The organism is Aureimonas sp. AU40 (assembly GCF_001463785.1).
In the GTDB taxonomy this organism is placed as follows: Bacteria; Pseudomonadota; Alphaproteobacteria; order Rhizobiales; family Rhizobiaceae; genus Aureimonas.
Window position 1 is genome coordinate 1 of record NZ_BBWL01000009.1, and the last position, 88218, is coordinate 88218.

General features: G+C 66.8%; 75 protein-coding genes, 4 tRNA genes and 3 pseudogenes. 35 read left to right on the plus strand and 47 right to left on the minus strand.

From position 1 onward, the window contains the following. Positions 1–8: 8 nt before the first annotated feature. The 4 genes from AUL32_RS03260 to AUL32_RS03275 form a co-directional block, all read right to left on the minus strand. Entirely contained in the window at positions 9–509 is a 501-nt protein-coding gene (locus AUL32_RS03260; RefSeq protein WP_061974877.1) for a DUF992 domain-containing protein, read from the minus strand. A 202-nt stretch (positions 510–711) separates the two neighbouring features. Then, positions 712–1587 carry a tetratricopeptide repeat protein gene (locus AUL32_RS03265; RefSeq protein WP_062111729.1) on the minus strand — a complete coding sequence of 292 codons (876 nt, stop codon included), beginning with the start codon at positions 1585–1587 and terminating at the stop codon, positions 712–714. Between the two features lie 322 nt (positions 1588–1909). Beyond that, entirely contained in the window at positions 1910–2149 is a 240-nt protein-coding gene (gene rpsU / locus AUL32_RS03270; protein ID WP_061974881.1) for a 30S ribosomal protein S21, read from the minus strand. A 130-nt stretch (positions 2150–2279) separates the two neighbouring features. Then, positions 2280–4301, minus strand: a complete 2022-nt coding sequence (locus AUL32_RS03275; RefSeq protein ID WP_156421305.1) for an FUSC family protein — start codon at positions 4299–4301, stop codon at positions 2280–2282. A 233-nt stretch (positions 4302–4534) separates the two neighbouring features. Between AUL32_RS03275 and AUL32_RS03280 the strand changes: the two genes are divergently transcribed. Continuing rightward, complete coding sequence (locus tag AUL32_RS03280) at positions 4535–5443, plus strand: hypothetical protein (RefSeq protein WP_062111732.1); 909 nt, start codon at positions 4535–4537, stop codon at positions 5441–5443. Between the two features lie 117 nt (positions 5444–5560). Here the strand turns inward: AUL32_RS03280 and AUL32_RS03285 are convergent, their stop codons facing one another. Then, positions 5561–5857: a hypothetical protein gene (locus AUL32_RS03285; protein ID WP_062111734.1), complete on the minus strand. Its 297-nt coding sequence runs from the start codon at positions 5855–5857 to the stop codon at positions 5561–5563. A 202-nt stretch (positions 5858–6059) separates the two neighbouring features. Between AUL32_RS03285 and AUL32_RS03290 the strand changes: the two genes are divergently transcribed. The 3 genes from AUL32_RS03290 (at position 6060) to AUL32_RS03300 (ending at position 8887) form a co-directional block, all read left to right on the plus strand. Next, positions 6060–6971 carry a class I fructose-bisphosphate aldolase gene (locus tag AUL32_RS03290; protein WP_061974889.1) on the plus strand — a complete coding sequence of 304 codons (912 nt, stop codon included), beginning with the start codon at positions 6060–6062 and terminating at the stop codon, positions 6969–6971. A 217-nt stretch (positions 6972–7188) separates the two neighbouring features. After that, positions 7189–7611 (plus strand): transcriptional repressor, encoded by a 423-nt coding sequence (locus AUL32_RS03295; protein ID WP_061974891.1) that lies wholly within the window; start codon positions 7189–7191, stop codon positions 7609–7611. A 487-nt stretch (positions 7612–8098) separates the two neighbouring features. Then, the gene (locus AUL32_RS03300; protein WP_061974893.1) at positions 8099–8887 is read left to right on the plus strand and encodes an outer membrane protein; all 789 of its coding nucleotides are present in this window, start codon (positions 8099–8101) and stop codon (positions 8885–8887) included. 157 nt (positions 8888–9044) lie between these two features. On the opposite strand, the gene AUL32_RS03305 is transcribed toward AUL32_RS03300, so the two are convergent. Both AUL32_RS03305 and AUL32_RS03310 read right to left on the minus strand, forming a co-directional pair. After that, on the minus strand, positions 9045–9998 hold the full coding sequence (locus AUL32_RS03305; protein WP_062111736.1) for a carbohydrate kinase family protein: 954 nt from the start codon (positions 9996–9998) through the stop codon (positions 9045–9047). A gap of 87 nt (positions 9999–10085) precedes the next feature. After that, entirely contained in the window at positions 10086–10838 is a 753-nt protein-coding gene (locus tag AUL32_RS03310; protein ID WP_062111738.1) for a DUF3750 domain-containing protein, read from the minus strand. Between the two features lie 219 nt (positions 10839–11057). On the opposite strand from AUL32_RS03310, the gene AUL32_RS03315 reads away from it, so the two are divergent. Continuing rightward, the gene (locus tag AUL32_RS03315; protein WP_062111741.1) at positions 11058–12068 is read left to right on the plus strand and encodes an asparaginase; all 1011 of its coding nucleotides are present in this window, start codon (positions 11058–11060) and stop codon (positions 12066–12068) included. A 54-nt stretch (positions 12069–12122) separates the two neighbouring features. Here the strand turns inward: AUL32_RS03315 and AUL32_RS03320 are convergent, their stop codons facing one another. Continuing rightward, positions 12123–13355: a TIGR03862 family flavoprotein gene (locus tag AUL32_RS03320; protein ID WP_062111848.1), complete on the minus strand. Its 1233-nt coding sequence runs from the start codon at positions 13353–13355 to the stop codon at positions 12123–12125. A 257-nt stretch (positions 13356–13612) separates the two neighbouring features. Between AUL32_RS03320 and AUL32_RS03325 the strand changes: the two genes are divergently transcribed. Both AUL32_RS03325 and pyc read left to right on the plus strand, forming a co-directional pair. Next, positions 13613–14008, plus strand: coding sequence for a VOC family protein (locus tag AUL32_RS03325; RefSeq protein WP_062111743.1), 396 nt, complete (start codon positions 13613–13615; stop codon positions 14006–14008). Positions 14009–14201: 193 nt separating this feature from the next. Continuing rightward, a complete protein-coding gene (gene pyc, locus AUL32_RS03330; protein ID WP_062111745.1) occupies positions 14202–17663 on the plus strand; it encodes a pyruvate carboxylase in 3462 nt (1153 codons plus the stop codon). Between the two features lie 44 nt (positions 17664–17707). Here the strand turns inward: pyc and AUL32_RS03335 are convergent, their stop codons facing one another. Both AUL32_RS03335 and AUL32_RS03340 read right to left on the minus strand, forming a co-directional pair. Beyond that, the gene (locus tag AUL32_RS03335) at positions 17708–18745 is read right to left on the minus strand and encodes a glycosyltransferase family 2 protein (RefSeq protein ID WP_062111747.1); all 1038 of its coding nucleotides are present in this window, start codon (positions 18743–18745) and stop codon (positions 17708–17710) included. 142 nt (positions 18746–18887) lie between these two features. Further along, positions 18888–21206 carry a Tex family protein gene (locus AUL32_RS03340; RefSeq protein ID WP_062111749.1) on the minus strand — a complete coding sequence of 773 codons (2319 nt, stop codon included), beginning with the start codon at positions 21204–21206 and terminating at the stop codon, positions 18888–18890. A 195-nt stretch (positions 21207–21401) separates the two neighbouring features. Here AUL32_RS03340 and AUL32_RS03345 point away from each other — a divergent pair, with 195 nt between their 5' ends. The 3 genes from AUL32_RS03345 to AUL32_RS03355 all read left to right on the plus strand — a co-directional run bounded on the left by AUL32_RS03345 (position 21402) and on the right by AUL32_RS03355 (position 25465). Beyond that, positions 21402–22223, plus strand: a complete 822-nt coding sequence (locus AUL32_RS03345; protein WP_062111751.1) for a bifunctional allantoicase/(S)-ureidoglycine aminohydrolase — start codon at positions 21402–21404, stop codon at positions 22221–22223. A 212-nt stretch (positions 22224–22435) separates the two neighbouring features. Next, positions 22436–23392 carry a substrate-binding domain-containing protein gene (locus AUL32_RS03350; RefSeq protein WP_082659226.1) on the plus strand — a complete coding sequence of 319 codons (957 nt, stop codon included), beginning with the start codon at positions 22436–22438 and terminating at the stop codon, positions 23390–23392. 24 nt (positions 23393–23416) lie between these two features. Continuing rightward, positions 23417–25465 carry a HAMP domain-containing methyl-accepting chemotaxis protein gene (locus tag AUL32_RS03355; protein ID WP_062111755.1) on the plus strand — a complete coding sequence of 683 codons (2049 nt, stop codon included), beginning with the start codon at positions 23417–23419 and terminating at the stop codon, positions 25463–25465. Between the two features lie 71 nt (positions 25466–25536). Here the strand turns inward: AUL32_RS03355 and AUL32_RS03360 are convergent, their stop codons facing one another. The 5 genes and pseudogenes from AUL32_RS03360 to AUL32_RS26370 form a co-directional block, all read right to left on the minus strand. Next, positions 25537–25878, minus strand: coding sequence for a CsbD family protein (locus tag AUL32_RS03360; RefSeq protein ID WP_062111757.1), 342 nt, complete (start codon positions 25876–25878; stop codon positions 25537–25539). Positions 25879–26036: 158 nt separating this feature from the next. Next, positions 26037–26216 carry a DUF3606 domain-containing protein gene (locus AUL32_RS03365; protein WP_061974918.1) on the minus strand — a complete coding sequence of 60 codons (180 nt, stop codon included), beginning with the start codon at positions 26214–26216 and terminating at the stop codon, positions 26037–26039. A 23-nt stretch (positions 26217–26239) separates the two neighbouring features. Beyond that, on the minus strand, positions 26240–26404 hold the full coding sequence (locus tag AUL32_RS25540) for a hypothetical protein (protein ID WP_187301309.1): 165 nt from the start codon (positions 26402–26404) through the stop codon (positions 26240–26242). 236 nt (positions 26405–26640) lie between these two features. Beyond that, positions 26641–27120 carry a hypothetical protein gene (locus AUL32_RS26365; protein WP_306302885.1) on the minus strand — a complete coding sequence of 160 codons (480 nt, stop codon included), beginning with the start codon at positions 27118–27120 and terminating at the stop codon, positions 26641–26643. 170 nt (positions 27121–27290) lie between these two features. Continuing rightward, positions 27291–27449 (minus strand): annotated as a pseudogene (locus AUL32_RS26370) (ArsR/SmtB family transcription factor); the annotation flags it as partial. A gap of 294 nt (positions 27450–27743) precedes the next feature. On the opposite strand from AUL32_RS26370, the pseudogene AUL32_RS24965 reads away from it, so the two are divergent. Then, a pseudogene (locus AUL32_RS24965) lies at positions 27744–27897 on the plus strand (EamA/RhaT family transporter); the annotation flags it as partial. Between the two features lie 319 nt (positions 27898–28216). Here the strand turns inward: AUL32_RS24965 and AUL32_RS03380 are convergent. The 6 genes from AUL32_RS03380 to AUL32_RS03405 form a co-directional block, all read right to left on the minus strand. After that, positions 28217–29233: a DUF3829 domain-containing protein gene (locus AUL32_RS03380; protein WP_062111761.1), complete on the minus strand. Its 1017-nt coding sequence runs from the start codon at positions 29231–29233 to the stop codon at positions 28217–28219. A 40-nt stretch (positions 29234–29273) separates the two neighbouring features. Beyond that, positions 29274–29777 carry a hypothetical protein gene (locus AUL32_RS03385; RefSeq protein ID WP_062111763.1) on the minus strand — a complete coding sequence of 168 codons (504 nt, stop codon included), beginning with the start codon at positions 29775–29777 and terminating at the stop codon, positions 29274–29276. A gap of 96 nt (positions 29778–29873) precedes the next feature. Continuing rightward, a complete protein-coding gene (locus tag AUL32_RS03390) occupies positions 29874–30320 on the minus strand; it encodes a hypothetical protein (protein ID WP_062111765.1) in 447 nt (148 codons plus the stop codon). 29 nt (positions 30321–30349) lie between these two features. Then, positions 30350–30625, minus strand: coding sequence for a hypothetical protein (locus AUL32_RS03395; protein WP_062111767.1), 276 nt, complete (start codon positions 30623–30625; stop codon positions 30350–30352). Between the two features lie 9 nt (positions 30626–30634). Then, positions 30635–30877 carry an ABZJ_00895 family protein gene (locus AUL32_RS03400; protein WP_062111769.1) on the minus strand — a complete coding sequence of 81 codons (243 nt, stop codon included), beginning with the start codon at positions 30875–30877 and terminating at the stop codon, positions 30635–30637. After that, positions 30874–31287, minus strand: coding sequence for a hypothetical protein (locus AUL32_RS03405; protein ID WP_062111771.1), 414 nt, complete (start codon positions 31285–31287; stop codon positions 30874–30876). The genes AUL32_RS03400 and AUL32_RS03405 overlap by 4 nt, the downstream gene beginning before the upstream one ends. Positions 31288–32079: 792 nt before the next feature. Between AUL32_RS03405 and AUL32_RS03410 the strand changes: the two genes are divergently transcribed. The 4 genes from AUL32_RS03410 to AUL32_RS26390 all read left to right on the plus strand — a co-directional run bounded on the left by AUL32_RS03410 (position 32080) and on the right by AUL32_RS26390 (position 37470). Then, positions 32080–32460 carry a hypothetical protein gene (locus AUL32_RS03410; RefSeq protein ID WP_062111773.1) on the plus strand — a complete coding sequence of 127 codons (381 nt, stop codon included), beginning with the start codon at positions 32080–32082 and terminating at the stop codon, positions 32458–32460. A gap of 107 nt (positions 32461–32567) precedes the next feature. Then, positions 32568–34157 carry a hypothetical protein gene (locus AUL32_RS03415; protein ID WP_062111775.1) on the plus strand — a complete coding sequence of 530 codons (1590 nt, stop codon included), beginning with the start codon at positions 32568–32570 and terminating at the stop codon, positions 34155–34157. Between the two features lie 82 nt (positions 34158–34239). Further along, on the plus strand, positions 34240–36534 hold the full coding sequence (locus tag AUL32_RS03420; RefSeq protein ID WP_062111777.1) for an FdhF/YdeP family oxidoreductase: 2295 nt from the start codon (positions 34240–34242) through the stop codon (positions 36532–36534). Positions 36535–36852: 318 nt separating this feature from the next. Then, positions 36853–37470, plus strand: coding sequence for a tyrosine-type recombinase/integrase (locus AUL32_RS26390; RefSeq protein ID WP_082659230.1), 618 nt, complete (start codon positions 36853–36855; stop codon positions 37468–37470). A gap of 9 nt (positions 37471–37479) precedes the next feature. Here the strand turns inward: AUL32_RS26390 and AUL32_RS03430 are convergent. Then, a tRNA-Gln gene (locus tag AUL32_RS03430) sits at positions 37480–37553 on the minus strand. Positions 37554–38131: 578 nt separating this feature from the next. On the opposite strand from AUL32_RS03430, the gene AUL32_RS03435 reads away from it, so the two are divergent. Both AUL32_RS03435 and AUL32_RS03440 read left to right on the plus strand, forming a co-directional pair. Then, a complete protein-coding gene (locus tag AUL32_RS03435; RefSeq protein WP_082659243.1) occupies positions 38132–39421 on the plus strand; it encodes a Ppx/GppA phosphatase family protein in 1290 nt (429 codons plus the stop codon). Continuing rightward, positions 39418–40161 (plus strand): RlmE family RNA methyltransferase, encoded by a 744-nt coding sequence (locus AUL32_RS03440; protein ID WP_062111781.1) that lies wholly within the window; start codon positions 39418–39420, stop codon positions 40159–40161. Before AUL32_RS03435 ends, AUL32_RS03440 begins: the two co-directional genes overlap by 4 nt. 65 nt (positions 40162–40226) lie before the next feature. Here the strand turns inward: AUL32_RS03440 and AUL32_RS03445 are convergent, their stop codons facing one another. Then, positions 40227–41615, minus strand: a complete 1389-nt coding sequence (locus AUL32_RS03445; protein ID WP_061974941.1) for an MFS transporter — start codon at positions 41613–41615, stop codon at positions 40227–40229. Between the two features lie 574 nt (positions 41616–42189). On the opposite strand from AUL32_RS03445, the gene AUL32_RS03450 reads away from it, so the two are divergent. Beyond that, positions 42190–43194: an MBL fold metallo-hydrolase gene (locus AUL32_RS03450; protein ID WP_062111783.1), complete on the plus strand. Its 1005-nt coding sequence runs from the start codon at positions 42190–42192 to the stop codon at positions 43192–43194. Positions 43195–43298: 104 nt separating this feature from the next. Continuing rightward, positions 43299–44804, plus strand: coding sequence for an IMP dehydrogenase (guaB, locus tag AUL32_RS03455; protein ID WP_061974945.1), 1506 nt, complete (start codon positions 43299–43301; stop codon positions 44802–44804). 19 nt (positions 44805–44823) lie between these two features. On the opposite strand, the gene AUL32_RS03460 is transcribed toward guaB, so the two are convergent. Continuing rightward, on the minus strand, positions 44824–45789 hold the full coding sequence (locus AUL32_RS03460; protein WP_062111785.1) for a hydrogen peroxide-inducible genes activator: 966 nt from the start codon (positions 45787–45789) through the stop codon (positions 44824–44826). 97 nt (positions 45790–45886) lie between these two features. On the opposite strand from AUL32_RS03460, the gene AUL32_RS03465 reads away from it, so the two are divergent. From AUL32_RS03465 to AUL32_RS03480, 4 genes are all read left to right on the plus strand, one after another. Then, entirely contained in the window at positions 45887–47392 is a 1506-nt protein-coding gene (locus tag AUL32_RS03465) for a catalase (RefSeq protein ID WP_062111852.1), read from the plus strand. 150 nt (positions 47393–47542) lie between these two features. Further along, positions 47543–48841, plus strand: coding sequence for an RsmB/NOP family class I SAM-dependent RNA methyltransferase (locus AUL32_RS03470; RefSeq protein ID WP_062111854.1), 1299 nt, complete (start codon positions 47543–47545; stop codon positions 48839–48841). Continuing rightward, on the plus strand, positions 48838–49290 hold the full coding sequence (locus tag AUL32_RS03475) for a TspO/MBR family protein (protein ID WP_062111787.1): 453 nt from the start codon (positions 48838–48840) through the stop codon (positions 49288–49290). Before AUL32_RS03470 ends, AUL32_RS03475 begins: the two co-directional genes overlap by 4 nt. A 170-nt stretch (positions 49291–49460) precedes the next feature. Beyond that, on the plus strand, positions 49461–50102 hold the full coding sequence (locus tag AUL32_RS03480; RefSeq protein ID WP_280137552.1) for a 5'-methylthioadenosine/S-adenosylhomocysteine nucleosidase: 642 nt from the start codon (positions 49461–49463) through the stop codon (positions 50100–50102). Positions 50103–50136: 34 nt separating this feature from the next. Here the strand turns inward: AUL32_RS03480 and AUL32_RS03485 are convergent, their stop codons facing one another. Further along, entirely contained in the window at positions 50137–51501 is a 1365-nt protein-coding gene (locus AUL32_RS03485) for an esterase-like activity of phytase family protein (protein ID WP_062111791.1), read from the minus strand. Between the two features lie 156 nt (positions 51502–51657). Between AUL32_RS03485 and guaA the strand changes: the two genes are divergently transcribed. Beyond that, a complete protein-coding gene (gene guaA / locus AUL32_RS03490) occupies positions 51658–53214 on the plus strand; it encodes a glutamine-hydrolyzing GMP synthase (protein WP_062111793.1) in 1557 nt (518 codons plus the stop codon). Positions 53215–53504: 290 nt separating this feature from the next. On the opposite strand, the gene AUL32_RS03495 is transcribed toward guaA, so the two are convergent. Continuing rightward, positions 53505–54407 (minus strand): LysR family transcriptional regulator, encoded by a 903-nt coding sequence (locus tag AUL32_RS03495; protein WP_062111795.1) that lies wholly within the window; start codon positions 54405–54407, stop codon positions 53505–53507. Between the two features lie 105 nt (positions 54408–54512). Here AUL32_RS03495 and AUL32_RS03500 point away from each other — a divergent pair, with 105 nt between their 5' ends. Next, positions 54513–55538, plus strand: a complete 1026-nt coding sequence (locus tag AUL32_RS03500) for a zinc-dependent alcohol dehydrogenase family protein (protein ID WP_062111796.1) — start codon at positions 54513–54515, stop codon at positions 55536–55538. 353 nt (positions 55539–55891) lie between these two features. Here the strand turns inward: AUL32_RS03500 and AUL32_RS03505 are convergent. The 4 genes from AUL32_RS03505 to cpdR all read right to left on the minus strand — a co-directional run bounded on the left by AUL32_RS03505 (position 55892) and on the right by cpdR (position 56864). Continuing rightward, positions 55892–55966: transfer RNA gene (locus AUL32_RS03505), tRNA-Val, on the minus strand. 128 nt (positions 55967–56094) lie between these two features. Continuing rightward, positions 56095–56169 (minus strand) — tRNA-Val (locus tag AUL32_RS03510). A 186-nt stretch (positions 56170–56355) separates the two neighbouring features. Then, positions 56356–56430: transfer RNA gene (locus AUL32_RS03515), tRNA-Val, on the minus strand. 68 nt (positions 56431–56498) lie between these two features. Then, positions 56499–56864 (minus strand): cell cycle two-component system response regulator CpdR, encoded by a 366-nt coding sequence (cpdR, locus tag AUL32_RS03520; RefSeq protein WP_019996719.1) that lies wholly within the window; start codon positions 56862–56864, stop codon positions 56499–56501. Between the two features lie 154 nt (positions 56865–57018). Here cpdR and AUL32_RS03525 point away from each other — a divergent pair, with 154 nt between their 5' ends. Together AUL32_RS03525 and hisN are read left to right on the plus strand one after the other, a co-directional pair. Further along, entirely contained in the window at positions 57019–57927 is a 909-nt protein-coding gene (locus AUL32_RS03525) for an N-formylglutamate amidohydrolase (RefSeq protein WP_082659234.1), read from the plus strand. Between the two features lie 111 nt (positions 57928–58038). Next, positions 58039–58818, plus strand: a complete 780-nt coding sequence (gene hisN, locus AUL32_RS03530) for a histidinol-phosphatase (protein ID WP_062111798.1) — start codon at positions 58039–58041, stop codon at positions 58816–58818. 19 nt (positions 58819–58837) lie between these two features. Here the strand turns inward: hisN and AUL32_RS03535 are convergent, their stop codons facing one another. After that, positions 58838–59893 (minus strand): alpha/beta fold hydrolase, encoded by a 1056-nt coding sequence (locus tag AUL32_RS03535; RefSeq protein ID WP_192847419.1) that lies wholly within the window; start codon positions 59891–59893, stop codon positions 58838–58840. A 520-nt stretch (positions 59894–60413) separates the two neighbouring features. Here AUL32_RS03535 and AUL32_RS03540 point away from each other — a divergent pair. Beyond that, complete coding sequence (locus tag AUL32_RS03540; RefSeq protein ID WP_061974965.1) at positions 60414–60875, plus strand: Hsp20 family protein; 462 nt, start codon at positions 60414–60416, stop codon at positions 60873–60875. 138 nt (positions 60876–61013) lie between these two features. Here the strand turns inward: AUL32_RS03540 and AUL32_RS26360 are convergent, their stop codons facing one another. Both AUL32_RS26360 and AUL32_RS03550 read right to left on the minus strand, forming a co-directional pair. Beyond that, positions 61014–61226, minus strand: a complete 213-nt coding sequence (locus tag AUL32_RS26360; protein ID WP_062111803.1) for an Rmf/CrpP family protein — start codon at positions 61224–61226, stop codon at positions 61014–61016. Between the two features lie 87 nt (positions 61227–61313). Beyond that, positions 61314–62363 (minus strand): threonine aldolase family protein, encoded by a 1050-nt coding sequence (locus AUL32_RS03550; RefSeq protein WP_062111805.1) that lies wholly within the window; start codon positions 62361–62363, stop codon positions 61314–61316. Positions 62364–62449: 86 nt separating this feature from the next. On the opposite strand from AUL32_RS03550, the gene AUL32_RS24970 reads away from it, so the two are divergent. The 4 genes and pseudogenes from AUL32_RS24970 (at position 62450) to AUL32_RS03560 (ending at position 69404) form a co-directional block, all read left to right on the plus strand. Beyond that, complete coding sequence (locus AUL32_RS24970; RefSeq protein WP_156421306.1) at positions 62450–62659, plus strand: hypothetical protein; 210 nt, start codon at positions 62450–62452, stop codon at positions 62657–62659. 279 nt (positions 62660–62938) lie between these two features. Beyond that, positions 62939–67570, plus strand: a pseudogene (gene gltB / locus AUL32_RS03555) (glutamate synthase large subunit); the annotation flags it as partial. Positions 67571–67585: 15 nt separating this feature from the next. After that, a complete protein-coding gene (locus AUL32_RS24975) occupies positions 67586–67729 on the plus strand; it encodes a hypothetical protein (protein ID WP_210177809.1) in 144 nt (47 codons plus the stop codon). Positions 67730–67949: 220 nt separating this feature from the next. Then, positions 67950–69404, plus strand: a complete 1455-nt coding sequence (locus AUL32_RS03560) for a glutamate synthase subunit beta (protein ID WP_062111809.1) — start codon at positions 67950–67952, stop codon at positions 69402–69404. Positions 69405–69497: 93 nt separating this feature from the next. Here the strand turns inward: AUL32_RS03560 and AUL32_RS03565 are convergent, their stop codons facing one another. Next, complete coding sequence (locus AUL32_RS03565; protein ID WP_062111811.1) at positions 69498–70892, minus strand: SGNH/GDSL hydrolase family protein; 1395 nt, start codon at positions 70890–70892, stop codon at positions 69498–69500. A 4-nt stretch (positions 70893–70896) separates the two neighbouring features. Next, positions 70897–72117 (minus strand): lytic murein transglycosylase, encoded by a 1221-nt coding sequence (locus AUL32_RS03570; RefSeq protein WP_062111813.1) that lies wholly within the window; start codon positions 72115–72117, stop codon positions 70897–70899. 227 nt (positions 72118–72344) lie between these two features. On the opposite strand from AUL32_RS03570, the gene galU reads away from it, so the two are divergent. Further along, a complete protein-coding gene (galU, locus tag AUL32_RS03575; protein ID WP_061974979.1) occupies positions 72345–73262 on the plus strand; it encodes a UTP--glucose-1-phosphate uridylyltransferase GalU in 918 nt (305 codons plus the stop codon). A gap of 100 nt (positions 73263–73362) precedes the next feature. Here the strand turns inward: galU and AUL32_RS03580 are convergent, their stop codons facing one another. After that, on the minus strand, positions 73363–75087 hold the full coding sequence (locus AUL32_RS03580; protein WP_062111815.1) for an outer membrane beta-barrel protein: 1725 nt from the start codon (positions 75085–75087) through the stop codon (positions 73363–73365). Positions 75088–75290: 203 nt separating this feature from the next. On the opposite strand from AUL32_RS03580, the gene AUL32_RS03585 reads away from it, so the two are divergent. Continuing rightward, complete coding sequence (locus AUL32_RS03585; RefSeq protein ID WP_082659241.1) at positions 75291–76271, plus strand: KpsF/GutQ family sugar-phosphate isomerase; 981 nt, start codon at positions 75291–75293, stop codon at positions 76269–76271. 193 nt (positions 76272–76464) lie between these two features. Then, positions 76465–77586 carry a sensor histidine kinase gene (locus AUL32_RS03590; RefSeq protein WP_244493058.1) on the plus strand — a complete coding sequence of 374 codons (1122 nt, stop codon included), beginning with the start codon at positions 76465–76467 and terminating at the stop codon, positions 77584–77586. A gap of 4 nt (positions 77587–77590) precedes the next feature. On the opposite strand, the gene AUL32_RS03595 is transcribed toward AUL32_RS03590, so the two are convergent. From AUL32_RS03595 to AUL32_RS03645, 11 genes are all read right to left on the minus strand, one after another. Next, complete coding sequence (locus AUL32_RS03595) at positions 77591–77941, minus strand: cytochrome C oxidase subunit IV family protein (protein ID WP_244497628.1); 351 nt, start codon at positions 77939–77941, stop codon at positions 77591–77593. Then, a complete protein-coding gene (locus tag AUL32_RS03600) occupies positions 77938–78567 on the minus strand; it encodes a cytochrome c oxidase subunit 3 family protein (RefSeq protein WP_062111820.1) in 630 nt (209 codons plus the stop codon). The genes AUL32_RS03595 and AUL32_RS03600 overlap by 4 nt, the downstream gene beginning before the upstream one ends. Beyond that, on the minus strand, positions 78564–80249 hold the full coding sequence (locus tag AUL32_RS03605; protein WP_062111822.1) for a cytochrome c oxidase subunit I: 1686 nt from the start codon (positions 80247–80249) through the stop codon (positions 78564–78566). Before AUL32_RS03605 ends, AUL32_RS03600 begins: the two co-directional genes overlap by 4 nt. Next, the gene (gene coxB, locus AUL32_RS03610) at positions 80246–81208 is read right to left on the minus strand and encodes a cytochrome c oxidase subunit II (protein ID WP_062111825.1); all 963 of its coding nucleotides are present in this window, start codon (positions 81206–81208) and stop codon (positions 80246–80248) included. The genes AUL32_RS03605 and coxB overlap by 4 nt, the downstream gene beginning before the upstream one ends. Continuing rightward, positions 81208–81984, minus strand: a complete 777-nt coding sequence (locus AUL32_RS03615) for an SCO family protein (protein WP_156421308.1) — start codon at positions 81982–81984, stop codon at positions 81208–81210. Before AUL32_RS03615 ends, coxB begins: the two co-directional genes overlap by 1 nt. Next, positions 81981–82505 (minus strand): hypothetical protein, encoded by a 525-nt coding sequence (locus AUL32_RS03620; protein ID WP_062111829.1) that lies wholly within the window; start codon positions 82503–82505, stop codon positions 81981–81983. Before AUL32_RS03620 ends, AUL32_RS03615 begins: the two co-directional genes overlap by 4 nt. Then, positions 82502–83515: a hypothetical protein gene (locus AUL32_RS03625; RefSeq protein ID WP_062111831.1), complete on the minus strand. Its 1014-nt coding sequence runs from the start codon at positions 83513–83515 to the stop codon at positions 82502–82504. Before AUL32_RS03625 ends, AUL32_RS03620 begins: the two co-directional genes overlap by 4 nt. Further along, on the minus strand, positions 83512–84033 hold the full coding sequence (locus AUL32_RS03630; RefSeq protein ID WP_062111833.1) for a c-type cytochrome: 522 nt from the start codon (positions 84031–84033) through the stop codon (positions 83512–83514). Before AUL32_RS03630 ends, AUL32_RS03625 begins: the two co-directional genes overlap by 4 nt. Then, the gene (locus AUL32_RS03635; protein ID WP_062111834.1) at positions 84030–84554 is read right to left on the minus strand and encodes a DUF3341 domain-containing protein; all 525 of its coding nucleotides are present in this window, start codon (positions 84552–84554) and stop codon (positions 84030–84032) included. Before AUL32_RS03635 ends, AUL32_RS03630 begins: the two co-directional genes overlap by 4 nt. Next, positions 84551–85888, minus strand: a complete 1338-nt coding sequence (nrfD, locus tag AUL32_RS03640; protein WP_062111844.1) for an NrfD/PsrC family molybdoenzyme membrane anchor subunit — start codon at positions 85886–85888, stop codon at positions 84551–84553. Before nrfD ends, AUL32_RS03635 begins: the two co-directional genes overlap by 4 nt. After that, positions 85885–88218, minus strand: a 2334-nt coding sequence (locus AUL32_RS03645; protein ID WP_156421309.1) for a 4Fe-4S dicluster domain-containing protein, incomplete at its 5' end; no start/stop codon positions are given. The genes nrfD and AUL32_RS03645, both read right to left, overlap by 4 nt.

Here is an 88218-nt window from a genome sequence, read left to right on the forward strand (position 1 = left end):
GTGGTGAATCAGGGCTTGTAGACGACGCCCGCCGAGCCTGCGTCTTCCAGCGTCAGTCGGGCGACACCCACCGTCGCGTTGACGCCTTCTTGGATCTGCAGGCTAGTCGGCTGCAGCGTGAAGCCGCGATCCGGCCCGCCGATCAGCGACTTGCCGCCGAAGCCCGCGGCGAAGGAGGCGTCGATGCTGGTGCCGTAGTAGCGGCCGGCCAGTGACTGCGGCTCTCCACTGGTGAAGCTCCCCGCAAGGACCGACCAGACCATGCGGGTGCGCCCCGTAATGCCGAGATCGATGCCGTAGGTGTCCAGTGTCCCGACATAGGTTTCGGTCGCCTTGAGACGGCCGAACGGGGCGTAGGTGCAGAGCACCGTCTCGCTGGACGTGACGATCTGGTTGATCGTGCCTTGGCTGCGGCAGGTGAGGGTGCCGACCTTGGCGCCGGCGGAAGCGGGCGCGATGGAGGCGGCGAGGGCGAGCGCGCCGAGCGCGGCTGTGAGGGGGAGTTTCATGGTCTGCGATACTCGTGCTGACAAAGACTATATCGCATCAACCCCTTAGGTCGCTCTCTGGTTTCGCGCTGCGGAAAGATTTCGTTCACAAAGATTAACAGAGGTCACGAACCGTCGCCGGATTGGCTCATGAAAAACCCGCCAGCGCAGCGGCAGCTGCATCGGCGGGTCGGGTCTTTGGGGAGGTTGGAAGCCTTTGGCGTCAGGCGCCGGGGGCCGAGCCGCGCGTGCGCGAGACGCCGTCCTTGGCCGGCTGGTAGTTGGGGTCGAGCTGCGCGGCATGCGCGAAGGAGCGATAGGCCTTGGCTTTGTCGCCGCGCGCTTCCAGGACGAGGCCCTGGTTGGCCCAGAACTCGGCGCGCTTGCCGTCGAGCTGGATGGCACGGTTGATGTCGTCCGTCGCGTCCTCGACATTGTTCAGCGCGAGATAGGAGATGGCACGGCCGGAATAGGGTTCGGGCGCGTTGGCGTCCATCGAGATCGCGGTCGAGAAGTCCTCGATCGCCTGCCGATGCTGGCCGTCGAGCTGATAAAGAAGGCCGCGATTGTGGTAGGCGCGCGGATCGGTCGTGTTGAGGTCGATCGCCTTCTGGAAATCGACCAGCGCCTCGCGGTTGCGATTGGCGACGCGGTAGATGTTGCCGCGTCCGATATAGGCCGTGTCGTAGTTCGGGTTGATCTGGAGCGCGCGGTTGTAGTCCGCCACCGCTTCCGGATTCTTGTTCATCTGGCGCAGCACCAGCGCTCGGTTGGCATAGGCTTGGTAGAACTTTGGATCGAGCTGGATCGCGGTCGAGAAATCCTTGATCGCCCGATCGTTGTCGCCCGAGCGGCCATAGGCGATGCCGCGCACGTTGTAGGCTTCGGGATTGCTCGGATCGGCGTTCACCGCCGAGGTCAGCGACGAGAGGTTCTGCGAGGAACCCTGCGCCTGATCGAGCGCGATCGACTGGAGCGCCGGCCCGGTCTGGCAGGCCGAAAGGGCGAGGCCGGAAACGGCGAGCAGGATGCCCGGCGAACGGAGGAAGGCGGCGAGGGGACGGGCTTTCGTCCAGCAGGTCTTCGTGAGATTGAACACGCGGCGACTTCCTTCAAGGCACGGCGATCAAAGCCGGACGAATCCAGCGAGATGGTCTTGTGGCTGGCTCGGACAAGGGCCTCGGGCCGGCGCGCCAGAATAAGGGAACAAGCTTGTGCGGACCCGGCCACAGGCCGGCGCGAATGGCAAGGCGCCCGGAATCACGATGCCGTTTGGCGACTCGGTCGGCGCAAGCCAAAACGCAAGCAGTGAGCGTCGCGCCTCCATTCGTCGAGCAGGGCCCTTCCCAAACGGGAAGAGGCGACGCAGCCCTTTGCCGCGTCGCCTCTCTCAATATGCTTAGAAAACGCGAGCCGTGCGATTAGCGGGCAACGGCCGGCTTGGCGCGGCCGCCGGCCACGAGGCCTTCGCGCTGAGCCTGCTTGCGAGCCAGCTTGCGAGCGCGACGAACCGCCTCGGCCTTCTCGCGAACGCGCTTCTCCGAGGGCTTCTCGTAGAAGTTGCGCATCTTCATCTCACGGAAGACGCCTTCCCGCTGAAGCTTCTTCTTGAGAGCGCGGAGAGCCTGATCGACGTTGTTGTCGCGAACGAGTACCTGCACAGAATGATCCGTTTCCAAGGGTTCAAAAGTTGCGCGGAGGGACGGCGGTGCACGCCGCGCCTCCCGCGGGAAGCTGTCTTCCCGTCATCGTGGCGGCTTCCATATCAGAAGGTCGAGCCGCTGTCGAGCGTCAACGCTCCACCGCTCGGCTCTTTGATCCGCCGCCCGTGGGTCCCTTGCCGCCACCGTCCGGCTCGGCCAGCGCCTGACGAAGGATGTGGCGAAGGGCATGCAAGGCAAGGGTCGCGTCCTGCGCCGCCGGGTCTCTTCTATCGGTCAGCGCGTCGGACGGCGACAGGTTGACCGAGCCCGTCTGGCGGAAAAAATGCCCGACGCCCGAACGCAGGGCCGCGATGTCGGCCCTGCACTGGGCGATCGTCTCATCGAGCGGGTCCGGCGCGTCGGCCGGGCGTTCGGGCGCGCCGGCTTCGGCCGCCGTGCTGGCGAGCCGATGGCCCCAATAGGCGAGCGCTGCCAGACGCAGGAGGCCCAAGCGCACGAGGCGGCGGCGCGGGGCGGAGATCCAGCCGCTTTCCAGCGGCCGCACGGCGGCCACGATGTCGAGATGGCGCCGGTCGAGCGCTCGCGTTACGGCCAGCACTTTCCAGGCCGAGGCATTGCCGCGCCGATTCTCGGAGAAGACCTCCAGCAGCCGGTCGAGCTCGCCGAGGAAATGATCCACCGCGCGCCGGGAGATGGTCTCCGTGCGTTGCGGGAAGACGAAGAAGGACACGATCGTACCCGCCAGCGCGCCGACCAGCGTTTCCTTCAGCCGGAGCAGGAGCAGGTCGGGCGAGAAGCTGCCCAGAAGTCCGTAGACCAGCGACAGGCCGACCGTCATGAAGAAGGTGAGCGCGCCGTAGGAGATCTGGACGAGATAGAAGGCCGCGAAGATGCAGGCCACGATGAGGCCGACGGAAGCCACGAAGCTTCCGTGCAGGAGCGTCGCCACCACCATGCCCACCACGATGCCCGCCGCCGTTCCAATGGCGCGATCGACGCTGCGCAGAACCGCGTCGCCGCGCGACTGCGTGTTGACGAAGACGAGGAAGGCCGTCAGCACCGCCCAGAACCAGCGCTGCTCCGACACCCAGAGCCCACCCGCCATGGCCAACGCGCAGGCCAGCGTCACCTGCAACGCCAGCCGAAAGGCTGGCTCACTGTGCCAAGCGTGAGCCGGCCCCATGGCCTTGGGCAGGGCCAGCGCGGGTCCTTCGAGCTCGGTGGCGCTCAGCCCGCCGGCCATGCCGCGCAGGTCGAGTCGGGACTTGGCCAGCCGATCGAGGGCCGAGGCGAGACGGGCCCTCGAATCAGCATCGCCCTCGCGCTCTTCCAGGGCGGCGGCCAGCGTCGTTTCCGTGGCGAGGTGAAGGTCGAACAGCTTGATCGCGAGCTTGGAGGCCAGCGTGTTGCGCGCCGCGCCTTCGGCGTCGTCCGGCAGCAGGCCTTCGGCGACGGCGATGGCATTCTTCACCGCCTGCTCGGCAGCGATCGCCTCGCGCCGCGCCTCGGGCGGCCAGCCCGCGCGCTTGCCGGCTCGAGTGCGCGACACCATGCTGCCGATTCGCTCCTCCACCGCGCGCAGCGTCTGCGCGAAGTCGAAGGCCGGCCGATCCGGCAGCAGATACTCTCGCACGGCATGGGCGACGAGGCCGGAAAGGCAGAGCGCCAGCGCGACGGAGGGCAGGTCAGCGAGAGCGGGCCGGAAATAAGCGCCAATGAAGCAGGCCATGAAGGCGAACATGCCGACCGCGTTCCACCGCACGCCCCATTTGCGGGCATAGACGGCGAGGAACGTGACAGCGAGAAACAGGCCGTCGATCAGCCAGGGCCGGTTTCCCAGCACAGAAGCGAACCCGAGCGTTCCAAGACCGGCCAGCGCGCAGAACAGGCGCGTCCGTGCGCGGGCGGCCAGCGTCCGGTCCTTTATCGCGACGGCATTCTGGAAGGCCAGGGTCAGGCCGGCCGAGAAGCTGGCGACCGACAGCGTCAGAACGCCGTGGAGCGCGGCCAGCGTCAGGCCGACGAAGATGATGGTCAGGGTAACGCGCGCGGCCATCCGCAGGCGCACGAGGCCGGGGTCGGCGCCGGTGATCCGACCGCGCACGCGTTCCAGAAATGGGCCGGGAGAAGGGCGGTCGGCTTGCAGCATGGCCATGGCTTGAAGCGGGGCCGGCTTTGCGTCAACCGGCTTGCGGCAGGGCGGCGCGCGATCGGTAGCCAGAGGCCGGGCGGAAGGCGCGATAGGATAGTCGGGAAAGAAAAACGCGCTTCGCCATCTGGAAGCCCGGCGCTCCAGACCATTTACCTCTGCATGGAGCCTTTTGACGAAGGCCCGCCCTTTGCTGGCGCCCCCGAGGCGCCGCGCGAGTATGGAGTGAGGAAATGGTCGATATTGTGGATCGTGGCGCAGCCGCGGGTTTTGGGGCTCGCCGTATCTCATGGGGCGCGATCATCGCGGGAACGATCCTGACGCTCGTCGTGCAGATCATGCTGGCGCTGCTCGGTCTCGGCATCGGGCTCGCGACGATCGACCCGACGGCAGGCGGGTCGCCTTCGCTTAGCACCTTCTCCTCGGCCGGTGGCCTTTGGACCGCGCTGACGGTTCTGATTGCGACCTTGGTCGGCGGCTATGCGGCGGCCCGCTTCGCCGGCACCACCACGCGTCGCGACTCGGCGCTTCACGGCATTACGACCTGGGCGACCTCGACGCTCGTGGTCATCTATCTTCTGACGAGCGGCGTCTCGGCGTTGGTGTCCAACGCCTTCGGCGCGCTGGGCTCGACGATCTCGACGCTCGGCTCTGCCGCGCAGTCGGTTGTGCCGAACTCCATCGACTCGTTACCGCCGCAGCTTCGCGATCAGGCCCGCCAGCTTCTGGCACGCGGTCAGCAGCAGGCCGATCAGGCCGCCAACACCGCGCAGACGGAAGCCAACCAGGCCGCCGACAACGCGCGCCAGGCCGCAGGCACGCAGGATCTAGGCTCGGCCGTCTCTGAAATCTTCAAGGGCCTTGGCCGCGACGCGACGCCGGAGCAGCGCCAGTCCGCAGTGAACGCCATTTCCTCGCAGGCCGGCATCAGCCAGCAGGAAGCCGAACAGCGCCTGAACCAGTTCCAGGGCCAGTACGATCAGGCGATGGCACAGGCGCGCCAGGCGGCAGCGGAAGCGGCCGACACGGCCTCCACCACGGCCTTCGTCGCTTTCATCGGCCTGCTGCTCGGTCTCGTCGTCGGCGCCGTCGGCGGCGTCCTGGGCCGCACCGACCGTCTCGCCGGCTACTACCGGGACTGATCGTTCCGACCGGTGCGGTCAAAATGGATCAAAGGAAAAGGCGGGCTTGGCCCGCCTTTTTCATGTTCTCTGTCTGAAGCGCCCGCGGGAACGCGAGACCTCTCTCGCGACGCGCTGTCAGAAATAATTCAGGAAATACAGGCTCGAGGCCAACGCTATACCGAGCGCGGCGGAGGGCCAGAGGGCCGACATGGAGCGGCCATAGTTCACCTGCGGCTGTTGCGATTCGATCTCCGCCAAACGGCTGGGCAAGGGCCGGTGACTCCTCAGAGGCCGGGTGGCAGAGACAGGAAAGGCCGCGCCTAGTGATGCCAGGTCGGCCCTGCCGTTCGTGCGGCCGAGCTTGAGTTCGCCGCCGCTGAGCAGCGTCGGGTCGCATCCGAAGCCGGCGGGAAACTTCGTCTGCCCTTGCATGAGCGTCTTCTCCGTCACGTCCGGGGAGAAACGCGGGACGCGTTAACCAGTTGCAACGAATTTGAACCTCAGCTCCAAAATTTCAAACGATTTTAATACCTTGCACTCTCTCGGACGATCTTTACGCCCTTCGCCCCAGCCGGCAAAAGGCTGTCTCAGGCCGCCGGCGAACGCGCGGACCGGAAGGAAAATGGGGAAATCGATGCTGAGAACCGACACCGTCCGCAAGATCCTGTCCTGGTACGAGGGCGAAACGCCGGGCCTGAAGTCCAATCTGTCCCGTCTGCTCATGCATGGACGTCTTGCCGGCACCGGTCGTGTGGTGATCCTGCCCGTCGATCAGGGCTTCGAGCACGGTCCCGCGCGCTCCTTCGCGCCCAACCCGGCTGCCTACGACCCGCATTATCTCTACCAGCTCGCGATCGAGTCAGGCGTTTCGGGCTATGCCGCGCCGCTCGGCCTCCTGGAGCAGGGCGCCGACACGTTCGCCGGCGAGGTGCCGCTGATCCTCAAGCTCAACAGCGGCAACTCGCTGGTGACCAAGCAGGACCAGGCGCTGACCGGCACGGTCGAGGACGCGCTGCGGCTCGGCTGCGTCGGCGTCGGCTTCACCATCTATCCCGGCGCCGACGAATCCTACGGCATGATGGAGGAGCTCCGCGAGATCACCCTGCAGGCCAAGTCGCGCGGGCTGATGACGGTGGTCTGGTCCTATCCGCGGGGCGGCAAGGTGTCGAAGGCCGGCGAGACCGGCGTCGACATCATCGCCTATGCCGCTCACATGGCCGCGCTGCTCGGTGCCACGATCATCAAGGTCAAGCTGCCGTCCGACAATGTCGATCTGGCCGAGGCCAAGTCGACCTACGAAAAGAACGCCATCCCGATCGCGACCGCCGCCGATCGCGTGCGACACATCATGCAGGCCTCCTTCGCCGGCAAGCGTATCGTGGTCTTCTCCGGCGGGGCCGCCAAGAACACGGACGAGCTGATGGACGAAGTTCGCGCCATTCGCGAAGGCGGCGGCAACGGCTCGATCATCGGCCGCAACTCCTTCCAGCGCTCGCGCGAGGACGCTCTTAAGCTCCTGGCCGAGGTCATGGACGCCTACGCCTAAGGACCCGCGACGACATCTGCGCGCGGGCGACAGCCGGCCGATCGACCCGTCGGGCTTTTGTTCCGGCTTTCGAGCGGCTTGCGCCGCAAGTGCTTGTACTCGCGCGGGCGGACCGCTACCTGCAGGGGCGGGGGGACGATGCGTCCCTCCGCCTTTTCAGGTTCGGGGACTAGGCGGTCGGCGTCCGTCCTTCGAAGTCGAGGGAGCCGGTCCTGGCATGAAAGACGAACATCGCCTGACCCGCAACGAGACCCTGGTCCTTACCGTGCTGCGGGAGGATTGCGGTCCCCAGACCGCCTATCAGATCCTCGACCGGCTGCGCGGCGATGGGTTGAAAGCGCCGCTTCAGGTCTACCGCGCCTTGCGCTCCTTGTCGGACCGGCATCTCGTGCACCGGCTCGAGAGTCTCAACGCCTTTGTCGCCTGCAACCACCATCATGGCGACCATCACCACGCGGCGGTCTTCTCGATCTGTCAGGCCTGCGGGCGCGTCAGCGAGGCGACGGACCCGGCCCTGGACGAGGCGCTGGCCAATCTGGCCCGGCGCGAAGGTTTTGCACTGCGGGATGCCGCGGTCGAGATGCGCGGCTTGTGCAGCGCCTGTGTGGAATCGGGGCGCGAGGCCAAGCAGGCCTCCTGACCGCCTCGACATCGTGGCAGGATTCGGGCGTGATCGGGGCAAACAGGGTCTTCGTCGCGCCTAGCGTCTAGCCGACGCGACGGGCGAAGGGACCGAAATCGGCTTCGGGCAAGCCGCCGATTTTAGAATCCCGCTCTCTTTCGCAATTGCGAGCTTCAACTCTTCATTACATCTGCCGCCAAGCGTGATCGGCCTCCCAAAATCAGCGGAAAGCCTTTCTGTGTCAGAGGTTTGACCGGAATGGGGCGATCCGGCTGAGTTAAGCAAGGCTTAAGATAGTCGCGGTATTTCTCTTACCGAACGCTGATGACGGTCTGAGGCCATGTTGCCCACCTGCCACACAGCGGTCGGTATCGAAATTGGTGCCATTGTTCGGGCACGGTGTCGAACCATAAATCATCGCAACCCCGAGGCAATCGGGTCAAAACTTCCGGGCCAGAAGGCTCGGCAGCACTAACGTCGCCCCGGCGACAGTGGAGTATCGAACATGAAACGCTTTGCCCTTCTTCTCGCTTCGGCCGCTTTCGTCTCGCCGGCTCTCGCCGCCGACGTCGTGTACGAAGAGCCCGCGGCTCCGGTTGTCGCCCTCGCTCCGGCTTACAGCTGGACCGGCTTCTACATCGGTGGTCAGGCCGGTGTGGCCTTCAACCGTGACGCCGGCGACGTTCGCTACACCCCCGGCACCGGCGTGTTCTCGACGACCGCTTTCTCGGGCGGCTCGGACAACAGCGACGACGCAGCCTTCATCGGCGGCGTGCACATCGGCTACGACTACCAGATCAACAACTTCCTGGTGGGCGCCGTCGCCGACATCAACTACATCGACGCGTCGTCGACCTCGACCTACACGATCACGTCGGCTCCGGGCGTCGTCGACTCGTTCGGCCTGACCAACGACATCAACTTCGTCGGCACGGTCCGCGCCAAGCTCGGCGTCACCGCTGACCGCTTCGCCGTGTACGCCACGGGCGGTCTCGCCTATGCCGACACCGAGACGAAGTACTTCGCTCCGGGCACGCTGCGCGCGACGAACGGCTTCGTGCCGACCGTCAACAGCAACTCGGACGACGTCGGCTACGCCGTCGGCGCCGGTGTCGACTACCTCGTCACGCCGAACCTCTCGCTCGGCCTCGAGTACCTCTACACCAACCTCGGCGAGACCGACACGAAGATCACCTACACCAACGGCATCACCCAGACCTCGTTCAACGCCAACTCGTCGAGCGATCTGGACTTCCACACCGTGTGGGCCAAGGCTTCGTTCCGCTTCAACTAAGAAGCGGCGGACCGGCATCCTCGGAAGCCGGCTCCTCTATCCAGCCCGCTGCGACGCAAGTCGCGGCGGGTTTTTTGTTGATGCCAGAAGTCACACAACGGAAAAGGCCGCGTGGGCGAACCACGCGGCCTTTTTGCGAATGCGGGAGGTGGGCCCGTCAGGCGAGGGGAGGCAGGTCGAGATCGGCGCGCCTGGGCAGGTCGGCGCCGCGGCGCGAGCAGGTGATGGCGGCGGCGCGCACGGCGAAGCCGAGGAGATCGCCCAGCGCTTCCTCGTTCAGCGACCCGGCGGCTTCCGCGCTGAGATACCCGGCTTCCTTCAGCCCGGCCAGCAGAGCCGCCTGGAACGTGTCGCCTGCGCCCACCGTGTCGGCCACGGTGATGGAGCGGCCCTGCACGCGGATGCTGACGCCGGAACGCGTCGCGGCAATCGCGCCATGCTCGCCGAGCGTGACGACGGCGAGCGCGGCACCCGCCGAAATCCAGTCGGCCAGCACCGACTCCACCGTGCGGCCGGGATAAACCTGTTCGAGATCCTCTTCGCTGGCCTTGACCAGCGAGGCGAGCGGAACGGTGGCGCCGATGCGCGAGCGCCAAATGTCGAGATCGGGCTCGATGCTGGCGCGAATGTTGGGATCGTAGGAAATGAAGCGCCGGGAATGCTCCTGCGCGGCGAGGCGCGACAGGGCGCTGGCCGTCGGCTCCGTCACCGTCGAATAGGAGGCGAAGTGGATGGCCTCCAGTGCCTCAGGAAAGGCGGAGGGGACCTCGTTCGGCTCGATGGAGCGGTCGGCCGTGCCCTCGATATAGAAGTCGTAGCGCGGCGTGCCGGCGCTCGACAGCGACACCATGGCGAGCGTCGTGTTGCGGTCCGTGTCGATCAGAAACTGCTGGTCGATCCCCTCGCGCTCCATGAAGGCGCGGATACGCCGGCCGAACGGATCACCCGAGACCTTGGTGAAATAGGCGGTGGAATGGCCGAGCCGTGCCAGGCCCAAAGCCACGTTCAGCGGCGAGCCGCCGATGCGGCCGGACAGGGCGATGGAGGCGACATCCGCTTCCTCGCCGCCGGCAAATAGGTCGAACAAGGCATCGCCGCAGCTCAGAAACATCCGCTTCCCCCAGAGTGAGCATCATGTACCCATGCTCGCTAGCAAAATTGCGCCAGCGTGCAAATGCGCCGAGCCGATGCTTGATGCTCAAACACGGCCCGAAGAGAAGGAATAGGCGCCGAAGGCGGGGATCTTGATCTGCCAGCGGAACGGATCGACGCCCGCGACCAGCCCCAGGAGATTGAGTTCGAACCCGCTCCGAAGGCCGACCGCCACGCCGGCATAGCCGAACAGGGACGCCTGGAATTCGCCAGCCTCCGTGTCGAGGCGCAGGAGATGTCCGTCGGTCGGATAGTCCCGCCCGACCGCAGCCGGCGGCAGCACGGCACCGAGCGCCGGCACTTCGCGCAGGACATAGGCAATGAAACTGTTGGAGTTCGGCCCGGGGAAGAGGCGATAGCCGCCCTGCGCCGCGAAGGGGTAGCTCGCGATGGCCTCTTCGATGTCCGGAAGGGCGCGCTCCGCTGCCTCGCCCTTCAGTGTCGCAACGAGGCGCGGCTCGTTGGAGTACCAGCGGCCATCGGCGGCATAGGCGTTCCGGCGAATGGGGGCGCCCCAGCCAACCTTGTCGTAGCGCTCGTAGCGCCCGGCGTCCCGCGCCTTGGTCACGATCCAGGAATGTTCGGAGAGCGCGCCTTTCAGCCCGCCGGTGCGGGCCGCGAGCACATAGACCGCCGCCTCTGGGCTGGCATCGGGTTTTGGTAGAAGCGCGGCCGAGGTCCAGTCCGCGTCGCGATAGGAGGCGGGATGGTTGCCGCTCCACCAGAGGACGGCGGCGAGCGCGGTGGGAAGGAGATAGACCAGCGCGAAGCCGATCAGGAGGAATCGCAGGACGGGCATGGCTCGGCTTCGGTGGCAGGGCAGGGGTTCGGCATGGTAAGGGCGGACCGGGACGACAGGGGGTGTGTGGCGCCCCCGGCATGGGGCGAAGTCGGCACCCTTCGAACCAACTGATCCGAGGGGTGCCATTCGCATATGGGTCCGCCCTGCCGCACAATCGATAAGTCGCCGGTGCCTTTCTTTTTTCGAGGCCGGCGCGAACATGGGAAGAGGGCTGGGATGCGGGAACTCGCGGTCGAAGTGACAAGGGGCGGTCTGGTCGAGAGCCGCCATCGCGTCATCTTGTCTGTGGTCGACGCCGAAGGGCGGGACGTGATCGCAGCGGGCGATGTGGACCGCTTCGTGTTTCCGCGATCGGCGGTGAAGGTCTTCCAGGCCATCCCGCTGATCGAAAGCGGCGCGGCCGATCGGTTCGGCTTGGGCGATCGTGAACTCTCGCTCTGCTGCGCCTCGCACTCGGGCGAGGCGGGGCATGTGGCTCTGGCATCGGATATCCTGTCCCGCGCCGGTCTCGGCGAGAGCGATCTCGAATGCGGCTGCCATTGGCCCTTCGACCCCGCCGTCTCGCGCGAGATGGCGCGCGGCGGGGCCGGGCCGACGCAGCTTCACAACAACTGCTCGGGCAAGCATGCCGGCTTTCTCTGCACGGCCGCCCATCTCGGCGAAGACCCTAAGGCCTATGTCGGGGCGGAGCATCCCGTGCAGCGGCGCGTGCGCGAGGTCATGGGCGATCTCACGGGTCTACCGGCGGGCGACCTGCCGATGGGCATCGACGGCTGTTCCATCCCGACCTTCGCCGCCCCGCTGCGCGCCTTCGCCGCCGGCTTCGCGCGTCTTGTCGACGGCACCGGCCTGGCCCCGACGCGGGCCGAGGCCGGGCGCCGCCTGATCGCGGCCTGCATGGCCGAGCCCTGGATGATGTCGGGCACGAAGCGCGCCTGCGCTCGCCTCATGGAGGCCGCGCCCGGCCGGGTCTTCGCCAAGACGGGCGCGGAGGGCGTCTTCTGCGGCGCGGTCCCCGAGCTTGGCGTCGGACTGGCCTTGAAGGCGGAGGATGGCACGACGCGGGCGGCGGAAGCCACTGTGGCGGCCTGTCTGGCGCAGCTGTTCTCGGACAGCGATCCGACCTTGTCCGAGGTCTACGGCGAACAGTCCCTGACCGCGCTGCGCAACTGGGAGGGGATCGAGGTCGGCGAGGTTCGCGTCGTCGGTCTTTCGGCTGTGGCCTGATGGCGGTCGCACGGGACTAACGCGCTTGGCTCCCCATGGGGCCGCGCGGTGCTCTCAACCCATGGCCGCGCCGCCGAGCCAGCGGTCGATGCCGAGAGCGGCGGCCCGCCCGGTGGCAAGGCAGGCGGTGAGGAGATAGCCGCCGGTCGGCGCTTCCCAGTCCAACATCTCGCCGGCCGCGAACAGGCCGGGGCGGCGGGCCAGCATGAAATGCGCGTCGAACTCCGACAGGGCCAGCCCGCCGGCCGTCGAGATCGCCTCCGCGGTGGGACGGGGCGCCTTCAAGCGCAGCGGGAGGGACTTGATGGCAGCGGCGAGCCGCGCCGGGTCGCGCCGGTCCTCCTCGCTCGCGACCTCGCGCAGCAAGGCCGATTTTACGGGATCGAGACCTGCCGCCTTGCGCAGGCGGGTGGAAAGGCTCGCCTTGGCCGGCTGGCGCGCGAGGGCGGCGAGCAAGTGCCCTTCCGCGCGGCCGGGGGCGAGGTCGAGATGGAGCAGGGCCGAGCCGTCGCGCTCGATCGCATCCCGCAAGGCGCTGGCATGGGCGTAGATCAGGCTGCCTTCGACGCCGGTGCGCGTCAGGACGAACTCGCCCTGAAAGCTGCCGGCGGCCGAGCGGGCCACCACCGCCTTGACCGGCGCGCCAGCGAAACGCTCCACGAGGCTTTCGCTCCAGCCCACGTCGAAGCCGCAATTGGCGGGGCGCAACGGCGCGATGTCTGCACCGATCTCCTGGAGAAGCGACACCCAGGCGCCGTCCGAACCGAGCCGGGGCCAGCTCGCCCCGCCAAGCGCCAGAAGCGTCGCCTTCGGCGCGACGGTGAGTTCTCCTTCCGGGGTCGCGAAGCGTAGGTTCGCCCCATCGAAACCGAGCCAGCGATGGCGGGGACGGAAGGTAGCGCCGGCCTCACTGATGCGCCGGAGCCAGGCGCGCAGGAGGGGGGAGGCCTTCATCGCGGTCGGGAAAACTCGGCCCGAGGAACCGACGAAGGTCGGCGAACCCAGCGCCTCGGCCCATTCGCGCACGGCCTCCGGCGCGAACGCGGCCAGCGGCGGCGCCAGATGTTCGCTCGCCGCGCCGAAGCGTGTCGCGAAGCGCTCATAGGGTTCGGAATGGGTGAGGTTCAGCCCGGACTTGCCGGCCAGGAGAAACTTGCGACCGAAGGTCGGCATGGCGTCGAAGACCGCCACGCGCCGCCCACGCGCGGCAAGAAGTTCTGCCGCCGCTAGGCCTGCAGGGCCGCCGCCGACAATGGCGATCTCGATCGAAAGGTCCGCTTGCGTCATGAGCGGCATGTGAACGCTTCCGCGCCGCCGAACAAGAGGGGAGGCCGACGACTTCGGCCGAGTTTCGCGGACCGCCTATGAATGGGAGAAGATGCTCATTCGCGGCGATATGAGCGCAGACGAGCCGGCCAACCGGCCCGGAGAGTTCGTTCCGGGCTGGACACTGGCGGCGGCGCCACCGCGCCTTACTCTCTTCGCCATCGTCAAGGCGCGGCTCGCAGAGCCCGGGCCGTAGTCTCAGTCAGGATCGCACAAACGTGGCCAAGCTCATTCATTCCATGATCCGCGTGCGCGATGAAGCGCGCTCCGTGGCGTTCTATAAGGCCGCCTTCGGTCTCGAGATCGCGGAGCGAATCGACTTCGACGCTTTCACGCTGATTTACCTGAAGAACGGCGAGAGCGATTTCGAGCTGGAACTGACCGTCAACAAGGACCAGTCGGCCCCCTACGATCTCGGCAACGGCTACGGACATCTCGCCGTGTCGGTCGAAGTGCTGGAGGGCGAGCATGCGCGGCTGGCCGAAATCGGCCTCGAGCCCAAGGACATCAAAACCCTGGCGACCCCGGACGGACACACCGCGCGCTTCTTCTTCATCGAAGACCCCGACGGCTACAAGATCGAGGTTCTGGAGCGCAGCTGGCGGTTTCGCTAGCTTGAAGAGGGGCACCGGGCGGCGAAGCGCGAGCGTCGCTTTGGCGCTCAGGGGTGGCGGCGTTGGGCCCGATCGAGCCGATTCAAGGCGAGAATTTGCCGCTGGAGTGCGCTGAGGTCTCTCTGTTGCATTGCAACCCGATGGCACTTGGCGTTAGCTCCCCATCCATTGCGTCGCGTTGGGGAGTGGACAGTTGGCGATAGCGAAGATTCTCGTGGCGAACCGGTCGGAGATCGCGATCCGGGTGTTCCGGGCGGCGAACGAGCTGGGTCTAAAGACCGTTGCGATCTGGGCGGAGGAGGACAAATACGCCCTTCACCGCTTCAAGGCCGACGAGAGCTATCAGGTCGGCCGAGGGCCGCATCTGCCGCGTGATCTCGGGCCGATCGAGAGCTATCTGTCGATCGAGGAGGTGATCCGCGTCGCCAAGCTGTCTGGCGCCGACGCGATCCATCCAGGCTACGGCCTCCTGTCGGAAAGCCCTGAATTCGCCGACGCCTGCCGCGAGAACGGCATCACCTTCATTGGCCCCAGCCCCGAGACCATGCGCCGGCTTGGCAACAAGGTCGCCGCGCGCAATCTCGCCATCGAAGTCGGCGTGCCCGTCGTGCCGGCCACTGACCCGCTGCCCGACGATATGGCGGAGGTGGCGCGCCTTGCCGAGGAGATCGGCTATCCCGTGATGCTCAAGGCGTCCTGGGGCGGCGGCGGGCGCGGCATGCGCGCCATCCGCGAGGCCAAGGATCTGGCGCGCGAGGTGCTGGAGGCCAAGCGCGAGGCCAAGGCCGCCTTCGGCAAGGACGAGGTCTATCTCGAAAAGCTCGTCGAGCGCGCCCGGCATGTCGAGGTGCAGATCCTCGGTGACACGCATGACAACGTGGTCGATCTGTTCGAGCGCGACTGCTCGATCCAGCGCCGCAACCAGAAGGTCGTGGAGCGCGCGCCCGCGCCCTATCTCGACGACGCTCGGCGGCGCGAGCTCGCCGCCTATGCCCGCACCATCTGCTCCGCGACCGACTATGTCGGCGCCGGCACGGTGGAGTTCCTGATGGACGCCGACACCGGCGCCTTCTACTTCATCGAGGTCAATCCGCGCATTCAGGTCGAGCACACGGTGACCGAGGTCGTCACCGGCATCGACATCGTCAAGGCGCAGATCCACATTCTCGACGGCGCCGCGATCGGCACGCCGGAATCGGGCGTGCCTGCGCAGAAGGACATCCGCCTCAACGGCCACGCCCTCCAGTGCCGCATCACGACCGAGGACCCCGAGCACAACTTCATCCCCGATTACGGTCGCATCACCGCCTATCGCGGCGCGACGGGCTTCGGCATCCGGCTCGACGGCGGCACGGCCTATTCCGGCGCCATCATCACGCGCTTCTACGATCCGCTTCTGGAAAAGGTGACGGCCTGGGCGCCGACGCCGGGGGAGGCTATCGCGCGCATGCACCGCGCGCTTCGCGAGTTCCGCATCCGGGGCGTGGCGACGAACCTCACCTTCCTCGAAGCGATCATCACGCACCCGGCCTTCGCCGACAATTCCTACACGACGCGCTTCATCGACACGACGCCGGAGCTCTTCGCGCAGGTGAAGCGGCGTGACCGCGCGACCAAGCTCCTGACCTATCTCGCCGATGTGACCGTCAACGGCCATCCCGAGACCAAGAGCCGCCCGCGCCCGGCAGCCGACGCGCGCCTGCCCGTCGCCCCGACCTTCCGAGGCGACATCCGGCCCGGCACGCGCCAGAAGCTGGAAGAACTGGGCGCCAAGGGCTTTGCCGACTGGATGCTGGCCCAGCGTCAGGTTCTCGTCACCGACACGACGATGCGCGACGGGCATCAGTCGCTGCTTGCCACGCGCGTGCGCACGCATGACATCGTGGGCATCACTGAGGCCTATGCGAGAGCGCTGCCGCAGCTTCTGAGCCTTGAGTGCTGGGGCGGGGCGACCTTCGACGTCGCCATGCGGTTCCTGACCGAAGACCCTTGGGAGCGCTTGGTCGCCATCCGCGAAAAGGCGCCCAACATCCTTCTCCAGATGCTGCTGCGCGGCTCCAACGGCGTCGGCTACACCAACTATCCCGACAATGTCGTGAAGCAGTTCGTGCAGGAGGCTGCGAGCGGCGGCGTCGATCTGTTCCGCGTCTTCGACTGCCTGAACTGGGTGGAGAACATGCGCGTTTCGATCGACGCGGTGCTGGAGTCCGGCAAGCTCTGCGAGGGCGCGATCTGCTACACGGGCGACCTGTTCGACCCCGCGCGCTCGAAATACGATCTCAAATACTACGTCTCGCTCGCCAAGGAGATGGAGCGCGCCGGCGCCCATATTCTCGGCCTCAAGGACATGGCGGGCCTCTTGAAGCCGCAGGCGGCGCGGGTTCTGGTCAAGGCGCTGAAGGAAGAGGTGGGGATTCCCATCCATTTCCACACGCATGACACGTCCGGCATCGCGGCGGCCACGATCCTCGCCGCCGTGGAAGCGGGCGTCGACGCGGTGGACGCGGCGATGGACGCGCTGTCGGGCAACACCTCGCAGGCCTGCCTCGGCTCGCTCAACGAGGCGCTGCGCGGCTCGGAGCGCGATCCCGGCCTCGACCAGGAAGCCATCCGCCGCATCAGCTTCTACTGGGAAGCCGTGCGCAACCAGTATGCCGCTTTCGAGAGCGACCTGAAGGGGCCGGCCTCGGAAGTCTATCTCCACGAGATGCCGGGCGGCCAGTTCACCAACCTGAAAGAACAGGCGCGCTCGCTGGGTCTCGAGACGCGCTGGCACGAGGTGGCGCAGGCCTATGCCGACGCCAACGCCATGTTCGGCGACATCGTGAAGGTCACGCCCTCGTCCAAGGTCGTGGGCGACATGGCGCTGATGATGGTGGCGCAGGACCTGACAGTCGCCGATGTCGAGAACCCCGCGCGCGACATCGCCTTCCCTGATTCCGTCGTCGCCATGCTGCATGGCGATCTCGGCCAGCCCCCCGGCGGCTGGCCGGAAGGGCTGCAGCGCAAGGCCCTGAAGGGCGAGGCGCCGGTCGACGTGCGCCCCGGCTCGCTGATCCCTGAGGCCGATCTCGCCGCCGAGCGCGCCAAGATCGAGGAGAAGCTCGGCCGCAAGGTGACGACCCAAGAGTTCGCCTCCTATCTCATGTATCCCAAGGTCTTCACCGACTTCGCTGTTGCCGCCGACACCTACGGCCCGGTCTCGACCCTGCCGACGCCGAACTATTTCTACGGCATCGGCACGGAAGAGGAGATCCTGGTCGATCTCGAACCCGGCAAGACGCTGGTGATCCGGTGCCTCGGCACGGCCGACACGGACGAGAAGGGCCGGCGCACGGTCTTCTTCGAGCTGAACGGCCAGCCGCGCCGGGTGAAGGTGCCCGATCGCTCCAAGGCCGGCGGCGCCGGAGCCTCGCGCCCCAAAGCCGAGGCCGGCAATCCCGCCCATGTCGCGGCGCCCATGCCCGGCGTCGTCTCGACGCTCGCGGTGCAGGCGGGCCAAGTGGTGAAGGCCGGGGACATTCTCCTCTCCATCGAGGCGATGAAGATGGAAACGGCGCTCCATGCCGAGCGCGACGGTACGGTCTCGCTCGTGCACGTGCGCTCGGGCGACCAGATCGACGCCAAGGACCTACTGGTCGTCTTCGCGGCCTGACGGCCAACTTCAAGATTGAGGGGGGCGGCCTTCGGGCCGCCCTATCAGTTTCGGATATCGCGCATGAAGCCGCGCCGGACGAGGTCTTCCGAGCCGCTGAAGCGCACCGAGCCCTCATAGCGGAAATCCGTCTGAGGCCCGAAATCGCCGCTGTCCAGGATCGTCTTGTAGAACTGCGATCCGTTGAAATGCGTGCCGCGCTCCGCGATCGTGCGGAAGGTCTCCACCGCGCCCGGCGCGAACTTGTGGTGCAGCAGCACCGCGTCGGGCGGGGCGAAATTGCGGGTGATCGGCAGCGGGCCGTGATGGCTGCCGCCGGCGAAGGCGAGCGCGTCATCGGCGAAGACCAGCGGAAACTTGGTCATCCGCATCGTGATGCCGAACAGCCGGTTGCGCGGTCCGCCCCGGATCGAGGTGCAGAACTTCTCGTCGTCCACGCTGTAATGCGACCCGTCGAAGAGCGGGCAGATTTCGGTCGGCGCGGCGGCGGGGTTCTCGGGCGGCTCCAGCGCGCCGATCGGCCCCTCGGGATAGAGATCGAGCATGGGCGCCAGAGCGCGCTTCAGCCCCGCCTGCTCCAGATCGGCCACGAAGGCGGAAAGCTCGCGCGTCTCGCAGCCGGGAAAGACGAGATATTCGTCACTGTCGATCGAGACGTACCAGCGGCCCCGGCCGAAGCGCTCCACCAGCCTGTCGCGCCAGAGAAGGCCACCCTCGGCTTGGCGAAAGCCGACATTGGAGGTGAAGACGGCGACATCGGCCTGAGCGTCCAGAAAGGCGCGGCTGCCGTCCGCCGAGCCATCGTCCACGATCGCGAAATGACGCAACCCGAGAGCGCGGTAATGCGCGAGAAAGGAAGGAAGGGTCGCCATGCCGTCCTTCACCGTTGCGAGCAGCACCATGTCGCTGGGGCCGGGCGGGGCGGCCATGGGCTTGGCCTCGGTCAATTCGATCCCGTCGCCCGAGGCGGCGCGGCGGCGATAGCGCCGGTCGCGCAGAAGCAGCGACAGGCGGTGCCAGGACGAAAGAGCGCCGAAGCGCGGCCAGAGCGCGGGGTCGGGATTGGGATAGGCGTTCGCCACGCGGCGACCTCGCTTGAGAGCATTTGCAGGCAAAGCGGATCCGCTTCGCCATCTGACAATGGGTTGGTCTCTGAAGATCCGGGACCAGTGCGGTGAATTCGAATTCGCCGCACTGGCTCCAGAAGGAAGGCAGGGAAGGGCGTCAGCGGCGCTTGAAGGCTTCCGCCAGCGCCGCGCCGAGCGCGCCGCCTTGCGGGGCCGGGGCGGCTTTCGCCTCGCGCCGCTCCGGCCGCTGGCCGGGCTTGGTCCCTGTTTCGGTCTCGCGGCGCGGAGGCGGCGCGCCGGCCTCGACCTGCGTCTTCATGGACAGCGAAATGCGCTTGCGCTTGGCATCGACCTCCAGCACCCGCACCCGCACGACCTGACCCGCCTTCACCACGTCGGCCGGGTCCTTCACGAAACGGTCGGCGATCTGCGAGACATGGACGAGACCGTCCTGATGCACGCCGATATCCACGAAGGCGCCGAAGGCCGCCACATTGGTCACCGTGCCCTCCAGCATCATGCCGGGCTGGAGATCGGAGATTTCATTGACGCCGTCCGTGAAGGTCGCCGTGCGGAAGGCGGGACGGGGATCGCGGCCGGGCTTTTCCAGCTCGGCCAGGATGTCGCGCACGGTCGGCAGGCCGAACCCGTCTCCTACGAAGCGCTGGGGATCGAGCCCCTTCAAGGTCGCGCCGTCGCCCATCAGCGAGCGCAGGTCCCGCCCGCAGGCTTCCACGATCTTGCGCGCCACGGGATAGGCTTCGGGGTGAACGGCCGAGGCGTCCAGCGGCTCCGTGCCCCCTTGGATGCGCAGAAAGCCGGCGCATTGCTCGAAGGCCTTCGGCCCGAGACGAGGCACCTTGAGGAGGGCACGCCGGGTCTTGAAGGGACCCTCCTTGTCGCGATGGGCGACGATGGCCTCGGCGAGCGTCGGGCCAATCCCTGAGACATGCGAGAGCAGCGCGGGCGAGGCCGTGTTCACGTCCACGCCGACCGCGTTCACCGCATCCTCCACCACTGTTTCCAGCGCGCGCGACAGGGCGGGCTGGTCGACATCGTGCTGATACTGGCCGACGCCGATGGCCTTGGGGTCCACCTTCACGATCTCGGCCAGCGGGTCCTGCAGCCGGCGCGCGATGGAGGCCGCGCCGCGCAGCGAGACATCGACGCCCGGCAATTCGCGCGAGGCGATCTCGGAAGCGGAATAGACCGAGGCGCCGGCCTCCGACACCACGACCTTGGTCGGCTTGGCGCCGGGCAGGGCGGCGATCACGTCGGCGGCGAGCTTCTCGGTCTCGCGGCTCGCGGTGCCGTTGCCGATGGCGACGAGCTCGACCTTGTGCTTGCCGATCAGGCCGGCCAGCACCGCCATGGCGCCCTGCACGTCGTTGCGCGGCTGGAAGGGATAGACGGTGGCGGTTTCCACCAGTCGGCCGGTCGGGTCCACCACGGCGACCTTGACGCCGGTGCGGATGCCGGGGTCGAGGCCCATCGTGGCCTTCGGCCCCGCCGGCGCGGCCAGGAGAATGTCCTTCAGATTGCGCGAGAAGACACGGATCGCCTCGGCGTCGGCGCCTTCCTTCATGGTCGCCATCATCTCGGCCGAGAGCGAGGCGTGGATCTTCTGCCGCCACGCCCAGCGGGCGACACCCATGAGCCAGTCGTCGCCCGGCGTGCCGCCGGAGGTTTTGACGCGGAACTCGCGCGCGATCATCGCCTCCACCGGCTTCACCGGGGAGGGATCGTCCGCGTCCACCTCGATGTCGAGCGAGACGACGCCTTCCTTTGCGGCGCGCAGCAGCGCCAGCACGCGGTGGCTCGGCGCGCTCGCCCATTTCTCCTCATGGTCGAAATAGTCGGAGAACTTGGCGCCGGCCTCTTCTTTGCCCTTGGCAACGCGGGCGCGGATGCGCGCCTTGTCCACGAGATGGCGGCGGATCGCGCCGACCAGCACCGGAGTCTCGCTCATCGTCTCGGCCACGATGTCGCGCGCGCCCTCCAGCGCCGCCTTAGCATCCGGCACCTGGTCGGAGAGGAAGGCCGTGGCGAGCTTTGCCGGGTCGAGCGAACGATCGGCCAGGATGCGCTCGGCCAGCGGCGCCAGGCCCTTTTCGCGCGCGGCGTCGGCGCGCGTGCGGCGCTTGGGGCGGAAGGGGAGGTAGAGATCCTCCAGCGTCGCGCGGGTCGTCGCGGCCTGAATCGCGCCCTCCAGCTTGCGCGTCAGCTTGCCCTGGTCGCGGATCGAGCGCAGCACCGTGTCGCGCCGCGATTCCAGCTCTCTGAGATAGGCGAGTCGCGTTTCCAGCGTGCGCAGCTGCGTGTCGTCCAGGCCCCCGGTCGCTTCCTTGCGGTAGCGTGCGACGAAGGGCACCGTGGCGCCGCCGTCCAGCAACGCGACGGCGGCCGCGACCTGCTCGGGCCGCGCGCCGATCTCGCTGGCGATGATGTGGTCGATCGGCGGGCGCGGACTGGCCATGGCAATGCGTCTCCTCTAGCGGCGCGAGGCATAGCCTTAAGCAGGTGCAAGCGGCAAGAAAGAGGTGGGCCGGCGCCGGGAGCGGCGGCGGGCGAATCGAGCCCGGCGCGCTATAAGGGGTGCGAAACCCGAACGGGGCGGCTCGGCTCAGACCGCCTCGGCGAGCGTCCTCGCAACCAAGGCGGCAGATCGGCCATGACCCAGCGCACCTATTTCTCCCCGCCCGGCGGCCTGCCGGGGCAGGACCAGCTTCTGTCGGGCAAGGCCGTGTTCACCACTGCCTATGCCGTGATCCCACGCGGCGTCTACAGCGACATCGTCACGAGCTTCCTGCCGCATTGGGAGAAGACGCGGCTCTGGATCATCGCCCGGCCGATGACCGGCTTTTCCGAGACCTTCTCGCAATACATCATGGAAGTGCAGCCGGGCGGCGGCAGCACGCGGCCCGAGCCCGACGCGGAAGCGCAGGGCGCGCTCTTCGTCGTCTCCGGTGAGATCAGCGTCGAGCTCGACGGCGAGGCGCATCGGCTGGAGGAGGGGGGCTTCGCCTATCTGCCGGCGGGCCGCGCCTGGACCGTGAAGAACGAGGGCCAGACGGCCGCGACCTTCCACTGGATCCGCAAGCGCTACGAAGCGGCGGAGGGCCTGGAGGCGCCAGAGCCGATCTTCACTAACGAGAAGCTGATCGCCCCGACGCCCATGCCCAAGACCGACGGCGCCTGGGCGACGACGCGCTTCGTCGACCCGGCGGATCTGCGCCACGACATGCATGTCACCATCGTCACCTTCCAGCCGGGCGGCACGATACCCTTCATGGAAACCCATGTCATGGAGCACGGGCTCTATGTGCTGGAGGGCAAGGCGGTCTACCGGCTGAACGCCGACTGGGTGGAGGTCGAAGCGGGCGACTTCATGTGGCTGCGCGCCTTCTGCCCGCAGGCCTGCTATGCCGGCGGCCCCGGCCCCTTCCGCTACCTCCTTTACAAGGACGTCAACCGCCACGCCGCGCTCTGGTAGGCGCGCGAGCAAGCGGGCGTTCGCCGGGCTCCGCTGTCGTCCTAGCGGATGTCTGGCGGGGTTCGAAGCCTGCGCCTTTATACTCTGGAAGGGATACTCTCGTTTTAACCGTAAAGTGCGGGAACGAGGGAGGAGAATGCTAAGGCGGCTAGTGTTTGTATCGAAACAGACAGTTTTCGTCTGTCCGATGCAAGCACAAGGGATACTTCGCCATGCGGTTGCTTTCTCTCGCCCGAACGCGGCCCGTGCCACGCCTCTTGGCAGCGTTTCTGCTTCAGGCGGCCTTCGTTTCGCCGGTCCTGGCGCAGACGATCGGCCTTGCGATGCCGGTCACCACGGACACGTTCCGCATCACCATCGGCAAGGGGATCGAGGACGCCGCCAAGGCCGCCGGGCTGCATATCTCCAAGACCGACGCCCAGAACGACGAGACGCTGCAGATCGCCAATGTGAAACAGCAGATCGCCGATGGCGTCTCCGCCTTGATCGTGCTCGGCATCAGCGCCAGAGTGGAAGCCGAAACGACGGCGATGGCCCGCAGCGCCAAGATCCCGATCGTCTTCGTCAACCACGAGCCGGACCACGCGCTTCTGGGCGACGGCGTGGCCTATGTCGGTTCCGAGGAGCGCGTGGCGGGAACCTTGCAGGCCGAGGAAACCTGCCGGCTCATGAACGGCAAGGGCTCCGTGGTCGTGCTTCTGGGCGAGCTGACCCATCCCGCCGCCAGAGCGCGGACGCGCTACGTTCACGAGGTCCTGGCCAAGCCGGAATGCCGCGGCATCGAACTTCTGGAAGAGCAGGGGGCCAACTGGGACCGGGCGGAAGCGCAGGCGTTGGTCAAGTCCTTCCTCGATGGCGGACTGCATCCCGGCGGCGTGATCGCCAACAATGACGACATGGCGCTCGGCGCTATCGACGCGCTGAAGCCGACCGGTGTCAAGGCCGTGATCACCGGCATCGACGCGACGGACAGCGGTCTGGCGGCCATGAAGGACGGCGATCTCTCCGCGACCATCCTTCAGGACGGCCCGGCCCAAGGTGCTCTCAGCGTTCAGATCGCGCGCAAGATGATGGCCGGCGAAGCCGTCGAGCCGCTGAATTGGATTCCCTTCGTTCTGGTGCGACCGGACGACGTTCCCGCCCTTCTCGCCTCGCGCGCCGCCCGCTAGCCGCCTTTTTCAGGAACGATCCCCATGCGTATCCGCACCCGTCTTTTCATGTCCTTCGGCGCCGTGCTCGTTCTGGCGGCCGTCTCCGGCACGCTCGGTATCCAAAAGCTGTCGGAGGGCAACGAACGCATGAACGCCTTCGTGGCCGGCCCCTTCGACCGGAGCGCCAAGCTCTCCGAACTGCGCGAAACCGTCGCCCAGGCCCAGCAGGTGGCGGGCGACACGATCCTCTCCCATGTCGACGCCGACATCGCCAACGGCCGGGCGCGATACGACACGCTTTACAAGTCGGCGCTCGGTCAGATCGAAGCCTTCCGCGCCAGCGGGTCGCCGGTTCAGGCCGCGCAGATCGACGCGTTCAAGGTTAATCTGGAACGCTTCGATGCGCTGGCCCGCAAGGCCTCCGACCTCGCCATGCAGAACGACGCGACGCGCGCATCGGAGCTCGACCGGTCCGCGATCCAGCCGATCGGCGGCCGGCTCGATCTGTCCATGGGCAGCCTTCGCGACGAGATCGTTCTCCTGAACGGACCGGAAGCGGCGATCACCACCGCCGGCCAGCTGCGCGCCGACGTGCCGACCTTCCGCCGCATCCTGATCCGCAGCCTGTCGGAAACCGACGACGCGGAGCTGGCCAAGCTCGCCGACAACGCCCGCGCCTTCACGCAGATGATCGACCAGAAGCTGGCGCGCCTCGCCAAGGCGCTCGACGTCGCCAAGATCGATCCGCCCGCGTTCGTTCGCGTCAAGACGCTCTGGGCCGAGTTCAAGCCCCAGACCGAAGCCCTGCTGGCGCACGGCGTCGCGAACTCGACCTTCCATGCCGGCCAGATCCTGCGCAACGACATCGCCCCGGTTTTGACTCAGCTGCAGGACGAGCTGACCCGCTTCACCGCGGCCGAGAAGGCCGGCGCCGAGGCGGTGTCGGCTCGCGACGCCGAGGCCTTCGCCTCTACCCGTCTTCTCCTGATCGGCTTCGGCGTTCTGGCCGTCCTAGTTGGCGTGATGGCGGCGCTCTGGATGGCCTGGTCCCTTTCGCGCGGCCTCAAGCGTTCCCTCGCCATGGCGGAGACGATCGGCTCGGGCGATCTGACCGAGGTCGAGAACGTGCGGGACCGGGACGAGTTCGGAGACCTCTACCGGGCCACCACGGCGATGACGCTGCGGCTCCGCGAGATCGTGGGCGACGTGGTGAACTCGGCTGCGCAGGTTTCTTCCGGCTCGGCCCAGTCGGCGCAGGCCGCCGAACAGCTCTCGTCGGGCGCCACTGAACAGGCGGCGGCTTCCGAGCAGGCCTCGGCCGCGATCGAGCAGATGGCCGCCAATGTCCGCCACACCGCCGAGAACGCCACGACTACCGAAAAGATCGCGGTGCAGGCGGCAGAGCGGGCCGGACGCAGCGGCATGGCCGTCACCCGTTCGGTCGACGCCATGCGCACGATCGCCGAGAAGATCGCGATGGTGCAGGAAATCGCCCGGCAGACCGATCTCCTGGCCTTGAACGCGGCGATCGAGGCGGCGCGCGCTGGCCAGCACGGAAAGGGCTTCGCGGTGGTCGCTTCCGAAGTGAGAAAGCTCGCCGAGCGCTCGCAGAAGGCGGCGGCCGAGATCGGCACACTGTCCACCGAAACGCTGCAGGTGTCGGAAGAGGCCGGGCAGATGCTGGGAACTCTGGTGCCGGATATTCGCAAGACGGCCGAACTCGTCTCGGAAATCTCGGCGGCCTGCCGCGAGCAATCGATCGGCGTCGAGCAGATCAACCAGGCGATCACGCAGCTCGATCAGGTCACGCAGGGCAATGCCGGCGCGTCCAACGAGATGGCCGCGACGGCCGAACAGCTCTCGGCGGAAGCGCAGCGGCTGCAGGAGCGCGCGAGCTTCTTCAAGCTCGACGGCCATGACCATGGCCATCGGAGCGCGGCCAAAGCGCCTGCCGCCGAGGCCACCGGGGCAGCGAACGTTACCGCCCTCAAGCCGGCGCTTTCCAAGGTCGCCCCCAAGGCCGCTCCGGTTCGGCCCGCCAAGGGCATCGACCTCGATCTGGAAAGCGACTTCGAGCGCTTGAGCGCCTGACATCCGGGCAGACCACAAACAGAAAGGCGCGCTCGAACGAGCGCGCCTTTTGGCATCGGATCGGAAATTCGTTAGTGGCGGTCGCGCAGCGTCAACCCGAGAAACAGGCCGACAAGGCCGGCGACGAGCAGGGCCGACAGCGGATTGTCATGGACCTTGCGTCGCATGACCTTCTGGCCCTCCTGAGCGTAGGAGCCGGCGTTCTCGTAAAGGCTCGCCGCGTATTTGGACGCTTCGTGCGTGGCCTCGCGCAGGGCGTCGCGGCCTTCGCCATAAAGGTTCTGCGCGGTGCCCTCGGCCTGGCGCAACCGGCCCTCGGCCGCGTTCCGGTCGGAGCCCACGGCTTCCCCGAACGAACCCTGCAGCTTCCCGCCCCAGTTCTTCGCGGCGCCTTCGATACGGTTCTTGTCCAAGACTTGAGGCCTCCTTGCTGACGGGCGCTCGCTGGCCCTGTCCGGTAAAGCGATTGGGCGGCCATTGGTTCGATCCCGGCCGGATTTTTCGCGCAAAGGAGGCTGCGTTGGAAAAGAAAAAGCCCAGCCCCGGCTCGCGGCAGGGCTGGGAGGAGGCCTCACGCCTGGCGTGCGGCCATGTAGGAGTCGAGCTTCTTGCGCGAGGGCCCGTATCGCTTGATGATCGTCTTCGCTTCGCCGGGCGGAATACCGTATTTGCGCGCGAATGACTCTGGATCGTAGGGCTCTTCGGTCGCCTTCTTCGGTGCACTCGGGCTCTGTGTCTTGGAATCGACCATGGGGTTCCCCCTTCTGGGGCTAGCTAGTCCGCCGCATCGGATTGAGGTTCGGGCCGCTCATCGGCCTCTTCCTTCGTGCGGGTCTCGGTCTGGCGCTTGGAGGCCTTCAACTCGGCCTTTTCGGCCTTCTTGGCGGCCTTGGCCTTGCTGCGCTCCTGACGCTCGAAATTGTAGTTCGGTGCCCGCATCCGTGTGCCTCTCTCAAAAGTCAGGTCGTGTACATATAGGGGAACATCGCGAGAACGTAAGTGTTTCGCGCGCGCTGGAAGGGTTTTAACAGGGGAGCCGTGACGGAACATACTCGGGATCGCGCTCTCGCCTCGTTCGCCCGTCGTGTTTCGCATCGCGGATGGTGAGAAGGCATCTTGCCATAGGGCGAATCGGCGGGTGCTCCGACGGTCTCGAAATGCTGACCCCTGGCCGATCAGGCCGAGGGCGCGCCGGTCCGCTGCTTAGCGGGTTCCACAGGCGCCTCGACAAAATCTCCCGCAACAGGCAGGGGCTCCTTCATCTCCCGCGCGGATGGGCTAAGCCAGACCTGCTCGCAACGGAACGTCTCCGGAAAGCCGCGCTCGCCGGCCGGGCTGATCCGCAGCGTTCGGCTTTTCGGTGTGCGCACGAGCCAGCCCAGTTCCACCGAGCGCTCGAGGAGAGCGGTGCCGAGCTTGCCCGCCAGATGCGGACGGCGCTCGCTCCAGTCGAGGCACGACCGGCAGAGCGGGCGCTTGCCTCTGGACAGTGACGTGACGTCGACCCCGAACGCGGCGAGGAAGCGCGCGCCTTCGTCGGTGACCAGCCCGACGCCATCCTCCAGTCGGACGAAATCCCGCCGCTGGAGCGCGTCGGCGATCGCGACGCCGAGACGGCCCGCGATATGATCGTAGCAGGATCGGGCCAGGCGCATCGCCGCATCGCGAGGCCCCCGCACCCGCTGCGGCTTGACGGCGATGTGCCCGAGAGCGCCATCAGCCCTTCCAGCGCTTGCGCGACGGCGGGGGAGGCGAGGCTGACATAGCGGTGCCGGCCTTGCCGCAGGGTGGCGACGAGGCCGCCCTCCGCAAGCTTGACGAGATGGCCGCTCGCGGTCTGCGCGGTGACGCCGGCATGGGCGGCCAGTTCCCCCGCCGTCAGCGCTTCGCCGGACATCAGCGCTGCCAGCATGTTGGCGCGGGCGGGATCGCCCATCAGAAAGGCTGCTTTCGCGATCGTGTTGCCGGTCGGAGGATCGATCATGGGCGGAGATGATAGGCGGCACGCGCCGGCTTGTCAGGCCACAACGCTTCGGCCAAGACCGAAGCATCCGGCACGGGTGCCGGGTTAAGAGCCGGGGCAAGGCCTCTTGGCAGGGATGTTCGAGGGATTTTCGTTCGAGAATGGAAAGCGAAGATCGAGCGATGCGAAGGCGCAGGCTTAAACATTCGCGACGAAGTTAGCGGACAAACAACCCGACCAGCCGATGCCACAAGGTTTTGCCGAGCGCTCCAAGGCTCCTCGGTATCGTCATCTCCTTTTTTCGAGAGTCCCGATATGGCGGATCACCAGCCGCGCCTTCTCGTCAGCCTCCTGATGCTGCTCGCCCTCGCCACCCTCTGGGGCGCGTCCTACAGTTTCATCAAGGTGGGCGTCGCCACCATTCCGCCCGTCACGCTCATCGCCGCGCGAACGCTGATCGCGGGGAGGGCCTGCGACCGTCTGTCGGCCGTGAGGTCGATCTCCTTTTCCCCTTCCGCCTCGATGACGTCATCCATCGCGCGGCAAACCGCGAGGTTCTCGGCCCGGCCGATCGTGTTCCCGTCCTCGAACTCGGAGCCGTCGTCGAAGAGCAGGGAAGGCGGCTTATCCTCCCTCCCGGTGCCGCCACCAAGGATTGAAAGAACCTTCCTGACGATGCTCGACAATGCCTCCCTGGTGTGGCGATAGACAAGACCCGTCTCGAATGGTCGAAGCTCGCCGGCGGGAATGGAGCTGTGAACGCAACGCTTCGGGCCGGATGCAGCGGCTTATTGGCCATTGCCGGCGCGCATGTTGAAATCGTCCACGAGGCCGTTCAAGGCCTGCGTCATATGGTCCAGGTCCGCGTCGGCCGTTCCCGGATCGCCATGGGCCGTGTTGCGCCGCACCGTCTTGATCGCCGCGAGAAGGTCTGCGGCGCGCGACTCGATATGGAACAGGACGGGCTTGTTCCCAAGAGAGGTCGTCACCGACGAGTGCGCGGACATGTAGGTGCGGGCGTCCTGAAGCGCGTCCTCCAAGGCGCGTTCGGCCTTGACGACGTGCGGGACACGGACCTTTCCGTCCCGAATGGCCTGCCGCGTCTCGTCAAAGCTCAGTCGGGCTTGGTATATCAGGTTCAGCGCATGCCATCGATACGCGCGCCCCTCGCGACGCTCGATCTCCACGAGTTCGAGGCGCGTGCTCACAAGGTTCGCGGCGGCAACGACCTCGCGCATCCGGTCGGAGACATCGAGAAACCGCCCGAACAGGGCCACGAGCTTGGGATGCAGGTCCGCACGCATCCCGTGCCAGTCGTCGTCGCGATAGGTCTCCTGCTCGAGATAATCGTCGGTCCGGTTCAGGACCGGTACAAGCGCTTCCAGCGCATCGGCATAAAGGAGGCCCAGCTCGTCGAGCGCGGGATCGTGCGGGGTCGCTCGACCTGCCGCCCTGAGGCCCGCAGCGCAGTCGCGGGAGAAACCGTTGTCGACCTCGTAGGGCGCGATCTTGAAGCTGCGATGCAGGATCGGCCCGCCTTCGAAGGCCGCCGGAAAGCTTTGGCGATACCGATCGTAGTTCGCCCGCATCGCGGCATCGACGCGATTGATGCAGGTGACGAAGGCGCCAAGCTTGGTCGCAAGGTCGTCCACGTTATCAGCCGAGGGTTCGGCGCCGGACCGCGCCGCCCCCCGCAGGCCAATGTCGCGCAGCAGCGAGGGCACATCGCCGCCTTTCGCCACGAAGACGATGGCCAGGACGATCAGGGCCAGGACGATCTTAGCGACCTGTTTCAGGATGGGCATGGCATGGCTCGCCGAACGGAATGCCCCGGCTGGACGCGGATCAGAGATTCGCTTCGAGAACCGTGGTGATGGCCTTCACGCGCGGGTCGAGGTCGTCCACGTTCGTGAACGGCTTCCAGTTCAGCGTCAGCACACCACCCGAGAAGCCGACGCCCTCCTGATAGTTCGAGCTCGGCGCGCTTGCCTCTTCATAAGTAATGACGATTGATGTCAGTCTGTCCTTCAAAGCTTGCTTGCCGATGTCGTCGGAGGAGATGGCGGACAGAGCTTTGATCAACGGATCGATGATCGGCTTGCGCAGGTAGTCGTCGCTTGCGTAGTTTTCCGCTGAGCCGGGCGGAGCCAGACTTTTCAGGTCCAGCGTCACGGGCACGGGAAAGCCGGCAGACTCGTGGATCGCTCGTTCGAGAGGCGGCCAGACATCCTTCGAATAGGCCGCGATGGCCCGGCGCTCGGCCAGTCCGCCGTCGCCCTGCGCCAAGGCGTTGGACATCGGCAGGACGAGGAGGGTCGAAGCGAGGAGAACGGCACGGACGAGCGGCATAGGGAATCCTCTTGTGGTCTCATCGAGAGAACGGGGACGGCTCGAAGGCGCGCCTATCCGTTTTGTGAATGTTGACGGGTGCGCAGGCCGACGGCGCTACTGCGCGGCCTTGAGAGCCTCGGCGTTCTCGTCATCGGACTTGCAGTATTCCTGCAGCGTCTGGCTTACGCCTTCCGCCATCTGCTCGACGGCGATCTGGCTGTCCTCGCCATTGTAGATGACGCCTTCCGCCCCCTTCTTTCGATAGAGAGCTGCTGTCGCCGGATCGGCGGGCGCGGGCAGCGAAGCGAGGAAGCTCTCGTAGATGACTGCGGTACCCTGTGAGGGGAAGCCTTTGCCGATGCAGTATTGGAGAACGCCAAGCTGGTTGCTTATCTGACGATACAGGCTGTCGGGATCAGGCGTCTGGGTCGCGCTCGTCTGGATTGCCAGCACGGAAGCGCAAGTGGCCAACACCATCGGGGCCGTGATCAGAAAGCGGGCAAGGCGGCACACAAATCTCAACGCAATTCTCCTGCTGTTGGGAAAGACGGTGTCGGACATCGCGGCGCGGTTGCTCCCGCGCGTGGCAGTCAGCGGGAGCGGCGAGCCGCGTTCGCCGCCTGTCTCTCGCCGTGCTTTTCGGCCGAGAGCGCGCCCAGATGCAGGGTGAGGCGCCCGACGAAAAGCCGAAGCAGCGGCAGAACGGCGATCAAGGCAGGAAGCAGCCACCGGTGATACTGCACGACGGCCGCCATGTCCGTGTCGCCGACGAGGCCGAGATCCACGCCGCTTTCGCCTGGTCTGTTCAGCCACTGCGCAACGCCGGCGTAGAGTGCCAGCGCGATGAGTGCGAGAAGCGTGTTCATCAGGGTAAACTAGATCGCCAGACGCCAGGAGAGCGCCTTGCCGGGACATCGCCCCGAACGCTCGGAGTCTTGGTTGCCGACCATCATGGCGGCGCCCATCAGAGCCAGGACGTTCACGGCATGAGCCGGCATCTCGAAGCCGACGAGGGATGCCACGACGAAAGACAAAATCCCGTAGATGAGGCTGATGGCGATGAGCAAAAGAGCGAAGGCTCCTACCAGACTCTGCTCCGACAGGGCGGGGCTCGTCATTCGCCGCTCGCGCCCTGGAAGCGTTCGCATGCCGCGAAATAGTCGTCCGCCGTGCATCGAAGCGTCGCCGCCTCACAGGTCGCGCCGCCGCGGTGACCCTTGACGACCAACGTCGCACCGGCGGGGATGAAGGCGACGGACAGGGTGTTCCAGTTGTTCGTTGTGATGTCGGTCCAAGCGATCGGCGGCTTGCCGCGAATGCTGACGCCATCGCCGGACAAGACGACGGCGGGGCGGCTGGTTTCGCGCCACAAAGGCAGGACCCGGATCAGAAACAGTAGCACGGCGAAACCGGCCAAGCCGGCGATCCAGTAGAACGTGTGATCCAGGGGGACGGCGGCGCGATCGATGTAGCGACCGGATGCCAAAAACCCGAGAACGGCAGCAAAACTCAGTATGATGGCCGACATGACAAGGAGCTTAGGCGTTGATCGATAGATTTCGTGCCGCTCTGTCTTCGGTTGTGATCCTCTCATTCGCGTCTCCCTTGAAAACAGGGCTAGGATGCCTCGACTGGACCGCCATATCTGCCCTATACGAGGCAAATTGCCCAAAAATCTTGCACATATTGCCGGCTATCAAATTTCCGATTGGTAAGCAAGACGGATTCGAAGTGAAGAAAATCAAGCACAGGATTGGTTGGCGCTCGATATTATCGACACCAAAAATAGTCCAGGCTTTATGGGGAATATAATTCTGGTGATTATCTGCGATTTCTGCATGTAAAAATACAATAAAAATCAATAAGTAATTTTATTTATTGATTTTTTAAGCGAAATATACAAATACTTACATCGGGTATATTCGAATATAATAGTAAAATACGAACGCTAGAGCCGTTAAATTCCCCACAATCATGTTCCGTGAAATTTTCATGCGCAGCAACTTGACGGATGTGTGGTCGGCTAGCGATACAGGTTGTCGATTAGCGACTGTTTCCTGAGTCGACGATCGGTGACGGAACGTCTGTTCCGTTCAGCGGGACTTCTCTACGCTCTTCGCGCCCTCACGACCTCAGCCGTCGTGTGGTGATAAGGGCAAGGGTGCTAACTGGCTCGCCGCGCGCGTCCTCGCGCCCATCGTCAAGCAGACTCAGGCATCACGCCGCCGCGCGATCCGATGGTCCGTCGTGGGCCAGGGCCTGCGGCGCCGAGCGGTTCGTCATCGGCTGGATCATGAGGCGAAATGGGAAGCGTAGGGTTATGCGTTTGCGGCTTTTATTGGCATCGTTCCTTCTACTCCCAATCGCGCAGGCCATCGCCCAGGACAGCGACCCGTTCTACTTGGAGAAGCGTAACGATCTCGGCCTCGTCGCCTATTGCAGCGCACATGGCATGCTGCCGGACGACGGCTACCGCTTCTTCAAGGCCGGTGTGGACGAGATTTTCGGACCTCGTACGAACACACCGGAAGGCGACCTGCACGAGCGGAAGGGGCGCGACGGCATCGCTTATCTGCAAGGCGAGGAGCAGTCGATCCAAGAGATGGCGGCGGCTTATGACGTCGATGTCGCCGAAGTCTGCGGACAGTACAAGGTGCACATTTCGCTGGGGAAGATAGCCGCGAGTCGGCGTGCGAAATGAAGCTTTCACGTTCGCAGCGAAACCGCCACCCCGATCGCGGACACGGTCGTCGAGGTCGCGAGCCCACGTCTCCCGCTCGTAGCATCCACACAGACATAGGATTTCCAATGGTTCGCCGTCCTCTCGCGACGACCGCCCTGGTCGCCTTGCTCGCCCTGCCTGTCTATGCGGAGCCCCTCTCGCCCGAGCCGGCGTCTGCCGGGACCAGCGAAGAAGCGGCCGCGCTGCGTGCCTCGCTCGCCGAATATGTCACACAAGTTCCCTTCGAGAAGGGCATTCTCAGCGTCGAGCCCGATCCGGCGGGGCAGCGCGTCACGCTCAACGGCGCACCCTTCCTGAAGGACTATTTCGGCCTCGAGGCGAAGGTCGCGCCCCTGTCGTTCCTAGTCAGCCCGCGCGCGGACGGAGACTGGAATGTCTTCACGAACGACCCGATCCGCGTCACCTTCGACACCAAGGTCGGCGAGCAGGTCCATGCCTTCGAGTATTCGCAAGGGGAGCAGGTCTTCAAGGGCGTCTTCGCGCCCAACCTCTTCGCTTATCGCGCGGTCGAAGGCTTCGTGCGCGACACGGTCAATATCCAGAACGAGGCGGCCACAGACTCCAGCACGACCATCGCGGGCACCAAGCTCTCGATGAGCGCGGGGCCGGGCGAAGCGGGCGGCGTCGATCTCGACTTCCAGCAGACCTTGACCGACTACGCCCAGACCGTCGGCGTCAAGGCGCCTCCCCCGGTGGAGGGCGAGACGCCCGAGGCGCGGAGCCAAAGGGAACTCGCCGCCTCGCTCTTCATGAGCTTTGGCCTCAAGGCGGGGGAGGTGGAAAGCACCGCCTCGGTAAAGGGCGCGCGCAACGTCGAGGGGCGCGATCTCTACACCCTCCTGCTAGCTTATACAGAGGCGCTGGAGGCCGACCACAGGAAAGCCCTCGCTGGCCCGTTGGGCGAAGATCTGCGCGCGGCGCTCCAGAAAACCATGCCGTTCTGGACCTCCCTCGACGTCGCGGTAACGGCGCGCGAGGCGTCCTTCCAGTCCATGCTCGGTACGCTGCGGTTCGGCGAGGCGAGCCAAGCCACGAGGTTGACGGGGCTCGCCGAGGATGCGCGCCTGGAGACCGACATCTCCTTCGATGGCTTCTCGGTGGACGGCGCGGTCGTGCCGACCTGGGCCGCCCGCTTCGTGCCGAAGGCGGCGCAGCTCGGCGTCGTCGTGTCAGGCGTGGATCTCAAAGCGCCCGCCGATCTCGCGATCCGGCATATCGATTTCACCGCCGACGAACCATTCTCGGAGGAAGTGAAGGCCGAGATCGTCGAGGCGCTCGACCCCGCGCGGATCAAGGTCACCCTTAAGCCGAGCGTGATTCGCGCCACCGACCTAGATCTGCATCTGTCCGGCGAGATGGGCTTCGTGGACGAGAAGCCCACAGGCACGCTGACGGCGCGCGCTGTTGGGCTGGACCAGACGATCGCCAGCTTACAGCGCGCAGCTGAGCGCGAGCCCGACCTGCTCCAAGTCGTCGGCATGGCGCAGATGGCGCAGGGTCTCGGCCGCAAGACCACGAACGGCGACTGGGAATGGGTGGTGCACGTTGCCGCCGACGGCTCCGTCTCGGTCAATGGCGCCTTGGTGAAGGCGCCCGATCCCGAGACCCTGCCAGAGACCGAAACAGGGCCCGCCGAGGACGCCGGCCAACAGTAGGCGACGGCCGGAAACGGCTGGAGCAAGGCGGGCCGCCGAGGCGCCCGGCCCCTATCCCTCGACGATAACGACAGGTCGCACCATGACGACAGAGTTCATCGGCAAGAAGTCGGCGGCCGCTGGTGGCTGGGGCGCGCTCAAGAGCTGCGGCAAGCGGCTGCTCGCAAGCGGCTCGCCCATCACCGGCGCACGCGCCATGCTGAAGGCCAACCAGCCCGACGGGTTCGACTGTCCGGGCTGCGCCTGGGGCGACCCCGAGCACGGCTCATCCTTCGAGTTCTGCGAGAACGGCGTGAAGGCCGTGGCCTGGGAGGCGACGGACAAGCGTGCGACGCCCGAGTTCTTCGCTCGGCACACGGTAAGCGAACTGTCCAAACTATCGGACTACGAACTTGAGCTGAACGGGCGCCTGACGCACCCGATGCGCTACGACCGCGCGAGCGACCGCTATCTCCCGGTCGGCTGGGCCGACGCCTTCGCCGAGATCGGGGCGATCCTCCAAGGTCTCGACAGCCCGAACCGGGCCGAGTTCTACACTTCGGGGCGCACCTCCAACGAGGCGGCCTATCTCTACCAGCTCTTCGTGCGCCTTTACGGCACCAACAATTTCCCCGACTGCTCCAACATGTGCCACGAGGCGAGCGGCGTCGCGCTGCGTCAGGCGATCGGCGTCGGCAAGGGCACGGTGCTGCTCGAGGATTTCGAGAAGGCCGACGCGATCTTCGTGATCGGGCAGAACCCTGGCACCAACCATCCCCGTATGCTCGGGGATCTTCGACGCGCGGCCATGCGGGGAGCAGGCATCGTGGTCTTCAATCCTGTGCGCGAGAAGGGACTGGAGCGCTTCGCCGATCCTCAGGACAAGATCGAGATGCTGCGCGGCGGCAGCCAAGCTATCTCCAGCCATTACTATCAACCCCGGCTCGGCGGCGACATGGCGGCCGTGCGCGGCATGGCGAAAGCTGTCTTCGCCGCAGAGGACGCGGCTCTTCTCGATGGCCGCCCGCCGGTGCTCGACCACGCCTTCCTTGCCGAACACTGCGAGGGGCTGGCCGCGTACCGCGCTATGGTGGAGGCGACAAGCTGGGAGGCGATCGAGGACCAGTCTGGCCTTGGCCGACGCCAGATCGAGGAAGCGGCGGCGATCTATATGTCCGCCGAGCGCGTGATCTGCACCTGGGCGATGGGGGTGACACAGCACCTTCATTCGGTGGACACGATCCGCGAGATCGCAAGCTTCATGCTCCTGCGCGGGCAGTTGGGAAAGCCAGGCGCCGGCCTTTGCCCGGTGCGTGGCCACTCCAACGTGCAAGGGGACCGAACGGTCGGTATCAACGAGAGGCCAGGCTCTGCCTTCCTCGACGCGCTGGAGGCGCGCTTCGGCTTCAAGCCCCCGCGCGAGCCCGGTCACAACGTGCTCGCCGCCATCGGCGCGATGCTGGACGGGACCGCCCAGGCGTTTGTCGGGCTTGGTGGCAATTTCGCAAGGGCAACGCCCGACAGCGCCCTGATCGCCGCCGCGCTCCGCCGCCAGAAACTCACCGTCCACATCGCCACCAAGCCCAACCACTCGCACCTGATGCCGGGGGAGGTGAGCTTCATCCTGCCCTGCCTCGGGCGCACGGAGATCGACAGCCGCCCGGGCGGCGGCACCCAGCTCGTCAGCGTCGAAGACTCCATGAGCATGGTCCACGGGTCGGCAGGCATCAACCCGCCAGTCTCGCCCCATCTCCTGTCGGAGGTCGCGATCGTGGCGGGCATGGCCGAGGCGACGGTCGGCAGCGCCACCGTGGACTGGGCGGCGCTTGCCGCAGACTACGATCGCATCCGCGACTTGATCGAGGACACGATCCCCGGCTTCGAGCGCTACAATGAGCGATTGCGCGTTCCGCGCGGCTTCCACCTGCGCAATGCGGCGGCGAACCGCGAATGGAAGACGCCGAAAGGCCGGGCAATCCTCTCCGATGCCCCCCTGCCGTCCGAGACGGTGCATCAGCGGGCGCGCCGGGATGAGAACCGCTTCGCCCTGCAGACCTTTCGCTCGCACGATCAGTACAACACGACGATCTACGGCCTCGACGACCGCTATCGCGGTGTCTATGGCGAGCGCAACGTGATCTTCATCCACCCGGACGACCTGACCGCGCTAGGCGCCAAGGCCGGCGATCTCGCGGATGTGGTTGGAGCGTTCGATGATGGAATGGAGCGCGTCGCCCCGTCGTTTCGCTTCGTGCCCTATGACATCCCGCGCGGCAGCGTCGCAGGCTATTACCCCGAGCTGAATGTTCTCGTTCCCCTTGCTTCAGCCGGACGGGAAAGCGATACCCCGACTTCGAAATCGATCCTGGTCTCGTTCCGCCGCCGCGAGGGCGCGTGACTCACGAGACAGCCTCGGACGCTGAGCGTCTTGAGGCGCTCATAAGAGTACTCATGGGTCTCGACCCGGCTCTATCGCCGATTGGAGCCGCCATCGTCGCGGCTTGCGCCGAGGGTTTGGCCAGCGACAGTCGCAGCGTCTCCAACGGTCTTGGAATCGCCCATGCCCTGGTGCTGCGCGAGATCCATGCGCTTAGAGCGCAAGGGATACTGGACATCACCCGTCGCGACGCAAGAACGATGCGGACATTCTACGCATTCGCCACCCCATCCTGCTAGGCAATCAAGCGTCGGATGATCAAGGCCAACCCCCTGCAAGGTGGGCGGGCGGCTCTGCAGGGGCGGCGCGCGACGCGAAATCAGATGGTCGCACGAGCAGGAGCAGGCGTTCCTAGCTCACTCGACGGGTGGCATTCGCCTCGCATTCTTGCTGGCGCTCCATACCGGGCAGCGGCAAGGCGATCTCCTGAGCATGCCCTGGCGCGCCTATGACGGGGAATCAATCCGCCTCAAGCAGGGCAAAACGAGCGCGCGAGTGCGAGTGCCTGTAACGGCTGAGCTCAAAGCCGCGCTTGACGCTGTGCCGCAGACGCCGGGCGTGATCCTCACGAACCGCGATGGCGAGGCGTGGACCGCAGATGGCTTCCGGTCGTCATGGCGCAAAGCTTGCGCGAGGGCAGGTGTGGAAGGCGTCACCTTTCGCGACCTGCACGGAACGGCTGCAACACGCCTGCAATCGCGGGATGCTCGGAAGCGGAGATTACGACCATCACGGGCTAATCGCCCTCAGAAGTCCGCTCAATCCTCGATCAGAACTATCTCAGCCGGAATTATTCGCTGGCACTATCAAGCATCGCCGAGCTTGAAGCGACCCAAAAAAACCCGATCAATCACCCGACCAAAGGGCGGGTCCAATAACAAAACGGAAAAAGATTAGAAAAAACAGTGGCTGGGGAACCTGGATTCGAACCAAGACTAGCGGAGTCAGAGTCCGCTGTTCTACCCTTAAACTATTCCCCAGCAGGAGAACGCTTCTTTTCGAAGCGTCTTCGCTCGTTTTGGTCAGCTTGGCTGTCCGCTGCGGCGATGAAGGGGCATTTAGTCGAGTCGGACGGGGGTGTCAACCGTCTTCGTTTGGATTCGCATTCGTCGCCGGATCGTCACGGGGCGAGCGACGCGGGCGTGCGGTGAGGCTTCCGGCCGTGGATATCGCGAGGCGCGCGGGCAAGGGGCGAAGAGGGTGCCTTGTGTAAAAATGGCGGATGACTACACTTCGATTCAACGAAAGCGGCCCTAAGCGGGTCGAGGGAGCGCGCCTTGCGCCGCTCCGGAGATTTGAAGTGATCCATGACACGAGACAAGGGCGAGCGGCGGCGAGGGTAAAGGACGCAAACGGCTTCGGGGCAGACGGGTTTTCCGGCGCGTCCGCCGGGGGCGAGCGATGGGGCGGCGAGGCAGGCGAAAGCCGGCCGCCGCGCCCGCCCGCCGGCTCGTCCGACGCCAAGGCCGGCGAGGCCGTCGGCAAGCCGTCCAAGCGCCAGAAGCGCCGCCGCCGCAAGAACAACGCTCCGGCGGCTCCGCCCGCCGGGGGCGGAGCCATGCGCGAACTGCCCCCCGCCCTCGGCGCCAAGGTGGCCGAGGCGGAGCGCGCGCTGCGCGAGCGAAAGAACGGCAACGCGCCTCGCCCGGCCCCGGTCAAGAATCGCCGGCGGCGCAAGGGGCGCAGCGGCTTTCCGCCGGCTCCCGCCAACGGCGGCAATGCCCCCGCTCCACGGCCCGCCGTGGCGCCGATTGCGCAGGCGCCCGCGATCGCCCGAGCCGCCGCGCCGAACGGCGCTCATGGTTCCAACGGCGCGCACCGCGTTCCCGCCTATGCCGCGCTCGATCTCGGCACCAACAATTGCCGGCTCCTGATCGCCGTGCCGACGCGGCCCGGCCAGTTCCGGGTGATCGACGCGTTTTCGCGAATCGTTCGCCTCGGCGAAGGGCTGGGGCGCACGGGGAGCTTGGCCGGAACGGCGATGGACCGGGCCGTGGCGGCGCTGGAAATCTGCAGTCAGAAGCTGTCGGCGCGCGAGATTCGCGGGGCGCGGCTGATCGCGACGGAAGCGTGCCGTTCGGCCGCCAACGGGCGTGAGTTCATCAACCGCGTGTTTCGCGAGACGGGACTCCGGCTGGAGATCGTCAGCCGCGAGACGGAGGCGCGGCTGGCCGTGTCCGGCTGCGGCTCGCTGATCGACCGCACGGCGCGCGGCGCGGTGCTGTTCGACATCGGCGGCGGCTCCTCGGAAATCGCGCTGCTCGATCTCCGGCGCGGCACCAGCCGGCGGCTGGCCAACAACATCGTCGCCTGGACCTCGCTCCCGGTCGGCGTCGTATCGCTGGCCGAGCGTCATGGCGGGCGCAACGTGACGCCCGAACTCTTCGAGCGCATGGTGAGCGAGGTCGAGGCGATGATCCTCGCCTTTCCCGGTCGCAACCGGCTGGCCGACATCGTCGGGCGGGACGGGTTCCATCTTCTGGGCACCTCGGGCACGGTTACGACGCTGGCTGGCATCCAGCTGGAGCTGGAGCGCTACGACCGGCGGCAGGTGGACGGGCTCTGGCTCAGCGACGGGGATGTCGACCGGTTGGTCGCCCAGCTTCTCGGCTGGAGCTTCGAGGAGCGGGTCGCCAATCCCTGCATCGGTTCGGACCGCGCCGATCTCGTTCTGGCGGGCTGCGCCATCCTTCAGGCCATCCGCCGCATCTGGCCGGCCAAGGTGCTGCGCGTGGCCGACCGGGGCCTGCGCGAGGGACTGCTGACGGAAATGATGGTGGCGGACGGCGTGTGGCGCCGCCCGGCACCGAGCCACACAGGAACAGGACAGGCAGGGTCGGGCGCGTGACGAGTTCGGGACGAGGCGACGATCGCGGGCTGACGGTCCGCGTCAAGAAGAAGCGCGGGCTGAAAGTGTCTTCCCGCCGCTGGCTGGAGCGACAGCTGAACGATCCCTATGTGCGCCGCGCCAAGGCGGACGGGTATCGCTCGCGCGCGGCCTACAAGCTGATCGAGATGGACGACCGCTACAAGCTTCTGAAGAAGGGCATGCGCATCGTCGATCTCGGCGCGGCGCCGGGCGGCTGGTGTCAGGTGGCGGTGGAGCGCACGGCCGGCAAGCCGGAAGAAGCGAAGGTGGTCGGCATCGACTATCTGCCGGTGGACCCGATCCCCGGCGCGACGATCCTGGAGCTCGACTTTCTCGACGACAGCGCGCCGCAGCGGCTGATCGAGGCGCTGGGCGGCGATCCCGACATCGTTCTGTCCGACATGGCGGCGCCGACCACGGGCCATCGGCGGACCGACCATCTGCGCACGCTGCATCTGTGCGAGGTCGCGGCCGATTTCGCCATCCGCACCCTGCGGCCCGGCGGGCACTTTTTGACCAAGACGTTCCAGGGGGGCACCGAGGGCGAGCTTCTGGCGCTCCTGAAGAAGAATTTTCGCTCGGTCCACCATGTGAAGCCGCCGGCCTCGCGCGATGGATCGGTGGAGCTCTACGTGCTGGCCAAGGATTTTCGCGGCCGGCGCAAGCCGGAGGACGCGGAAGCAGACGAGAGCGACGACGAGTCGGGCGAGGAGGCCTGAGGCCTTCTCCCCCGCTAGGATGACGAGGGCGGCCCTCTTGGGAGGACCGCCCTTTTTCGTCGGTTCTATTCGGCGGGAACGCGCCGGCCCGCGACCTCCGCGCCCGCTTCAGCTGGAAGGCGCAGGAAGACGAGCGCCGAAAGAACAGTGACGACGCCCACCACGAAGAAGGCAACCGAGAAGTCGGCGAGCGAGGCGGTGGTGCGGCCCCCCAGCACCATACCCGCTTCCAGAACGGCGCCCGCTGTCGCAACGCCACCGGCGATGGCGACCTGCTGAAACGCCGCGAGCAACGCCGTCGCGTCGCCCGTCTTGGCCTGCGGGACGTCGGCGAAGGCCAGCGTGTTGACGCCGGTGAAGAGCAGCGAGCGGAAGAAGCCGCCGATGAGTAGAAGCAGGACCAGAACCAGGATCGGGGTTTCCGGCCTGTAGAAGCCGATCGAGCCCATCAGGACGCCGCCGACCAGGGCGGCGCCGACCAGCGTCGTGCGGAAGCCGAACTGCTTCAGGATCGGCTTCACCAGCGTCTTCATCATCATCGCGCCGCCGATCGACACGGCGCTGATGAGGCCGGACTGGAAGGGCGAATAGCCGAAGCCGAGCTGGAGCATCAGCGGAAAGAGGAAGGGCACCGCGCCCGCGCCGATGCGAAACAGGCCGCCGCCGACGACGGCCGCCCGCAGCGTCGGAATGCGGAACAGGCGAAGCTCCACCACGGGCCGCTCGTGCCGGCGGGCATGGCGAATGTAGAGAAGCGCGAAGACGAGGCCGAGCAGCGTCGTGGCGACGCCCACCCACGGCGGCAGGGCCGGCAGCGAAACCACCGATAGGCCGAACACGATTCCGGCGCAGGCAAGGCCCGACATGGCGAAGCCCGGCCAGTCGAACTCGACGTCGCGGATCGGCGCGATGAAGGGGAGGAAGCGCTGGGCGAGCATCATGCCGAGGACGCCGATCGGCAGGTTGATGAAGAAGATCCAGCGCCAGTCGGCATAGGTCGAGATCGCGCCGCCGAGCGGCGGGCCGATCAGCGGGCCGACAAGGGCGGGGATCGTGAACCAGGCCATGGCCCCCACCAGATCGGAGCGCGGCACGGCGCGCACCAGAAGGAGGCGGCCGACTGGCGTCATCATGGCCCCGCCGATCCCTTGCAGGAAGCGCGCAGCGACGAAGCCCTCCAGCGAATTGGCGAAGCCGCAGGCGAGCGAGCCCGCCATGAACACGCCGATGGCGCATTGAAACACGGCGCGGGCGCCGAACCGATCGGCCATGCGCCCCGAGATCGGAATGAACACGGCGAGCGACACATAGTAGCTGGTCAGCGCCAGCTTGAGCGCGATCGGGCTGGTGCCGATGTCGCGGGCGATGGTGGCGAGGGATGTCGCGATGACCGTCGAGTCGATGTTCTCCATGAACAGGGCGACGGCAAGGACGACCGGGACGATGCGTTTCACGAGCGAAAGATCCGGCAGGACAGAACGGGACCGGGGCGGAGGCTGGAGCTCGGAGGCCGCCTCAAGGGCGGCGCGATGTCCAGACCCGTCCAGAGGCGGGACCGGCGCTGGCGCAAATCGCCTTCCAGCTTCCTTCGTGGCCCGCTGCCCGGAGGGGGGACGAGGGCTCCTCCTTCGGACGGACCGCGAACGAAGCCGACGCGAATCGCCGCCTGCGACGGGATGGGGTCGACGACACCCGGCAAACCTCGGCGGAACGTCCGGTCTCGTTTTCTCGCCACGAACGCCGCCGCGAAACCTTTGCCATGCGCCCTCGCATCGCTCGCTTCTCGCGTCCTGTCCTTGGGCGAAAACCCCTCGACCAGCCTCCGCGCGACGCGCGTCAGGCACTTTATGTGGACTTCAACAACGGCGGGAAAATGGAAGCGTTGCGCCGCCAGACCCCCTTACGCGAATTTCACGAAATGCGGAGCGTCTTGCCGCGCGGCTCTCCCTTCGCATCTAAAGCCCGAAGCGGCCGGCGCAGGACTCGTTCCCAAGCGATAGCAGTCTGGGGCGTCAGGGGAGAACGCCTATGTCCGACACGATTTGTATCAACCGCCGACACGCGATGATGTTGGCTGCGGGCGGCTTGGCCGCGACCGGCCTGGGGCTCGCCCCCGCCAACGCGCAGAGCACGGAGACGAGCATGACGAGCGCCGACACCCAACCCCTGGCGCCGGGCTGGCACCGGTTCCGCATCGGCGAGGCGGAGATCACCGTGGTTCTCGACGGCATTCGGCCGGGCGAGGGGCCGCATCCCACGTTCGGCGAAGACCAGAGCGCCGATGCCGTGGGCGACCTCATGGCAGCCAACCATCTGCCGCGCGCGCGGTTCGTCAATTTCTTCAACGTCGTCGTGGTGAAGCTTGGCGACCAGCGTATCCTGGTGGACACGGGCTTCGGCGAAGGCGGCCGGGCCAACGGCATGGGCCTCCTGCGCGAGCGCTTGGCGGCGGCGGGCCTTTCGCCGGACGACATCACGCTGGTGGCGCTCACCCATCTGCATGGTGACCATATCGGCGGCCTCACCGAAGGCGGCGCGCCGGCCTTCCCGAAGGCGAGCTATGTCGTCGGCCGCGCGGAGATGGCCTTCTGGACCTCGGACGAGGCCAAGAACGGCCCGCGTGCCGAGAACGCCAAGGCCGTGGAGAAGCAGTTCGCGGGAATCAAGGACAAGGTCCGGCTGATCGAGGACGGCGAGGCGATCGTGCCGGGCATGGTGGCGCGCGCCGCCTTCGGCCACACGCCGGGCATGCTGGCCTTCGAAGTGACGTCCGGCGGCAAGGGCTTGATGCTGACGGCCGACATCTTCTCGCAGTTCGTGGTCTCGTTCCAGAAGCCGGACTGGCAGGTCCGTTTCGATCAGGACAAGCCGGCGGCGGCCGAGACGCGCAAACGCTTCGCGCGCCAGCTTGCCGAATCCGGCATGCCGCTTCTCGGCTATCACCTGCCGTTTCCGGGCCTCGGCTATGTCGCGACTGAAGGCGAGTCGTTCCGCTTCGTGCCGGAGACATACCAGACCCTCGCTGAGGGCTGAGCCGCCGGCCTTTCCAACCGGCGGGCCGCGTGCTACGAGCCCGTGCCAATCCTCGACAATCCGGCGCCCCTCCAGGGCGCCGCGTTTCATTTAAGGACTGGTCCATGGCTCGCATCATCGAAACCGCCACCGGTGCGCTCGCGCTCACCTTCGACGACGTGCTGCTTCAGCCGGGCCATTCGGAGGTCATGCCGGGGCAGGTGGACGTTCGCACCCGCATCACGCGCAGCCTCTTCCTCAACATTCCCATGCTTTCGGCCGCGATGGACACGGTGACGGAATCGCGCCTCGCCATCGCCATGGCGCAGGCCGGCGGCATCGGCGTCATACACCGCAACCTGACGCCCGCCGAGCAGGCCGAGCAGGTGCGCCAGGTCAAGAAGTTCGAATCCGGCATGGTCGTGAACCCCGTCACGATCGGCCCGGACGCGACGCTGGGCGACGCCCGCGCGCTCATGCAGGCCCATCGCATTTCTGGCATCCCGGTCGTGGAAAGCGGCGGCCGGGGCGGCCAGACCAAGGGCCGTCTCGTCGGCATCCTGACCAATCGCGACGTGCGCTTCGCCTCGGACGATCGTCAGAAGATCTTCGAACTGATGACGCGCGAGAACCTCATCACCGTGCGTGAGACGGTGGACCAGGACGAGGCCAAGCGGCTCCTCCACAAGCACCGGATCGAGAAGCTTCTCGTGGTGGACGGCGAGGGCCATTGCATCGGCCTCATCACCGTCAAGGACATCGAGAAGTCGCAGCTGAACCCCAACGCGGCCAAGGACGCGCAGGGTCGCCTTCTGGCCGCTGCCGCAACCAGCGTCGGTGAGGACGGGTTCGAGCGCGCCGAGCGCCTGATCGACGCCGGCATCGACCTGATCGTGGTGGACACGGCCCATGGCCATTCGCAGCGCGTGCTGGACGCTGTCGCCCGCGTCAAGAAAATGTCCAACGAAGTGCAGGTGATCGCCGGCAACGTGGCGACGCCCTCGGGAACGCAGGCGCTGATCGACGCGGGCGCCGACGGCGTCAAGGTCGGCATCGGCCCGGGCTCGATCTGCACCACGCGCATCGTCGCCGGCGTCGGCGTACCGCAGCTCTCCGCCATCATGGATGCCGTCAACGTCGCCGACAAGGCGGGCGTGCCGGTGATCGCCGACGGCGGCATCAAGTATTCCGGTGATCTCGCCAAGGCGCTGGCGGCCGGCGCTTCCGCCGCCATGGTCGGCTCGCTGCTCGCCGGCACCGAGGAAAGCCCCGGCGAGGTCTACCTGCACCAGGGCCGCTCGTTCAAAGCCTATCGCGGCATGGGCTCGGTCGGCGCCATGGCGCGCGGCTCGGCGGACCGCTACTTCCAGGCCGAAGTGCGCGACACGCTGAAGCTCGTGCCGGAAGGCATCGAGGGCCAAGTTCCCTACAAGGGCCCGGTCGGCGCGGTGATCCACCAACTGACCGGCGGCCTGCGCGCCGCCATGGGCTACACGGGCGCTGCCAATCTGGAAGACTTCCGCACCAAGGCGACCTTCGTGCGCATCTCCAACGCGGGCCTGCGCGAGAGCCATGCGCACGACGTCACCATCACCCGCGAAAGCCCGAACTATCCCGGCTTCGGCGCGTAAGCCCCGAGCATCGGAACGGTCAGTCGGAGGCCGGCGGCGCGGAGGCGTCGCCGGTCTTTTCATGTCCGGCCGCAGTCTCCGAAACCGCAGCCTCCGAGAGCCCCAGACACGCCCGGATCATTTCCGCCAGCCGCTCGAAGTCCGACCGGCGGCCGGAGGAGGAGCGGAAGGCAAGCGCGAGGCGGCGGGAGGGGACGGGGGCCTCGAAGGGCAGAAAGCGAATGCCGCCGCCGCGCGCTTCGGTCTCCACCGCGCTTTTCGGCACCAGCGTCACGCCGAGGCCGCCGGCCACCATGCGCATGAGCGTGGTGAGGCTGGTCGCGCCGAGCGTCGCCAGATCGCGCTGCTCCACGATGCGACAGACGTCCAGCGCCTGATCGCGCAGGCAATGGCCCTCTTCGAGCAGGATCAGTCGCTCGCTCTCCAACTGGCTCGGTGCGACGGGCGAGGGGATGCGCCCGGCTTCCGCCTCCGGCACCGCCAGAAAGAACGGGTCCTCGCAGAGCGGGATGGTCGAGACGCCCTTGCGCTCCACCGGCAGCGCCTGGACCACGCAGTCGAGATCGCCCCGCGCCAGCTCGTCCGCCAGGATCGCGGTGACGTTCTCGCGCACGCCGACCGACAGGCGGGGATAGGAGCGCGCCAGCTCCGCCAGAAGGCCGGGCAGGAGATAGGGGGCGAGCGAGGCGATGATCCCGATGCGCAATTGCCCGACCAGAAGTTCGCCCTGGCCCTCGCTCAGGGCTTCCAAATCGCGCACTTCGGCGAGAATGCGCCGCACGCGCCGCTTCACTCGCTCGCCCTCCGGCGTCAGCGAAATGCCGCTGGAGCGGCGCTCGAACAGGGCCGTTCCGAAATGCGCTTCGAGCTGCGCGATCTGCGCTGAGAGCGCCGGCTGCGAGATGTTGAGCCGCCGCGCTGCCTGCCCGAAATGCAGGGTCTCACTGAGGGATTCGAAATAGCGGAGCTGGCGAAGGGTGAGCATCCCGATCAGATAAACTGATCGGTGGGGATTGGAAATACGATTGGAAATTATCGAGAGAATCGGTTGGAATGGTTCTCAACTTCCTATGGAGTTTACGATGACCGACAGACCTCGGCTGACGACCACCGCCGGCGCGCCCCTTTCGTCCAACCAGAATTCCAAGACCGTCGGCCGCAACGGCCCCGTGCTTCTGGAGGACTACCAGCTCATCGAGAAGCTGGCGCACCAGAACCGCGAGCGCGTTCCCGAGCGCGTCGTGCACGCCAAGGGCTGGGGCGCCCACGGCACGCTGACCGTGACCGAGGACATCTCGCGCTACACCCGCGCCAAGCTGTTCAGCCAGGTCGGCAAGCAGACCGAGATGCTGGCCCGCTTCTCAACGGTGGCCGGCGAGCAGGGCGCGGCGGATGCCGAGCGCGACGTGCGCGGCTTTTCGCTGAAGTTCTACACCGAGGAAGGCAACTGGGATCTGGTCGGCAACAACACCCCGGTCTTCTTCGTCGCCGATCCTTACAAGTTCCCGGACTTCATCCACACGCAGAAGCGCCATCCGCGCACCAATCTGCGCTCGGCGACGGCCATGTGGGACTTCTGGTCGCTCTGCCCGGAATCGCTGCATCAGGTGACGATCCTGATGTCGGATCGCGGCATCCCGGTCGATCCTTCGCGAATGAACGGCTACGGCTCGCACACGTTCTCGCTGTGGAACGACCAGGGCGAACGCTTCTGGGTGAAGTTCCACTTCAAGACCCAGCAGGGCCACAAGACCTTCACCAACGAAGAGGCGGAGAAGGTCATCGCCAAGTCGCGCGAATCCTATCAGGAAGCGCTCTATTCCATGATCGAGGAAGGCCGCTTTCCGAAATGGACCATGTTCATCCAGGTCATGCCTGAGATGGAGGCCGACGAGTTCGAGCAGAAGACCGGCTGGAGCGCGTTCGACCTGACCAAGGTCTGGCCGCACGGCATGTACCCGCTGATCAAGGTTGGCGAGTTCGAGTTGAACCGCAACCCGGACAACTACTTTACCGATATCGAGCAGTCTGCCTTCAACCCGTCCAACGTGGTGCCGGGCATCGGCTTCTCGCCGGACAAGATGCTTCAGGGCCGCCTGTTCTCCTATCCCGACGCGCATCGCTACCGGATCGGCGTCCACTACGAGTCGCTGCCCGTCAACAAGCCGCGCTCGCCGGTGAACCACTACAACCGCGACGGTTCGATGCCCTTCGGCATCATGACCAACCCGGACGCCTATTACGAGCCGAACTCGTTCGGCGGCCCGGTGGAAGACCCGAGCGTGGAAGAGCCACCGCACCGCTATAGCGGTCAGGTCGGGCGCTACGAGTTCCGCGCCGAGGCAGACCACTATTCGCAGCCGCGCGCGCTGTTCAACATGTTCGACGACGCCCACAAGCAGCGCCTGTTCAAGACGCTGGCCGGCGCCATGCAGGGCGTTCCGCAGTTCATCGTGGACCGCCAGTTCGCCCATTTCGATAAGGTCGATCCGGCCTATGGCGCGGGCGTGCGCAAGGCGCTGTCCGAGCAGGGCCGCGACGACGAGCAGGCGAGCCTGACCACGAGCCACAGCGCCGCGGCCGAGTAAACCGCTTCGCCAGCACGAGACGACAGGAGGGCCGGGAGCGATCCCGGCCCTTTTTGCGTGCGCGGGTCTGCGCTCCGAAACCCTTTGCGGCTTGTGATCGTGCTCGGGCGAAACTACCAAGCATGTCTGACGGAGAAGGAAGGAGCCATCATGCGGCTTGGCGGGCGGATCGCGGCGGCGGTCGAGGTGATCGAGGACATGACGGCACGCCGCCGTCCCGTGGCCGATGCGCTGAAGGACTGGGGCCTCGCCCATCGCTTCGCCGGTTCGGGCGATCGCTCGGCCATCGGCAACATGGTCTACGACGTGCTGCGCCGACGCCGCTCGTTGGCGCATCGCATGGGCAGCGAGGCGCCGGCGGCGCTTGTCTTTGGTGCGGTGCTGGATGCCGGCGTGGCGCCCGAGCAGCTACGTTCCGCTTTGGAGGGCGACCGGTTCGCGCCTCCGCTCCCCTCCGACGAGGTGCTCGCGCGCTTCCTGTCGCCTGCGAGCCTCGAAGGCGCGCCGGAGGCCGTGGCTGCCGACGTACCGGATTGGCTCGCCGCGCCGCTTGCCGCCTCGCTCGGGACGGATTGGGTGCGGGAGGCGCGCGCCTTGTCGGACCGCCCGCCGCTCGACATGCGCGCCAATCTCCTGAAAAGCACGCGTGAGGAGGTGCTGTCCGAACTCGCGCCCTTCGCGGCCGCGCCGACGCCGCTGTCGCCTTGGGGGCTTCGCATCGCGCCGATCGAGGGGGAGGGGCGCCATCCCAACGTTCAGGTCGAGCGCGGCTTCCAGACCGGCTTGTTCGAAATCCAGGACGAGGGTTCGCAGATCGCGGCGCTGCTCGCCGGTGCGGCGCCCGGCAGCCGCATTCTCGACTATTGCGCCGGGGCGGGCGGCAAGACGCTGGCACTCGCGGCCGCGACGGGCAACGCGGCGGAGATCCACGCCTTCGATGCCGACCGGCAACGCCTCGCACCGATCTGGGATCGTCTGGCGCGCGCCGGCACGGAAGGGGTGACGGTTCATGCCCCGCGCGACGATCTCTCGCCCCTTCACGATGGCATGGACCTCGTCCTTGTGGATGCGCCCTGCACCGGCGCGGGCACGTGGCGCCGCCGGCCCGACGCCAAGTGGCGCCTGTCCGAAAGCCAGCTGCAGAAGCGAACCGAGGAACAGGACAAGGTGCTGAGCAACGCCGCGCGTTTCGTGAAGCCCGGCCGGCGGCTGGCCTATGTCACCTGCTCGGTGCTGCGCGAGGAGAACGCCGCGCGCGTCGAGGCTTTCCTCTCGCGTGAGCCTGGCTTCCGGCTGGCCGATGCCGAGACGATCTGGCGCGAGCGACTGCCCGAAGCCGCTGCGGCCTATCATGCCGAACGGATCGGCGAGGGCGCCGTCCTGACGCTCACCCCGCTTCGCTCAGGGACAGACGGGTTCTTCTTCGCCATGCTGGAGCGCACGGCGTGAAGGCGCTGGCGAGCCTGATCGGCTTCCTCTTCGTCTCGGTCGGCGGCGGTTTCTGGATCGGCCAGATCGCCCGGCCGGACGGCTGGTTCCGTCATCTCGCAAAGCCCTGGTTCAATCCGCCGGATTGGCTCTTCGCGCCGGTCTGGAGCGTGCTCTACGTTTTGATCGCCGTCGCCGGCTGGCGCGCGTTCCGGGCGGGCAACGGCAAGGCGCTGACGGCCTGGATCATCCAGATGGCGCTGAATTTCCTTTGGCCGCCGCTTTTCTTCAACGCCCATGCGACGCTGCCGGCGCTGATCGTGATCCTCGGGCTTCTCGCCGCGATCCTGATCTTCCTGGCGCGGGTCGGCACGCGCGATCGCGTCGCCTTCTGGTGCTTCGTCCCCTATGCCATGTGGGTGAGCTACGCCACGCTGCTCAACGCCGCGATCTGGCGGATGAACGGATGAGCGCGGCGCTTAGAGTGCCTAACGAAACCTCTGGGCGGAGGACGGTCGAGGGATTTTCGGCCGAGGACGAGGAGCGAAGCGCAGTCGATGCCGGCGGCATCGGCGAGCATTCGCGACGACGCCCTCGACGGAAAGACCCGACCAGCCGACCCCACGAGGTTTCGTTAGGCATTCTCATCCACGCCGTCGAGACCTGGGGTGGGCGACGCATCCTTTTCGTCATGGCGGCTCCGCCCGAATACGGCCCCGAGCTTCAAAGCCGCATCCGCCCGCTCATGACCGGCATCGGCCCGATCGAGGCGGCGCTGGAAACGGGCATCGCGCTGCAGGGTCTGGCCGATGCCGATGGTCTGCCGCATCTCGTGGTCTCGCTCGGCTCGGCCGGCTCGCGGCTGCTGGAGCAGGGCCGCGTTTATCAGGCGTCGAGCGTCTCCTGGCGCGATATCGACGCCTCGCCGCTCGGCTTCACCAAGGGCGTGACGCCTCTGATCGACCATCCCGTCGCCGTGCCGCTGGCGACCCCGCTGCCCGGCTGGCCTTCTGCACGGCTGTCGACGGGCGGCAACGTCGTCTCCGGCCTCGGCTACGACACGATCGACGCCGACATGGTGGACATGGAGACCTTCGCGGTCTGGCGCGCGGCGCATCGCTTCGGCGTGCCGCTCCTGGCGCTGCGCGGCATTTCGGACGGCGCCGAAGAGCTGCGCCATTATGGCGACTGGGCCGCCCTCCTGCCGCAGCTCGACCGCGAACTGGCGCTCGCGATCGACGCTTTGCGGGCCGGCCTCGAAGACGGCTCTCTGGAATTTTAAGTCGCCGGAGGCTGTGCACTTCCGGCGACAAGTCTCACTTGGCCTTGAGGAAATCCCCGACCTCGAGCTTCACGAACTCGTTGTCGTCCGCCTTGTCGAGCGCGCGTCCGGCGGAGAAGGGGTAGTTGTTGTCGTTCGCGACGATGATGTGCGTCTCGTCCAGCCGGTCGACATTCTCGATCGTCACGAAGGGCATGTCGTAGACGCCTTCGAGCGTGCCTTGTTTGGCGACCCCTTTCGGGTCCTTGATGTCGAGGAGATCGATATAGCCGATCTTGCGCACGGCCTTCCCGAGATTGGCCTCTGTCATCTCGATCTTGGTGATGCGCTTCAGCTTGGCGGGCGTCGCGAAACAATCGGGCTTCGGGTCGCCCTTGCAGGCCTGCGACGCGCGGCCCGCGCCGTTGTCGCGCTCGATCACCAGCGCGGTGGTCTCGTCCAGCATGTTGAAGTCGCCGATCGCCGCGCCGCCGGGGCTCAGCGGATAGAGCCAGAACCGGCCGGTCCACTCGCCCGACTTCGAATCGAACTCGCCGATTCGCAGCGCGGTGCGCCCGTCCTCGGTCTTCTCGCTCGCGCCCTCCTTATAGAGTGGGCCTTCCAGAAGGCCGTAGAGGCGAGAGCCGTCCTTGGCCATGGCCAGACCCTCGAAGCCGCCGGAGCGCTTGAGGTTGAAGGCGGGGAGGGGCTTGGTCGGGTCGCCCGGCAGGCTCAAAGCGGGATGGTCGGGCGAGCGAACCGCGACGTCGCCCATCTTCGTCTCGTGAACCGAGAGCAGCTTGCCGGTCTTGTCGACATGGATGAGATAGGGGCCGAACTCCTCGCCGATCCAGAACCCGTCCTCTGTCGGCTGGATCGACTCGATGTCGAAATCGGCGCCCGTGAGATAGCGCTTCTCCGCGCCTTCCAGCACGATCGGGAAGGGCGCGACATGGTCGGGGTCGGAGAGGAAGATCGTCTCCAACCGCTCCACGCCGCCCTTGTGCCAGTCGATCCGAAGCTTGTGCAGCATCAGCGCGGCGTCGCTGGAATTGGCCTTGGTGCCGAAACCATTGTCGGACAGGCTCCAGAACGTGCCGTCCGGCATGGCCTTGATGCCCGAGAATCCCTGCAAGGCCTGTCCATCCACCGGCAGCGCGCCGCCGGTCGGGCGCACGCCGTCCATGCCGGGCACGCTGCCGAGCTGGGTGGTGCGCTTGCGGTCGGGCGTCGTGAACTTGCCGGCCTGGCGCAGATGCTCGGGCGCGTCGGCCGGGGCGGGAACCAGCGAGGCTGCCGGCAGGATCGCCTGGGCTTCCAGCGTCGCCGGGAAGGCGCGACCTTCCAGCGCCTCGTCGGCCATGGCGGGCAGCGGCGCCAACGCAACGAGCGCGGCGACGGCGGTGAGAATCGATTTCATGAAGCATCTCCGATGGCAGCAGGACTGCCGGGAGAACAGCGCCAGAGGGTGACGGCTCGGCTACGAAATGGCGACGCTTGCATGACAAAAACGGTCCCGCACCCGCGTCGGGGCGGAAGGGCTTGCCTTTTGCCGCGCCTTATCTAGAAGTCCGCCATGACCCAGCACCTCGATACCATCCTCATCGTCGATTTCGGTTCCCAGGTCACGCAGCTCATCGCGCGCCGCGTGCGCGAGGCCGGCGTCTATTCCGAGATCGTGCCCTTCCAGTCGGCGGAAGACGGCTTTCGCCGGTTGAACCCCAAGGCCGTGATCCTGTCGGGTTCGCCCGCCTCGACCACCGAGGAGAACGCCCCGCGCGCGCCGGACGTCATCTTCTCCTCCGGCGTGCCGGTGCTCGGCATCTGCTACGGGCAGCAGACAATGTGCGCCCAATTGGGCGGCAAGATCGAGGGCGGGCTGCACCGCGAGTTCGGCCGCGCGTTCCTCGAAGTGCAGAAGTCCTCGCCCCTCTTCGACGGGATCTGGGCCGAGGGCACGCGCCATCAGGTCTGGATGAGCCATGGCGACCGCGTCACCGCGCTGCCCAAGGGTTTCGAGATCATCGCGGCGTCGCCGGGCGCCCCCTTCGCCGCCATCGCGGACGAGGCGCGGCGCTTCTACGGCGTCCAGTTCCACCCCGAAGTCGTCCACACGCCGGACGGCGCCAAGCTCATTTCCAACTTCGTCCACCGGATCGCCGGCCTGAAGGGCGACTGGACCATGGCCGCATTCCGCGAAAAGGCGGTCGAAGAGATCCGCGCCAAGGTCGGCTCCGCCCGCGTCATCTGCGGCCTGTCGGGCGGCGTCGATTCCTCGGTCGCGGCGGTGCTGATCCACGAGGCGATCGGGGATCAACTCACCTGCATCTTCGTCGACCACGGCCTGCTTCGCATGGGCGAGGCGGAGCAGGTGGTCGGCATGTTCCGCGACCATTACAACATCCCGCTCGTCCATGTTCAGGCGCAGGACCTCTTCATCGGCGCGCTGGAAGGCGAGATGGACCCCGAGGTCAAGCGCAAGACGATCGGCCGCCTGTTTATCGAGACCTTCGAGGCCGAAGCCAAGAAGATCGGCGGCGCCGATTTCCTGGCGCAGGGCACGCTCTATCCCGACGTGATCGAAAGCGTCTCCTTCACCGGCGGCCCGTCGGTGACGATCAAGTCGCACCACAATGTCGGCGGCCTGCCCGAGCGCATGAAGATGAAGCTGGTGGAGCCGCTGCGCGAGCTCTTCAAGGACGAGGTGCGCGAGCTCGGCCGCGAGCTCGGCCTGCCCGAGCAGTTCGTTGGCCGCCACCCGTTCCCCGGCCCGGGGCTTGCCATCCGCTGCCCCGGCGGCGTGACGCGCGAGAAGCTCGACATCCTGCGCCAGGCCGACGCGATCTATCTCGACGAAATCCGCAAGGCCGGCCTCTACGACGCGATCTGGCAGGCCTTCGCCGTCCTTCTCCCCGTGCAGACGGTGGGCGTGATGGGCGACGGGCGCACCTACGAATTCGTCTGCGCCCTGCGCGCGGTCACCTCGGTGGACGGCATGACGGCGGATTTCTACGCCTTCGATATGGAATTCCTCGGCAACGCCGCGACCCGTATCATCAACGAGGTCAAGGGCATCAACCGCGTCGTCTACGACGTGACGTCGAAGCCGCCCGGCACGATCGAGTGGGAGTGATTCCCGTCCGCGCGGGCCCTGTGGGCTGAGAGGAGTTGAGCCATTCGTCGCCTGACGAGTGGCTTGGCGGGGGCCGACTTAGAGGCCGCTGCCGAAAACTGGCATCAGGGCGGCGTAGCGTCCTCTCCATCGAAACTACGATGGGGAGGATAGATTCGCATTGAAACCTTTGGCGTGTCCTGGTTTCGGCGACGGCTCGCTGCCTCGCGACGTTCTTACCGCCAAGTGCGATCGGATCGTCGGCCCTGCGGATGTCGCGGGGACACGTCCGCGCGAATATCGCCTATCGGCTAGAGTTCCGCGCTTCCCGGCAGCGCTTGCGCGAGGGCATCGATCGCGAAGCGCACGCGCAGGGGCAGATGCGGCGTTTCCGGCCAGAGAGCATGGGTCGCGAACACCGAGCGCGGCACGCTTTCCAGAAGCGCGACGAGCGCACCGCTTCGCACCCGATCCCGGATCAGCCAGCAGGGAAGCCAGGCGAGGCCATAGCCGGCTTCGGCCGCATCGGCGATCGCCTCCAGATCGTCGAATCGCAGTCGGTTCGGCGGGGTCAACTCGCGTAGACCGTCCGCTAGGGGAAACTGCCAAGCCTTGATCCGGCCGGCACGGCCGTAGACGATCGCCTGATGGGCGGCGAGATCGCCGAGGCTTTCGGGCCGTCCGCAACGCGCGAGATAGGCCGGCGAGGCGCAGATAGTCATGCGCTGCAGGCTGACGGTGCGCGACATGAGGCCGGTGCCGTCGCCGATCTCGCCATTGCGGATCGCCAGATCGAAGCCATCCACGATCAGATCCACCTGCCGGTCGCTGAAGGAGAGTTCGAGTTCGAGCCGGGGATGCTCGGCCGCCAGCCGGGTCAGAACGGGCGCCACGCAGCGCCGCCCGAAGAGAACCGGCACGGACACGCGCAGGCGCCCGGCCGCCTCGCGCCGCCCTGAATCCAGGGCGGCCTCACCAGCGCGCAGCTCGTCCAGGGCGCGCACGCAACGCTCGTAATAGACCTGCCCGTCTTCCGTGAGGCCGAGGCTGCGCGTCGTGCGATGAAACAGGCGAACGTTCAGCCGGGCTTCGATCCGACCGATCGTCTTGGCCACGGCGGAGCGCGTCAGATGCAGACGTTCGGCGGCGGCGGCGAAACTGCCGGTCTCCACCGCCGCCACGAAGGCATCCAGTCCGTTCGTCATCTCACTCATGATTGTCGCCCATTCGGAACCGATACGAAGAAGAGATATCCGCGCTGGGGACGACACGTCAACGATAGGATACCGGTTGTGGAATCACGACGAAGGAACCGAGCGATGACGGCGATGATGCAGCGTTGGGAAATGGATGGGATCGGGTCGGAGCGGCTGGTGTTGAGGGAGACGCCGAGACCCGAAGCCGGTCCGGGCGAGGTGTTAGTCAAGGTGGCGGCGGTTTCTTTGAACTACCGCGACAAACTCGTGGTCGAGGGCGGCATGGGCCTGTCGCTCGCCTTTCCGTTCACGCCTGGGTCCGATCTCGCAGGAACCGTGCAGGCGGTGGGGCAGGGGGCGACGCGCTTTGCTGCTGGCGACAGGGTGATCTCGACCTTCGCTCCGGGTTGGATCGACGCGGCGCCGCTCGGCAATGCGCGCGTGCCGCCCTACAAGACCCTTGGCGGCATTTATCCCGGGGTTTTGTCGCAATATGTCGCCTTCCCCGAAGACTGGTTCGTGCGCGGGCCGGAAACGCTGAGCGACGCCGAGGCCAGCACCTTGCCCTGCGCCGGCCTCACGGCCTGGTTCGCGCTGGTGGAGCGGGGCCGGGTGCAGGCCGGCGAGACCGTCCTGATCGAAGGCACGGGCGGCGTCGGCCTGTTCGGCCTGCAGATCGCCAAGGCGCATGGGGCGCGCACGATCGTCGTGTCCGGCAGCGCGGAGAAACTGGTCCGTGCCAAGGCGCTGGGGGCCGATATCGGCATCGACCGGTCCGCCGAGGATTGGGTGGAGGCGGTCTATCGCGCGACCGACGATGCGGGCGCCGATCATATCCTGGAACTCGTCGGCGGCGCCCATCTCGGCAAGGCCGTTCAGGCGGCGGCCATCGGCGGGCGCATCTACCAGATCGGGGTTCTCGATGGGTTCGAGGTCTCGGCCCCGGCTGGTCCGCTCATGCTGAAGGGAGTGACGATTCAAGGCATCGGCGTCGGCCACCGACGTGCCTTGGAGGATCTGGTCGCGGCGGTCGATCGCACCGGCCTCAAGCCTGTGATCGACAGGACCTATGCGCTTGCCGACCTGCGGGACGCGCTCCGGCATCTCGACCGAGGCGCCTTCGGCAAGATCGTGATCGATCTGACCTGAGAGCCACATTCGAAGAGCGGGAAAGCCGCGTCGTCGTCGCCTTTGTCATCCCGTCTGGAAGAGGCGCCGGTATGGCAGGGGCGATGGCGTTTTTGAGACCGAGTCTTCGGTGGGGAGCGTGAGCCCGTGAGGATCTCATTCGACTGATGGGCAAGAATAGCTTGTCGGCCTGCTGATACGACCTGCCAAGCCCTGCGAACGGGGAGGGGAAGTTCGTCTCGGCCGAGGCTTCTAAGTTGATGAGCGTCGAGCTTAACGATAGATGGCGTCGGCCGGCCGGCGCCACAATTGAATTTGAGGCCAAGCCGAAATCGGTTCAACGACCAAATTCAAAGAAAGGGAGTTGGCTCGAATGGTGGGCGTGACAGGGATTGAACCTGTGACCCCTACGATGTCAACGTAGTGCTCTCCCGCTGAGCTACACGCCCATTCGATGGAGCGCATAGACCATGTTCTCGGTCGGTCGTCAAGAATGCGGAGAGGCGAAAAAAGCCGCCCGGATCCCTTTTAGACAAAACGCATGTCGGATTTTTGAAGGCTGGTGGGAAGCGTCGAATGGTGGGCGTGACAGGGATTGAACCTGTGACCCCTACGATGTCAACGTAGTGCTCTCCCGCTGAGCTACACGCCCATTCGACGAGGCGGATAAACCATGTTCGGCCTGCGTCGTCAAGAATGGGAATGGACGGAAAAGGGGAGAAGGAGAAGGCGCGAAATGCGCCCGTTACCGATGCTGCAACGCGCGGTTCGCTTGGCTACCATAGTACTAGGGAAGCCTGAAAGAGGCTTCACGTCGACCGGCTTTGGATGGCTCGAATGGTGGGCGTGACAGGGATTGAACCTGTGACCCCTACGATGTCAACGTAGTGCTCTCCCGCTGAGCTACACGCCCATTCGATGACGCGCTTAGGCCATCTTGCGGCGGCGAGGTCAAGTGATTCCCGCCGCCTTGCCGATGCCTCAGGCGGCGTCCTGCAGCATCTTGCCGACCTCCTCGACCAGCTCGCGCAGGTGGAAGGGCTTGGACAGGATCTTGGCGTCCTTGGGGGCCTTGGAGTCGGGGTTCAGCGCCACGGCGGCAAAGCCCGTGATGAACATGACTTTCAGGTCCGGGTCGAGCTCCGTGGCGCGGCGCGCCAGTTCGATCCCGTCCATTTCCGGCATGACGATGTCGGTCAGGAGCAGCGAGAAGGGCTCCTCGCGCAGCCGCTCGTAGGCCGATCCGCCATTGTCGTAGGCCGTGACCTCGTAGCCCGCCTTTTCCAAGGCCTTGGCGAGGAAGCGGCGCATGTCGTTGTCGTCTTCGGCCAAAAGGATTTTGTACATTCGTCCATGTCCGTCTGCCGGGTGAGCCCGGATGGAAGCCCGTATCCGACGATCCTTTTAGCAGATTGCTTAAACAAGGGCTAAATGGAATGTTCAGGAGGCTTTGGGACCTTATATTCGACCAGGAAGGCTTAAGAAAGGGGAAGGAGCGACGTTGCAGACCGCCATACCGAGCTTTGAAACGGCGGCCGGCCCGTGCCCAGCCTTCGAGATCGTCGAACCTGTCGATCAGACGCTTCCCTTCGTCTTCTGCTCGCCCCATAGCGGGCGGGCCTATCCCAGCGATTTCGTGGCGCAGAGCCGGCTCGGGCCGGACGCGATCCGCCGCTCCGAGGACCTGTTCGTCGACCAGCTCTTCGACTTCGTGCCCGCGCTCGGCGCGCCCTTTCTTCTGGCGCGGTTTCCGCGCGCCTATCTCGACGTGAACCGCGAGCCCTACGAGCTCGACCCGGGCATGTTCGCCGGCGCCTTGCCCGACTTCGCCAACTCGGCCTCCGTGCGCGTCGCCGGGGGGCTCGGCACCATTCCGCGCATCGTCGCCGAGCGCGAGGAGATCTACCGCGCCAAGCTGCCGCTCGCCGAGATCGAGCGGCGCGTCGACGGTATCTACTTTCCCTTTCACGAGGCGCTGGAAGGGCTGATCGAGCGCACGCGCCGCCGCTTCGGCTTCGCCATCCTGGTGGACTGCCATTCCATGCCCTCCTCGGTGCGGCTGATGCCGGGCGGGCGGCGGGCGGACATGGTGGTGGGCGACCGGTTCGGAACCAGCGCGCTGCACGCCTATGTCGCCATGATCACCCAGCGCCTCGGCGCGATGGGTTACGAGGTGACGCGCAACAAGCCCTATGCCGGCGGCTTCATCACCGAGCGCTACGGCCGGCCCAGGCGCGGCGTCCATGCGATCCAGATCGAGATCAACCGGGCGCTCTACGCCGACGAGGCGGCCTTCCTGCCGCATGAGGGGTTCGCGGCGCTGCGGCGCGATCTCTGGAGCCTCGTCACCTGCTTCGCGGACGAGGTGGAAGCCGGCTGGCAGGGCGAGACGGCGGCCGCTGCGGAGTAAGGTAGCGAGCGGGTTCGCCGCTCTCAGCGCGTTCCGCGCGTCCGGCAGCCCCCTTGGCCTTGCGGGGCAAGCTGAGTCATATGGGCGGCGCCTCAGCCGAAGGATTCGTCCATGCAGCTTCCCGATGCCGACTTCCTGTTTCGCCTCGCCGACGTGGCGGCCAAGGAAACCTTGCCCCGCTTCCGCCAGCCGCTTCTCGTCCACAACAAGCCGCGCGAGGGCTACACGTTCGACCCTGTGACGGAGGCTGACCGCGAGGCTGAGAAGGCGATTCGCCGTGTGATCGAGGAAAGCTTCCCCGCCCATGCCATTCTGGGCGAGGAGTTCGGGCGCACGGGCGAGGGCGATCTTCTCTGGGTAATCGATCCCGTGGACGGAACCCGGCCCTTCATCTGCGGCGTGCCGGTCTGGGGCACGTTGATCGGGCTGACGGTCCGAGGCGTCGCGCAGTTCGGGATCATGAGCCAGCCCTATACGGGCGAGCGCTTCTGGGCGACGCCGGAGGGCGCGTGGAGCGACGGGCCGCTCGGCCAGCGAACATTGCAGGTGCGCGATGTCGGCGGCCTGGAAAGCGCCACGCTGTTTTCCTCGGCGCCCGAACTGTTCAAGGACCCGTTGAAGGCGCGCTTCCAATCCCTTGTGGATCAGGTGCAGCTGACGCGATTCGGCGCCGATTGCTATGCCTTCGCCATGCTCGCCTCCGGCCATGTCGACATCTGCGTCGAGCCCGGCCTGCAGCCCTACGACATTGTCGCGCTGACCCCTCTGGTAGAGAAGGCGGGCGGCGTCATCACCACGTTCAGCGGAGATCGGCCGGAAGAGGGCGGCGACGTCATCGCCGCCGCGACGCCCAAGCTGCATGAAGCGGCGCTGCGCATCCTGAACGGCTGAGCCGCCTTCGCTCCCAGCCTCAGTTGGCTCCGGCGGGAAGCGCTGCCACCAGCGCTTCTTCCACCAGCGCCGTATCCACGGCCGGCTCGGGAGGCCGCACCCGCGGCAGGGCGGAGTCGAGAAAGGCCTCGAAGGCGGAGAGGGTCGGCTCGCGAAAGCGGTCGGCCTCCTGCAGCAATTCGTGGCGGGCGCCCGGCACGCGCAGGAAATGCCCCGAGCGCATGCGCCAGGCCAGGCGCTCGGCGGTGCGTTTGGAAACGATGCGATCGGCCCCGGCCGCGATGAAGAGCGTCGGGATGCGCATCCGGGCGATGCGGTCGGAATCGTCGAGGCGCCGCTGCGCTTTCAGGACGGCCCGCAGCCAGGAGGCCGAAAGCGAATCGACAAAGAGATCGGGCGCCGCGATCTGAATCGCGAGATTGCGCTCGAAGCGAGCGCGGTCGGAGGTCAGCGGATTGTCGGCGAGGCTGGCGCCCGGCTCGATGCGGCGGGCGCGGCGCAGCGGCACCCGGCCGAGCCCCGCCCAGTGCAGCGAGCCGGCGAGGAAGCCGATCAGCCGCGTCTTGAAAGCCGAGCCGGGCAGGCCGACGAAGGGCGCGAGCAGCACCATGCGCTCCACGCGCGGCTCCAGCCGTTCCATCGCCGCGAGCGCCACCAGCCCGCCCATGGAATGAGCAAGGATCGCGTAAGGGCCTGGGCAGCGCGCCAGCACGACCTCCGAGAAGACGCTTAGGAGATCGTCGGCGTAATGCCCGACGCGCGTGACGTGGCCGACCGTCGGGCTGCGCGTGCTGCGGAAGGACCGGCCCTGGCCGCGCCAGTCGAAGGTCGCGACGCAAAAGCCGAGGCGGTTGAGATCCCGCATCGTCTCGAAATATTTCTCGCTCGCCTCGTTGCGCCCCTGAAGCAGGATCACCGTGCCACGGCTTGGACCGCCCTCCGCTCCGAGCGCCAGCGCATAGCGCAGGCGGCGCTCCCGGCCGAGATCCAGGAACCCGAACTCGACATCGGTGGGCGGCGGATTGTCCGGCGAGCCGACGAAGGGCGCGGCCAAGGGAGCGGAGGTTTCGGACACGAGATGACACTCCCTTCGAACGGCCATGCCGCCCGCCGCAACCAGGCGGGACGCCCGAAGCTTATAGCCAGGCCGAAGGGGGAAAGGCGAGGGCGTGAGGGTGGGGCGATCTCCCTCGGCGCGGCGTGGGTGCGCAGGCGCGAAAGGGAGCCGACCTCGCAATGTGGACGAGGCCGGCTCCGCGCAACCCTGGCGGAAGGGACGGGACGCCAGGACTGTGTCCCCCCAGGCCTTTCGACCTAGCGGAGCCCGGAGATTGCGACATGGCGGATGAACGGAGGCGGAAGAGCCCGTTCAGGCGGCGTTCATCCGGTGCGCGAGCCGCAAGCTCTTGTTCCAAATGGTTGAAAAAATCCGCACGAAAAATTCGGAGGCAGGCTTGAAGGCCGATTTGGAGCTTACCATCTCCAACTCGTGGCCGCCGAACGGGGCCACTGACCCGAAGCCCTCCGCCGAAACGGGGAGGACAATCGCTTCGCGTCAAAGTCGCAAACCTGTTGCTTCCTTATGGAGAACGACCATGCGTCATGTTGATTTCGCACCCCTCTATCGCTCCACCGTCGGCTTCGACCGCCTGTTCTCGATGCTCGACACGTTGGGCTCGAACGAGGCCGCCCAGAGCTACCCGCCCTACAATATCGAGCGCACCGGCGAGAACGCCTACCGCATCACCATGGCCGTGGCCGGCTTCGGCGACGGCGAGCTTTCGATCGAGTCGCGTGAGAACACGCTGACCGTCAAGGGCGAGAAGGCGGAAGCCGAGGGTGAGAAGGCTGAGTTCCTCTATCGCGGCATTGCCGGCCGCACCTTCGAGCGCCGCTTTCAGCTGGCCGAGCATGTCGAGGTGAAGGGCGCGAGCCTGAAGAACGGCCTCCTGCACATCGACCTTCTCCGGGTGATTCCCGAGGCGATGAAGCCGCGCCGCATCGAGATCTCGAACGCCAACGCCAACGCGAAGACGATCGAGGCCAACGCAGCCTAATCGGCCTGCGTCTTTCCAATTATGAGAACGGCGTCCTTCGGGGCGCCGTTTTTTGTTGTCCCGCGAGATGCGAAGACGAAAAAGGGCCGGGTGCGAGGTGTGCGCATCCGGCCCTTTGGAGTTCAGAGGCTCAAGGCGTCAGTGCCGCGCCTCGGAGGCCGTGCCTGTCGCGCCAGCCGTGGAGTCGTTCGCTGTGCTCGACCGGAAATGGCCGGGATCGGTGTTTCGGCTCTCGGTCCAGCCTGCCATCCATTCCGCCCGAAGGCTCGACCCGACGGGATATTCGCAGGACGACATCGGATGGTTGTTTTGGAAGGCCAGCTTGCCTTGATGAAATGCGTCGGTCGCCATGAGTTCCTCCTCGTTGACTGACGTCAGGAGAAAACTCGCAAAGTCGGCCTCCGTTCCGTGATTTTCAGCGAAGCGAATCTCGCAGCCTCAGGCGATGAGCGATCCGAACCGGTCGACATCCGCCGCCTCGGTCGACCAGCTGGTGACGAGCCGCACGAGCTGCTCGTTTTCGCCGAGCCGCCCCGTGCTGCCATGGGGCATGTTCCAGTCATAGAACATGGCGCCCTCGGCCCGCAGCGCCTCAGCGGTCGGCCGTTCCAGGATCGCGAAGACCTCGTTGGAGCGCGTTTCCCAGGCTTGGCGCGCGTGGCTGGAAGCGTCGATGCCGGCGCGCAGCCGGTCGGCCATCGCGTTGGCGTGGGCGGCGAGTTCCAGCCAGAGCCCGTTTTCGAGATAGGCCATGAACTGCGCCGCCATGAAGCGCGTCTTGGAAAAGAGCTGCGCCCCGCGCTTGCGGATATAGGGGAACTGCCGGGCCTTGTCGGGGTCGAAGAAGACTACCGCTTCGGCGCACCAGCAGCCGTTCTTGGTGGCGCCGAAGGACAGGATGTCGATGCCTGCCCGCCAGGTCATGTCGGCGGGCGAGAGGTTGGTCGCCGCCAGCGCGTTGGCGAAGCGCGCCCCATCCATATGGAAGGCGAGGTCCTGCTCGTGGGCGATGGCGGCGATGGCCGAGATCTCGTCCAGGCCGTAAAGCGTGCCGACCTCACTCGCTTGGCTGATCGTCACCGCCATGGGCTGGCCCGCGTGGATGAAGCCGGGGCGAAAGCGCGCAAGCTCGTGGCGGAGATGATCCGCGTCGATCCGACCGAGCGCGCCGTCCACCGGCGCCATGCGGGCGCCATGGGTGAAGAATTCCGGCGCGCCGCACTCGTCCTCCACCACATGCGCCTCGCGGTGGCACATCACCACACCGCCCGGCCGGTTGACGGCGGCAAAGCTCAGGGAGTTGGCCGCCGTTCCCGTGCCGACGAAGAACACCGCCACCTCGCGCTCGAAAATCTCGTTGAAGCGGCGCTCCACGGCCTTGTCGAGTTCGCTGGCGCCATAGGCCGCGGCCATGCCGGCGCCATGGGTGGACAGGGCGGTGGAGATGGCCGGATGGGCGCCGGACCAATTGTCGGATGCGAAGATCATGAGAACCTTTCCCGCAGAAACCGCTTGAGAGCCTGTTTGATAGATCTGCCGGCCCCGTCCGGCGGCCCTTTTGCGCCGACGCTTCGTTGCCGATCCTCGCCGATGCCGCCAGCATCGGCTGCATCAGGCCCATCGCGAGCGACGAGAAATCGCTCGCCGACCTTTCGCCGCAGACCTATCAAACACGCTCGAACCAGCCCTTGCGCGCTTCAAACCGGGCCGTCAACGAGTTAGAAACACTCTTGAAAAAATCCAGGGAACCTGCGATAAGCTCGGAAATATGGCAGCAATGCTGACCTAATTGTCGGCGCGAAGCCGCAACATCGAACCCCGCAGACAAACGGGGCCTTGGAGTTCGGGGCCAGGATTGGCCCCTGTCGAAACGGGATCGGTTTCGGGCGTGGCGGTTCTTAGCACCGGCTGCGCCTCGTGGCCTGCCGGCAGGTTGAGCCCGCCTCGAGGCGCGGCTCGTGAAAGGGAGACGTGACGCGATGACGAAGACGCCATCCATTCTCGAGATCGAGGCCGCACAGGCTACGACCCCGCGTGTCGCCACCGTCAAACCCCGCACCTTGCCGGCGGCCCAGGGCCTGTACGATCCCGCCCGCGAGCATGACGCCTGCGGCGTCGGCTTCATCGCGCACATGAAGAATCAGAAGTCCCACTCGATCGTCGAGAAGGGCCTGAAGATCCTGCACAATCTGGAGCATCGCGGCGCTGTGGGCGCCGACCCGCTGATGGGCGACGGCGCGGGCATGCTGGTGCAGATCCCGCATGCCTTCTTCAAGGCCGAGATGGCGGCCCAGGGCGTCGAACTGCCCGAGGCCGGCCAGTACGGCGTCGGCTTCGTCTTCATGCCCAAGGAAGAAGAGCGCCGCCTTCACTTCAAGGACCTGTTCGAGCAGGCCGTGCAGGAAGAGGGCTGCGTCGTGCTCGGCTGGCGCGAGGTGCCGGTCGACAATTCCTCGCTGTCCAAGGCGCCCGATATCGCCGCCACCGAGCCGGCCCATCGCCAGATCTTCATCGGCCGCCCCGCCTCGGCGCAGACGGACGACGAGTTCGAGCGCAAGCTCTACATCATCCGCAAGGTCGTCTCGAACCGGGTCTATGCCGAGGCGCAGTCGGTCGACACCGACTTCTACGTCGTGTCGCTATCCTCGCGCACCGTGGTCTACAAGGGCATGTTCCTGAGCTATCAGGTCGGTGCCTATTACCGCGACCTGAAGGACGAGCGCTTCGAGTCCGCGCTCGCCCTCGTGCATCAGCGCTTCTCCACCAACACGTTCCCGTCCTGGCGCCTCGCTCACCCGTACCGGATGGTCGCGCACAATGGCGAGATCAACACGCTGCGCGGCAACGTCAACTGGATGGCGGCGCGTCAGGCCTCGGTGGATTCCGAGCTCTTCGGCAACGACATTTCCAAGCTCTGGCCGATCTCCTACGAGGGCCAGTCCGACACGGCTTGCTTCGACAACGCGCTCGAACTCCTGACGCAGGGCGGCTACACGCTCGCCCATGCGATGATGATGCTGATCCCCGAGGCCTGGGCCGGCAACAAGGAAATGGCGCCCGAGCGCAAGGCCTTCTACGAGTATCACGCCGCGCTCATGGAGCCGTGGGACGGCCCGGCCGCCGTGTGCTTCACCGACGGGCGCCAGATCGGCGCGACGCTGGACCGCAACGGGCTGCGGCCGGCGCGCTATGTCGTGACCGACGACGATCTCGTGATCCTTGCCTCCGAGGCGGGCACCCTGGAAGTCGCCGAGGAGCGCATCGTGCGCAAGTGGCGCCTCCAGCCGGGCCGCATGCTCCTGATCGATCTCGAGAAGGGCCGCATCGTCTCCGACGAGGAAGTGAAGGGCGAGATCGCCACGGCCAATCCCTACCGGGACTGGCTGAAGTCGACGCAGCTGATCCTGGAAGACCTGAAGCCCGTGCAGCCGCGCGACTCGCGCGCCGACGTGTCGTTGCTCGATCGTCAGCAGGCCTTCGGCTACACGCAGGAAGACACGAAGATCCTGATGGCGCCCATGGCCACGACCGGCCAGGAGGCCATCGGCTCCATGGGCACGGACACGCCGATCTCGGCCATGTCCGAGATGTCCAAGCTCCTCTACACCTATTTCAAGCAGAACTTCGCGCAGGTCACCAATCCGCCGATCGATCCGATCCGCGAAGAGCTGGTGATGAGCCTCGTGTCCTTCATCGGACCGCGGCCCAACATCTTCGACCTGGAAGGCACCTCGCGCCGCAAGCGGCTGGAAGTGCGCCAGCCCATCCTAACCAATGGCGACTTGGAGAAGATCCGCACGATCGGCCACACCGAGGACCGGTTCGACACCAAGACGCTCGACACGACCTATCCGACCGAGCAGGGCGCGGCCGGCATGGTCGGCGCGCTGGAGCGTCTGTGCGAGCGGGCCGAGGCGGCGGTCGTCGGCGGCTACAACATCATCGTCCTGTCCGACCGACAGATGGGCCCCGATCGCATTCCGATCCCGGCGCTGCTCGCGACGGCCGCCGTGCATCATCACCTGATCCGCAAGGGCCTGCGCACGGCTGCCGGCCTCGTCGTGGAATCGGGCGAGCCGCGCGAGGTGCATCACTTCGCCTGTCTCGCCGGCTACGGCGCGGAGGCGATCAACCCCTATCTCGCCTTCGACACGCTGCTGGCCATGCATGCGCGCGGCGACTTCCCGCCGGAAGTCGACGTCAAGGAAGTGGTCGGCCGTTACATCAAGTCGGTCGGCAAGGGCCTGCTCAAGGTCATGTCCAAGATGGGCATCTCGACCTACCAGAGCTATTGCGGCGCACAGATCTTCGACGCGATCGGCCTCAAGTCCGATTTCGTGAAGCGCTACTTCTTCGGCACCTCGACGACGATCGAAGGCGTCGGCCTGGAAGAGATCGCCCGCGAGACGGTGGAGCGGCATACGCGCGCCTTCTCGGCCGATCCCGTGCTTGCCCGTTCGCTCGAGATCGGCGGCGAATATGCTTACCGCATGCGCGGCGAGGCCCATATCTGGTCGCCCGACGCCGTGGCCGCGCTGCAGCATGCCGTGCGCCTCGATAGCTACGCGACTTATAAGGAATATGCCGCGATGGTGAACGGCTCGGCCGTCGCCAACCAGACCATTCGCGGCTTGTTCAAGATCCAGCTGGCCGAGGAGGTCGGTCTCCAGCCGGTGCCGATCGAGGAGGTCGAATCGGCCGCCGACATCGTGCGCCGCTTCTCCACCGGCGCGATGAGCTTCGGCTCGATCTCGCGCGAGGCGCATGCCACGCTCGCCGTCGCCATGAACCGGATCGGCGGCAAGTCGAACACGGGCGAGGGCGGCGAGGAGCCCGATCGCTACGCCGTTCTGCCGAACGGCGAGGTGAACCCCGAGCGCTCGGCCATCAAGCAGATCGCGTCCGGCCGCTTCGGCGTGACGACCGACTATCTCGTCAATGCCGACATGCTGCAGATCAAGGTCGCGCAGGGCGCCAAGCCCGGCGAGGGCGGTCAGCTGCCCGGCCACAAGGTGGACGCGACGATCGCCAAGACGCGCCACTCGACGCCGGGCGTCGGCCTGATCTCGCCGCCGCCCCATCACGACATCTACTCGATCGAGGATTTGGCGCAGCTGATCTTCGACCTGAAGAACGTCAACCCGGCGGCCGACATCTCGGTGAAGCTCGTCTCGGAAGTCGGCGTCGGCACGGTGGCCGCTGGCGTTGCCAAGGCGCGCGCCGACCACATCATCGTCTCGGGCTATGACGGCGGCACCGGCGCCTCGCCGCTGACTTCGATCAAGCATGCCGGCTCCCCCTGGGAGATGGGTCTGGCCGAGACTCAGCAGACGCTGGTGCTCAACGGGCTTCGCTCGCGCATCGCGCTGCAGGTCGACGGCGGTCTTCGTACCGGCCGCGACGTCGTCATCGGCGCGCTTCTGGGCGCCGACGAGTTCGGTTTCTCCACCGGCCCGCTGATCGCAGCCGGCTGCATCATGATGCGCAAGTGCCATCTGAACACCTGCCCGGTGGGCGTGGCGACGCAGGACCCCGTGCTGCGCAAGCGCTTCAAGGGCACGCCGGAGCACGTCATCAACTTCTTCTTCTTCGTGGCGGAAGAGGTGCGCGAGATCCTGGCCGCCATGGGCGTTCGCTCGATGGCCGAGCTGATCGGCCGGTCCGAGCGTCTCGACAAGCGCGAGCTGGTCGATCACTGGAAGGCCAAGGGGCTCGACTTCACGCGCCTGTTCCACAAGCCGGACGCGCCGGTGGAGGAGACGCTCTGGACCCGCCGTCAGGAGCATCCGATCGCCGACGTGCTCGATCGCAAGCTGATCGAACAGGCCAAGGTCGCGCTGGAAACACGCCAGCAGGTGCGCATCGAGACCGCGATCTCGAACGTCGATCGCTCGGCCGGCGCCATGCTGGCGGGCGAGGTCGCCAAGCGCTTCGGCCACAAGGGGCTCGCCGACGACACGATCTCCGTGAAGCTGACCGGCACGGCCGGCCAGAGCTTCGCGGCCTTCCTGGCGCGCGGCATCACCTTCGATCTCGTGGGCGACGGCAACGACTATGTCGGCAAGGGCCTGTCGGGCGGCAAGATCATCGTCCGTCCGCGCGAGAACACCCGCATCGTGCCCGAAGAGTCGATCATCGTCGGCAACACGGTACTCTACGGCGCCATCGCAGGCGAGTGCTACTTCCGGGGTGTCGCCGGCGAGCGTTTCGCCGTGCGCAACTCGGGCGCCATCGCGGTGGTCGAGGGCGTGGGCGACCATGGCTGCGAGTACATGACCGGCGGCGTGGTGGTGATCCTCGGGCATACGGGCCGCAACTTCGCGGCCGGCATGTCGGGCGGCATCGCCTATGTCTACGATCCCGAGGGCAACTTCGCCAACCGCTGCAACATGGCCATGGTCGAGTTGGAGCCGGTGCCGGAAGAGGACGACCTCCTGGAGAAGCTGCACCATCACGGCGGCGATCTTCAGCACAAGGGCCGGGTCGACGTGTCCTCGAACATGACCGGCCATGACGACGAGCGGCTCTACAAGCTGATCTCCAGCCATCTCCACTACACGGGCTCGACCCGCGCCAAGGAGATGCTGGACAATTGGGAGAGCTACCGCCCGAAATTCGTGAAGGTCATGCCGGTCGAGTACCGCCGTGCTCTTCTCGAAATGGAGCGGGCGCGCATGGGCGTCGCCGCCGAATAAGGCATGGCTCGGTTCTTGAACCGCCTTCATGCGGCGGTGGCGATCCTGATCGCCACCGCCATGCCCCTCGGGGTCTTGTGGGTGAACGGTTTTCTGCCGTTGCCCACCATCCCGCTCGGCGCGGCGCTGGGCGTTTCATACTGGTACTGGTGGCGCTAACCCTCGCCTCTGCCCCTCTCGCCGTTCGCATCGCGGCAAAGGGGAGGAGCGTCGTTGGGGCGCCGACAATCGCTCGCGAAGTCTGGACGCGTTCTATTCTCGCGGAATTTGGTGTAAGGCGACGCACGTCGACGCGGCCCGGTGGTTCGGGCCAGCGGGCGTCGCGCTGCGGTCTGCCGCCGCATGGCTCATGTGGCGGAACTGGAGACGGAGGGGCATTATGGGCAAGGTGACGGGCTTTCTCGAGATCGACCGCCAGACGGCGAAATACCAGCCGGCGTCCGACCGCATTCGCCATTTCCGCGAATTCACCCTGCCCATGTCGGACGAGGAAGTCGGCAAGCAGGCGGCGCGCTGCATGGATTGCGGCATTCCCTTCTGCCACGGGCCGACGGGCTGCCCCGTCCACAACCAGATCCCGGACTGGAACGACCTCGTCTATTCCGGCGACTGGGAAACGGCGATCCGCAATCTCCACTCCACCAACAATTTCCCCGAGTTCACCGGCCGCATCTGCCCCGCGCCCTGCGAGGAAGCCTGCACGCTGAACCTCGAGGATTCGCCGGTCGCCATCAAGACGGTGGAACAGGCGCTGGCCGATAAGGCCTACAAGCTCGGCCTCATCAAGCCGCAGCCGGCGGAAAAGCCGACCGGCAAGCGCGTCGCCGTGATCGGCTCCGGCCCCGCCGGCATGGCCGCCGCGCAGCAGCTCGGCCGCGCCGGCCACGACGTGCATCTGTTCGAGCGCGAGTCCCGCCCGGGCGGTCTGCTGCGCTACGGTATCCCCGACTTCAAGATGGAAAAGCACTGGATCGACAAGCGCGTGGAGCAGATGGAAGGCGAGGGCGTCACCTTCCATTGCGGCGTTGATGTCGGGCGCGACAAAACACTTGTCGAACTTCAGGCCGAGTTCGACGCGATCCTTTATTGCGGCGGCGCCGAGCGCCCGCGCGATGCCGGCATCCCGACGCACGGGCTGGAAGGCATTTATGACGCGATGCCCTATCTCGTGCAGCAGAACCGGCGCGTCGGCGGCGAAAAGGTCGAGAGCTCCGGTTGGAACGCGGGCGAGATCTGGGCCGGCGCCAAGCATGTCGTGGTGGTCGGTGGCGGCGACACGGCGTCCGACTGCGTTGGTACGGCCTTCCGCCAGGGCGCGGTGAAGGTCACGCAGCTCGACATCCGCCCGCAGCCGCCCAAGACCGAGAACAAGCTCGAAGTCTGGCCCTATTGGGCGACCAAGATGCGCGTGTCCTCGTCCCAGGCCGAGGGCGCGGTGCGCGAGTTCCAGGTCGCCACGCTCGAATTCGTCGGCGAGGACGGTCAGCTCACCGGCGTCAAGTGCGCCCAGGTGGACGAAAAGCGCAAGCCGATCCCTGGCACCGAGTTCATCATCAAGGCCGATCTCGCCTTCATCGCCATCGGCTTCGCCGGCCCGTTCATGGACGGATTCATGGCCGACGCGGGCGAAGCGCTGAAGACCAAGGCTGACAGCCGCGGCAACGTCTCGGTGCTCGCCGACGACCAACGTTATCTCACCTCGGTCGCCAAGCTCTACACTGCGGGCGACGTGCGGCGCGGGCAGTCGCTGGTGGTCTGGGCCATTCGCGAGGGGCGCCAGGCCGCGCGTGCGATCGATCTCGACCTCATGGGTTCGACCACGCTGCCGCGCTGAACCGGCGAAACGTCAAACCGATCGGAAGGGCTCGCCTCCATGCCGGGGCGGGCCTTTTTTCTTGACGGAAGCTCCGGGCCTGCGCCGATCCCGTCAGTTGACGACGGACGTGTCAGGCGTTCCCGCCTTGCCGGGGGCAGGCGCCGGCGCGGGGGCCTTGGGCTGGGGCGCGGCGGTGGGGCCGGGCGCGGGGAGGCGAAGCTCCTCCAGGCTCGTCGTGCCGCGAAAGACGATGGCGTTGTCGCGCGTGACCGGGGAAACCGCCGTGTCGCGCCCGGTCCAGTTGAACTGGTCGGCCCGGCCGGCCATCGCCGAGGTGACGACGCCCTCGCGCACCAGCTTGTCGCGCGGCGAACCGGCCCCGCCCGCCGCCTGCTGCGGTCCGCCCAACAGCTGGTCGCCGCCGTCGAGCCGGGGGTCGGCGAAGGAAACGGGGGGCGTCGCAATGGCGAGCGCGGCGTCGGCGGCGGTCGGCAGATCCTTGGCGGAGAGCTGCTGAGTGCCGAGGCTCGCCACGAAATCCTCGACATTGAGGCCGAGCGCCTTGGTCACCGGCTTTTCCACGAAGAAGGCGAGCTTCTCCTGGCCCGCGCCGGTCAGCGTGATGCCGTCGGAATTGCGCAGGCGCACGCTCTGGCCGGCCGTATCGGGGCCGGACGACACGAAGCTCCCATTGGCGTCGGTGAAGCCGTTCCAGATATCGACATATTCACCGCCCGCCATCAGCGCCACGGTGCGGAACACGTCGTTGAAATACACCATGTCCTCCGTCGCGCGGTCGGCCTGGAAGGCGGGCATGCCGACCCAGAGCAGCGGCACCTTGTGGTCCCGCACGGCCTCGGCCAGCGCCTTGGCCCGCTTGGCGTAGAGATCGGCCCATTCCTGGCTGCGAAGCGGCAGGGCGCCGTCCGGCGCGCGAATCGCCTGCCGGTCGTTGGCGCCCAGCATCACCACCACGGCGGCGGGCTTGGTCTCGTCGATCAGGGCGCCGATGGTGGCCGGCCAGTCGCGATGGTCGTCGCGCACGAGGCCGGAGGAGCCGTCCACGCGGCTGGTGACGCGGATGTCGCGGTTGTCGGCAAAGGCGTTGTCGAGCCCCTTGGCGAGCGAGCCGGCCATGAAGTCGCCGATCACCAGGACGTTGCGCGCCGTCTCGCTCTTCTCGACAGGGCCTGACGCGGCGGCCGCCGCCGCTGCGGCCGGGGCCGTGCGCGAGGGGCTGCGCCGGGTCTGCTGCTCGGCGGGCGCCTTCTTGCGCGGCTGCTGCTTGCGGATGACGCGCTGGGGTGGTGGCGGAGCCTCGTAGACGCGGTAGGACGGCCGGCTGTTGCGCGGCGGGCCGCCGAACAGCATGTCGAGAAACGAGCGCGGGCGGTCCTGCGCCAGAGCCTCCCAAGGCAGAAGAACCACCGCCACGGCCAGCGCGAGAACCGGGGCCAGCCTTGGACGGCCCTTGTGCTTGGCTTTGTGCGGCGTGCGGTCCGTCATGCGATCATTGTCTCCGCAGAAGCTCCAAGAGCGCCTTCGAGGCGTTGCCATCCTCTTCCATGCCGGCCCGGCGCTGGTAGGCGGTGATGGCGGATTTCGAGCTTTCGCCGATCTTGCCGTCGATCTTGCCGTCGTAGAGCCCGTGCTGGGTCAGGCGCTGCTGCACTTCGTAACGCTCTTCCATGCTCAAGGGAACGTAGCCGCGCGGCCAGGGCTGCGCAAAGGCGCCGTAGCCGGCGATCCGGTCGGCCAGATGCCCGACGGCGAGGGCGTATTTGTCGGCATTGTTGTAGCGCTTGATGACGAAGAAGTTCTTGGTCATCAGGAAGGCCGGGCCGCCTGCGCCGGCCGGCAGAAGCAGATTGGCACGGTCGCCGGGCGTCGGGAAGGCGCGGTTGCTGACGCGCTTGTAGCCGAGCTGCTGCCATTGCGACAGGGTCTTGGCGGCGCGCTCCTGCTTGGCCGCGCCGGCCGGGGCGACGACTTCGTAACCCCAGGTCTTGCCGCTCTGCCAGCCGTTCTTGCGCAGGAGATTGGCGGCGGTGGCGAGCGCGTCCGGCACCGAGCGCCAGATGTCGGGATGGCCGTTGCCGTCCATGTCCACGGCATAGGCCTGGTAGCTCGTCGGGATGAACTGCGTGTGGCCCATGGCACCGGCCCAGGAGCCGGTCAGCCCTTCGGGCGTGACATGGCCGTCCTGCACGATCTTGAGCGCGGCCAGAAGCTGCTGGCGCGCGAACTTGGCGCGCTTGGGGTCGAGATAGGCGAGCGTCGCCAGGGCGCGCGGCACGCTCTTCATCACGTCCTGCCGCTCCAGGATGCGGCCATAGTTGGATTCCATCGACCAGATGGCGAGGAGAATGTGCCGGTCGACGCCGAAGCGCTGCTCGATCCGGTCGAGCCACGGCTTGTATTTCACCAGCATGCGCCGGCCTTCGGCGACGGATTCTTCGTTCACGCGGTTGTCGAGATAGTCCCAAATCCGGTCCTGGAACTCGGGCTGGAAGCGCGCCTTCTGGATGACGTCTGGATCGGGCTCGGACACGCCGTCGAAGACCCGCTCGTAGACGCGCCGGCTGATGCCGCTGGCGACCGCCGTTTTCTCGAAGCCCACGATCCAGTTGCGAAAGCCCTGATCGGCAAAAGCGGGGCTGGCGGCCAGACTCGCGAGAACGAGCGTTGCGGCGCCAATGCGGGCGAGGCGGGCGGTGATCGGTCCAGGCATAGGCGGATCCTTCGTCGGACTGGTCGGGCTTTGACCTCGGAGCTTACGGACAGGATGTAAACGCTTCGTTTACCACGTCTGGACACGATAATCTGAAGTCGGTCTGGCAGCGACCACACCTTCCAGTTTTCTTGGGCTAAAACGGGGCATCGCGCCATGCCCGTCGACAGGTCATGCTTTCGTGATTTATGGGTTAGGTCGGGTCCACCCGTTGGAAGGATGAGTGTATGCGCAAGGTCAGAAAGGCCGTATTCCCAGTCGCAGGTTTGGGAACGCGGTTTCTCCCCGCCACAAAGGCCATTCCGAAGGAAATGCTGACGGTCGTCGACCGGCCGGTTATCCAGTATGTCGTCGATGAGGCCCGCCAGGCGGGGATCGAGCATCTGATCTTCGTGACGGGGCGCAACAAGGGCGTCATCGAGGATTACTTCGATATTCAGGTCGAACTGCAGAACACGCTGACCGAGCGCAACAAGCAGATCGAGCTGCAACTGCTGGACAGCATCCAGCCCAAGGCCGGCACGGCGAGCTTCACGCGCCAGCAGGCGCCTCTCGGCCTCGGCCACGCCGTCTGGTGCGCGCGCGATCTCGTCGGCCCCGAGCCCTTCGCGCTTCTCTTGCCCGACATGATCATGCAGTCCGAGGAAGGCTGCCTGAAGAAGATGGTCGAGCTCTACGAGCAGACCGGCGGCAACGTCATTTCCGTCGAGCAGTGCGACCCGGCCGAGGCCCACAAATACGGCATCGTCGGCAAGGGTGGCGAGGTCGGTTCCGGCTTCAAGGTCGACGGCATGGTCGAGAAGCCCAAGAACGAGGAAGCCCCCTCGAACTACTTCATCTCGGGCCGCTACATCCTGCAGCCGGAAATCTTCGACATCCTGTCGACGCAGGAGAAGGGCGCCGGCAACGAGATCCAGCTGACCGACGGCATGCTGAAGCTCGCCCAGAACCAGGACTTCTTCGCCTATCCCTTCACCGGCCGCACCTTCGACTGCGGCTCCAAGGAAGGCTTCATCCAGGCGAACGTCGCCTTCGCCCTGTGGCGTCCCGACATTCGCGGCAAGGTCTTCGACAATCTGCACGAGCTGATGGCGACGGTGGAGCCGCAGGAGCGCCGCGCCACGGAGCGCAAGGCGGCGGAGTAACCGGACCCCTTCCATCCTTATCGAAAGGGGCGCCGTTGGCGCCCCTTTTTCATTCGGGCCGGTTTTCGTTCGGGGCGGTTTTCGTTTGGGGCTGGGCGCCTCAGTTCTGGAGGCGAACGCCCAGGCGCACGGAATTGGCGTCGTAGCTGTTGCCGGCAAAGGCGGCTTCGAACCGGTCGTAGCGATAAAGGCCGGTCAGCGCGAGATGCCGGTTCAGCCAGTAGGTAAACCCCGCTTCGCCGCTATAGACATATTCGTTTGCCAATCGCTCGCGGTCGCGAAGCCCGGCGATCAGCGTGCCGTTGAGGTCCAGCCGCGCGGTGGCGCGGTGACGAAGGCCGAGGCTTATCTGATAAAGCGTCGCCGTGTCGAGCCCCGTGGTCTCGGGCTCGAAGAAGGTCGCGCCGCGCAGGGTCACGTCGGTTCCGCGCCGGGGCGACCAGTTGAGAAGCGCGTCGATCGTCGGGCTGCCGATGGTCGGCAGGCTGTCGTCGTCCGGCAGGTTCCAGGCATAGCCGAGCGCGAGTTCGCCCGAAAACTTCTCGCCGCGATCGAAGCCCAGGCCTCCGCGCAGCGCGGGGATGAGGCTGTCCCGGCTGAGCCCGCCCGTCGTCGCCCGGTCGAAGACGCGGCGGCCGAGGCTGGCCGCAAGAAACGGATGCAGCGCGGCGCGCTCGCTCAGCGTCGCCTTGAGGCCCGCCGTGTAGGTCGTGAAGCTGTCGTCCAGCGAGCGGTTGCCGCCGGCCCGGTCCGACAGGTCGTCGCGCACGGCCTGCAGCGAGGCGGTCGTGTCGAGCTGGCCGAAGCGCTTGTCGAGTTCGGCCCCGAAGGAATAGCGCAGGACGTCGGCGCGCGAGGCGGCGTCCTGCGCCACGCCCGCCGTCAGATCGTCCTGCCGGCTGAAGGACACGGCGCCGCGCAGCACCGCCGTCGTGTCGCGCGTCAGATCCAGCCGCAGCCGGCCGTCGGCGTCGATCTGCGGTTCCTCCTCCAGCGGGCCGGCGAAGTTGCGCCGGTAGGTCGCGGCGGCATTCAGCTCGGCCTCGTGGCGGGACCAGTCCGAGATCAGCCGGGCTGCGAGCGTGGTCTGGCTGAACGCGCCCTTCACGCCGTCGCGCGAGACGGTGAGATTGTCCGACACGCCGAGGCTCTGGTCGAGCGTGAGATAGCCTAGGAACGAGCCGATGCGCGTGCCGAGCGGCGCGAAGGGCTCAGTCGTGCGCGCGCCGGGCACGATGCGGCGCAGGCTGGCGAGCCCGTCGGTCAGGCGCCGATTGCCGATCTCGTCGAGCGTCGGGCTGCGAACCGGGCCGATTGCCTGAAAGAGGCTGGGCGCGCCGGCTTCTGCCGCTTCGGCCCGCAGGGGCGCGGCGCGGCGGGGCGGCGCCTCGACATCTTCCGCTTCCGACGCGCGTGCCGCCGCCGGATCGCGCCGGTTTTCCCGCTGCGAAACGCCGGGATTGTCGAGAAGGCTGGGTGTGGCGTCCGGCAGACGGGTGGAGGGGCCGCTGTCCGGCCGCTCGGAGCCGAGGCGCGCGCCGCGCCCGGTGGAAAGATCCAGACTGCCGGGGCCCATGGGCGGGGCGAGGGACGGGCTCTGCGATCGCAGGGGGGCGACGAGCCGCTGGTCCGACAGGCGGCCGTTGCCGTTTGCGAGCGAGCTTGGCGTGCCGCTTGCTGCATCGGAATCGTCCGTGCCCGCTGCTGCGCTGGAGGCGGCTGAGGTCGATCCCTGCTGGCCGAGGCTCGTGCCGGACAGGAGAGCCAGGCCGCAGGCGGCCAGAATTCCGCAAGCGACAGCGCGGTGTCGAACCCAGACGGCCATGCTCGGTCGGTGTCCTTAGCCTTCGCGCCGGATTGTCCGGCCAAACCAAATCTCACCAAAAGGTAAACCAGCATGGTTAAACCAACCTTGCGGCGGTGTAGGTCGAGGAAAGCGCGCGGCGGTACGGCAAGCGCTTCGGCGGTGGCATTCCCGGCCTCCGGCGGGTAGGACACGCGCATCGGCAATCCGAAATGGCGTTCCTCATGTCCGAGCTTACCCCCTCCGCCGGCATCGCATCGGCGCTTCGCACGGTGGCGACCGAGGCCGAAGGTCTGCGCGAACTGGCTCTGGCCTTGCAGGGGCCGCTCGGGCCCGCCTTTGAACAGGCGGTGGCGCGCATCGCCGCCGTGCCCGGACGGGTGATCGTCACCGGCATCGGCAAGAGCGGCCATATCGGCGCCAAGATCGCCGCCACCTTCGCCTCCACCGGCACGCCGGCCTCCTTCGTCCACGCGGCGGAGGCCAATCACGGCGATCTCGGTATGATCGCCTCGGGGGACGTGGTGCTGGCACTGTCGAAGGGGGGAGAAAGCGCGGAGCTGAAAAGCATCATCGCCTATACCCGCCGCTTTTCCATCCCGCTCGTGGCCATCACTGCCGCCGGCGACTCCACGCTTGGGCGGGAGGCCGATCTCGTGCTCCTCCTGCCGCCGGTCGAGGAGGCCTGTCCGCACGGGCTGGCGCCGACCACGTCGACGCTGATGCAATTGGCGCTAGGCGATGCGCTCGCAGTGGCGCTTCTGGAAGCGCGCGGCTTCTCGCCGAGCGATTTTCGCGTCTTCCACCCCGGCGGCAAGCTCGGCGCCATCCTCACCCATGTCGGCGACATCATGCATCGCGGCGAGGCCATGCCGCTCGTGGCGAGCGGCAGCTCCATGTCGGAGGCGATCCTGGCGATTTCGCGCAAAGGTTTCGGCTGCGTCGCCGTGATCGGCGCGGAGGACCGGCTGCTCGGCATCATCACCGACGGCGACCTGCGCCGCCATCTGGCGCCTAATCTTCTCAGCCGCACGGTGGACGAGGTGATGACCCGCGCGCCCAAGACGATCCGCCCCGACATGCTGGCGGTGAAGGCGCTGGAAATCCTTAATTCCTCCAACATTACCGCATTGATGGTGGTGGAACACGAGCACCCCGTGGGCATCCTCCACCTGCACGATCTCCTGCGGATCGGAGTGGCGTGACGCGAGGGGGATTTACACGTATAGGTTTCATCGTTAGCCGAAAGACTTGAAGTCTTCCGGCTTTGCCGAAACAGTCGCCATAGGCCCGACCGAAGGCTGCTATGAAAGCCTTCGGCAAGGCATGTTGCGTGGAATGACGGACAGGGGCGAGGGGAGGCGGGCACAGATGGCGCCGAACGAGCCGATCAGGGCAATGCGGGTAGAAACGAACTCGATGCACGAGGATGGGGTGATCTGGGACGCCATTCGGTCGGTCGCCTGGGAGAAGACGTCGCTGGGTCCGATGGACGCCTGGCCCTTCACGCTGCGCGCCCTCCTGCGAAGCCTCCTCCTGTCGAAGCAGCCCATGTGCCTGTGGTGGGGGCCTGATCTCCTGCAGTTCCACAACGAAGCCTATCTGCCCATGCTCGGCGCGCGCGCCGACAAGTCGGTGGGCCAGCCCTTCGAGGTTCTGTGGAGCGACGTGCTCGACGGCGTTCTGCCCTATCTCAAGGAAGCGCTGGCCGGACGCGGCACATGGGTCGAGGACTTGCCGCTGACCATGATGCGCAACGGCTATCCCGAGGAGACCTTCTGGTCCTTCTCCTATAGCCCGCTCTTCGACGATGTCGGGCGAATCGCCGGCGTCCTTAATGTCGTGACCGAAACCACGCGGCTGATGCGCGAGCGACAGGAACTGGAAGCGCTGAACCGCAGCCTGTCCGAAAGCCTCGCGCGCCAGGAGGAGGGCGAGCGGCAGCGCCGCGTTCTCCAGCGCGAACTCTCGCACCGGATGAAGAACACGCTGGCCATGGTGCAGGCCGTTGTGACGCAGAGCCTGCGCCACGCGACCTCGATCGAGGAAGCGACGGTGGTGGCCTCCTCGCGCATCCAGGCGCTCGGCCGCGCGCAGGACATGCTGACGGAAACCGACTGGACCATCGCCGACCTTCGCGCCGCCGTGGAAGCCGCCATCCAGCCGCATGTCGACCGGGAAGGGCGCTTCGTGCTCCAAGGGCAGACGCTCGATCTCTCGGCGCAGCAGGCCATGGGCATCGCCCTGGCTCTGCACGAACTGGCAACGAACGCGGTGAAATACGGCGCGCTGTCGGTGGACGAGGGGCGGATTCACCTCAGCTGGGGGCAGGCCGAGGACGGCTCGTTCCAGTTCGAATGGCGCGAGGAGAACGGCCCCGAGGTGAAGCCTGCCAGCCGCAAGGGCTTCGGCACGCGCCTCACCGAACGGGTCGTGCCCGGCTATTTCAACGGCCAGGCGCAGACCGACTTCCAGCCGACCGGCGTCGTCTATCGCCTGCGCGGCCAGCTTTCGGTCTGATCGGCTACTTCCGCAGTAGAAGCGGTGCGTCGGCGGGCTGGCCGCCGGGTCTCGTCTGCTGCTGCTCGATCGGCTGGCGGAACGGGTAGTCGGTGAAGGTGAGGAGGCACAGCGCCGCCAGCCAGAAGACGCCCGCGAAGGCGGCGAGCCGCACGAGCGCCGGCGAGCGCCCGAGCTTCATGAAGACGAGCGCCACGAGACCGGCCTTCGCCAGCGCGATGCCGTAGCTCGCGACGCCGTTCAGCCGCCCAAGCGGGACGAAGGCGAGCGCGATGGTGAGCGCCAGAAGCGCCATCAGCGCCGCGCCCATCAGCAAGCCCTGCCGCCAGAGGCCGCCCTCGCGCGCCGCGCTCACGCTCGGGCGCCGAGGTAAAGCAGCGGAAACAGGAAGATCCAGACGACGTCCACGAGATGCCAGTAGAGGCCGAGCGAGGGCAGAAAGCCTGATCGGCCATAGGCGAGCGAGCCCCGCCGAATACGCCAGATCGTGATGAGGACGATCACGATGCCGATCGTCAGGTGGATCGCATGGATGCCGGTCATTACCCAGTAGAAGCCGAAGAAGAGCTGCGCGCCGGGCTCTTTGAGCGCGAAATGCGGCCCCGGCACGAGGCGCTCGGCGATGTCCTCGCGATATTCGAAAAGTTTCACCACCAGAAAGCCGAGGCCGAAGGCGGCGGTGAGAGCGAGGCAGAGGATCGTCTCGCGCTTGCGCATCTGCTCGGCCGCCTTGTCCGCCACGGCCATGGTGACGCTGGAGGCCAGGAGAATGGCGGTGTTGACGCTGCCGAGCACGATGTTGGTTTCCCGCGCGGCTGCCAGCATGCCCTCCGGATGCAGTTGCCGGTAGACGCTGAAGGCGAGGAACGCCGAGCCGAAGAACAGGATCTCGGTGGCCAGGAAGATCCACATGCCGAAGGCGGCCGCCAGTCGCTGGCGCTCCAAGTCCTCGAAGGGCTCGTGCAGAGCCTGCCCGCTCATGCCCCAGCCCCTTGCGGGTTATGAGGCCGCCGGCCTTCGGGCGCCTCGTGCAGAGGCGCCTCGGTCTCGGGGTGGTAGTCGTAGGCCTGCTCGCGCACCTGCGGCGTCTTGAGGAAGTTCTCGCGCGGCGGCGGCGAACTCGTCTGCCATTCCAGCCCCGTCGCGCCCCAAGGGTTGGCCTCGGCGCGCCGGCCCCAGATCAGCGACCAGCCGAGATAGAACATCGGCAGCGCATAGGCCGCCGCCAGCACCGCCGCCCCGGTGGAGGAGGCGACATGGTAGATCTGAAACTCCGGCGCATATTGGTGATAGCGCCGGTTCATCCCGAGATAGCCCATGAGGAACTGCGGGAAGAAGGTGAAGTTGAAGCCGAAATACATGAGGATGGCGGCAAAGCGCGCCAATCCGTCCGGCGCCATGCGGCCGGTGATCTTCGGCCACCAGAAATGCAGCGCGCCGAAAAAGGCCGAAACCGCGCCGCCCACCATGATGTAGTGGAAATGCGCCACGACGAAATAGCTGTCGGTCACATGCACGTCGACCGGCAGCGAGGCGGTGAAGAGGCCGGACAGGCCGCCCGTCGTGAACAGGCCGATGAAGCCGAGCGCGTAGATCATCGGCGCCTCGAAATAGATCTGGCCGCGATAGAGCGTGAAGGTCCAGTTGAAGACCTTGATGGCCGAGGGCACTGCCACCACGAAGGACAGGAACGAGAAGACCAGGGCGGCCAGCGGCGACATGCCGGCGACGAACATGTGGTGGCCCCAGACGAAGAAGCCGATCACAGCGATGCCGAGAATGGCGTAGATCATCGCAGTATAGCCGAAGACGCGCCGGCGCGAGAAACAGGCGACGAGCTCGGAGATCACGCCGAAGGCCGGCAGGATCATGATGTAGACGGCGGGATGGCTATAGAACCAGAACAGGTGCTGGAACAGGACGGGATCGCCCCCTTGCGCGGGGTCGAAAATCGGCAGCCCGAACAGGCGCTCGGCCATCAGGAGGAGGAGCGTGATGGCCAGAACCGGCGTCGCCAGCACGATCACCAAAGCGGTGGCATATTGCGTCCACACGAAGAGCGGTAGGCGCGTCCAACGCATGCCCGGCGCGCGCAGCGTGTGGATGGTGACGATGAAGTTGATGCCCGTCGCGATGGTCGAGAAGCCGGCGACGAAGACGGCCATGGCCGCCAGGATGACGTAGCCATTGGCGAAGAGCGAGGAAAAGGGCGTGTAGAAGGTCCAGCCCGTGTCCACCCCGCCGAGCACGAGGCAGGCGATCACCAGGAGTCCGCCGACCGTGTTGAGATACCAGGAGAAGAGGTTCAGCCGGGGAAAGGCCATGTCCTTCGCCCCGATCATCAGCGGCAGGAGGAAATTGCCGAAGGTGGTGGGGATCGAGGGCACGAGGAAGAACCAGACCATGACCACGCCATGCAGCGTGAACAGCCGGTTGTAGCCGTCGTTGGAAAAGAAGCGCCCGGACGGCGAGATCAGTTCCAGGCGCATCAGTGTCGCCGCAGCGCCGCCGACGAAGAAGAACAGCGTGATCGAGCCGAAGTAAAGAAGCGCGATGCGCTTGTGATCGGTCGAGAGGAGCCAGGAGCGCAGCGAATGCCCGTCTTCGAGATAGGAGGGCAGTTCGTGTCCGCCGAGCGCGGGCGTCTGCAGGGATCGCGTCATGGGGCGGCGCTCCGCTGGGGGGCCAAAGAGGGGGAGGCAAGCGATCGGATATAGGCGACGAGCTTGGCCAGATCGCTTTCCGACACGGTGCCGGCGAAGCTCGGCATGATCGGCTCGAAGCCGGCGGCGATCTCGCGTCGGGGCTGGAGGATGGAGTCCCGGATATAGCGCTCGTCGGCCAGGACCTTTGTCCCGTCGCTCAACGGGATCTCGCGCCCATAAAGGCCGGCGAGGTCGGGCGCGTGGACGGCGGAGCGGCCGGCATGGCAGCCCGCGCAGCCGAGCTGGACGAACAGCGCCTCGCCTTGCTTGCCGAGATCGTCGCCCTCCGGCTGTTCGGCCAGCCACCGCGCATAGGCGTCCTTCTCCATCACGACGATGGCCCCGCCCATCAGCGAGTGGTCGGTGCCGCAATATTCCGCGCAGAAGAGATGGAACGTGCCGGTGCGGTTGGCCCGGAACCAGCCCTGCGTCAGCCGCCCGGGCAGGATGTCCCGCTTGAAGCGGAAGGCCGGCACCCAGAAGGAATGGATCACGTCTTCCGAGGTCATGGCGAGGCGGATCGGCGTGTCCACCGGCATGTGCAGCGCGTTGATCTCCCGCGCGCCGTTGGGATGCTGCGTCTTGAACATCCACTGTTTGGCCGTGACGTGGATCTCCATGGCGTCACTCGGCGGCTGGAACTCCGACAGATTGGCCGAGCCCGCCCACCAGAAGACGAAGAGAAAGAGAAAGAAGGTTGCCGCCGTCCAGCCGATCTCGAACTCGCGCCGCGCGAGCCGGGGCAGGGCGCCGCGCTTCGCCTTGGAGCCGTGGCGATAGCGCACCGCGAAGGTGACGAGCAGCACGAGAACCAGGAGCAGCACGGCGCCCGACAGGGCGAGAAGCGCGAAGAACAGGCGATCCACCACGACGCCCTGCGTCGAGGCTGCGGGAAGCCAGAAGATCGGCTTGTCCATCACGCCGCCTCCTTGCCCGCCGTGCGGCGCATTAGCAGGGCCAGCAGCAAGGCGAGACCGAGCAGCGTCGCGACGCCCAGCGCGCGCAACACGAGCACGATGTCGGCGGTGTAGACCCCGCGCGCGGGGTCGAAACTATAGCAGCGCAGCGCGATGCGCTCGAACAAACCGCCCGCATGGCCTCCGCTCGCCTCCACCAGGGCTTTCCGCAAAGTGTTGGGCATCAGCGCAAGCGCGCCGAGCGGGCGCACCACCCGGCCCTCTCTGGTAATGGATAGAGCGGCGGCGGGATGGGCGAACTGGTCGGTCTCGGGATCGTATCGGTAGCGATATCCGACCGCCGCGGTGAGCTTGGCGACGTTGGCTTCGTCGGTGCGGGCGAAGACGGCGCGCGGGTCGGCTGCGTTCCCCCAGGTTTCAGCCCGCATGCGCGCGGCGTCGGCGGCTGTGTCCTTCGGGTCCAGCCCGATCACCAAGAGGCCTGCGTCGAGGTCCTGCATGTCGGGGCTAGAGAAGGCGGAGGCGGCGATGCCAAGTGCCGGGCCGCAGACGCCGGCGCAGGTATAGTCGGCAAAGACCAGAAGCCAAGCCGGCCGCGCGGCGAGGATCGCGCGAAGGGACGCGTTCTGCTCCCCGACTTGGAGCAAGGTGTCCAGCGGCAGCGCGGCGCCGGGCGGCGGCTCCAGCGCCACGCCGTCGAGTGCGGCCGGCGCCAGCGCGGCCGAGGCCGGGGCGGCAAGGAGCAGGAGGTAAAGCACGAGAAGCCGGCGCATCATGGGGTTCGCCCCTGCGCCTGCTCGGCGGCGTTCACGGCGCGGGCACGGGCGTTGTCCGGCGCGCCGGCTTCGAGAGGCTGCCAGGCCCGCGCGCCCATCCCGGCTACGAGATCCATGGCCCGGCCAATCGGGATCTCGACGCGCCCGGTGGGTCGGTCCACCCAGCCCGTCCGGTTCAACCGCTCGCTCTGAGCGGCGCTGAGTGTTTCGAGATCGGACCGAGCGTCGATCTGGAGCCTCGGTTCGGGAAAGTCGCTCACCGTCTGCGACGCGGGCATGGGACGAACGACCTCCGCCGCCATCCAATAAAGACCTGTCAGCGAGGCGGCGAGAAACACGACCCACCCCGCGAGGATCGCAAGGATTAGGCCGCTGCGCACGCCGGGCGGTTCGGGATCGTGGCCCTCCGGCTCGGCCCGGTGCAGCCAGCGCCGGGGCAGGGCGGCGAGCCGGCGCAGCGCCGCGAACACGGGGCGAGCGGCGAGACCCTGCCGATGGTCGGAGGACGCTTTGGTGCTCATGCCCGTTGCCCCCCGGCGAGGATCGGGAGCGCGGCCGTCGCACTTAAGAGCACGAGCAGCAACAGCCAGAATAGGGCACCCGGCTCCCAACTCGGCACGGCGAACCAGAGGGCGCGCAGCCCGACCCCGACCGGCACGGCCACTGCGAGCGCTCGGCGCACTTCGGGGGCGCGACGCCAGCTTTTGCGAAACACCGTCAGCACCGGCAGCAGCGCCGCCAGCAGGAAGGCGAGGCCGAGAAGGGAAAGGACCCAGCCGCCCCGCGCGCCATACCAGCGCGCCTGCTCCGGCAGGTTGCCGTCATAGGCCACCAGAAACTGCATGGCGTCGAGATAGGTGAGGCCGAGGGCGAAAGTGGCGGTGAGCTTGGCCCAGTCCTCCGCCCGCTCTCCCGTCGCGCTTCCGCCCGCGAAAGCCGCGCCGGCCAGCAGGAACGAGATGGCAAGGCTCATGGGAAAGGCGGTGGAGCGCAGCGGCTCGGCCAGCGCCAGGACCCAATCCACGCCGGCCGTGCTGACGCTCACGCCGAAGACGAGGAGGCAGAAACCGGCGAGCGCAGGCGAGGGACGCTCGCGCCGGATGACGAAGACCGCCAGCCCGTTCCACAAACCGAGCGTGACCAACGTGCGAAGCGCGAGCGCCGGCGCGCTGAAGTAGAAGCGCGCAGCGTCGGCCTTGGCGATCAGCTCCGGCGAGCCGGCCCAAAGGAAAACGGAGGGCATGAAAAGGAGCGGCGGCAGGGCGAGGCAGCAGACGAAGGGAAGATACCCCGCGCCGGCAAGCAGCGCCGGCCGGGCGCTGCGGCCCCATTCGCCCCCGGTCAGGGCATGAACGAGAAGAAGCAGGACGCAGCCCATCGGCACAGGCAGGAGAGCGAGGAACGCGGCATGGGCAATGCGGGGCGCGGCGACGGGCGCGACTGGGAGCGAGACCGCCAGAAGAAGCGCGAGCGCCGCAGCGGGCATGATCCAACCGCGCCGGTGCGCGACAAAGGATGGCGACAGGCTCATCGCAGCGCTTCCGCCAGATCGGGCACGTCCGCCGCCGGGGCGTCTCGCGACAGTTGCAGGGCGCGGATATAGGCGGCGATCGCCCAGCGATCGCGCGGCTCGACACGGTCTCCGTAGGGCAGCATGGCCCCGTAGCCCTGGCCGATGACCTCGACGAAATGGCTGGCGGGCGCCGTGCGCAGCCGGGCCGAATGGTAGGAGGGTGGCGGCGAGAAGCCGCGCTTCACGACGATGCCGTCGCCGTCGCCCGCCAGCCCATGGCAGGGCGCGCAAAGGTCGCGATACATCCGCTCGCCGCGCTCCACCAGCGGCCGGTCCAGCGGCGGCGGCTCGGCGATGGCGAGCAGGCGCGCGCCCGCACCGCTCGCCACGACCCCCTCGGGCAGCGGTTGCCAGCTCGTGCCGCTGTGCCAAAGGGTGCTGGCCTCGTAGGGGCGCAAGGAGGGCTGCTTTTGCATGTCCTGGCCTGAACAGCCGGCGAGCGCGACGGCGGTGAGAAGGGGGATCGCGCGCCTCATACGGGCGGCACCTCGTGAACGGCGATTGCCCCGAGCGCGCCGAGATGCGCCCGCCCTTCTGCCTCGTCCGCCGGTTCGATCTCCAGAAAGAAGCGGTCCTGCGTGGCGCGGGTGAAGTCCGGCACGCCGAACAGGGGGTGATTCAGCCGTGGCAGGCCGCAGCCGACGAGAAGAGCGACGAAGCCCGAGACGGCCGCGCCGAGAATGGCGAGCTCGAAGATCGCGAAGCCGAAATCCGGCCAGCTGGCGAAGGGCCGCCCGCCGGCGAGGATCGGCAGGATCTGGGTGGCCGAGACCCATTGCAGCGCGACGCCCAGAGCCGCACCGCCAAGACCGCCGAATAGAAGCGCCAGCGGCAGGCGCGACGGACGGATGTCCTCGATCTCGGCGAGCAGCCCCTCGACGGGCAGGGGCGAATAGGCGTCGGTGACGCGGTGGGGGCTGGTCTGGCGCGTCAGCCGCGCGGCGTGGAGCAGCTGCCGGGGGCCGTCGAACTCGCCGAGGAGGCGGGGCGCGCTCATCGCTCGCCCTCCGGCACAAGCTGGCGGACCTCGTGCATGGAGACCGCCGGCATCAGCCGCAGGAAGAGGCAAAAGAGAAAGACGAAGAATCCGATCGAGCCGGCCAGCAGCAGCCCGTCCCAGAGTGTCGGCGCGTAGAGCTGCCAAGTGGAGGAGAGAGGCGGGCGCGACAGCGTGTTGATGATGAGGAGGATGCGCTCGAGATACATGCCGACATTGACGAGCAGTCCGATAGCGATCAGCGCCGGGATGCTTCGGCGCATCGCGGGAAACCAGAGAAGCTGCGGTAGAGCGACGTTGCAGACGAGCTGCGTCCAATAGAGCCAGGCATAGGCGCCGGTGAACTCGAAGGCGACGAGCGTGCGGTCCGCCTCGCTTCCGGCCACCAGGGCTTGGAAGGATTCCGTCGCATAGGACAGGCCCATGACGAGCGAGCCGGCAAGGAGGATCTTGGCCATGGCGTCGAAATGGTCGAGCGTCACCAGCCCCTCGACCCGGAGGAAGGCGCGCACGGCGGCGGCGAGAACCAGCACCATGGCGAAGCCGGAGAACATGGCGCCCACCACGAAATAGGGCGGGAAGATCGATTCGCTCCAGCCCGGCATGGTGCTGGCCGCAAAGTCCATGCCCACCACGCTGTGTACCGAGACGACCAGAGGCACGCCGAGCGCGGCCATGATCCGGTAGAAGCTCTCGTAGCGCGCCCAGTGCCGCGCTGAGCCGCGCCAGCCGAGCGCCAGGACGCCGTAGAACACCTGCGCCCGGCGCGTGCGCGCCCGGTCGCGCAAGGTGGCGAAGTCCGGCAGGGCGCCGACGAACCAGAAGAGAAGCGAGAAGACGAGATAGGAGAGGATGGCGAAGAAGTCCCAGACCAGCGGGCTCTTCCACTGCGGCCAAGCGCCCATCGTGTTGGGATAGGGCGCCACCCAGTAGAAATAGATCGGCCGGCCGAGATGGAGGATCGGAAACAGGCCGGCGATCGAGGCGGCGATCAGCGTCATCGCCTCGGCGAAGCGGTTGATCGAGGAGCGCCAGCGCTGGCGCGTCAAAAGCAGCATGCAGGAGATCAACGTGCCGGCATTGCCGATGCCGATCCACCAGACATAGTTGGCGATCGGAAAACCCCAGACAACAGTCGAGTTGTTGCCGAAAATCCCGATGCCCTGGAACAGAAGCCAGAAGATGCTGCCGCCCATCAGCAGCGTGCCGGCGCAGCCGATGGCGAAGGCGATCCACCAGCCGCGCCCGGCGCGCTGTTCCAGGAGCGGGTCCGACACCGCAGCCGTGACGGAGGCATAGCCGGCGCCTTTCGGCAGAAGGGCGGCGTCGCTCATCCCGCAGCCTCCTCCGGCCCGGCCGGATTGCTGACGGCGGCGAGATAAGTCGTGCGCGGCCGCGTGCCGAGCTCTTCCAGAAGCGTGTAATGGCGGGGGTCGTCGCGGAGAGCCCGGATTGCGGAGGCCTCGCCGTTCAGGTCCCCGAAGCGGATCGCCTTGGTCGGGCAGGCCGAGGCGCAGGCCGTGCTCACTTCGCCCTCGCGAATGCGCCGGCCTTCCGCCTCCGCGTCCCGCCGCGCGCCGGAAATGCGCTGGACGCAGTAAGTACATTTTTCCATGACGCCGCGACCCCGGACGGTGACGTCCGGATTGAGATGGGCGGGGAGCGGGTCCTTGCCGAGATTGGCGTATTCCTGGCCGTTGCCATAGCCGAAGAAGTTGAAACGCCGCACCTTGTAGGGGCAGTTGGCCTGGCAGAAGCGCGTGCCGACGCAGCGATTGTAAACCTGGTTGTTCAGCCCCTCGTGATCGTGGACAGAGGCGCCGACCGGGCAGACCGGCTCGCAGGGCGCCTTTTCGCAATGCATGCAGGGCACGGGCTGGAAGCGGGCGCGCGCTTCGCCCTCGGGTTCGCGATAGCTGTCGATACGCAGCCAATGCATGTCGCGGCCACGGCGGATCTCGTCCGGCCCGACCACGGGCACGTTGTTCTCGGACTGGCAGGCGACCACGCAGGCATTGCAGCCGATGCAGAGATCGGTGTCGATCACCATGCCCCAGGCATAGGTCTCGCCCGGCGGCTGCGCCGCCGTCTCGTAGCTTTGCGTGGGATAGAAACTCTGAGGGGGCGGCGCGGCGGGCCGCAGGCGCTGGCCGGCCAGAAGATCACGCAGCGCCATCGCGGGCGCGATGTCCGGCCCGTGCTCGTCCAGCGTCCAGGGCGTACGCGGCATGGCGTCGGCTTCGCCCGCAACGGTGAGCCGGACGCCGCCGATCTGCCAGGGGCTGGCGGTCGTGCGCAGCTGGTAGGCATCCGTGCCGAGCCCATTGCCGATGGCACCGGCACGGGTGCGGCCATAGCCCAGCGTCAGGGTCAGCGCCCCGCGCGCCTGCGCGGGGTCGAAGAGAAGCGGCGCCTCGACCGCGCGTCCATTCGCCTCGATCCGAACCGCGTCGGTCTCGGCCAGATTGCGCGAGGCCGCGTCCTCCGGGTGGATGCGCAGGGCGTTGGTCCAGACCTCGTGCGTCACCGGACGCGGGCATTCCTGCAGCCAGGCATTGTTGGCATAGCGCCCGTCCCACACGCCGCTGTCGGGGCGCAGCGTCAGGGCGAGTTCGCTTGCAATGGCGGGCGGGGTCCAAGGCGGCGGCGCGGCGGGCGCGTCGAGCGTCAGGGGCGTCGCGGCCGTGCTGGGGATCACGCCGTCCTCCACCACGCGCAGCCACCAGCGCTCGAAATCCTCCGAGCCCTGCCGCTCCGCCCATGTCGTGCGCACGAGATCGCGCGAGGCGGCGTCCCTGTCGCCCAGGAGCAACGCCAGAAAACGGTGCCGGTCCAGCGTCTCGTAGAGCGGGCGGATCAGCGGCTGCGCGATCGCCGCGGTGCCGTCCACGGCGCTAAGGTCAGACCAATGCTCCAGCGGATGGCTTTCCGGCACATGCCAGAGCACCTCCGCCGCCGTCTCATCCGTTTGGAGCCCGAGATGGAGCGAAAAGCCGGCCTTGTGGATCTTCTGCGCGAAATCGAGATCGGCCGGCGCGTCGTAGGCCGGGTTGGCGCCGAGGATCAGCAGCGTGTCGACCCGCCCGGCGTCGAGTTCGTCCGCGAGGGTCGCGATGTCTTCTCCGTGGCCGCGCGGATGCGCGTCCACCGGCTCGATCAGGTCCAGCGCCGTGCCGAAGCTGCCGAGCGCTCCGTTCAGCCAGAGGCCGAGCGCGTGAAGCTCCGGCGGCTGGTCGTCGCCCACGAGGACCAAGGCGCGCGGGCCGGCGGCCATGAGATCTCGCACCAGGGCCTCGATCATCGGATCGTCGCCAGGTTGGGCAAGGGGGTTCTGAAAGCGCCGCATCAGCGTGTCCGCGAAACGCGCGATAGCGTCGGGCGCCAGCGCCCGCCTGTGGTCGGCTACGCTGCCGGTCAGCGACAGCGCGGACTCGACGGCGTAGAGCCGCAGGCCGGGCTCCCGGCGGGCGCGCCGCGCGGCATAGCCCGCCGCATTGCGAAGCTGCGCCGGGCCGAAGCCGAGCGGATCGGCGCCAAGGCAAAGAACGAGGTCGGCCCGCTCCCATTGCGGCAGAAGGTCGAGCCGCCGGCCGAAGGCGATCTCGGCCCCCCCCTGTGCCTGATCGTCATGCACCGCCTCGTGGCGGTAATGCGCCATGGCGGG

Bases quoted from the DNA above. Each gene is read 5' to 3' on its own strand.
- cpdR (WP_019996719.1), bottom strand. From the start codon at position 56,864: ATGTACAAAATCCTTTTGGCCGAAGACGACAACGACATGCGCCGCTTC.
- AUL32_RS03315 (WP_062111741.1), top strand. From the start codon at position 11,058: ATGCGGGAACTCGCGGTCGAAGTGACAAGGGGCGGTCTGGTCGAGAGC.
- AUL32_RS26360 (WP_062111803.1), bottom strand. From the start codon at position 61,226: ATGGCGACCGACGCATTTCATCAAGGCAAGCTGGCCTTCCAAAACAAC.
- AUL32_RS03485 (WP_062111791.1), bottom strand. From the start codon at position 51,501: ATGAAATCGATTCTCACCGCCGTCGCCGCGCTCGTTGCGTTGGCGCCG.
- AUL32_RS03590 (WP_244493058.1), top strand. From the start codon at position 76,465: ATGCGGGTAGAAACGAACTCGATGCACGAGGATGGGGTGATCTGGGAC.
- AUL32_RS03500 (WP_062111796.1), top strand. From the start codon at position 54,513: ATGACGGCGATGATGCAGCGTTGGGAAATGGATGGGATCGGGTCGGAG.
- galU (WP_061974979.1), top strand. From the start codon at position 72,345: ATGCGCAAGGTCAGAAAGGCCGTATTCCCAGTCGCAGGTTTGGGAACG.
- AUL32_RS03365 (WP_061974918.1), bottom strand. From the start codon at position 26,216: ATGGTCGATTCCAAGACACAGAGCCCGAGTGCACCGAAGAAGGCGACC.
- guaB (WP_061974945.1), top strand. From the start codon at position 43,299: ATGGCTCGCATCATCGAAACCGCCACCGGTGCGCTCGCGCTCACCTTC.
- AUL32_RS03585 (WP_082659241.1), top strand. From the start codon at position 75,291: ATGTCCGAGCTTACCCCCTCCGCCGGCATCGCATCGGCGCTTCGCACG.
- AUL32_RS03565 (WP_062111811.1), bottom strand. From the start codon at position 70,892: ATGACGGACCGCACGCCGCACAAAGCCAAGCACAAGGGCCGTCCAAGG.
- AUL32_RS03560 (WP_062111809.1), top strand. From the start codon at position 67,950: ATGGGCAAGGTGACGGGCTTTCTCGAGATCGACCGCCAGACGGCGAAA.
- AUL32_RS03605 (WP_062111822.1), bottom strand. From the start codon at position 80,249: ATGACGCGATCCCTGCAGACGCCCGCGCTCGGCGGACACGAACTGCCC.
- AUL32_RS03580 (WP_062111815.1), bottom strand. From the start codon at position 75,087: ATGGCCGTCTGGGTTCGACACCGCGCTGTCGCTTGCGGAATTCTGGCC.
- AUL32_RS25540 (WP_187301309.1), bottom strand. From the start codon at position 26,404: ATGCGGGCACCGAACTACAATTTCGAGCGTCAGGAGCGCAGCAAGGCC.
- AUL32_RS03320 (WP_062111848.1), bottom strand. From the start codon at position 13,355: ATGACGCAAGCGGACCTTTCGATCGAGATCGCCATTGTCGGCGGCGGC.
- AUL32_RS03630 (WP_062111833.1), bottom strand. From the start codon at position 84,033: ATGAGGCGCGCGATCCCCCTTCTCACCGCCGTCGCGCTCGCCGGCTGT.
- AUL32_RS03355 (WP_062111755.1), top strand. From the start codon at position 23,417: ATGCGTATCCGCACCCGTCTTTTCATGTCCTTCGGCGCCGTGCTCGTT.
- AUL32_RS03570 (WP_062111813.1), bottom strand. From the start codon at position 72,117: ATGCCTGGACCGATCACCGCCCGCCTCGCCCGCATTGGCGCCGCAACG.
- AUL32_RS03495 (WP_062111795.1), bottom strand. From the start codon at position 54,407: ATGAGTGAGATGACGAACGGACTGGATGCCTTCGTGGCGGCGGTGGAG.
- AUL32_RS03295 (WP_061974891.1), top strand. From the start codon at position 7,189: ATGAAAGACGAACATCGCCTGACCCGCAACGAGACCCTGGTCCTTACC.
- AUL32_RS03305 (WP_062111736.1), bottom strand. From the start codon at position 9,998: ATGTTTCTGAGCTGCGGCGATGCCTTGTTCGACCTATTTGCCGGCGGC.
- AUL32_RS03340 (WP_062111749.1), bottom strand. From the start codon at position 21,206: ATGGCCAGTCCGCGCCCGCCGATCGACCACATCATCGCCAGCGAGATC.
- AUL32_RS03615 (WP_156421308.1), bottom strand. From the start codon at position 81,984: ATGATGCGCCGGCTTCTCGTGCTTTACCTCCTGCTCCTTGCCGCCCCG.
- AUL32_RS03470 (WP_062111854.1), top strand. From the start codon at position 47,543: ATGCGGCTTGGCGGGCGGATCGCGGCGGCGGTCGAGGTGATCGAGGAC.
- AUL32_RS03380 (WP_062111761.1), bottom strand. From the start codon at position 29,233: ATGCCCATCCTGAAACAGGTCGCTAAGATCGTCCTGGCCCTGATCGTC.
- AUL32_RS03600 (WP_062111820.1), bottom strand. From the start codon at position 78,567: ATGAGCGGGCAGGCTCTGCACGAGCCCTTCGAGGACTTGGAGCGCCAG.
- AUL32_RS26365 (WP_306302885.1), bottom strand. From the start codon at position 27,120: ATGCGCCTGGCCCGATCCTGCTACGATCATATCGCGGGCCGTCTCGGC.
- coxB (WP_062111825.1), bottom strand. From the start codon at position 81,208: ATGGACAAGCCGATCTTCTGGCTTCCCGCAGCCTCGACGCAGGGCGTC.
- AUL32_RS03625 (WP_062111831.1), bottom strand. From the start codon at position 83,515: ATGAGCCTGTCGCCATCCTTTGTCGCGCACCGGCGCGGTTGGATCATG.
- AUL32_RS03420 (WP_062111777.1), top strand. From the start codon at position 34,240: ATGACGACAGAGTTCATCGGCAAGAAGTCGGCGGCCGCTGGTGGCTGG.
- AUL32_RS03405 (WP_062111771.1), bottom strand. From the start codon at position 31,287: ATGTCGGCCATCATACTGAGTTTTGCTGCCGTTCTCGGGTTTTTGGCA.
- AUL32_RS03350 (WP_082659226.1), top strand. From the start codon at position 22,436: ATGCGGTTGCTTTCTCTCGCCCGAACGCGGCCCGTGCCACGCCTCTTG.
- AUL32_RS03435 (WP_082659243.1), top strand. From the start codon at position 38,132: ATGCGCGAACTGCCCCCCGCCCTCGGCGCCAAGGTGGCCGAGGCGGAG.
- AUL32_RS03285 (WP_062111734.1), bottom strand. From the start codon at position 5,857: ATGCAAGGGCAGACGAAGTTTCCCGCCGGCTTCGGATGCGACCCGACG.
- AUL32_RS03275 (WP_156421305.1), bottom strand. From the start codon at position 4,301: ATGCTGCAAGCCGACCGCCCTTCTCCCGGCCCATTTCTGGAACGCGTG.
- guaA (WP_062111793.1), top strand. From the start codon at position 51,658: ATGACCCAGCACCTCGATACCATCCTCATCGTCGATTTCGGTTCCCAG.
- AUL32_RS03540 (WP_061974965.1), top strand. From the start codon at position 60,414: ATGCGTCATGTTGATTTCGCACCCCTCTATCGCTCCACCGTCGGCTTC.
- AUL32_RS03550 (WP_062111805.1), bottom strand. From the start codon at position 62,363: ATGATCTTCGCATCCGACAATTGGTCCGGCGCCCATCCGGCCATCTCC.
- AUL32_RS03390 (WP_062111765.1), bottom strand. From the start codon at position 30,320: ATGTCCGACACCGTCTTTCCCAACAGCAGGAGAATTGCGTTGAGATTT.
- AUL32_RS03410 (WP_062111773.1), top strand. From the start codon at position 32,080: ATGCGTTTGCGGCTTTTATTGGCATCGTTCCTTCTACTCCCAATCGCG.
- AUL32_RS03620 (WP_062111829.1), bottom strand. From the start codon at position 82,505: ATGAGCACCAAAGCGTCCTCCGACCATCGGCAGGGTCTCGCCGCTCGC.
- AUL32_RS03415 (WP_062111775.1), top strand. From the start codon at position 32,568: ATGGTTCGCCGTCCTCTCGCGACGACCGCCCTGGTCGCCTTGCTCGCC.
- AUL32_RS03465 (WP_062111852.1), top strand. From the start codon at position 45,887: ATGACCGACAGACCTCGGCTGACGACCACCGCCGGCGCGCCCCTTTCG.
- hisN (WP_062111798.1), top strand. From the start codon at position 58,039: ATGCAGCTTCCCGATGCCGACTTCCTGTTTCGCCTCGCCGACGTGGCG.
- AUL32_RS03345 (WP_062111751.1), top strand. From the start codon at position 21,402: ATGACCCAGCGCACCTATTTCTCCCCGCCCGGCGGCCTGCCGGGGCAG.
- AUL32_RS03290 (WP_061974889.1), top strand. From the start codon at position 6,060: ATGCTGAGAACCGACACCGTCCGCAAGATCCTGTCCTGGTACGAGGGC.
- AUL32_RS03400 (WP_062111769.1), bottom strand. From the start codon at position 30,877: ATGACGAGCCCCGCCCTGTCGGAGCAGAGTCTGGTAGGAGCCTTCGCT.
- AUL32_RS03260 (WP_061974877.1), bottom strand. From the start codon at position 509: ATGAAACTCCCCCTCACAGCCGCGCTCGGCGCGCTCGCCCTCGCCGCC.
- AUL32_RS03280 (WP_062111732.1), top strand. From the start codon at position 4,535: ATGGTCGATATTGTGGATCGTGGCGCAGCCGCGGGTTTTGGGGCTCGC.
- AUL32_RS03385 (WP_062111763.1), bottom strand. From the start codon at position 29,777: ATGCCGCTCGTCCGTGCCGTTCTCCTCGCTTCGACCCTCCTCGTCCTG.
- AUL32_RS03450 (WP_062111783.1), top strand. From the start codon at position 42,190: ATGTCCGACACGATTTGTATCAACCGCCGACACGCGATGATGTTGGCT.
- AUL32_RS03635 (WP_062111834.1), bottom strand. From the start codon at position 84,554: ATGAGCGCGCCCCGCCTCCTCGGCGAGTTCGACGGCCCCCGGCAGCTG.
- AUL32_RS03460 (WP_062111785.1), bottom strand. From the start codon at position 45,789: ATGCTCACCCTTCGCCAGCTCCGCTATTTCGAATCCCTCAGTGAGACC.
- AUL32_RS03300 (WP_061974893.1), top strand. From the start codon at position 8,099: ATGAAACGCTTTGCCCTTCTTCTCGCTTCGGCCGCTTTCGTCTCGCCG.
- AUL32_RS03310 (WP_062111738.1), bottom strand. From the start codon at position 10,838: ATGCCCGTCCTGCGATTCCTCCTGATCGGCTTCGCGCTGGTCTATCTC.
- nrfD (WP_062111844.1), bottom strand. From the start codon at position 85,888: ATGAGCGACGCCGCCCTTCTGCCGAAAGGCGCCGGCTATGCCTCCGTC.
- AUL32_RS03395 (WP_062111767.1), bottom strand. From the start codon at position 30,625: ATGAACACGCTTCTCGCACTCATCGCGCTGGCACTCTACGCCGGCGTT.